Genomic DNA, 115343 nt, shown 5'->3' with positions numbered 1-115343 from the left:
ACGCGCACTTTGCAAGGCGCTAACTTCGCCCTGCTGCTCAGCTCGCGCAATCAACAACCAATTAGTCAGCTTAAATTGCCTTAATATTTCTTCTTGCAACTCAAGATCATTACTTTCTAACAGTTGTTTTTGCAATTGCTCTTGTAATTGTTTAAGTGAGGATGGCTGCCACTTTTGTGCTTGGTCTAATAAAATTTCTAACAAAAATGGATGATTTACCAGTAAGGATGTAATAAAAGCACTATTATTAAACCAGATAAATAACTCTCTTAAAGCTTGTGGATTTTCAGTAAATAAAGTTATATAAGCACTGCGAGTTACTATATTTTCTAGTAAATGAATCACGTTAAGCAATACTTCTTCAGTATTTGCTACATTAGCAAGCTCCCTTAAAAGTAGGGTCATAAAACGGTCAAGCCTTAACCGGGCTGCTTGATTAAGTCGGCGACAACGAGGACTGTGCCTAAAATTAGATAATAATTGATAACAACGCTCTGCATCTTGGTAGCCTAAACTAGCTAGAAGATTAATAGCCATTGTACTTTCAGCATGACCTTGCCAAACATTGTTTAACTGAGAATCCAATAGCTTGTTACTGTCATCGTAATCAATTGCTTGCCTTAACATAGAAAGAAATAGATGACGAATAATCTTTCTAAAGCGCTGCACTACTTTTAATAAAGAATCCCAGCTTACAAAACCCATAGCTAACGCTATTTTCGCTTGCTTAATAGGCTCTGTAGGTAGTACATGTATTTGCTGATCATTTTCACTTTGCAAGCAATTTTCTAACTTTCTTAAAAAAAGATAAGCTTGCTTTAAAACATCTGCTCTCGAGAAAAGTCTCTCTTCTTTTAATACCAAAAGTGCTTTTACAAGGTTAGTTCGTTGTAATCTGGGTAAACGCCCGCCCCGAATCAATTGAATACTCTGGACAATAAATTCAACTTCTCGAATGCCACCAAAACCCCTTTTTATATCATCTAAATTGGGATTTAACTGCACTTCACGTTCGATCATGGCTTTCATACTTCGTAGTGATTCTATAATACTAAAATCGATATAACGCCTGTAGACGAAAGGGATAATTAATCTTTGAAACCATTGGGCGCGTAAAGCTGGGGAGCCACTTATTAAGCGTGCTTTTACCATAGCATAACGCTCCCAGTCCCGGCCCTGCTCTTGATAATAAGTCTCCATAGCGGCTAAAGAGGAGACTAACGCACCGCTCTCACCATTAGGTCTTAGCCTTAAATCCACCCGAAAAACAAAGCCATCTTCAGTTACATTCTGCATTAATTGGATAAATAACTGGACTACTTTAGTAAAAAAATACTGATTATCAACTTGATACTCTCCCATGGTATAACCAGATGCGGAAAAGGCTATGATGAGATCTATATCAGATGAATAATTTAATTCCTGACCACCTAGTTTACCCATTGCTAAAACATAAAGTTCAACTGGGTTTCCTACCTCGTCTTCTGGATAACCATAACGAAGAATCATTTCTTGCTTACAATAATTTAAGGTAAAAATGATTAAAGCATCAGCACAGTCTGACCAAGATGCCATTGTTTCTTCAGTACTTGCTAAACCACCTAGCTCGCGTAATAGATGTCTTAGAAAATGATAATGTCTAAAATTACGAATAAATTTACTAATTTGCTGGCTTGTTTTAGTATGTATTTGCTGCAAAGAATTTGTATAATCATAGAAATTAAGCTGTTTTTGCCAATCGTCTTCTGTAAGTAAATGCTGTAAAGTTTCAATTTGCTTACAGGCATAGTTACTCACTGATAACAGGATTTTTACAGTTTCACGCAACGGATGTTCTAAATTAGAAAAATATTTATCAAATAATACGTGATTAGATTGTAAAATTTTAGGAATAGTTAACACACTTAACTCTTAAATTTTTAATAGTTAATTCTAACTAATCATAGTCAAGCTTGCAGCAGAAATTAAAGTGAATCTTGAAATTTTTGGTAAACTGTCAGTACTTACAAAAAAACCAAGGTCGAGGTAAAAAATGTTTTTAATGAGGAAGTTTAGATAACGTAGGACCGAATTAAAAACATTTTTTAACAAAGAGATTGGCTTTTTTCGTAAATACTGATCTAAATTTTTAGTGCCAATAGCTGATTAAAGCTATACTGTTAAAAATTAACAAAGGTAATTATTATGAAAAGGATTTTACTTTTTACACTACTATTATGTGTTAATTTTTTTACTTTTGCGCAAGAAACTACACCTATACGGGTAGGCGTTGATAATTTTTATCCTCCGTATGTCATGCGAGCTGGCAATAATCAAGTTTTTGGTTTTGATATATCAGTTATGGATAATGTTTGTCAGTTAATCAATAGAAAGTGCATCTATTATCCAATGCCTTTTACAAACTTATTAAGCAAAGTTGGAAATGGTGAATTAGATGCTGCAATTGGCGCGATTACGATAACGCCCGAACGAGCAGCACATGTATCTTTTTCTAAGCCTTATTTAACAAGCCAAGCTCGCTTTTTGAGCAATAAGAATATTAAGCCCGCTTCGTTTAACCTGGCTACCTTAAAAAGATACAATATTGGTGTTGTTAGAGGAACAGTATTTCCTCAATTACTCAATTCACTAGGTGTCGCCAATTCCCAAATCACCTTATATGATAGATTCGATTTTATGATTGATTCCTTAGGCGATGAGGAGATAGATATAGCTGTTATGGATAATGCGAGCGCACTCCACTGGCAACAACAGTCATCAGGAGTCTTAATAGCCCTAGGTGAGCCTTTTAAGTATGGTTATGGTATAGCAATTGCTATTAATCGCAATAAGACAGATTTACTTGGCGAAATTAATAGTGCATTAGAAAAATACTTAAAAGGATCAAATTATAAGAAAAATTATGATAAGTATTTACACCATTTTTGAAGAATTATAAATAACTTTTTAGTGCTGAAATCATAATTAACTTCCCTGTTAAGGGATTTACAGCACTAAACAGCTATTTCTCAAAACATAAAAGTAAAATGACATTAATTCATATTTTTAATGTAGAGTTTGTCCATTTACTAAACAACGAGTAATAACCTTTCTAGTTACAAAATCACCTTGTACTTCACCATACACTGTTTTAAAGTGCTCAGCTAACATAATTACCCAATTAGACAGCCTAAAATTCATTCGTTTTTCTTCAGGGTTAACAAACAGCTCAAATAAACCTAATGATTCACTATTATTTTGGCTGGCGTATTCTTCCATAATTTGCTCTGCTACATAAATGTCTTTTTCTTTGGTTGGCCAATTTTTATTCATAACCCCCCCTTCTCTCTTCTGTAGGCCATTTTATTCTAAACGTTATTTAAATTGGGGCAAATAGCTAAATTACAAGTAGGAAAGAAGCTATTGGCAAATTTTCGTTAAAAATAACGATATATTTTCTTACCTAACTCTAGCTCAACGTAAAAAGGTTTATTTCGTTATAAAAATATAAACTTTAAGTTAATTAGATATTCTGATCAAGATATCCCAATTTATGCATTATAAGCATTATACCTCTGATACAAAAACTGATTATAGAAAGCCTGCTTTCTTGATTTTAAACTGTGGCACATTATTATCTAAATAAATTTAATCAGTAGCCAGCCAAGTTCAATTGCTTATATTGAGCTGATATTATACTAACGTTCATTAAATGAACAAATTTAAACTATACTACCTTTATTAGCATTAGCATTGGTAGAGGATGGCTTTATGAAAGGCAGGAATGAGAATCAAAGTAAAAAAAATGATAGTGATGATGAAGATAAGTTTATAGAGATGAAAGAATTTTCGTCTAAACAATCTAAAAATAAGCAATTCGATGAAGATTCTGAGCAATCTGAAAGTAAGAAGACTGATGAACATCCTGACCAAGCAGGAAATTACTTTAAGCACTTACCTAATGAAGTTCTTCTCCATATTCTAAGTTTTATAAGATCAGAAAACCGTAAGGAAACTCTAAGAGATTTAAAAGCAGTCAGTGAGACAGATAAGCAGTTTCATCAAGTTAGTCAGGAACTTCTAGAAAAAGAAGCAGAAGTTTACTTACCTAATCCAGTTTATAACGAAGAAGGATTAGCTCCTAACTTCACTGATAAACAATCTTTATTAGATTCTATTGCAGCATTTAAAGTAAATGAGAACCGTTATTACGATAAAAAGTATCATTTAAAATTTTATAAAAGTCCTGAAGAAGCTAGAAACGCGCCAGATATGCATAAACGGAAAACGCCTAAAGAAATTCTTATTTTTTATAAAGGCGAACTTATTGGTTTTTTTGATTCAGAAGGCAAGAGAAAAACCTTCTTAACGCCTTTAGAAGAAGCAAAAGAGTGTTTAATTCAGATAGGAAAATTCAGTATGGATGAGTTACGAAACAATGGCTATCCTGTCCCTATTAACCCGACTAATAAGCCTGCGGAACTTGATAAATTACGAAAAGAGGCTGCGGCACAATTTGTTGAATATCGACTCTCAAAAATACTCACTTCTGTCGATCAAATTAGGCAACTTAAACAGATGCTAAGCGAAGATGCAAAAAACGAGTTTAAGTATATTAAAAAGAATACGGGTCTTTCCTTACCGTTTATTAGTGATGGATATAATGATAATAAATTCTGGAATAGGATTATGGTTAAGTTGGATGAGCTTGTTAAAAGCCTACCTGAGCAAGTAAATGATTCTGAAAAAGCAACATCGGCACCACCGCCACACTTTCCTTAACCCTTATGATACTAAGTATGAATAATGCTTATATTGAATATAAATTGTTTTAAATTAATGTAAGTTCAGCATAAAAGATTTAATAAATCTCTTATATCCAGCTCATGTTAATTTACTGCTCTAACGATCGTTTTACCCTTAATTCATATTTAGGTTTACTAAGCGTAGGCTCCTGCCAAAGTGTAACTAATAAAACCATTATAATTGGGCCTAAAAATAGGCCTAATAACCCAAGGGTCTCTACACCACCTAAAATGCCAAATAATACCGCTAAAAATGGAAGTTTAATGGCACCGCCAATTAAAACAGGCTTTATAAAATGATCTGCTACAAACATCACTATTGTACCCCAAACCACAACGACGATAGCGGCAATTAAACCACCGGAGGATAATAAAACCAACGCAACAATAATAAATACAATAGGAACTACAAAAGGTATCATGGCAGCAAAGGCGGTAATAAAGCCGATTAAAGTTGGTGCAGGTAAACCAACAAGCATATAGCAAAATCCCATTAATACACCAACACCTAAACCGACAACAACTGTACCGTTAACAACTGAGCGTAAAGCAGAAGGAAGGCGATCAGCGTAACGATACCAGCGATTACCTAGACAAAATTTTCCTACTTCATTAATTTGGGCATGTAACTTCTCACCATCTCGATAAAAGAAAAATAAGGTAAGCATGGTAAAACCAACTTGAAAACTACGGTGAGCTAAATTTATGCCAATTTGTTTTATATAATAACTAGCGGGTGTCAATGACAAATGCATATTAGATAACAGACTCCGTACGTTGCCTGGCTGGCCTACATTATTATTCCAATAATTAACTAATTCATTGCTTATAACAGGAAATTGTCTAAGAAAATTAGGGGCTTCACCGCCATCGCGATTAATAACTTGTAAATAATTAATAAAAAGCTGTAATTCCTTTACAAGCAGTCCAATTAACCAACTTAAAGGTAATAAAAATAATAAGCTTAATATTGTTGTAAATAATAAGGCAGATAAATTATCATGATTGCCGAAAAAGGTACGCCAACGTTGATATAAGGGATATGTGGCTATCACAATGATACCAGCCCAAATGATTGAAGGTATAAAACGATGAATGATAAATAGACTTAACGCAATAATACCTAAAGTTAAGCCAATATTAATAAGTTCTCTATGATTTTCGTTCATAGGCCAAAAATCCAAACTAAACTTCTTAAAGTAAGCCATGCCAGAACTGCAGCTAATATGTCATCAAGCATTACACCTAACCCACCTTGTACTTGTTTGTCAATTAATAAAATAGGAAACGGCTTCCATATATCAAATAGACGAAACAGAATAAAACCTGATAGCATCCAAAAAAAGCCTATGGGTGCACCAGCCATGGTTAAAAGATAACCTACAACTTCATCCCATACAATACCGCTATAATCGTGCACTCCTAAATCGTTAGCAACTTTACCACTGACATAAATCCCAAGAATAAAAAATAAAAATGTAATAAATAAATAAATAGGAAGCGAATAAGTATTAATTAAGAGATACACTGGTATAGCAGCAAGCGTTCCCCAAGTGCCAGGGGCAATGGGTAACAATCCACTCCCAAACCCAAAGGCAACAAAATAAACTGGATCCTGCCATACTCGTAACGAAAGCCTGTTTACGCTCATATTTTCTTCCTAAAAGTGACTATAACCGCGAGAACTTATTGTTTTTGTTTGTCCGTTATAAACGCCTCGCAGCCCTTTTTCATTTTCTATCATACCAATTTGATGACAATTTAATTTATATTTTTTTAAAGCTTGCAGAAAATCATGATGTCGAGTAGCTGGTATGGTAAAACATAATTCATAATCATCCCCACCTTGCAAGGCAATATCAATTGCTTTTTGTCCTTGATATTTCTTTACTAACGGATGAATAGGAATAGAGGGTAAATCTAAGTACGCACCGACATTACTTTCTTCACAAATATGAAAAAGATCACCACTTAAGCCATCCGAAATATCAATCGCTGATGTGGCAAAAGCTCGTAGTAAAGGAAGTAAATCCACCCTAGGAGTAGGATATTGTAATTTCTTTAATAATTGGGCGAAATCTTCAGAATCTATCTGATCAGATTGAGTTAAAAATTTAACAGCTTGCGCTGCCGCACCTAATTCACCTGATACCCAAATTTCATCACCTGGCTTTGCACCTGAACGTCTAACCGCTTTGCCAATAGGCGCTAAGCCATGTATTGTTAATGTCATGCTTAATGGGCCTCGGGTCATATCACCTCCGATTAAAGCAATATTATATCCCTTTAAAGCAGCATGTAATCCTTCAGCAAAACGTTCTATCCATTTTAAATCTAAAGTAGGTAATGTTAATGCAAGCGACATCCAACATGGCTCTGCAGCCATAGCAGCTATATCACTGATATTGACCATCACGGCTTTCCAAGCAATGGCATAAGGATCCCAGCTACTTAAAAAATGAACTTCAGCAACTAAGGTATCAGTGCTGACTAACAAGTGATGGCCTACCGGCATTTTTAAGCACGCAGCATCATCACCAATTCCAAAGACAACATCTTGGCGAGTGAATGCTGGTTTTTTAAAAAATGAATTAATTAATTCAAACTCATTCATGATTTCAAATTAATTTCAGCACTACGTACTTGCTTAGCTAATTTATTAAGCACCCCATTTACAAATCGATGGCCATCTTGAGCCCCATACTCTTTAGCTAACGAAACTGCCTCATCAAGAACAACACGATAAGGGATTTCTGGACAAAACATTAACTCATAAGCGCTTAATCGTAAAATAGTCAATTCTATGGGATTTAAATGACTAATCGGAATATCCAAGAATGGCGAAAAGCTTTCTTCAATCACTTGTAAGGATTTAGGAATACTATATAAAAGACGACAAAAATAGTCAGAATCAACTTTATCCATGTTGTTTGTAATACGAAATTGCGCTTCAATTTCTGAAAGCTCATGCCCTGACATCAACCATTGATATAAAGCTTGCAATACAAGTCTTCGTGCACGACGTTTACCACGGATAGCGTGTTTCTCCACCATTACCTCTTAATCATCTTTCATTTCATCAATTGCTTGTCTAAAGTCACTTATGTCTTTAAATCGTTTATAAACAGATGCAAAACGTACGTAAGCAACATGATCAAGATTATATAACTGTTTCATGACCAGCTCTCCGACTAAACTAGCCTCTATTTCACGTTCACCTCGACTTCGAATATCTTGCAGGATATTAGCAATAGCAGCTTCTATTGAGTCAACACTGACTGGCCTTTTCTCAAGCGCTCTTTGCATACCAGAACGCAAATTATCTATATTGAAAGGTTCTCTGCGCCCATCGCGCTTAATAATCACCGGCATAATTAACTCAACTGTCTCAAACGTTGTAAAACGTTCATGACATAACAAACATTGCCTTCGGCGCCGCACCTGCGCGCCTTCTGCAACTAAGCGAGAATCAATAACCTTAGTTTCCTGTGCATGGCAAAAGGGACAATACATAATAATCAATTAGCTGGATAAACAGGGAAGTCATGACATAATTGTAAAACTTGATGCTTAACTTGTTGAAGAACCTCTTCATTGTTAGGATCATCAAGAATATCACAAATCCAATGACTAATCATTCTTATTTCTTTTTCTTTAAAACCTCTTGTAGTTACAGCTGGCGTGCCTAAACGCAAGCCACTTGTTACAAAAGGAGAGCGTGGGTCATTAGGTACAGAATTTTTATTTACTGTAATATTTGCTTTGCTCAACGCTGCATCTGCCTCTTTACCTGTCAGATTTTTTTCAATCAAATTCACTAACAATAAATGATTTTGTGTTCCGCCAGAAACAATTGAATAGCCTCTTTTGAGTAAAACGTTTGCCATTTCTTTCGCATTAGCTAACACTTGCTGTTGATAAACTCTAAACTCAGGTTCAAGAGCCTCAGCAAAAGCAACGGCTTTAGCTGCAATAACATGCATTAATGGTCCGCCTTGCATACCTGGAAAAACGGATGAATTTAATTTTTTCTCAATTTCTTCATTAGAATGGGCTAAAATCAAACCACCGCGAGGACCACGCAATGTCTTATGTGTCGTTGTTGTAACAACATCGGCATAAGGAAGTGGCGAAGGATACAACTCTGCTGCTACTAAGCCTGCTACATGAGCTATATCTGCTAAAAGATAAGCACCAACTGAATCAGCAATAGAACGAAATCTTGCCCAGTCTAAATATTGGGAGTACGCGGAAAACCCAGCTATAATCAGCTTGGGTTTATGCGCTTTTGCTGATTGCTCTAGTGCATCATAATCAATTAAACCTGTTTTAACATCAAGACCGTACTCTATTGCTTGATAAAGCTTACCTGAGAAATTAACTTTTGAGCCATGGGTTAAGTGACCACCATGAGGCAGAGCCATTCCCATAACTAAATCACCTGGCTTTAAAAGAGCCATCATAACCGCTGCGTTTGCTTGCGAGCCTGAATGTGGCTGTACATTAGCATAATCAGCTTTAAACAATTTTTTAGCTCGCTCAATAGCTAAAGACTCAGCAATATCAACATATTCACAACCACCGTAATAGCGCTTGCTAGGATAACCTTCAGCGTATTTATTAGTTAAAACAGAACCTTGCGCTTCCATAACACGAGGACTTGCATAATTTTCTGAGGCGATAAGCTCAATATGTTCTTCTTGTCGTTTTTTTTCAGCTTGTATTGCCAGCCAAAGTTGATCATCAAAGTTGGCAATTGTGCAGTTTTTATCAAACATTCGTAGTCCTCTTTATCAGTAAGAAATGAAGTAATTATAGATTTTTTTCTAGCTCGATTGTAGACACGATAGATAAGCTTATGTACTTAACTTAAAAGCTTACTTAAATTTCTATATAAAAAGCAAACCGCACTACTCACTTAAAGGATATTTAGCCTGCTAATTCATTTTGCCTGTAAAATAAACTAATCTATTTAGTTTAGTTATTTTCCAGGCAAATTTAAAAATTTCTTATTTTACATCTGTAAGAAATACTTATCGATGTCCATGCAGGTGACCATTATAAATATAATTATCAACTCGCTCTTGATAATGGTCATGAGAGCGCCCGCGATATAAATAACGAGGATAACTACGATGTCGATGATAATAGCGATAATAAGAAGGCGCAGGCACATTATAGGTTCGATAAGGTCTTTCAATAATTACAGCGGTATCATTATGCCCATGCATATTAGCTGCATGTACAAAGTTGCGCTCCAAAGGAGCATAATAGTGTACAGTTGAACAAAATCCTAACGATGGCAACAGCAGTAAAATTAGAAAGAAACGTTTCATAATACCTCCAGGCCATTAAAAGGACACAACGTAAGTTACATTGTGTCCTTTTAATCAAGTTAATTATTTAGCCCGAACTTCAGCTTTTACTTGATTTTTAAGATAAGGAACTATTCTTACGGTTGTATCAGCACGTGTGTAGCCAGAATAGATATGGTAGCCACTAAATGTAACAATGTCTAAGTACATATCACGATGGCAATAACCATAGTAGTATAAATCAATGTAATGTGGCGCTTCAAAGCTATAAACATTAAAAGGCACTAGAGAGCTACCATCGTCGAAACGACCATACACTGTAACATTATCATAGCTGTTATTAATAATCTCAATTTCGCAAAAGCCAGGCGCCATTGCCTTTTTAGCAGCAGCTACAGCTTCTGTTTTAAGCGCTTCAGCTTTTGGATGCACATGGCGATTCTCTGCATAAGCAGTTGATAATAGACCTAAACAACAGGCAAGCAATAAAGATTTTACTTTCATAATTACCCCTTTTGTGTTAAAAACAAAGGGCATGGTAACAAAGGATACCATTTAGTCAATAGGTTTTTTTTCCAATCATCTTTAATTTCTTCCTACTTCAACTCTTAACGAATTGTGATATATTAGTGCATTCGTAGGTCTAAGTATTCAAATCAGCTTTATTTTATTCCATTAAAGTACAGTGTCACACTTTAAGTGCTAGATAGACGCAAAGGATTGAGGCAGCAGATGTATATATAGCCTCGCCCACTAAGCTTTAGACAAGGCGTAAGTGATTGAGGCGAAGGAGTGTATATAGAATACATGACTGAAGCCGAATGAACTTGCAACGCTGTATAAAGCTTAGTGGGCGAGGCTATAATAGTAATTAGCTTTAAGCGAAATTACCCTATGATGCACAGTATAAAGCTTAACAGGTAGCGCTCGAAAACTAAATTTACACCTCCTGGCTACACGCTTACAAAACTGGAAGGAATAATAATGAAAAAGCGCATGACTATTATGATAATAGCATTGCTAGTTGTTTTTAGCGGTATCATTGCATTTAATATGATTAAAGGAGTAATGATTAAGCGTTTTGTTCGCCAATTCCAAAGTGTTCCAGTTACTGTTTCCTCTGTTAAAGTCATGCAAAAAAACTGGCAACCAAGTATTTCTGCCGTAGGGAATTTTGTTGCTGTCAATGGTGTAGAAGTTAATTCAGAGGAATCAGGTCAAGTTGTTGCCATACATTTTGAGTCAGGCCAATATATTGAAAAAGGAAAGCCCTTAGTTGATTTAGATGATAGTGTTTTGCAAGCGCAATTAAAATTTGAGCGAGCTAATAGAGAATTAAGAGAGGTTAATTATAAGCGACAAGTTGCTCTATCTAGGCGCGGAGCTACACCTACTGCCAGTGTAGATGAAGCCAAAGCTAATTTAGATCAAGCACAAGCTAATGTTGAAAGAATTGAAGCTCAAATTAGAAACAAGCATATTAGCGCTCCCTTTTCGGGCAAACTCGGTATTCGCCTAATTAATTTAGGTCAATATATCACACCTGGCCAAACTTCAATTGTGGCTCTTCAATCACTTGATCCGCTTTACCTTCAATTTAATTTACCAGAACAATTTATTAGAAAGTTATATATAAAACAAAAAATCCAATTTAGCCTTGAAGAGTTCCCAAACTTACTTTTTCAAGGCGAAATTTCTGCTATTAATTCTAGGGTTGATCCCAGCACTCATAATATTTTAGTTCAAGCTACTGTTCCTAATTGTCCAACTCAAGGTTTACAAAAACTTACTCAAACAAAACTCTTGACCGTAAAAAGTGATGAAAATGGCAATAGAAAGATTGTAAAATGTAACACCGCTTTAAATACGAAGAATCGTATTAATGAGTTTGCTTTTATTCCAGGCATGTTTGCTGCAATTTCTGTTGAGCAACCTCCTATTCCTAATGTAACAGTTCTACCTTCAACAGCAATTTCCTATAGTTTGTATGGAAATTCTGTCTTTCTTATTGAAAAGACTGGCAAAAAAGATAGAACCGGAAACGATATTTTAGAAGCAAGGCGTGTCTTTGTACAAACAGGTGAACAAGAGGGTAACTATACCATAATTAAAAAGGGTCTAAAGCCAGGCCAACTGGTTGTAGGCTCAGGCGAACTTAAATTACAAAACAATGCACGAATTATAATCAATAACGATGTTAAACTAAACACCCATGTTGATCCTGATTCTTTAGGTCAGTAGAAGTTAAATCATTATGATTTCTAAAATCATCATTGATATCTTGGTATGTTAGGTATCTAGTGTAATGCAATTTAGTATGACAGCTAGTTAAGAATTTTTTAGGGAAACGGATGAATTTTACCGATATTTTTATTAAACGCCCTGTTTTAGCGACAGTGGTTAGTTTGCTCATTTTTTTATTCGGGTTAAATTCATTATTTACTATGCAAATCCGCCAGTATCCTCGTATGGATAATACTGTTATTACTGTTACCACAAGTTATCCAGGCGCTGATGCTAATCTAATTGCTGGCTTTATTACCACGCCTTTAGAGGCTGCTGTTGCAAGTGCTGAAGGGATTGATTATATGACTTCCTCCAGTGTGCAAGGCTTAAGTACCATTACCCTAACAATTAAATTAAATTTTAATCCACAAGTTGCATTTACAGATGTAATGAGTAAAGTTCAGCAGACCTTAAATCAATTACCACCTCAGGCACAGCAACCTATTATTATTAAAAGCTCTGATACTTCAACACCCTTAATGTATATTAGTTTAGATAGTAGTCAGATGACACCTCAGCAAATTACTGACTACGCTGTACGTGTAGTGCAACCACAGTTACAGACAGTTGATGGCGTTGCCCAGGCTCAGCTTCTAGGAGGAGCAACTTATTCTATGCGGATCTTTCTTGATCCAATCAAAATGGCTGCATTAAATATTACACCTGCCGATGTGACAAATGTACTTGCTCGTAATAATTTTTTAACTGCAGCAGGAAATACTAAAGGAGAATACGTTGCTATCAATATTAATGCTAAAACCGATTTAAACAATACAGAAGAATTTAGTAAATTAATTGTTAGACAGGATAAATCAGCTCTTATTCGTTTACGCGATATTGCTAAAGTAGAATTAGGATCCCAAGATTATAATACCATCGTTTCTTTTAACGGTAAGCAAGCTGTCTTTATTGCAATTACCCCTACGCCAACAGCCAATCCACTGACAGTAATAAGTCAAGTTAGAAAAAATTTCCCATCTATTACTCAAAATTTTCCTCCGTCGCTAACAGGCACTATTGTTTATGATGCTACCGATTTTATTCGAGCTTCTATTAAAGAAGTGGTCATAACCATTATAGAAGCAGCACTCATCGTTATTGTGGTTATTTTCCTTTTCTTAGGTTCAATTCGTTCAGTTATTATTCCAGTTGTAACTATTCCGTTATCGTTAATCGGGGTATGCACGCTTATGCTTTTTCTCGGCTACTCGATTAATTTACTCACCTTACTTGCCTTTGTTTTAGCCATTGGCTTAGTTGTAGATGACGCAATTGTAGTCGTTGAAAATGTTCATCGGCACTTAGAAGAAGGTAAAACACCTTTTCAGGCAGCAATAATTGGCGCACGTGAAATTGCAATACCTGTCATTGCCATGACGATTACTTTAGCTGCTGTCTATGCCCCTATTGGTTTTATGGGGGGCATAACAGGCGCGCTTTTTAAAGAATTTGCATTTACTTTAGCAAGCGCTGTCATTATTTCAGGTATTATTGCGCTTACCTTAACACCAATGATGTGCTCTAAACTATTTTCTAGCGAAGTTAATTCAGGTCGTTTTGTCCACTTCCTTGATAGAAAATTTAGTTCTGCTAAAAATTATTATCAACGAAAGTTACATAGCCTCCTAGATACCCGAGCAATTATATTAGTTCTTGCTGTGGCCATTTTATTAATGTTGCCTTATTTGTATTCTACCACGCCTAAACAGATGGCGCCTGAAGAAGATCAAGGATTCTTTTTTGTTGTCGCTACAGCACCACAGTACGCTACAGTTAACTATGTAGCTGCTTTCACTCAACTGTTTGATAAAATTTATAAGAGTTTTCCAGAAACTGCATATTATTTTAATATTAATTCAGGTAATCCTGTTTCCGGGATGGTTTTAAAACCCTGGGATCAGCGAGAACGCACTCAATTTGCTTTAAAGAAACCTCTGCAAGATAAATTAGATCAAGTCACAGGCCTAAAAGCCTTTGCCATTATTCCTCCACCTCTACCAGGCGGTGGAGGCGGAACGCCTATTCAATTCGTCATTAAAACAACTAATGATTTTCAGACGTTATTTGAAATTTCTAATCAATTAATGGCTAGAGCTCAAAAAAGTGGTTATTTTATTTTTCTTAATAATAGTCTTAAATTTAACCGACCTGAAATTGTATTACAAATTAATCGCGCAAAAGCAGCTGACTTAGGTTTAGATATGCAAGATATTGGTAGTAGCCTAATAAGTGCTTTATCTGGAAATTATGTTAATTACTTCAATTTACAAGGTAGAAGCTACCAAGTTATTCCTCAATTAGATAGACGATTTAGGCTTACACCTCAACAATTAGAAGAAATCTATGTACGCTCTAGAAATGGAACAATGGTCCCTTTATCGACTGTAGTCACACCTATAGAAAAAACGCAACCCAATGCAGTCACTCATTTTCAACAACTAAATTCAGCGACTATTCAAGGAGTCACCGTGCCGGGTATTACTTTAGGTCAGGCATTAGAATTTTTGCAAAATGAAGCGAAGACTGTTTTACCGCCAGGTTATACTTATGACTTTGGCGGCCAATCAAGACAATATATCCAAGAAGGAACAGCTTTAATTCTTGCTTTTTTCTTTTCTATTATAATTATCTTTTTAGTCTTAGCAGCGCAGTATGAAAGCTTTCGGGATCCTTTAATTATTTTAATTAGTGTACCAATGTCCATTTGTGGCGCATTAATTCCTCTTAATCTAGGCGCTGCTTCTATTAATATTTATACGCAAGTTGGTCTAATTACACTCATTGGCTTAATTAGCAAGCATGGCATTTTAATTGTCGATTTTGCCAATCAGTTGCAGCGACAAAAAAAGTTAGATAAACGCGCTGCAGTGGAAGAAGCAGCAGCTATTCGTTTGCGGCCGATTTTAATGACAACAGCAGCCATGGTTTTTGGTGTTTTTCCTTTATTAATTGCTAAGGGCGCAGGTGCTGTCAGCCGATTTGATATAGGACTTGTTATTTCTTCAGGTTTATTAATTGGAACATTGTTTACCTTATTCGTTGTGCCAACTATGTATACTTATCTTGCAGCTGACCATAGACATGAAAATGCGAAAAAAGTAAAACCCGATGAAAAGCTTGCTGATTTCTTGAATACTTAATTTAACGTAAATTTAGCGACCTAAAAGAACCTTCGTCTCTTTTATATTAAATTATCATCAATGGTAATTAATAATTCCTCCTTGTAATCAATTGAAAAGGATTAAAACTCCTGTCGTCAATAACAATCAATACGTGTTAAAATCACCTGCTTTATGTATTGTTAATGATTACAGGCTATACCATGGATAAGACTTATTCTCCTCAAGCAATAGAGAAATTTCGTTACCAAGAATGGGAAAATCGGCATTTTTTCCAGCCGCAAGGTGACGGTCCAGCTTACTGTATTATGTTGCCGCCACCTAACGTGACAGGCAGTCTACATATGGGCCATGGTTTTCAACATACCTTAATGGATATTTTAATTCGCTATCACCGGATGCAGGGTGATAAAACATTATGGCAACCTGGTACAGACCATGCTGGTATTTCTACTCAACTTGTGGTTGAACGTCAATTAGAAAACCAAGGCTTATCCCGTAAGGAAATGACAAGAGAGCAATTCCTTGAGTATGTTTGGCGCTGGAAAGAAGAGTCAGGCCACCAAATTACTTCACAAATGCGACGAATCGGTTCCTCAGTTGATTGGCAGCGTGAACGCTTTACTATGGATGAAGGTCTTTCAGCCGCCGTCCAAAAAGTGTTTGTTCAACTGTATGATGAGGGTTTAATTTATCGTGGGACACGTTTAGTTAATTGGGATCCTAAGCTAGGTACTGCTGTTTCAGATTTGGAAGTTATCTCTCAAGAAGAAGATGGTTTTTTATGGCATATTCGTTATCCAATCGTTAATTCGGATGATTATTTGATCGTCGCCACCACCCGGCCTGAGACAATGCTAGGGGATGTAGCGATTGCTGTACATCCAGAAGATGAGCGTTATCAACATTTAATTGGCAAGCATGTTAATCTTCCTCTTTGCAATCGGCAAATACCTATTATAGCTGATACTTATGTTGATAAAGAATTTGGAACGGGCTGCGTTAAAATTACACCTGCTCATGATTTTAATGATCATGAAATTGGTAAACGCCACAATCTTCCTGCTATTAATATTCTTACTAAAAAAGGGGCTATTAGTAAAAATGCGCCTATTAAATATCAGGGGATGGATAGGTTTATTGCGCGAGAGCAAATCATTAAAGATTTAACAGACCTTAAGTTACTTGTTAAAACTGAACCACATAAATTGAAAGTCCCGCGTGGGGAAAAATCAAATGTTATTATCGAGCCACTACTAACGGACCAATGGTATGTAAAAACAAAGCCCTTAGCTGAACCTGCTATTGAAGTAGTTAGAAAAGGGGAAATTCGCTTTATTCCAGAAAATTGGACTAAAACTTATTTTCAATGGATGGAAAACATCGAAGATTGGTGTATTAGTCGTCAACTTTGGTGGGGACATCGGATTCCAGCTTGGTATGATAACCATGGGCATATTTATGTCGGTTATAGTGAAAAAGATGTTCGTTTTAAATATTCACTTGATGATTCTCTGCCCTTAAAACAAGATGAAGATGTTTTAGACACCTGGTTTTCCTCAGCACTGTGGCCTTTTTCAACGTTAGGTTGGCCGGCACGCACACCTGAGCTTGAGCAATTTTATCCTACATCAGTTTTGGTAACCGGATTTGATATTATTTTTTTCTGGGTAGCTCGTATGATTATGATGGGTTTAAAATTTACGGGCAAAATTCCTTTTAAAGAAGTATTAATTACGGGCTTAATTCGCGATAGTGAAGGGCATAAAATGTCTAAATCAAAAGGAAATGTATTAGATCCTCTAGACATTGTTGATGGTATTGATATTGATAGTTTAGTCGCTAAACGTACTTCTAATATGATGCTACCTTCTTTAAAGGAGAAGATTGTTAAAGCTACCCGAAAGGAATTTCCAGAAGGAATTCCTGCTTTTGGTACCGATGCATTACGCTTTACTTTCTGTTCCCTTGCCTCGTTTGGCCGTAATGTACGCTTTGATTTAAATCGTGTTGAAGGCTACCGTAATTTTTGTAACAAATTATGGAATGCCGCTCGTTATGTTTTACTTCAAACCGAAGAACAAATCGATTTAGAAGATGGCGCCTTTCAGTATAGTCTTGCGGATCAATGGATTTTATCTTCTTTACAACATACTATAGCAAGTTGCCGCCACTATCTTGCCACTTATCGTTTTGATTTATTAGCACATACCCTCTATGAGTTTGTTTGGCATGAATACTGTGATTGGTATTTAGAATTGTCTAAGCCTATTCTTTATGATGCACAAGCTCTAGGACCGATGAAACGTGGTACGCGTAGAACGTTAATTCATGTGTTAGATCAACTATTAAAATTATTACACCCTATTATGCCTTTTATCACAGAAGAAATATGGCAGCGTACAAGTAAGCTTACCAGTCAAAATGGTGAAAGTATTATGCTTAGTCCTTATCCCCAGGTTAATGAACAGCTCATTAATAAGAATTTAGAAAGTGAAATGGCCTGGATTAAGGATATTATTCAATCTGTGCGTACTATCCGCAGCGAAATGAGCATTTCCCCAGCTAAGTTAATTATGCTGCAAGTTAAAAATGCATCCTCTCTAGAAAAAGAGCGTTTTAAGAATTATCAGATCATCCTTATGGCATTAGGTAAACTAGCCAACATTCACTTTTTAGAGGACGATGAAGAAGCTCCTGTTTCAGCTTCAGCTGTAGTAGGAGAACTTGAATTATTAATTCCTATGGCAGGGCTTATCAATAAAGATGCAGAATTGAATCGCTTAAATAAAGAGCTCGCCAAACTTGATAAAGATATCACTTTAGCACAAGGCAAGCTTAATAATTCTAAATTCACAGATAAAGCTCCTACGGAAATCATTACTAAGGAAAAAGAAAAATTGGCGCAAGCAGAACTTGCTAAAGAAAAACTATTAAAGCACAAAATTACAATTGAGAAACTTTAACCAAATTTGGTAAATAGTATTTGATTCTACTAAGGATATTCTCTTATAAATATTGCTTTTATATGTCATCTAATGGGCAGATAAGACAATTTTAGTGCTGCACACGCCCTGCAAAGGGCATATCTATTTATAAACTTACCTCTTAAAATTTAAGTAGGCTAATTTTATCTATTAAGAACCTCCTTTTTGAATAGACTTTACTAAATTATCAAATAAATGTTTTCGCTCGATCGCCTTTTTACAAAGCGCCTATCGATTCAAAATGCTATTAATACTTTCTTAATCTTTAAGGTGTAAAATAATTATACTTTTAGTAAATTTATTGAATATTATGAGAGCTAAAGACCAATTATTTTTCCCAAAGGTAGAAATTACTTCACTTGAAGAACAAAAGCTAGCTGATTTAGAAGAAATCAGAAAGATTTGTGATGCTCAGCTTCAATATAACAAAAATTTATTTCTTTATCTTATTCAAAGCGAAAATAATGAAGAAGTATTTGAAGTCATTGTTTCCATGTACTTGAGTTTATCCACTTTACCTCAAGCGCAAAGTCTCCCCAAACCGGAACATTTCAAACCTTTAAAAACCAGTGCTATCCAGGGATTAAAGACAGATATACAAGATTATAATCAGTTTGCAGAGCACTTATCCAAGGGTCAAATTGATGAGCTTTATTTATGTATGTATTACAAAGCTCAGGGTATGCATGCGGACATTTTCACATCGAATCCTAGAGGCATTGAATTAATGCTCAGCCACTTCTATAAGGAAAAAGACTTAGCTAAACAACTTAGAAAAAAGCTTTATGCTAAACAATCACCTGCCATAGATGAATATCATGTGCTCAAAAAAATGATCGAGTTGTTGGAACCTTACGTTAGTCCTGCCTGTCTTAAGTATAAAGACGAGATCAAATATACCTCTTTTGCAGGCACACAAGACCTCGGGCGACTTGACTCTAAGCCAATAAATTTAGAAGGTACTACTTATCGAAGAGCAATGCAATTCTTAAACGAAAATCCTAATAGTTCTATTAATTCTGAACTTAAACTATTACTACAAGAATATGAAGAAGCTTACCGTGAATTTCTAGAGTTTAACCAAAATCAGGTGAGTACAAACCTGCTAAATACTTATTTAGCTACGTTTAAATATTTGAAACCGAAATATGAAGCAGAGGCTAAAATAAATAAACTGTTAAAATCAGCAAATGATCAGATGAAAACCTTAGAAATTACATCGTTTGCAGAAGAAAAGACTCAACCAGAACTTCCACCAGAGGTTGAACCTCATTTATCAGTGAATCCAGCTAAACCAGAATCAAGTCGAGCATCTGCTGTTATCAGTGAAGCTATAGAAGAAGAAGCTATAGAAGAAAAAGTGCAAGAAGAAGATAACACACTTAAAAATAATATTGCTATACCCATGGATGATAATGATGGCGCTGATAACAACGCAGAAAAAGACAAAGAAATTGTAGATAGAGAGAAAATTGATGTAAAAGCAGAAGAGGAAAGTTCAGAAGAAGTTGATTCAGCTTGTGAAAAAAAAGAAATTGAACAAGAAACAATTGACTATACAGATAAGATGTATACTCAATATTATAAGAAAAAAGATAAAGAGATTAATAAAAACAAACATGTTAAAGGTCCAGTTAAGGATCCAAGCCCTGTTGAAACTAAACATAATATACTAAAGCTTGATGAAGATGATCAGGCTACTCTCTTGAAAGTGTTTAGTGATAAGCCCGAAGATTCTAATTCAATTACTTTAAGAGAGCTTATGCATCTTACGATTAGTGGGTTTAAAGGTAAGTTTAAAAAACCGCAAGGTGGATCAAATACTTGTAAGCTGGAGATAAAAAATATTTATGCTCATTTACTCGTACCCAAAGAAGCAATTGATAAAACCTATGGATCAGCAAGTTTATCATGGCATGGTAAAGGACTAGGGAGAAACCGTAGTAACAAAAGTGCTAAAGGATTACCACCATATGTGATTCCGCAATTTCGAGAGGCTTGTAAGAATGCCGGTTATACGCCAGAAAATTTAGGCCTTGTTACAACCAATAACTCTACAAATTCTCAAGGTAAGGGCTGCATTGGATAACAGATAGATAAACTATTTCATTAAGTCTTATATGGAATTTATAAGAAAATTCGCCTAATAAATATAACTAGGTAGTGCATTAAATTTACGGCATTTCGCCAAGGAGAAATTCATATGAGCATTGAGCTGAATCACACCATTATTCAAGCGAAGAATGCCAGAATATCTGCTCAATTTTTAGCGGATATTTTAGGTCTTCCTGCCCCTACGACCTTTGATCCTTTTGTTGTTGTCAAAACAAATAACGAGGTAAGCTTAGACTTTAAAACAACAGCAGATAAAATTCATTCTCGCCATTTTGCATTTCTTGTCAGTGAGTCAGAATTTGATGAAATTTTTAATCGAATTACTCAATATCAACTAAATTATTGGGCGGATCCAGGGCGCACCAAACCACAGCAAATTAATTATAATGATGGTGGCCGCGGCTGCTATTTTTTAGATCCAGATGGACATTTACTCGAGATCATTACTCGCCCATATGGAAGTTCTAGATGATATAAACAACTATCTAATACTAGGAATTAAATCTTAAGTAACTTTCATGTTTGCAAGCTTAACTTATAAAAATGGCTACTTATTTATAGTAGACTTTAGATCTGGAAAATTGTTACAAGCAATGAGGTAACTATCTCATTGCTTGTTTATTTCATACATAAGTAGAAGTTTTTTGAGTTAAGCTAAACCGCTAAGGCATATCATCCGTATGATTCTTTTTCATATTAGGTTTATCTTCAAAAGATAAGTTCTCATTATGAATTTGTTTTTTAAGCTCTTCCATTCGACCCAGTTTAAAAAATATTTCAGCTGTTAAATATAAAGGTGCAATGAGCGCTTGCCAAAAATTATCAACCAAAGCTGGGCGCTTATCTTCCATAAAATGGCCAATCAGCTGTAAGACCCAACCTAAAATAAAGAAAATGATAAACATCCATAAAGCGCCGTTTGTAGGCCCAGCCCAACTTACTAAATCAGCAACCCAGACCATAAGAATAAAAATTGGTACTAATATAAGGCCCAAACGCCAATTTAAAATTATATAATAAATAAGAATAAGAACTGTAAGGATATCAGAAACTCTGATATCCATAACCCTAGGCACCACTATGTGAAAGAAACCAAAAAAGATCATTAATGAAAAAATGATAAGTGGTATACCTATAAGATGCGTATAAAAGGTAACCGGCTTTTGATGGTATTCAGAGTAAAATTGAGCTTGTTCAATAAATGACTTCATTTTTTTCATCCTGAAATTAAGAATCGTTGTCCGTCTTAAATTATAATATTTATAAAATATTATATTAAGCTAGTTGTCATTGATTAACTATAAGCAAGGAAACAGAATTTTTCTATACTGAATAGTTTAAAGAATTATTTTTAAGATTTCCTTAAGAATTCTATGTTAAAAAATTGGCAGGTTAAAATACTAAAGAAAGTAATGGAATTTTTAGATATTGCAGAAAAAATCATTCCTGGCTATTCTCTTTTATCCTCCAATGAACAACATACTTTCCAGGCTAGCCCTACTGGACAAGCTTTTGTTACCCTAATTGAGGAAATTAAGGAAGATATAACTCGTCTTCAGCATTCTGTAAACCTGTTTAGTTTGCTTTTTTCATCAGTAGAAATAGAAAGAGAACAATTATCTAATACAATTAAAGATCATATCACCACATTTAAAATAAGCACGCAAGAAGATGAAGCATATCAATTAATAAAGGATAAATGTGATTTTCTTTTGTTAGCAGAAGACTTTCCTAAATTAAACCTGGTGGAAGAAACAAAACGGCAACAGCTTACTAGTCAATTTTATTCGCAAGCCTATCTCCATCTTAAGATTCACTTAGAAAAATTACTTAACGAAGCTAGAGAAGAATTCAATAAAATCCCTAATTGGCAGAATCAAGCTAAAGTTAGAGAGCTAGAAAAGCAATATGCGGATGCTCAACAAACATGGCTTGCAAACTTTGATAATGATTTAGAATTAGCTGAGTTAAGAAATAATATAAATTTGGTAGAAATTAGGGAACATCTCATTCATCTAACGCAATACTTTCATTTATTGAATTATCGGCTTGACACAGCTAGCTTACAGACTGAATTGGATAAATTATTGGCTGCAATCAATTTATCCAATAAAACGCCAGAAGAAATAAATAAACTAGAAAAAAAGCAATTAAGTCATCTTATTTATTATTGCATGGAGCAAATAAGTCTACATGATTTGCAATTTATTAATCTTAAACAATTTAATCAAGAGCAAGCTAATTTAATGGCTGATGCTATTTTACACGCATTTAATAATCATTTAGAACTAACGATACATGAACCTTTACAACAATATCATCAAAGGCTAAAACAATATATTCAAGAACAATTACTATTAATTAATGGCCATCGGGAACAAGATAATTCTTCACCCATATCAGCCTTAAATTCTTTATCCTATTTACTTACTCATCCTATTGTTAATCAAGCCAATGAATTTTTACGTCGCCTTTCTGACGCCCATGCCTTTATTCAAGCAACAGGCTTTGCTACACAAAATGAAAGCTCATTTTTAGCTATTTTTGACTTCTACAATTACAATCGCGTTGCCGGACAAGTCGCCGAAGCGAAATCAATATTAACCAGCTTATTTAATCCTTTTTTACCCCTTTACACAGAGTACAAGGATATTGCCTTACATGAAAAAAGTATTTTCTGGAAGTTATATCGTACTATCATGCCAGTTATTATTGCAGTTAGTTTCATTGTCCTAGTAGCTACTTTATTATCACCCTTGGGATTACCTGAATTAGCCTTTGCTGCAGTTTTTATACCTGCTTTATTTATTGGCTTGGCAATAGCGACTAAGTATGTTCAAGTAAAAGATAAAGTCTATAATGGGCTGCGGGAATATTATTATGGTGGCTCTTATGAAATACCTGAATTCAAGATCAATGAGCGTATGTTAGCTTCATTTGGCGATCATGATAAAGCCAAAATAGTCAGGAACTACTATATAGAAGCAATTAAATCGTGTATTGAGTTAGATAAATTTTATCAATCTAATAAGGAAAAGGGAACTTTAACTACCCAAGAGTTAGAAGAACAAAAAGACAATGCTGCGAAATTAAATCTTTTATATCTAGAATGGTACGATATTCATAGTAATAATGAGCTAAGTTACACAGCCACGCCTAGTATCATCTTAAATCGATTAAAAAATGAAAGTAAGAAAGAATATCAAGCGTTAAAAGACACTTTTAATCAAGAACTGGATGAAATTAACGCTGCTGTTGATGAAACGGTAAATGATTTAGAGAAAACTTTAGATCCTAAAAAGCCAATAACTTCAGAAAAAGAAGCGCTTAATCAATCGCCGCCAACGCTGCAAATTCATTATACTCCTAGACTATTTAAACCGCGCTGCTTAGCATACAAGCTAAAAGCACAAGAATATGCAAGCCTTGCTGAATTAATTCAACCTAAAATAAACTAATCAATTTTAGTTACGATGATTTGCTTAATAGAATTAAATAACACTTTTAATAGTTTTATTCTAAAATCTACTTAGCAAATTTAGGAGCGAACGTGAAATATCTACATACCATGGTTAGAGTCACTGACTTAGAAGCCTCACTTGATTTTTATTGCCATAAACTTGGCCTAGTCGAGGTAAAACGAATAGAGAATCAACAAGGTCAATTTACTTTAGTGTTTTTAGCCGCCCCAGGCGATCTAAGCCAAGCTGAATTGTCACAAGGCCCTCTGCTTGAGTTAACTTACAATTGGGATAATCAAACTTACTCTGAAGGCCGTAACTTTGGGCATCTTGCTTATTGCGTAGATAATGTTTATGAAACCTGTCAGCGTTTACAGGAGGCAGGCGTGGTAATTAATAGACCACCTCGTGATGGTTATATGGCATTTATACGCTCTCCAGATAATATTTCTATTGAATTATTACAAAAAGGCAAACCACTACCACAACAAGAACCCTGGATATCTGCGCCTAATATTGGACACTGGTAATTTACAGAATTAAACGCTTATCAATGATATTGCTCAATATTAGAAATATACTGTTTTAGATTTTCAACTCCTGGTTGATAGAAATATTTGGATTCAACTATTTTTTCATTTAACTGGGTATCTGATAGATTTTCAATATGAATTTGACTAAGTGGGTGGTGAGCAAGGTATAAACAGGTTAATAGCGCCTTTTTTTTCTGGGTAGGAAATTGCCTAATTTCATTAAAAAATTTAATTTCTTCATGTGTAGGCTTTAAATCTTGCATGATAGCTGAGATGGATAGAAAACCTGCAGAAGGATCTTGATAACTTTTTTTCGGGGTTAGAGTTCTAAAAAGTTCACTACTTTCTCTACTTAACCGCTCTATTTCTCTAAGTTTTTTAAGGCCCCAAGGTGTAAAAAATTGCAGCTCGCATAATTTGAAATCTTCATGCTTTAGATAATCTAGCAACATATAAATAAGTTTTTTGATATCTTCATGCAACTTGAAAATCCTAATATTCTTTTGCTTTTGATAAAGAAGGTAATAATCTTTCGTGCTTGCATAATGATAACGGGTGCTTATTACGTCAACCGCATTACCTTTCAATGTTTGAATTACTTTAGTTATGAATTTTAAATCCAGGTTGCTATGCGGATGCTTTTCTTTATTGCTTAGAATATCTTTAAGATTTTTAAATAACTTTTTTAAATCATGACTATGATTTAGTAACTTTTCTAATTTATTAGATTTGGGACGCTCAAGATATTCACAGCCGTTACTGATATGATTGAGAAGATGTTTTATAGTCAGCTTTAATGAGAATTCAATCATACAAACATACATGTTAAGAAGAGGATAAACTAAATTGTCATATTCATGACCTACTTGTTTATCTAGTGTCATTTTTTGGATAATGATATCCGCTGCTATTTTAAATCCTTTTATTAAAGAATAATCTTGCGCTAAGGAATATTCTTCTACCTTGTCATAAGGATAGCTAACAATAGAGTTTTGTTCATTTAAATGCCCTTCATAAAAGTACTTAGACAAATTACTCTCTCTTATTTTCCTATGTCTTTAAGTAAATTATAGCCTTGGTTTATTAAGGAGCTCATGGAACTTCAGTAAATATTCTTAGTAGTTCTGACTGCCACTTACTTGTGTTTAATCCTTAGCAAACTGAGCGATTTTCCTCATATCCTCTTTATGTAAAAATAAATTATCTTGATTGTTTATATTTAAGTAGAGTGCAGTTTTTAATACTGAATTAAACGCGTTTCCCCAAATTAACCAAATTAGGCCAAGAACAGCAACTTCATAATATAAAATTCTCTTAAAGATCTCATCATAACTTTGTGGCATCACATAGGAAGCGAAATAAACAGGAAGAATCAAGGGCGCAAGATATAAACCTAATAGCATAAAAATTTTAGCGCGAAAAATGGCCGTTTTTGCAAATTGTTGGCTGGCTTTTGTGAACGCTTCGCTTGGTGTTAAGTTTTCAAGGATAATATAAGGCATCGTTAAAAAAACACAAATATCCCAGCTAGCTTTAGCGGTTGAGAAAATTAATTTACTACTCTTTCCTACCTGTAACAAGGATAAAATAAACCCTGCACAAGTAAAAAATATTCCCCAAGATAATAACGCTTTCCACTGGACCCAGCACTGATATAATGCTTTTCTAAATAAAACATCTTTTCCTAATAAATTAAAACTTGCCTTATAAACAAATAAGGCACTTGCAAGCGTGTTAACTACAATAATAAAGAGAATCAATATTAGAAACGTTGCTAATTGCAAATACCAATAATTTTGCGGGATATTAATATATTGTTGTTCTACCGAATTTATCCACTTAAGTTCATACTCTATTAATATTATTCCTAACAATGTCAAAAAGAACGACACTAAGGAAATTACAATAAATCCTTTATAATTAATAAAAAGGCTTAATACTTGTCTAAGCAAGCGGACTGTCACTGTTAACATCGTAAAATTATGGATTGGTCATGAGTATATTTGCTTATATTATAGCCATTAATTTAATTACTCTAAATTCTTAGACCAGACAAACTACCTCAAGAATTAGCTATTTTAGCGATATACTGTTCGTATCGGATATAAGTTTCTTGAAAAACCTGCGGCAAAATTACCTATTACGTACTTCTTCATTTCATCAACATCGCCACGGCCATTCCAATCCCAAGTTATTGAAAAATAGCCTTCCTATGTATAGCACCAACCTGCTGATTCTTGTTGGCAATCATTTTTCCATTGAATATCGCGTAATGATTTAAATGGTTCTAATGCTTTGCTCACATTCCAGGCATTATGTGAGATTGATTAATCATATGAATATAATTTGTTGCATAACGTTTCTTAAATTAAATATTTAAAATGTTATATTATCATGACATTAGCTTATGGATGTATACTAAAAGTATGCCAGAAAAAATCAGCTCTAGGTAATTCCAATTTATATGTGCTTTCTTATTTAAATTTTAATATTCGAATATTCTTGAAACAGATCAATTAATTGTTGTGCTGAAGGACCAATTTCTTGCGGATTATGATGAACTAAATATAAAGGGTAAGTTCTAATGTTATCCTGTTTTAAATAAAGCGGTTTAATAGGTAAATTTCTATTTTCTACTAGTTGTTTGGGTAACCATGAAAATCCAATACCATGCGCTACACACTGGATTTTCATTTCCATTGAACTTACTTTCCAATGAAATTCTGATCCTAGCCAACCTTCATTTCTTTGATTTTTTATACCAGAATCTTGAGCAATGATATAACGCTCATTATAGAGATCCTCTAACGTAAGTTCTTTTTGATGTAAGGGACTGTCAATATGGGCATAAGGAATAGATTCAATATCCATAAGCTTATCGCCTAGATACCCTTCTGGAATTTTTGAAATAATAGCTATTTCAGCTTCGCCATTCGTTAAAAGTTCACTTGGTCCTGATAAAAGGCCATGTTTTAAGATAATCCGGGTTTGGGTATTACTTAAGCCAAACTGGTGCAATATTTTCAATAATATTTTAGGTGGAAATATTTCATCAACAGCTAAACGCAAAATTTTTTCATAATTAGATTTAAAATTATGGGCTGTATTTTCAATATTTTTAGCTAAGCGTGTGAGTTGCTTAGACATATTTAAAATTTGTATACCTTGTTCAGTTAAAACTGCTTTGCGTCCTTGTAAGTCCATTACCTGTATGCCTAAGGACTCTTGTAATTTCATTAATGCATAGCTAATGCTAGATTGACTTTTATGTAGCTTCTGGGCTGCTTTAGCAAAACTTTTTTCTTCTACGATAGTTTGTAATACCCGCCATTGTTCTAGTGTTACTTTGGCCATCTATATCCCAGATATATCTAAAAAACTGATTAATTAAAGCTAAAATTTGCGCTTTTTTATTGATTTATACCACTTATAATCAGATTTGTTAATTAATAAGGAGATAAAATGAAAAAAGTAGCTGCTATTTTTTTATTGATAGTTTTCGCTATTCATGCCAAAGCAAACTTTGCAGGACTTAGTCCACAAGAAATAAATAAAGAGGTCGTGACCCAATTTTATCAAAAAGCACTTAATGAAAAAGATTTCCCTGCTGCTGAAGTCTATATGGGGCCATGGTATATACAACATAATCCTTTAGCCAAAGATGGCATAGAAGGCTTTAAACAATACATTGACTATCTAAAACAAACTTACCCTCAATCACACAGTGAAATTAAACGTATTCTGGCAGAAGGTGATTATGTCATTTTACATGTCCACTCCATTAAAGAGCCAGGCACAAAAGGACAAGCCATTGTTGATATTTTTCGTCTAGAAAACAATAAAATTGTTGAACATTGGGATGTAATCCAGACGATTCCTGAAGAATCAGCTAATAGTAACGGGATGTTTTAGCTAGACCTGATTTGACAGACCTCCTTCTTTAAAAAATGGGTACTGTCAGATCTTGTCACCTATGTCAGAGTTATATGAACATTGGGCCATAGAAGCATAGAATTTTTTAGAATTACAATCAGTCTTAACTTAAGTAAGCAAACTACTCAATACCAAATCGAGCAACAAGGTAAGTAAAAAAATTTATAATAAACTTATGTCATTGAATAAACTAGGCTTTTTTTATCCCACATACCCTTCTCTCAATCCATAGTGTTAACATAAGCGTAGATAAAATAGCTAGTAAAACGCCATACATATGCCAGTTTTGTCCTACTATTTTTAAAGCGTCGGGTGTATGGAAGATAGAAAAAGGAATTGCTAATAAAACATCAATAATGGCTGAACCTGCAACTAAGCCGCAAGCAATTAAAGTACCTTTCTGTCTACGTTCTGTCTTTTGCTCGCTAGTGAGTGATTTCTTTTTCTCAAGGCGCGCTCGCACATACATTGCTATCATACCACCTAAAAATAAAGGAAATGAGGAAGAAATTGGTAAATACATTCCAATTGCTACACCTAAAATAGATAACCTTATATAACGATTTAAGTTAAATAATTTAATACAGATTAATAACAACACAATGATAGCTGCGCCAAAAAACATCATAGTCCAGGGCAATGTATTACGGAAAACGGCTTCGGTAATAGCAGCCATTAAAGCTGCGGTTGGCGCTGGAAGAGTCTGGCTTATATCCATACCTTCATGTGGCATAACACCAGCAATACCATAGACATTAAAGAGTAATTGCATCACTGGCGGAATCACGAGTGATGAAACGACAACGCCGAGTAAAAGCATCACTTGCTGTCGCCAAGGGGTCGCACCAACTAACTGGCCTACTTTAAGATCTTGAGTGTTGTCATTAGCAATGGCTGCAATTCCCGTAACAACAGAGCCAATAATAATGGTAATTGCTTCAGCTGCTTTAACTTGATTATTCGTCAAAGGTAGTGGCAAAAATTTATTAATAATGGTTAATAACATCCAAGCTGCAAATAACATTCCGGCAATCACTACCGAACTACCTGGACTTGCCGTCACGCCTACCATACCCGATAAATAACCGGTTATTACTGAAAATAAAAATCCAATAACTAACACATAAATGACAGCAGTAAAAACTAAAGTGGGCGCAAAATCTCCATCAAGACCGGTCGCTTCAATGGGGAAAATATATTGGAAAAATAGAAATAATAAGGTTGCCATGAAGGCTATACCACTTAAAATAAAGGGTATTGGAATGTCTTTATCGGTGCGTGGTACTTGTGTTGCCCAGTTACGTTTAGAAGTAAAAGCGGTTAAAGATTGAGTAATACTCTTTGCCAATGGCCTAACAAGTAATAGAAATGTCCAAGTTCCAGCAAATAACATAGCGCCTATGCCTAAATAGCGCATTTCACTATCCCAAAGCAGTGTAGCCGCCTGATTTAGTTGATAATGGGATAAAAAATCTGGATAAAACTGACTTACAATAGGTAAAGCAATTAGCCAAGAGATAATAGCACCTAGAAAAATACTAATGGCCATATCATGGCCTATCAAATAACCTGCTCCTATCATTGTCGCTGAGAAGCCAGCACCAAATCCGAAAATAGAGCGCTTAATAACAAACCAAAAATTAAAACTACTGGCAATGACTTTAAATCCCATCTGCAAAAGCTCAATTAATCCGCCAACAGCACCACCTAAAAAAATTTCTTTAACTCCTACCCTCTCACTAGACGATTTTAAAACCTCAGCAATTGCTCTTCCTTCAGGAAAGCGCAGCGCTGGTTCATGAACTAAAATACGACGAAGTGGAATAGAAAATAAAACACCCAGAATGCCCCCACTTGCTGCAATAAAGAAATTGGTTAGATAGTCAAAACTTTGCCAATAATGAATAATGATTAGGGCAGGAATAGTATAGACTATTCCTCCTGCAACGGCCTCTCCTGCAGAGGCAGCTGTTTGCACAGCGTTATTTTCTAAGATAGTCGAATCTTTAAATAACCGTAAAATACCCATTGAAATAATAGCGGCAGGAATTGATGCAGAGGTCAAAATACCTAATTTTAAAGCAAGATAGGAGTTTGACATAGCAAGCAAAACGGTCAATATAACGGCCAATACAATACTACGTACAGTGAGTTCTGCTACCTTTTTTTCGTCACGGACCTCTGAAACAGAATTTATCATGCATTGCCCCAAATTAATTTTCTCATTTCAGGGCGCAGTGACGCTAATGAAGAGAGGGGAATAATGATTGTCTGTGGGCCATAAACATAAGCAGCAACTTGGTAAGTATCAAATACAATGGCTAAACCTTTCTCGCTAAAATTCCAATTTCTATAATTTTTATTTATCGCTTGCGTACCTTCAGTGATCCATTTCTCATCTAAGTCTTTGTTTTTAAGTAGCTGACTTCGGCAGTAATTCGCAATCTCTTCTAAGTATTTACTATTAGGTTTAAAAATATCCTGCAAGCTAATTTCTTTACCATCAATAAAATTAAACGTTTTTACACTATTATTTGGGTGAGCCGCGCCCCGAGAATAAGTTGAAATATTAAATAACAAACTGACAACACGTGGATTTTGGTACACTATCTTATAATCGATATACAAACTGTCTTTTCCAGGCAGATTAGTAGTAAAGGGGCTAGACCCGGACATATCCTGGGCGTTCTTAGTTTTTGTTATAAAGGTTTTTATAACTTGGTTTATTTGGCTTTCTTTAAATCCTTGGGGATATTTAAGATCTAAAATAAATGTTTTAGTTTCTTTTTTTACAGTGACTGTTTTAGGTTGTGCCCAAATACTATTAGTAAAAGCAACTATGAAACTTAAGATGACAATGCGCAATAGATACATACTTATTTCTCCTGTGTTTTACTAATAATTAATCCACTTTCCGGCAATCATGGTTTCATGAGGAAGTGAATAGCCAAAATGATAACATAACTCTGCTTGATCTTTGAGCGGCCAGCGTATGAGATCGGCAGCTAACCCTGGCTTAATAGCGCCTGTCTCTTGCGCAATACCCAGAGCTTTAGCAGCATTGATGGTTACTCCGGATAAGACCTCTTCTACTGTTAAGCCAAAAAATTGGCAAGCCATATTCATCATTAAAAGCAAAGATGTTGTGGGAGATGAGCCAGGATTACAATCTGTTGCAATGGCCATATCAATTTTCAACTGACGTAATAGAGCAATGGGAGGCAATTTTGTAGTGCGTAAAAAATAGAAAGCACCCGGAAGTAGTACAGCAACACTGCCCCTGTCTGACATCGCTCTAGCACCCGCTTCATCTAAATATTCTAAATGATCACAAGACAAAGCGCCCATAGAAGCAGCGAGTCTACTTGCACCAAGATTAGATAATTGTTCAGCATGACATTTAATAGGAAGCTTTAAGTCATTGGCTACTAAAAAGATTTGTTCTGTTTGTTTTAAAGAAAAAGCAATCGCCTCACAAAATACATCGACCGCATCAGCTAAACCTAGCTCAGCAATTGCAGGTAACATTTCTTGACAAAGGTGATCTACATAACTTTGAGTTTTATTTGAAAATTCAGGCGGTATGGCATGTGCACCTAGAAATGTCGTTTTCACGCGCATTCCGCTTGGCTTAGCAAGTTCGCGGGCAACTGTAAGCATTTTAATCTCATTGGCTAAATCTAGGCCATAACCTGATTTAATCTCAACTGTGGTGACTCCTTCTGCACGCAAAGCTAATAAGCGAGGCAGTGATTGCGCAATTAATTCATCCTTAGTTGCTGCTCGAACTTGCCTAACCGTAGATAAAATACCGCCACCTGCTTTCGCAATATCGCTATAAGTAGCACCTTCTAAACGCTGTTTAAATTCATGGGCTCGATTACCTGAATAAACTAAATGAGTATGACAGTCAATTAATCCTGGCGTAATGAGTTTACCCTGACAATTTTCTTTAATAGGTGCTGCAATAGGCGGTAAAATTTTTTCCTCACCACACCAAAAAATCTTATCGTTTTTAATTGCAATAGCTTGCTGCTTATTTAGCTGACCATTCGTGTTAAGTGTTGTTGCATTAAGGAGAAGTCTATCGCATGTGAGCATAAACTATTCCCAATTTGGCACAATATGCGGCTTTTTTAGCCAAAATTGATGGTGATGAGTAGTATAGATATCCCATTCTTCAGCTCCATAGTCACTTTGATTAACCTCCAATAATAGCCAACTTAAAAAGAGTGCAACCGTTTCTGGTGAAACTAAACGATTTTGCTCCTTAAGTGCCTTAAAAAACTCAAGCTCTTTGTTATCCATAGAATGACTCTGACGAATTAAAGCCTGCATATCTGTATCAATAATCCCAGGCTTAACACTTGCAAAAGATACCGTTTTGCATTCTAACTGCCAACAGTGAGTTAACATCGCTAAGGCTGCTTTTGAAACACAGTATGCTGTCCAACCTACAACTGGAAAATAAGCTGCCCCAGAACCGATAGTAAGAACTCGTCCACCGTTAAGTTTCTTGATTAATAATTGTGTAAGAAATAAAGGAGCATTCAGATTCGTTGCTAACGTTTGTTGCCAAGCTTGCTCTGTAATTTGGGTGATAGGCGCAATAGGCTCAATAATTCCCGCATTATGAACTAAGCCTCTAATCGTTGATTTACTATTTAGTGCAGTTAGAATAACTTGCTGCCCTTCAGAGGTTGATACATCGGTACAGCATATAGAAATTAAAGGAGAGTAAGAAGCTGCCTCTTTTAACACTGGCTCGCGACGACCCACAATAAGTACTTCCTGCCCTTGCTCTGCCAATAAGTGTGCTAATGCACGACCAATACCACTGCCGCCACCCGTGATAATAAACACCCTGCCTCCCTCATACGCCCTGGCTTTAACTAAAATGGCTCTATTTTACCGAAATCATTTAACAAAGCTACACGTTATCTCGTAAAATACCCAAGCCGCGTCTCTTAAGTTTTTTCAGAATCGAAAATGAGAGAAATTGAGACAAAATGATTGCTTGATCGAGGAGAATAGCTAGTCCTATTGACGAGAGAAAGCAGCCATTTTGGCTAATTTATCTTATTTGCAGCCTGAAAATAACTCAAAAGACGCTGCCTAAGCGCTTATCTAAGATTTAAATTCAAGATAGACGAGTTATCTGAAGCGATTTTAGCAATTTCTTAAAGGGAGAGTTGGATGTTACTGGAGATTAATCATTATGAACCCCCAATAGCAACAATTTGGCAAGGACGTAAAGATAGTTTGCCTCATGAGCGTTTTTTTCAAGCAATAAAACCTTTTGATATTCGAATTCATTCACTTGCTGATATCCGTAGCCAAATTGTTTTCTTAGGTTTTAGTAGTGACGAAGGAATAAAACGCAATGAGGGCCGTCCAGGTGCTAAGACCGGACCAAACGTTTTAAGAGAACAACTTGGAAAACTTCCTTGGCACGCTAAAAAGCCCCTTTATGATTTAGGTAATATTGTCTGCAACGATGGAAAATTAGAAGTAGCCCAAAATGAATTTGCAAAAATAATTAATCAATGTCATCAACATCAGTGCAAGACCGTTGCTTTTGGAGGTGGCCATGAAATTGCTTGGGGACACTTTTTAGGCTTAAGTGAAAGATATAATAAACTTGGCATTATTAATTTTGATGCCCACTTCGATCTACGCCCAGTTAATGCCCAAAATCAAAGTACTTCTGGCACCCCATTTTATCAAATTAGCCAACTTTGCCAATCTAAGAATTTACCTTTTAGCTATTGCTGTTTAGGTATTCAGCCTCATGCTAATACGGAGAGTTTATTTAAACTAGCCAGTGATTATCAAGTTTCGTTTTTAACTGCTGAGCAAATTTATGAGCAAACAATTAAACAGCAAATTAAATTTTTGAATCAATTTATTAGTAAGCAAGATTTTCTTTATCTAAGTATTTGCCTGGATGTTTTTGCTGAGGCTTATGCACCCGGTGTAAGTGCACCACAGGCATTAGGTTTACTACCTTGGCAAGCATTACCCCTGTTGAAATACATCATACAAACTGGCAAAGTAGTGAGTATGGATATTGCTGAGCTTGCACCCCAATTAGATCGGGGCCAGAAAACAGCGCATTTGGCAGCAATGCTAATAGCAGAATTATTAGAATCTTAATTGCTTTTTTAAGCCATTGATGGCCATTTAGAATAAACTCTAATAAATTAAGTAAGTGAGCAGGTGAATACTGAATCTTGGTGAACAGTTGGATTTGAGAGCAGGTTGCGAGAAAAACTAATAAAAAAAGCGCAGCATAGCTGACTATGTGAGCATTTTTTTGTTAGTTTTTCTCGCAAGATGCGCCAAATACGGCTGTTCGGCGAGTAGGGCTGAATGATTACTAAATTAAAACTATTTATTAAAAGTCTAATGAAGTTTATAGTAGTTCCAAAAATTCATGCAAGGAGCATCTCGAATGAAAAAATCTATGTTGTTTAGCGGGCTATTAACTGTCTTAAGTAGTTCCATTTATGCTGAAAAGTCAGATTCCTTAGCTAACGCCACCCTAGATAATTATGCAAAAGCAGCAGCTAGTTCTGTGTCCCAACAAATTCAGCTTGCTAAGGCTGATACCTTCAAAGTAATGGCTGCAGCGACTACAGCGCCTAGCTCAACAACCACAACAACTACCCAAGAAGTCGTTGTACCAACAACCACAACGACACAACCTGCAACCACGACGACAACACAGCCTGCAGCTGTGACAACACAACCTGCTACTGTGACTACACAACCTGCAACTGTAACAACACAACCTGCTACTGTGACTACACAACCTGCAACTGTAACAACACAACCTGCTACTGTGACTACACCTTCTACAACGACTGTTATTACCAACCCTCCGCCCGCTACAACTACCAACACGACGACAACCGTACCCGCATCATCAACTACAGCGACATCCATGGCTCAACCCATGAATTGTACTTATCGTATCCCTCCTGAAACAACTCATATTGAACATTCAATTATCATGGAATGGGCGAATAATGCTACAAGGCAATCTTTTGATTTTGATCACGTCAACATTGCACAACAGTTAGCAAATCTAAGACCTTGTTATACTGATCAAGGTTGGCAAAGCTTTAATGAAGCGCTTAACAAATCAGGTAATTTAAGCGCAATAAGAACCCAAAAACTTATGGTAGCAAGCACTGTTGATGGCAATATTACTGTAACTGACCTTAAAGAAAACCAATGGCGGGCCAGTGTACCCTTACAAGTTGTTTATCAAAATGAAAAACAAAAGTTGACCCAGTTGCTTACTGTAGATTTAATTATAGGCCGTAAAGTAACAGGCGATCTCGGTATTATGCAAATGATTGCCTCACCTAGGCAAGCTGTTACCACAACACCCGCAACGACTACAACGACAACGATTAAAAAACCAACCACGGTTATAATAAAACAACCTGCAAGTGGGAATCCCTAACTTAAACTCTATTCTATTAAGGATCTTACCATTTACCGCAGTAGAACCTGCGGTTATTTAATTTCAGGATGATTATGCGTTATTCGATTATATCTCTTTTATGTTTAACTAGTCTCAATGCCAGTGCTAACGTGTTGCAATATTTTACCGGACTTAACTACAGTAACCCTGCTGAGCTCTTTAAAGTTAAAAAAAATGACCTTATCATTGGCGGAACAGTTATGTATGCTGATATAACATTCAAAGGACGGCAATTAAATTTAAATACCTTTGAAGAAGATGTTGGTATGAGTGATAGCAAACAAACGAGCTTATTACCTTATGGCCGTATTGCTACAAGGATTAATGATAAACTTGTTTTTGGTGTTGATGTTACAGAGCCCTTCCACTCCAACCTAAAATGGGGCGCTAATGCTGTCACGCGTTACGCGTCCACTGAAACACTCATGACTGATGTGGATGTAAGTCCTCGTGCTTCATTTAGCCTAAGTAAAAACTTATATATTGGTGGCGGATTAAATTTTAATTTTTTAAAAAATAATGAAGCAAACTGGGCACTGCCATCGGGTCCAACAACCTATGATACATTAATTAATCGTACATCGAGTTTCGGTTTAGGCGCCAATATTGGACTGTATTATATGTTTAATCAAACTAATTTTTTTGGCGCCGCTTATTATTCATCCATTAAACAAAAATCCGAGGGCGAGAGCTTGTTTTTAAATTTTGTTAGTACCAATCATAAATTTTACTTCCGCATGCCTGCAACCACTATTTTGTCCTATACACATTTATTTTCCAAAGAGTGGTTAATTAATTTACAAGCTTATCGCAGCGAATGGAATGCCAATCAATATGCTCGTGTACGTAATACAGCAGCTCAGCCTCCGTCACCAAAGGACTTTACTTTTACTATGAAGTATGATGAATCCTGGGCTTTTGTAGGGTTCCTTCGCCACCAAATTAGTGAAAAAACAGGCTTCGGTGTTTTAGGCGTTTTTGATGATGGTCCAGAACAAGATCAATATCGACCCATAAATTTCCCATCGGATAAACAATATTTATTTGGTTTTGTAGTAGATTATAAGGCAACATCCACAACCACACTCCAGCTTTTATATGGCCATGTTATTTCTAATACCATTATTGCTAATAGAATAACCCATGAAGGAAGAAGCCTCCCCTTTACAACAGGCAGAGTTCAAATTAATGCTGACGTCGTGGATTTAAGACTATCGGTTCAAGTTTAAAGGATTCTACTCTCTGCTTAAATCTTTAATCTTAATCCCGTATAAATACTTTCGCATTTTACGGGAGAATGTAAATTAATAATAGAGCAGGGATATGTCAATATCTTGGTGAAAGGTTGGATTTTCGTGCAAGATGCGCCAAATGCAGCCGTTCAGTGGTAGGGGCTGATCACTTACGTAGATTACCTGCTCTCATCAGCATAAGGAAGGACAGTAACCTGAGTACCAAGTGTCATAAATTCCTCATTTAACCATTTTGCAGCGCTAGGTAGGACACGAACACATCCATGGCTCGAATTCGCATAGGGTACTTCGTAAGCTGCATGAATTGTATAACCTTGATGAAAATACATACAATATGGCATCTTAGCACCGCCTGTGGTTTCTACCGGATATTCCCCAGAGAGACAATCAGCACCTCGCTTATTGTAAACCCGGAAAGTACCGGTCACAGTGCGACAAGATTGTCCTACATCTTCACAAAAATCTTTTCCGCCAGAAGCACTGCCTGTCATTACGCGATGACCTTCAGCATCATAAGCTGCCCACGCATAGGCCTTAGGGTCAAAAATAAACCGTTTCCTTCCTGTAGCCGGTATTTGTAATGGAAAATGTTCCCGCCCTCGCTTATCACGTAAATAATGTGTTGTCCTATGTACATAACCATTATCATCCGTAACTAACGTTGATTCATCATAATACTCAACGCAACTTGAAAGTCCAGCACAGGCAGCTAAGCTCACCCAAAACAACTTATTCATGATAATCTCCGCTACAGGATAAATGATTAAGACACCTTAGTGTAGAAGACCAAACTTTGTCCTACAATGATTCCTATTTACGGCATTAAAGATTAAGCACTTAATCGACGATATTTAATTCTTGCCGGCCTATTAGCATCATCCCCTAATCGTCTTTTTCTATCTGCTTCATAATCACTGTAATTACCTTCAATAAAAGTTACTTGGGAGTCCCCTTCAAAAGCCATAAGATGAGTGCAAATTCTATCTAAGAACCACCTATCATGAGAAACAACAATAACACAGCCAGGGAAATTTAATATAGCTTCTTCAAGCGATCGCAAGGTTTCAACATCTAAATCATTACTTGGCTCATCCAGTAATATGACATTAGCACCGCGCCTTAACAATTTTGCTAAATGCACACGGTTACGCTCACCGCCTGATAACTGCGACATTTTCTTTTGTTGATCAGCTCCTTTAAAATTAAAACGACTCACATAGGCTCGAGACGGCATTTGAAATGAACCTACCTGAATAATATCTTGTCCATCTGATATTTCTTGCCAAACTGTTTTATTGTCATCCAAATGATCACGGGTTTGATTAACGTAAGCCAGATCAACAGTTTCACCAATACGAATCTCGCCACTATCAGGCTTTTCCTGGCCTGTTAACATTTTAAGAAAAGTTGATTTACCAGCGCCATTAGGACCAATAATTCCTAATATGCCACCTTTAGGAAATTGAAAACTTAAATCTTCGATAAGTAAACGATCACCGAATGCTTTACGAATATGATGAGCTTCTATAACCAAATCACCTAAGCGTTCGCCTGGTGGAATGTAAAGTTCATTAGTTTCATTTCTTTTTTGAAATTCTTTTGAATTCATTTCTTCAAATCGAGCAAGTCGCGCTTTGTTTTTAGCATGACGACCCTTAGGTGAGGTACGAACCCACTCTAACTCAGCTTTAATTGCACGTTGATGAGCAGCTTGTTGCTTTTCTTCCATAGCAAGCCGTGCCTCTTTTTGCTCAAGCCAAGCAGTATAATTACCCTTATAAGGAATACCTTCGCCCCTATCTAGTTCAAGAATCCATTGTGCAGCATTATCAAGAAAATAACGATCGTGCGTTACAGCAACAACTGTACCGGGAAATTCTTCCAGATAACGCTCAAGCCAAGCAACGCTTTCAGCATCAAGATGGTTCGTAGGTTCGTCAAGTAATAACATATCTGGATTAGATAAAAGTAATCGGCAAAGTGCTACTCGCCGCAATTCACCACCTGATAAATGGCTTATTTTTGCATCCCAATCGGGTAGGCGCAACGCATCGGCAGCGACATTAAGTCTGCGCTCTAAATCCCAACCACCACAGGCTTCAATATCAGTTTGTAACTGCCCTTGCTTTTCAAGTAATGTTGTCATTTCTTCATCACTCATAGGTTCAGCAAAGCGCATACTGATTTCGTCAAATTCTTTTAACTTATTCTTTATTTCAGCAACGCCTTCTTCAACAACTTCACGAACAGTTTTAGTTGCATCTAACTTAGGTTCCTGGGCTAAGTAACCTATCTTAATACCTGGCTGTGGTCTTGCCTCACCATTAAATTGCTGATCAACGCCTGCCATTATTTTTAATAGAGTCGATTTTCCAGCACCATTTAAACCTAAGACACCAATTTTTGCCCCTGGATAAAAACTTAAAGAAATATCTTTAAGAATTACTCGCTGATTATCTACTACCTTACTGACTCGATTCATTGTGTAAATATATTGCGACATGAATACTCCATTCTTTAAAGAAATTGGTGCAGAACATAAACTAAAGTATGTTGTTATACAAGGCCTCACACACCTCTCGATGGGTTATTTAGAACAAGCATAACTTTTTACATCTACTTAGAAAATACAAATGAGTAACTTTCAACCCCACTGCCTACTGCTCTTTTCAATAAATTTTCAAAAGCATGCTTGGACTAATGAAACTAAGACCAATCTAATATGACTTTACCAGATTGACCTGAAGCCATAATTTGGAAAGCATCTTGATAGTCATCAAGGTGAAAACGGTGGGTAATAACAGGCGATATGTCTAGGCCACTTTGCAACATAGCAATCATTTTATACCATGTCTCAAACATCTCTCGCCCATAAATACCTTTAACAGTTAATCCTTTAAAGATAACCTGATTCCAATCGATAGGTGTTTCTTGAGGCGGAATACCTAACATGGCAATGTGGCCACCATGATTCATTGCTTTAACCATATCGTTTAATGCCATAGGATTACCCGACATTTCAAGACCAACATCAAACCCCTCTAACATACCTAGTTCTTTTGCCACTTCAGCAATTGATTGATATTTTATATTGATAGTACGAGTAGCACCCATTTGACGAGCTAGCTCTAAGCGATGGTCATTGACATCCGTAATAACCACATGACGAGCACCAATATGTTTAACAATCGCAACAGCCATAATACCAATAGGACCGGCACCTGTAATTAAAACATCTTCACCCACCACATCAAACGCCAGTGCACAGTGCGTAGCATTACCAAAAGGATCAAGAATGGAGGCTTGTTCATCAGTGATATTATCAGGGAGCGCCAAAACATTAGTTGCAGGTAGTGCTAGGTATTCACCAAAACAACCTGGCCGGTTTACTCCAACACCTAGAGTATTACGACAAAGATGGCGCTTACCAGCACGACAATTCCTACATATACCGCAGGTAATGTGGCCTTCACCAGAAACGCGCTGTCCTATTTCTAGCCCTTTTACTTCACGGCCAAGCGCAACAATTTCACCATAGAATTCATGACCTACAGTCATGGGTACAGGAATAGTTGCTTGCGCCCAATCATCCCATGTGTAGATATGGATATCTGTACCACAAATGGCAGTTTTATGAATTTTAATTAAAACATCATTTACGCCATACTCAGGAACCGGCACATCCTGCATCCAAATTCCAGGTTCACGTTTAGCTTTTACTAATGATTTCATGAGCCTCCTAAGTATCGTTAAAACTTTTGGGAAAATTTATAAATCGCTTATTATTCGTACAGCAAACAAGCGCTTATACCCTTACTTAATCACATTGAGTAATTTTCCTACCTTGGAGAATGCTCCTAACGCTTGGTCTAAATGTTCTAATTCATGAGCTGCTGACATTTGAGTTCGAATCCGTGCTTTTCCTTTAGGGACAACTGGATAAGAAAATCCAACCACGTAGACGCCTTCTTGTAATAAAAGCTCAGCCATCTTCGCTGCCAGACTTGCATCACCAAGCATAACAGGAATAATTGGGTGTTCACCTGGAACTAAATTAAATCCAAGTTCAGTCATACCCTTACGGAAATAGTCACTATTACGCTTTAGTTTTAATAATAATTCGTTAGAATTTTCTAATAAATCAAGAACAGCAATGGATGTCTCTGCAATAACAGGCGCTAACGTATTAGAAAATAGATAGGGTCGAGAACGCTGACGTAACCAGTCAATAACAAGAGAATGACTTGCTGTATAACCACCTGAAGCCCCACCTAATGCTTTACCTAAAGTACCTGTAATAATATCGACTCTGTCTGAGACACCACAATATTCCGGCGTACCTCGACCTGTTTCGCCCATAAAGCCGACAGCGTGAGAATCATCAACCATAACCATTGCATCATATTTATCAGCTAATTCACAAATAGCGGGTAAGTTAGCAATGATACCGTCCATTGAAAAAACGCCATCAGTGGCAATTAAGCGAAAACGAGCATCTTTTGCAGCAATTAATTGTGCTTCCAGATCACGCATGTCATTGTTAGCATAACGAAAACGAGCTGCTTTACATAAACGAACGCCATCAATAATACTGGCATGATTTAAAGCATCGCTAATAATGGCATCTTCAGGACCTAATAATGTTTCAAATAAACCCGTATTGGCATCAAAACAAGAGGAGTAAAGAATGGCATCTTCTTTATTCAAAAAACGACTTATCTTATTTTCTAGCTCTTTATGAGGCGTTTGAGTTCCACAGATAAAGCGAACAGACGCCATGCCATAGCCATATTTTTGTAATGCCTCTTGCCCTTTATGAATTAAATTTAAATGATTGGCTAGTCCTAAGTAATTGTTAGCGCATAAATTAATCACTATTTCATCTTGAACTTGAACTTTTGCTTGTTGTTGGCTAGTAATGACTCGCTCATTCTTATATAAGCCTTCATTTTTAAGACTATTTAACTCACCTTGCAAGTGGTCCAGAAATCGCTCTTGCATCGCGCGCTCCTAATGAAATCAAAAATTGCCGTAATAATAACAAATTTTACACAGCTGCACTATTAAATGATAAATCGTTTACAAATCTTTTATGAATCAATCGCACCTTCAATCAATTCTTGCTAAAATGACCGCAACCTTTTAACCTATCTGACTCGTGTAATGGTATTTCACAAATGATTAGTCAAAATGCACGTATTAATATGATTAAGCAGCAGCTTAGAACAGGCGATGTTCTTGATGAGAATATCTTAGAACTGTATGATAAATTCCCCCGTGATGAATTTGTTCCAAGAGCAATGCAGCAATTTGCTTATTCTGATATGCAAATTCCTTTGGCCCATGAGCAACGGATGATGAGCCCTTTAGAAGAAGGAAGAATTTTACAGGCGCTGCAGCTTAAAAAAGATGAAACTGTTCTAGAAATTGGTACAGGAACAGGCTATTTTACAGCTTTATTAAGCAATTTATGTAAGAACGTAATCAGCGTTGATTACTTTCAAGATTTTATAGACATGGCTGCTGTTAATTTAAAACGCCATCAGTGTAATAATGTTGAATTAATTACAGGTGATGGTTATAACGGATGGCTTGATAAGGCACCTTATAATGTCATTGTTATGACTGGTGCAATTACCACTATGACTGATACGCTGCGTTTACAGGTATTACCTGGCGGTAGAATTTTTGCCATTATTGGTAAAGAGCCTGTAATGCAAGCGATGCTCTTTACTTTAGGATTAGATGGAGTATGGACCCAAGATTTACTTTTTGAAACTTGTATCCCACCTCTAATTAACAGATTAAAGCCTAAAGAATTTATTTTCTAGGACGCATTCGCATGAAAAAAATGCTGTTTCTGCTATTTACTATCTGCCTTGCTGGTCAATTGCACGCAACAGACTTAATGGATATTTATCAACAAGCTTTAGAAAATGATCCTACTTTTAAAGAAGCTTATAGTACTTATATGTCTACAAGTGAATCTATACCCATTGCACGTTCAGCACTTTATCCACAACTTAATGTGGGAGCTCAAGTTAGTAGAAATGTTATAGAAACAAAAACAGCCAATGCTAATTTTGAGCAAACTTTTAATAGTAACCAATGGCAGATTAATGCGTCACAGGCTGTATTTAATTTTCAAGCCTGGGCGCTTGTACAACAAGCAAAAGCAACAGTTAAGGCAGCTCAAGCAACCTTTAACAATGCTGCGCAAGATCTTATGTTACGTACTGCTAGAGCTTATTTTGATGTCTTACTAGCTAGAGATACTTTAACATTTGCAGAAGCAAAAAGACGAGCTAATAGACGCCAACTTGAACAGGCGGAAGAACGATTCCGGGTAGGTTTAGATGCTATTACTTCTGTTTATGAAGCTCGCTCAGCTTACGATCAATCAGTTGCTCAAGTTATTACGGCACGCAATAATTTAGAAAATCAAAGTGAAAATTTGCGTAAATTAACGAATCATGTCTATGCTTATCTTGTGCCATTAAGAGACAGCCGAATTCCGCTTATTCGGCCTGAGCCAAATGATATTAATGAATGGGTCGATGTCGGTCTTAAACAAAACTATAATTTATATGCAGCTAAATACAGCTTACAGGCTGCAAGAGAAAATATACGCGCTCAAGCTTCAGGCGGCTGGCCTACTTTAGCCATTCAAGCCAACAGTGTTCAAACCCATAACGATGTTAATGGTGGCGGTGGAAATGTTTTTGCTCCTTCAAAGACCACAAATTCTAATATTGCCCTGGCCTTAAATTTTCCAGTATTTCAGGGTGGTCTCGTTGTTGCTCAAACAAGGCAGGCCCAATTTGATTTTCAAGCAGCCAGTGAGCGCCTAGAAAGAATTTATCGTGATGTTGTTGTTAATAGTCGAATTGCTTTTAATACCATTATTGATGGAATTAGTAAGGTTCAAGCAGATAGACAAACCGTAATTTCTCAACGCAATACATTGCAAAGTACAGAAGCTCAATTTCAAGTTGGGACACGTACTATGGTTGATGTGGTTAATGCTCAGCAACGATTATTTGAGGCACAACGCCAATTGGCAGAAGATCAATATAATTTAATTATTGCGACCTTAAATCTTAAATACTTAGCAGGCACTTTAAATGTAAATGATTTAGAAGAAGTCAATTCATGGTTGGCCACTATGCGGATTAGTCGATTCCCTCCGCCACTACCTCGAAGAGGCAAACTAAAAAGTAAGCGCATCGTCAAAAAAATCATACATGTAAAGCTTAAAGGAGCAAAGAAACAGGGAACAAAAAAACAAGGAACAAAGAAACTTAAAAGCTACATATGTCCTATAAATGACCTTTTATCTAATAAGGTAAGTGCGCCATAAAGGATAGATTATCTCTTTGATATTGCACTCACCTTATTTAAAATCGGTAAGCTGATGCAATTTAAATCAAAACTCTTTATAATTACTCTTCTTTTTTACTTATCAAGAGAGCTTAAGACTGTTTTAGAAAAGCGCGCCTAGAGGCGGTAGCTTTTTATTATAATTATTCCTGTCTTTATAATATGCAGGCTTTTATTTATCTATTCTTGGCAATTTAGATGTTCTACATAAATAAAAAATCGAAGTAAAAATTTTTTAAAGCAGGACGAAATTTTAGTCTTTATCATTATATTAGGTTGTTAATATGGTATTTAATCCAACAGCTGTTGAAAAGAAATTATTGCACTACACGGGCAAAGCCATTGCTGATTTTAATATGATTCAACGAGACGACCGGGTCATGGTTTGCCTCTCAGGCGGTAAGGATTCATTTACTTTATTAACATTGCTGCATTTATTAAAGCAGCGCTCAAATCACAAATTTGAACTATTTTCTTTTACGCTTGATCAGGCGCAGCCAGGTTGGGATGATAGTAAAGTCCATGCCTGGCTTAAAGATAAGAAAATCCCTTATGAAATTCTAACCCGTGATACTTATAGCATTGTTAAAGAGAAAATTCCTGAAGGAAAAACCTATTGCTCCTTGTGCTCGCGGTTGCGACGAGGAATTATTTACCGTTATGCGGAGGAAAATGGGTTTAACAAAATTGCTCTAGGCCACCATCGAGATGATTTAATCCGTACTTTAATGATGTCTATTCTTTATAATGGTGATATTCGCTCTATGCCTCCTAAACTATTAAGTGATAACAAAAAACATATTGTTATTCGGCCTTTATGTTATGTACAAGAGCGCGATATCATCACTTATGCCAATGAACAAAATTATCCAATCATTCCCTGTACATTATGCGGTTCACAAGAAAATTTAGCACGCAAACGTATAGGTAAGTTAATTGATGAACTTGCAAAAGACAATCCTAAAATACCTAGTAACATTCTACATGCCTTACAGAGTGTTAAACCAAGTCAGTTAATGGATCAGACTTTATGGCAATTTAAAAACTTAGAAAGCCAATTGTTAAATAAAAAAGAGCTAGAAAATCCCGTTTTTCTTGAGGAAGAGCTTGAGACATTAGAAACAGAATAATTTTATAATAAGGGTTAAACAATATAATATTATCCATATAGATACTCTGTGACAATTATAGCTCTCTGTCATGCACACAAAATACCTATCATTCATGCTCTCGTAGCGGACAACTCCTTGCGATCAAATAGATAAAAAAGCATAAGTCATTGTAAAGCTAACTTTAAAGGGCTTGATAGTATCAGTTGGTTTATTTTGCAGGCGGCTATGCCAAAAGAACCCTGTCATACCTGCGCGGCATTGTCGCGTGGATAAATTTGAGAATTAATTATAACCAAAAATGATCCTATATCATCCCGAGAATTCTGTGTCATCCACAAATCCTATGTCATCCTCGCGCAGGCGGGGATCTATTCATCAATTAGCACGGATGTTAATTTTTAGATGGATTCCCGCCTGCGCGGGAAAGACATTCATTATCCACGCAACAATGCCTACTCGCGCAGGCGCGTATCTATCTTGCAAACAAATCAATAGATAAAATAAATTACCGAAAGCCGCCATTTAAAAACTACAATATTTTATTCAATGCTGCAGCCTTACATGGATGCCCGCCTACGCAAGCATGACAGAGGAAGTTGGGTAAGACAAAGAAATGTCGCAGACAGATATAATAACAGGCAGATATAATAGAAGTTTTCGCAGGTGTGACCAAAGTCTTAGCGCCTATACCAAAAAATCCTGTCATACCCGCGCAGGCGGGTATCCATCTTGCCAATAACACAATTGCTAAAATTAAAACACTGAAGATAACTGGTTAAAAATTACGGCGTTTTAATCACTGCCACAGTCCACATGGACGCCCGCCTACGCGGACATAACAGAGGAAGTTGGCAAGACAAAATTTATAAGAGTCGCTTGTTGACAAAAAATAGTTTCTTAAAAACTAAAAGTAAAGATTTTTGTAGCTCACATATTTAACTGATTGTTTTCCTTTAAACTGTCATTAATAAAACTTCCTTTTCTCTTTATCGATCAAGTTAAGAAATATTTCTCTCTTGTAAAGATTCACAAATTAATCAATTTGAGCTAGTATCCTCACAAGGTTAATTAATTAACAAAATAACTATGAACGATGCTGTAATGACAACTTATCGAAAAGCAAGAATTTATCAACAAAGGCATTTCAAGTTTGATTTTGTTGCTGCAATAGTAGTTTTCTTGGTGGCCGTTCCTCTTTGCTTAGGGATTGCTCTTGCTTCAGGCGCTCCTCTTTTCTCAGGTATTGTAAGTGGTATAGTTGGGGGCGTTGTCGTAGGTTTATTAAGTGGCTCGCAGGTAAGCGTAAGTGGGCCTGCAGCAGGAATGGCAGCAGTAGTTTTAACCGCAATCACGCAGCTAGGCGATTTTCAGACATTTCTTTTAGCGTTAACATTAGCAGGTCTTATCCAAGGCCTTATAGGTACATTTCGTGCAGGCTTTATCATTGAATACGTACCATCCAATGTGGTCCAGGGTCTTTTATGTGCTATTGGTATTTTGTTAATTATCAAACAAATTCCATTGGCCTTTACTCTATCAAAAGATCTTAAAGAGTTGCAGAGTCATTTATTAGAAACGACCGAAGGCTTTACTTTTAGCCCCCTCTACGAGTTTTCACAACATATTAATGAAGGGGCGGCGATTATTTCTTTGATTTCCTTTGCAATTTTAATTTATTTTGAAAAAACTAAATTGAAATTTTTGCGTGGTATTCCAGCTCCTATTATTGTAGTTATTGCTGGCATTTTAATTAATGAACTCTTTCTTATCAGTGGCTCAACACTAACTCAAAATAACCCTCATTTAGTAAATATACCTAAAAATGATGGATTTATTGACTTCTTCAGCCAATTGCAGTCCCCTAATTGGTCAGCTTGGAACAATCCGAAAGTCTATTTATATGCACTTGTTATTGCAATTGTTGCTTCCCTTGAAAGCTTACTTAATGTGAAAGCTTCAGAAAAATTAGATAAAAAAAGGCGAATAGCGGGTAAGGACCAAGAGTTAGTTGCCCAGGGAACTGGTAACTTTATTTCTGGCTTAATTGGCGGTCTACCTATTACATCTGTTATTGTGCGCACTTCTGTCAATATTCAAGCTGGCGCAAAAACAAAAATGGCGGCTGTTTTACACGGCTTTTTACTCTTTTTTGCGGTGCTATTAATCCCAGGTTGGCTCAATAAGATTCCTCTATCTACCCTTGCTGCGATTTTAATATTTACAGGCTATAAGCTAACTAAGCCTGCAATTTACAAGTCAATCTTCGCTCAAGGTTTAGATCGATTCATTCCATTTATAGCAACTGTAATCAGCATTGTTGTTTTTAATTTGCTTGCTGGTATTTTAATTGGCTTAGCTATTAGCTTATTTTTTATCCTAAAAACCAATAGCCAGGCCCGCTTAGATATCATTAAAGAAGTTTACCCAAATGGTATTACTAACAGACTTATCTTGCCTCAGCAGATAACTTTTTTAAATAAAGCCTCCTTAGTAGCTGAGCTTAACTCAATACCAGATAATTCTCAGCTTATTATCGATGCACGCTACGCTCATTATATTGATAAAGAAATTATTGAGCTTATTAAAGAGTTTCAACAAGAACAAGCTCCTCTTAGGAATATTTCTTTAAACTTAATTGGTTTTAAGAACCATTATGATATTCATAATTACATCGATTTTATTACCGTAACAACTTATGATGTACAAGCTACTTTAACACCTGTTGAAGTGTTAACTCTTTTAAAAGAAGGTAATCAGCGCTTTTTAAATGATACCCGTATTCATCGCATCTCCAAACTGGATATTAAATATACAGCGCAAACACAACATCCTATGGCTGTTGTTTTAGGGTGTATTGATTCACGTGTCCCGGTAGAAACTATTTTTGATATGAGTTTCGGCGATCTATTTTGTATACGTGTAGCTGGAAACGTCGTTAATGAAGATGTTTTAGCAAGTATTGAGTACGCCTGCCATGTTGTTGGAGCGAAGCTAATTGTCGTACTAGGGCATACTCGCTGTGGCGCTATTCAAGCTGCCTGCGATAATGTTGAGAAAGGTCATATTACGCAGCTTTTAGCGAAAATTAAACCGGCCATTAATGCTGAAGTAGAAACTAAAGAAGATAGAACAGGCCAAAATAAAAAATTTATTGCTAATGTTACTGCATTAAATATTGCTAACACGATGCATCAAATCTATCAAGACAGCGAAATTATTAAGTTATTAATCGAACAAGAAAAAATTGCTATCGTGGGTGCAATTTATGATGTTGAAAGTGGCCGGGTTAATTTTGATGATTACTCCAATTATATCACCCGCTTAGGAAAAACCAGTGACAAAATGTTAGTTCATAAAACACGTCCTATTATAGAACAAGCTAAAGAACTTAAAACTACAGTTTAAATATAATTAATATGCTAATAAATAGGGTAAATACCGTAGATAAACTACGGTATTTTAGAATTTAATAAACTGCTTAATTTCAAAGATTAGCTTAATACTACTTACCTAAACAATTTACAGACTCTGCTAGAAAGTAATATCTTTAATCATGGCTTCAACCCAAACTTTTACTTTTGGCTGCATAAAACGAGCTGGGTGATAAAAAATAAACACAGGTATTGTTGGCATTGGATAGCCCGTTAATACTTCTACTAATTCCTCTTTTTCCAGTGCTTCTTTGACTTGATAAGCATGTACGGCAATAATGCCTAATCCTTGACGCGCGCAATCAACCATGGCTGTTGCATCATTTAAAAATAAACTCGGTTTTAAGAAAATAGTCTCGCCATTAGCAAAGGTCCAAGAATCATTTGGGGCCCGCATACTATGTGTTATATAAGCATGATTTGTTAAATCAGCTGGTTTTTTAAGTACTCCAGATTGCTTAAGGTAACTTTTTGATGCACAAAAAACATAACGAGTGGTGCCGATTTTCTTTTGTATAGAATTAGAAGCAACTGTCATGGACATACCAAAAACAACATCTAAATCCTCAGCAGATAAATGAGGAACTTGCTCTGCAATTTGTAAATCCAGGGTAATTTTAGGATACTTTTTTTTAAAACTTACCATACGCGGTATTATTATTTGTTCGGCAAAAAAGCGAGCACTTTTAACCCGAATTAATCCAGAGGGCTCTGTTTTAGATTTAGCCACCATACTAGTTGCCCGCTCTAATGAAATTAATATGTTTTGTACCTCTTGATAATACATTTCACCTATTGCTGTTAAAGTTACTTTACGAGTAGTCCGTTCAAACAAAGCAGTGCCTAGTTCCTTTTCTAGCAGAGAAATTTGTTTACTTACCGCAGCAGCTGAAATATTTAATGCTTTAGCTGCTGTGGTAAAATTACAATGTTGTGCAACTTTACAGAATGTCTGGATTAAACTGAATGTATTCACTTTATCTTTAGTTAATAGGCTCACTTTTATTTTACCGCGTCCTTAAATAAGAATAAAAATGATAAATCGCAAATTAGAAATAATACATATATAATGAGCAATTTGATTGTAATTAGGAACTAATATGCGCACATCTCAATGGTTTTTAGCTACGCTGCGAGAAACGCCCAGTGACGCTGAAATTGTATCACATCAGCTTATGCTGCGAGCAGGAATGATTCGCAAGTTAGGATCAGGTTTATATACTTGGTTACCGCTTGGACTGCGAGTTCTACAAAAAGTTGAGCAAATTGTTAGAGAAGAAATGAACCGCGCTAACGCCATAGAAGTTTTAATGCCGGCAATACAGCCTGCTGAATTATGGCAAGAAACAGGTCGCTGGGACACCTTTGGCGGACAATTGCTAATCATGAAAGATAATAGTGGTAGAGACTACTGCTTTGGGCCTACTCATGAGGAAGTAATTACTGACTTAATGCGAAATGAGTTACGATCATATAAACAATTACCCATTAATCTTTATCAAATCCAAACAAAATTTCGTGATGAAATTCGTCCGCGTTTTGGTGTAATGCGTGCCAGAGAATTTATTATGAAAGATGCCTATTCTTTTCATTTAACTCAGGAATCGCTGCAAGAAACTTATGATGCAATGTATGCAACTTACTGCCGGATTTTTGATCGATTAGGTTTAAAATATCGGGCTGTAGAAGCAGATACCGGCGCTATTGGTGGCTCCGCATCGCATGAATTCCAAGTGTTAGCTGATTCAGGTGAAGATATTATTTTCTATAGTGATAAAAGTAATTATGCGGCCAATATAGAACAAGCAACAAGTTTAGCCCCACCTCCTGCTACAACGTCGCCAACTCAGGAAATGGAGCTCGTTGATACCACGGGTAAAAAGACGATTAAAGAAATCTCAGAGTATCTTAATGTTACACCTGAACAAACTGTCAAAACGTTGATTGTAGAAGGCACAACTCATCCTTTAGTTGCCTTAGTTTTACGTGGTGATGACGAACTAAATGAAGTCAAAGCCAGTAAACATCCAATTATTAAATCGCCTCTAAGGTTTGCAGACGACAAAATTATTGAATCTACCTTAGGCGCACCTGTTGGCTCCTTAGGCCCTGTTAATCTCTCAATTCCAGCTATTGTAGATTATAATGCACTAGCGCTTACATCGTTCGTGTGTGGTGCAAATCAAGCTAATAAACATTTCATTAATGCAGCTTGGAATCGAGATGCATCTTATCAAATTGCCTACGACTTAAGACAAGTTAAAGAAGGTGATCCTAGTCCAGATGGTCAAGGCAAGTTATATGCTTGCCGTGGTATCGAAGTAGGCCATGTTTTTCAATTAGGCGATAAATATGCCAAAGCGATGAATGCTGCAGTACTTAATGAAGCAGGTGAATTACAAACATTAACCATGGGTTGTTATGGGCTTGGTATTAGCCGAGTAGTGGCCGCAGCCATTGAACAACATCATGATGATCGTGGAATAATCTGGCCAGAACCCATTGCTCCTTTTCGAGTAGTACTTATTCCTATTAACGGCCATCGCTCACCTGCTGTAGCTGAAATGACTGAAAAACTCTATCAAGAGTTATTAAGCTTAAGTATTGAAACACTTTTAGATGATCGCAACGAGCGACCTGGCGTTTTATTTGCTGATTGTGATTTAATTGGGATACCGCATCGACTTGTTATTAGTGAGCGCCATTTACAACAACAGGCCGTTGAGTATAAAGCACGAAATAAAGAAGAAGTCGAAATGATAAATTTAGATAATTTATCTAGTTTCTTCAAGCAATTAATTAATAATTAAAGTAATAATAATGCTTATGCGTTTAATTAAAACTAAAATGACATAAGCATTATAGATCAATTTTATCTAGTAGTTAACGAATATTTACCTCAAAAAATCCCTAAAATTAACTAATTGAGTAAAGTTTTTAAAATTAGATTAATAATTATATTCTTAAGATTTTCTTAATGATTTTATTCTATCATTGCCTAGATCTGTAATAAGCTATGTAGAGATATTATGCCTACTAATGAACTTAAAACTAAATCTACCTTATCAGATGATATTTCTCAGGAAGAGAATTTATCTTATGTATCAAGATATTTTAAAAAAATTAAAAATTTCCTAAACCCAGTAACAGAAGAGAAACTTGATAACTCTGTAAAGAAAAATAGTGATCTTTTTGATAAGGATAACCTACCTAAAGCCACCACTCAAAGTAGTGCTCTTGAAGAAGAAGAGGATGAAGATGATGAAGAGTATTACATTGGTTGGCTACTAATGTTGGCTCTTATTATTATAATATGCTTGCCATTTGTTGGCCCAATTACTCTATTTGGTATAGCTGTTGGGGCTATCGCTCTTACGTTCTTGCCCGCCATGCTGGAAAAATTTATAGACCTTATACAAAACCTTATACAAAAGGGTGTACAGAAATACAAAGACTGGAAGAATAGCGATGCTGAGCAAAATATAGATGGTTTTAATTTAACTAATAATCTAGAAGTTGCTGACAATGACTTCGCTAGTTCACATCAGACAATGCATCAAAAGGGGCTTGTTCCTTTAGCTTCAGGGGAAGACGACGAAATTGAGTTATCATTATTAAATTTGACTTCGATTACCCCTTTAAGCTCTAATGTCTTACAAAGTGAAAGTGATGTACCACCACAAAAAACAAATAACTTTACAATAAAATAACCAAAAGCTAAAAATAATATTTAAGCTTAAAGTAGCAAAATTCATAACTACCTATACCTACCGTAGGCTTAAATATTAATAATAAATATAAAAAAGGAATACTGATTCTATCCTTATCTAAGTTCAGGGAGAAACCTTATTTATCTACTTTTATTGCATCGAAACAATTCCTAGACTATTTGATGATAACCAACACTAGCTTAGATAGTTATTCAGCACCTAAAATAATATTTTAATGCACTTCCAAAACGCTGTTTAACAACTGCCGAGTATAATCATGCTGTGGCTGAGCAAAAACTACTTCACACGGACCTTGTTCAACAATTCTTCCCGCCTTCATAACCATGACATCATCAGCAAAATAAGATACCACGCCCATATTGTGGGTAATAAATAAATAGGCTATTCCTAGTTCTGCTTGCAACCGTTTTAATAAATTTAATAATTGTGCTTGTACTGATACATCAAGAGCACTCGTTGGTTCATCACAAACTAGAATTTCAGGTTCAATAGCTAACGCACGTGCAATACAAATACGCTGACGTTGCCCGCCAGAGAATTGATGCGGATAACGCTCAAGACTATTTTGAGGTAAATTAACATAATCTAATAACTGTAATTGTCTACGTTTAATAGCTGCTTTTTTCAACCCTTGCACTACCATTCCTTCAGCTAAAATTTCATTTACTGTTAAACGTGGATTCATTGATGAGTAAGGATCTTGAAAAATGATTTGCACCCTTTTGCGATAACTCTTTAAAGCGCCTCTTCGCAAATATGGTACTGATTGGCCGCGGTAATTAATCTCCCCGCCGGTAATAGGTAATAAATGAAGTAATGCTCGACTAACGGTTGTTTTACCACAACCTGACTCGCCAACTAAGGCAAGCGTTTTACCTTTATACAACTTAAAAGATAAATCATCGACTGCTTTAATTACCTTATGTTTACGCTTCAAAAATCCCTTACCTAGATGGTAATAAACTTTAAGATTTTTTACTTCAAGTATTAATTCGTGATTATTTTTAGCTAGAAAACTTTCCTCACTGACCTGCGGTAAAGGAGGTAATTCTTGGGAATCTGGATAAAGGTGGCAACGCACAAGGTGATTATTGACATGCTGTAGTGTTGGCAGCTTATGAGTACAAGGTGAAAATGCATGAGCGCAACGTGGATGAAAACGGCATCCTGGCGGCAAATCTTCCATTGCTGGAACATTGCCTGCAATGCTTGATAAAAATTGATTTCGCTTTTGATAATGGGGTAAAGAAGCCAAAAGTTGTTGTGAATAAGGATGCTTTACTTGCTTAAAAAATTCAGCAACCGCTGCTTCCTCAACAATTTGTCCAGCATACATAACGCACACTCTATCTGCCATAGCCTTAACGACAGCCAAATCATGTGTAATGAGTAAAATACTCATATGATTGTCCTGCTGTAATTTTTTCAGTAAGGTTAAAATTTGAGTTTGTATAATAACGTCTAAGGCAGTAGTAGGTTCATCAGCAATGAGTATTTTTGGATTATTAGCTAAAGCCATAGCAATAACAACTCGTTGCTTTTGTCCACCGGAAAGTTGATGGGGATATTGTTGTAAACGTAGCTCTGGCTCAGATATTTCTACTTTATGCAACAAGTCAATCATTTGCTGGTTAAGTTCATCAATAGAAAGCGTTTGATGTTGTAGTAAAGCTTCTGCTAACTGCTCTTTAATAGGTAAGACGGGATTTAAAGCAGTCATGGGCTCTTGAAAAATGATAGCTATATCTTGCCCGCGCAAATGGCGCATCTGCTGCTCCGGAATCAAAAGTACATCTTGCTTAGCAATAGTAATCTTACTTTCCTCACTGTAAGCAGCATTATTAGGTAAAAGACGCATCATAGCTAATGCAGTTAATGATTTACCAGAGCCCGATTCACCTAAAAGAGCTAATGTTTCACCAGGCTTTAAAGCAAAATTAATATCATCAACCGTTATAATAATGCCTTGGTCTGTTTGGAAAGCAACTCTTAAGTGCGCAACATTAGCTAATTTGCTCATAATAATTTAATTTAACCTAAATTTATTTTCTATCTGCTCCAGATGACCCTTTGCTTTTTTTATTATTAACGCTGCTAACTTTTGTAAGCAAATAACTTTTATTGAAGTAGCACGCCAATATAAGGCGACAGTGCGTGCAGGTGCGGGCCTTACAAATGGAATAATGGCTAAAGAATGATTAGATGATGTTTGCGTTTGCGTTGCTAAAGCTGGAATTAAAGTAACACCTGCACCAGCCTGAACCATAAGGCGTAAAGTTTCTAAGCTTGTTGCTGTAAAATCAATTTTTGTTTCTACTTGGGCTGATTGACATAGAGCCATTGCCTGCTCCCTTAAACAATGACCTTCAGCTAATAAAAGAACAGGTTGGCCTTTTAACTCTTCTAATTGAATTGATGGATGTTGATATAAGGGTGATAAAGCTGAGCAGATAAAATAAAAAGGTTCATCAAACAAATTATGTTGCACTAAGTCACCTCTTACAGGAGTAGCCATTAATGCCGCATCTAATTGCCCCTGATTGAGCATTGTCGTTAATGTATCTGTTTTTTCTTCAATTAGCCAAATACGCAATTTAGGAAATTTTTTTTGAATGTCAGGCATCACTAAAGGCAGTAGGTAAGGCGCCAAGGTTGGTATTACGCCTAAGCGTATTTCACCAGAAAGAGGATCAGCGCTAGCTCGAGCCAATTCCTTCATTTCTGCAACTTGATTTAAAATTGCTTGAGCATGCTTAACCAAGATTTGCCCTTGTTCTGTTAGCATCACTTGTTTATTGTTACGTTCAAACAAAATTAAATCTAACTCTTCCTCTAATTTTTTAATCTGCATGCTAAGGGTTGGTTGACTGACATAACATAATTTAGCAGCCTCACCAAAATGTTTTACCCTCGCCAAGACTACAAAATAGTGTAGATCACGTAAGTTCATCCATTGCCTTTTTCTTTAGCACTAACTGCCTGCTCAATAATATGTTCATTAATATCATTATAATGAATAGCACAAAACCCTGGCATTGTCGTATCAGTCAGACCCATAACTAATTGCTGATTTTCATTAATTTTATCAAGCAAATTCTCAAACGTTAGTTTCACTTTAGGTGACGAAATTTGTATATGCCAGATATTTTCTTTATCTTGGGTTGTTATAAATTGAGATATTGTTACGGGTATACCTTGTTCATTACGCCAGCCAGAAATAGAGCCTTGCGTCGCATCCGATTCTTGCAGACTTACTGAATACAGTCCACTACCGTCGTTAAAGTCACATAAAATAGATTTTACTAAATGTCTAAGCGGTTGCGGTTTATTAACCCAAATTTGTTTAAACCAAGCCTTTTTAGCTGTGACAAATTGCTCTTTATTATCATTAGGTAAAATATGACCATTTAAACGGCCTGTTTGGTTAATAAGAAACTCTATACCTATTCTTAATTCTTGCTGTCTAGGAAGGGCTTGCGTTGAGCCCAACATATCAACCTTAAAATTAAACCCTTTTTTCTTTTTATTTTTTGCACCAAAAACCCAGCTATTATTAATTGGATTAAAGCGCAAAAAGAGATTCCCTACTTGCCAATGGGTAAGTTCAGGATTATCAATTAAGGTATTACTTTGTTCATAAACTAAAATTTGTTTTGATTGCGCATCAATAACAGTGGCCAAACCATGAAAATTATTATAGTTACGTTGTATTTCAAAAAAATAAATATATCGTTCACCACTTTCATTAGTGGCTATTCCTGAGAAAGTCCAATCTGCTTGAGGCACATGCAAAGATGAGATCTTTTGAATAATGGTAGGCTCGGCACTCTCTGCAGATTCTAGCACTTCAGCATGAGCGAAAGAGTAATTTAGTATTAATCCTAAAAAAAATAAGAGAGTATAAGTTTGCATTCGTTTCATGTTGGCAATAACCTTTTAATTTGGTCATGTGACCAGAAAGCATCCCAAAAAGTATCACTTAATTTAGCCTCTACTGGTAAAAAGTACCAATCATTGGTTGCAAACGATTGACACTTTACCGCATCTTTTTCTGTCATGATGACTTTACTCTCTAAAACATTTAATTCTTCTTTAGAAAATACATGATGATCTGGAAAAGAGTAGCTAGTAAACTTTATACCCATGTTGGTGAGAGTAGTATAGAATCGCTGCGGGTGACCAATTGCAGCTACTGCCGCAATTGAGCCGGTTAATTCTTCAATATCAATCATTTTATCTGTTACTAAATTAACTAATTGCCCTGGTTGCATAATCATTGGATAGGCATTAGGCCACTTGCCTTCATTCACAATTAAAAAATCAACCGTGTTTAAACGTTTAGGATGCTCACGTAAAGGACCGGCAGGTAAACATAAACCATTACCAAGGCCCCGAATCCCATCAATAACTACTATTTCAATATGGCGCGCCATCGCATAATGCTGTAATCCATCATCGCTAATAATAATTTGGCTTTGATGATGTGTAATTAAATAACGTACTGCTTCACTACGTTTAGGTGCTATCACCACCGGGCAGTCTGTCTTTCTAGCTAAAAGTAAAGGTTCATCACCGACTAAACTTGCCTGATCAGTAGGCTGTACTTTATAGGGAAATTTTTTTATTGTTGCACGGTAGCCACGACTGACAATGCCTACTTTTAAGCCCTTATTCTTTAAAGCTTTAGTTAAAGCGATGACTAAAGGCGTCTTACCAACTCCACCTACTGTTAGATTACCTACTACAATAATAGGTACTGAAAAATTTTGTTGTTTAAAAGATTGTAAATAGGCTCGGCGCCAGTCTGTGATTTTTTGATAACAGTAAGAAAAAGGCCAAAGCAACCAGCGTCCTGGATGCTGATTATACCATAAATTCTCTAAACTACGTTGCATCAACCACACTTTCCTTTTTAATCTCAGTTAATAAACTCTGGGTGCGATAAAGCTGAGCATAGTGGCCATTTTTCGCAATTAGCTGCTGGTGCGTACCCTGCTCAACAACCCTTCCCTGATGCATCACAACAATTCTATGTGCATTTTTTACTGTCGATAAGCGATGTGCAATGACAAGTGTCGTTCTATTTTGCATGATCTCTTGTAAAGCCGATTGAATGTAATGCTCCGATTCACTATCTAGAGCAGAAGTCGCCTCATCAAGTATTAGAATAGGTGCGTTTTTTAAAATAGCACGCGCAATAGCAAGTCGTTGTCTTTGACCCCCCGAAAGTAGAATACCATTTTCACCAATTTTGGTATCATAACCTTCTGGCAGACGCACAATAAATTCATCGGCATAAGCAAGTTTAGCAGCAGCTATAATCTCTGCTCGACTCACATCAAAACGCCCATAAGCAATATTATTAGCTAAAGTGTCATTAAATAAAGTAACTTGCTGACTAACTAAAGCGATTTGCTGTCTTAAGCTGGTTAATGAAATGTCTTTAATAGATATATTATCTAAGAGAATTTGACCTTTCTGTAATTCATAGAAGCGTGGAAGCAAACTTGCCAGCGTTGTTTTCCCACTGCCTGAGTGCCCTACTAAAGCCACTGTTTCACCAGGCTTTATAGAAAAACTAACATGGTGTAAGATAGGCAATCCCTCACGATAAGCATAAGTCACGTTATCAAATTCAATAGCGCCTTTTATACGCTTAGTGAGTTGTTTACCCTTATTCTCTTCAATAGGACTGTCAAGCAAAGTAAATACACTTTCTGCACCGGCCAGCCCCTTTTGAATGGTGGCATTTAATGTTGTAAGCGTTTTAATTGGTTTAATCAATTGTAACATAGCAGCAATAATAGCTAAAAAAGAGCCTGCTGTAATCGGCATAACAGTCGTAAGTTTAATTGCAGCAAAAATAATTAATGCAATACCTAGAGCAATAATAAATTGTACACCAGTCACGTTAATGGCCTTACTCATGGCAACTTTCATATCATTAACTCTTGATGTCTCCGTTGCTTGATTAAATTTTCGCATTTCATAATTTTCGCCACCAAAAATACGCACAACTCGGTAGCCTTCAATCGCCTCAGCAGCAATTTCAGTGACTTCACCCATCGTCTTTTGTACTTTATGACTAATACGTCTTACTCGCTTATTAGTGAAATTAACTAAAATACCAACAAAAGGGATGGTTAATAAAAACATTAAGGATAATTGCCAACTAATAACCATCATGACTATTAAGAGCCCAATTACCAAGCAAGCATTTTGTACAAAATCGGTTAATGCATCCGCGCTAACCTGCGCTACTTGCTCAACATCATAAAGAATTTTAGATAATAATTGACCTGAAGTTGCCTGGTCATAATAACTAGATGGTAACTTAATAATATGGGCAAAAACATGTTGTCTTAATACTTTAACAACAGAGCGAGCAACCCAAGTCATACAATAGCTACCTAGTGAGCTTACCAAGCCACGAAATGTGATTCCTATTAAAACAATGATAGGAATTTTTTTAACAAATTCTAAATCAATATTTATAAAACTTTTATCTAAAAAGGGCCGCATCATGTAGGTAAATGTAGCGTCAATCAAAGAATAGATAACATTGGCAAAAATCCCTAAAAGTAAAACTAACCAGAAAGGTTTAACATAACGAAGCAGCCGCCAATAAAGAAAACGTGTTTTACTCGAGAATGTTTGAGTCATTTAGAATTAAATATGCAAAAAAGTGAAATTGTAGCCGCAAACCTTTCTGAGTGCCAAGTTTATTGACTTTATTAACATAGATAATTAGCTAAGTTATAAAAGTTAAATTGATTTGAGTAGTTAATTATCCTGTAAAGACAATTTACACCTACTTGTCATGCCCAACTTTCTGTCATGCCCGCGCAGGCGGGCATCCATGGGGGTTATAGCACTGATTAAAATATCGTAGTTTTTAACCAGCAACTTTCAGTGTTTTAATTTTAGCAATTGGTTTGCTGGCAGGATGGATACCCGCCTACGCGGGTATGACAGAGTTTTTAGTTTATTTTACACAAATACGTATCATGCCCAACTTTCTGTCATGCCCGCGCAGGCGGGCATCCATGGGGGTTATAGCACTGATTAAAATATCGTAGTTTTTAACCAGCAACTTTCAGTGTTTTGATTTTAGCAATTGGTTTGTTTTGCAAGATGGATATCCATCTACGCGGGTATGACAGATTTTTTAGTCTATTCCCAAAACCTCACGATACCCGTCTATGCGTATATGACAGGAGGGCTAAGGAATGATTATTGAGTGGCCTTACTTAATTATTAAATTAGTTTGATTGATAGCTGCTTACCAAAGTAAACATAATTGCTTGTGATATGTACAAAAAGAAATTAGTAAAAATAGCGCAATCAATTACCATTCCGATTGCGCTATTGCTTAGCCTAGTTTAGGGATTTTGAATTTTATTTTTGATATAAACGCCTGCTGGCTTTAAGCGATCATCTGTCCAGATATTTCTAGAGCAAGTGCCTGTTGTCCAGATAGCACCTGAACGAAAATCATCCGAATGATTCCAATTTGTCCAGCCTATTTTTTTGCTTGCCATAAGTTGCATGTATCTATCAGACATAGCAAAATCATTTTCACCATCACCACTAAATGTTTGCGTACCAAATTCAGAGACAAAAATTGGTAGAACATTAGAAGCGCTATCTAATGCACTTAAATAATTATCTCTATGTGAGGCAGCGTAAAAATGGAACGTATACATAATATTTGGAAAGTTTACTGGATTATTAACAATTTCCTGATAGCTACTACCTTCAGAGACTCCTAAAGAACTCCAAGCTCTCGTACCTACTAAAATAGGTGCGTTAGAATCAATTGCTCTAATCACTGGAATAATTTGATCAGCATAATTCTTGATAGTCGCCCAACTAACACCATTAGGCTCATTGGCTATTTCATACAGAATATTGTTTTTATCCTTATGTACAGTAGCAATATCTGTAAAGAATTTCTTAGCCCTCTCTAAATTATAGTTAGGATCGCCAGGGTTTAAGATATGCCAATCAACAATAACATATACACCACGAGCAGTTATTTGATCAATTAAGCTACTCACTTGCTGTGTGAATTGCGCAGGATTAGTTTCATAACCACCTTCCTGAACATACAAAGCAATTCGAATGACGTTAGATTTAAAACCACTAACCAAGACATCTAATGCTGCAGGCGTCATACATTGACTAAACCACTGTAGCCCATGTGAACTCATGCCTTTTAACTGAATAGCTTCACCGTGCTCATTACATAGTTTAGTTCCACATACAGTCAATTGGCCATTTACTGCAACAGGTGTACCTGTACCTTGTTTAGTTAGAGCAATTGCGACACTCGCATTAGGAGTCGCTGTAAGTGGTTGTGGCGTAAACTTAACAGAATAACCACTAACAGGTTCTGCTGACAAAGTATATATCACACCATCAGTTAACATGACCGTTTTTGAACCATTACCATTAGACAAACTAACAGTAGTCGTTACTGGCGCGGTATTATTATTCGGTGTCAAAGTAACTCTTAATGAGGCTAAAGTAGTTGGTGCCCCCGTAACATTCAAGGTCACTGAATCTTGAGCTACCTGAACACACTTATAAGTCAAGTTAGTTGTAGGAGCGCTAGTACTTGCTGTTAAGCTTGCTGGATTAAAGCTTGGTGTACAAGTATAACAATTGTAGTTAATTGTATCTGTTGAAAACGTATACACACTACCTGCTTTCAATTGACTTACTGTTGTGGTTGTATTCCAAGCCACAGTCTGTGCTACTGAGCCACCTGATTGGTTTTCCCTAATTAACACAACTGGCTTACCTGTATAGCCTGTTAGCACGCTAGGCAAATCTTGCACATTAATTGCTATTCTGCCTGACTGTTGTGTTAAGCTATAAGTAATAGTAGAAGACGCTTGCTGGTTAGCATTAATAGTTATTGAACTTGGTACAGCACTACCTTGATAAGTACCACCAGCGCTATCAGTCACAGCTTGGGGAGATATGGTATAGGAACCTGGTGCTAAATTAGGCACTGTGACAGTTGTATTCCAAGGTAGCTGAACCTCACTAACTTTTTGGCCATTCATCGTTAGGTGAACTAATGCATAGTTCTGAGTCACAGTACTTGGCTTTGCAGTCGCGTTTCTTAATTGAAGACTACCTGTTTCAACAGGTGTTCCACCAACATAAACATTAACTGTACCATCTATATGAGTATCTGTCGCAACACCATATTTAATCTGGATTGATCTACCTACTGGTAAATTAGTGCTTGTACCAGGATAAGCGGTAAAGTGCATATTAAGAGTTGCTAAATACGTTCCGTCTGATTGAGGCTGTGAACTAATATTAAGAGGGCTATCAGGATAAGGTAGTGGTGAGAATTCACCCCAAAAAGAAGTATTTAGAGGCGCCCTATTTTTAAACGTGACTGTCGTATTTTCAAAATCAACTGCTGCAGCGCAATTGTTTGTTAATCGTAGTGTAACCGATTTCCAATACTGATCGCCCGTTACTATAAATTGTGAACTTATACACGTAGTCGGTTGAGCAGCAACAACTGGCGCTTCTATGGGTTGAGATGCTGAAGCAAGTATGCTTTGTGTTAACAAAATTAGCGAGCCTAAGCCGCGCAGACGATATCTCATAATCATTTTCCTTATGAATTGAGTTAAATAAAATACGCACTGATTTAGAAAAATATAAATTTATGAAAATTACTTTCTGATTATTCAAAATAGACTAAAAAGTAATTAAATCAAAGTATAATTTTCGTAATTGGTCATTTTAACTAATAGTAACATCCCATTGAAATGAAACTGATACATTCTTTCCCTAAATGTGATTTAATTTAAACCACATTTGAATAAAAGAAGAATTTCGTTTATAAAGAAAATTCTTTTTTTATATGGACTTAAGAATATGAAATATCTTAAACGACTATCCCTTACCTTTTTTACTTATCTATTTATATTACAGGTTTCATCCCAAGCCTTCGCCCATGGTGTTATTGAAAGCCCACCATCACGGATGCAATTTTGTGGGGTAGAGAGCAAACCTGATGAAATTTTTAAAGATAAAATGACTCATGAAAAATGCCGACCTATCATGACTAAGGAAGACGGCAGTATAGATAACAGTATTTATAATTTTATGGCTGTTTTAACGCATACTATCGGCCGTTCTACTAAACCTATTGAGCAATTACCTAAATATGTCTGCGGCTTTGCTTCTGAGATGTGGAGTGGTGGTAAAACACCTTGGGATAGAGCAAATGATTGGCCAACAACTCAAATTGCAGGTGGTCAGCAAAAATTTGTTTGGAACATTTCTTGGGGAAACCATTTCGGTGACACAGAAGAATTCGTTTATTGGATCACAAAACCTGATTTCCAATTTGACCCTACCAAAGAGCTAACTTGGAATGATTTTGAAACAACCCCTTTTTGTCATCTTAAATATAACGATCAATCACCCAATGCAAATCCAAATGTAGTTCCTGATAAAGCAACTAACCGATTTATCACAACTTGTAATGTACCTGCACGTGCTAATCGCGCAGTCATTTATGGTGAATGGGGACGAAATCATTATACTTATGAACGTTTTCACTCGTGTATTGACGTTGTATTTTCACCCGATGACACTAATCCTCCTGTAGTGAAAGCAGTTATTAGACCTCTACCTGCTAGTGTTACAGGCCCTACCGAGTTACAACTGGATGGTAGTCAATCTACTGGAACCAATTTAACTTATAGTTGGTCGATTGATGCGGAAAATCAAACACCTTATCAGCTACAAAACAGTCAAAGTGCAAGAGCACGTTTATTAATAGCTAATATTAATGCTCAACAAATCGTAAGAGTTAATTTAACCGTCCAGCAAGGCCAAACAACCAGTCGAGTTAGCACGCAATTTACTCACCTTCCTGCAGTGACTGCAACATGGAAAATGGTTGGTAGAGCAACACTGGATTCGACCTTACAGGCTGGTGATAAGATTCAGTTACGTCTTATCGATAATGCTGGAAAAGATTATCTCTTCCCTAGCACGCCACTACAATTAACTGCCGATACTGCTAGACCTGAAAATTGGGCCTACACACTCGCGCAAGCCGTTAACCCAGGCAATCAATTTTCAGCAAAGATTGGTGTGCTAAGTTCTGATAATAAAACCATTGAGCCTATTCGATCAGCTACAGATAACATGATTTATGTACCTGTTAGTAGCACGATTGCCAATGGCTACATTCAAGTCGAAAAGACAACTGATCCAACTGAGCCCTGTGTTTCGCAGCGCAAACAAGGATCAAACAGCTATTGGTTAGGTTACGATATTTATGCTGATACAACGCCTATTTTATTAAACTTTAGCGCTACAGGTATCGACTTAACTAAGATTATTGTCGATAAAGGTGTATTTACTGATGTAAGAATATTAGACAAAGATAAATTATACATTGGTGGCAAACCAAATTGGGTCACTAAAACTAACCCAGGTTACATGGCCTTCTTTGGTCCCAATTATGGTAGCTATGACCCCTTTAATTCAACTGTAAATGCTAATTGTCAAACAGGGGCGTTAATAAAGAAATAACAGCTTAAGATGTCAGGCTATAACTGACTATACAAAAATAATCATATCAAACTAAAGAAATGTAGGTTGGGCCTCGGCCCAACATAACAACTCAACAAAAACTTTAAATATTGGCTTTTTGCCACAAGATCGAAATGTCGGGCCCAGGCCCGACCTACGTTGACTATATTAAAAATGGAAGGTTTAAACAATTTAGTTAAATATAATCTCTTTTTTAGACTCAGAGTTGTCTCTTGTTAATTGACTACTTGAAGGACGAAAATTCACAGGCGGTGGTAAGTTATTTGTTTCCATAGAATCAGTTTGTTCTTCCTTAAAGTCAGGCCCTAACCCCTCAACAAGCATTCTTCCATGAGATGACTCATACTTTTGCTCTTTACCTTCCTCATTTGAAGAGACAATCTGGATTCTTTCATTATTGGCTCCTTTAGAATTTTTATACTTATTATGAAGCCATTTAACTCCATCTATAGCGAATTTTACAGTTATTGGAATAGCAGCTCCCAATAAAGCACCTGCAGCAGCACCAATAAGAGTACCGACTATTGGAATTGGAATAAATACGGTTCCTAAAAATGCACCGCCAATAGCACCACCGCTGGCAAAAGCTAAAGTGGTAAACCCTAAACCATTCTTAGGTTGGCCGGTGGCAAAATTAAATATTCCAGCGCCAGCAAAACCTAATGAGGCTGTACCACCACCGCCAATTAGACCACCTAAAATCATACCAGTTGCAGTACCAACACCTGGAATAGGAATAAGAATAGTACCTAAAAATCCACCTATACCTATACATGCAGCAAAAGCGATGCCTAAACCTATTTTTGCACCTAGTGCTTGGGTTTGAAGACCTCTGTTATCCTGCTTAAGCTTTTCATTTTCTTGCTTAAGTTTCTCATTTTCTGTATTGACTCTATAAGCATCTTCTTCATCGTCCGCACTAGTTAGAAGTAATAGGAATTTATTCCACTCAGTCTCTATTATAGGGCTTTCTAATCTATCTTCTTCTATCTGAAACAAAGGCTGCCCTTCTTCTCTAGAACTTAAAGGCCCCTTCTCTTTCTCTTCCTCTTTGGCGGGAAGTAAAAAGTTATAGAATGGCTTTAAAAGGTAAGTATCTATATACCCTGATGAAATAAATGCAGTTAGCATGGAATAAAACATAGCTAAATTTGCTGAGCCTACACTTCCTTGTGCTTGTACATTTGTTGTAACAGGCAACCATCCTTTTTTATAGCTCTCGAGTGATTTTTCTTGTTCTGCTTTATCTTTTATGGCTGTAATTATCGCCATATCTTTTTCAAATTTATTACCTAATTTCTGACCACATGCAGTAGCTAGATGAAAATGAATTATATCTAATAAAAATCGATCCCGATCACATAGTATACTATCTCTAGGATCCCTTGGTGCATTATTAGAAGAAAAGAAATATGTAAAACGATCGTAATCCAAGTTATGCCGATCATTCTCCGCACCAACATATTTCCCTCTCTCATCAAAGCTCTCGTGGCAAAATTTGATAACATCTATCTCTCTGTCTATCTCATCTTCTGTTGCCCCATACCGGATATATCGGCTTACAAAACACTGGTTTAATTTTGCCGGAGTTTTAAGGCAACTTAGAAATTCTTCTAAATACCATTTTTGGAACTCACGTTTCTCTTTCTTAGGCAAACCAATAAAATCGACCATATAATTAATTCTATTTAATTCAATTAGTATAATTATACAACATAAAGCTTAAGATATAATTAATAAGGATATTTATTAAAAAATTAATTTGATTTGTCGGGCTAGGCCGATCTACGAAGGAGAAATATAACTTGTTTTATCGCTGTCTAGAGAGGTATTGGAAGCTGTTTCTTTCCTGCTTTCTTGTTTTTTCGTTTCCAAGCCACTAGTTAAAGACGGTTCTGACCCTTCAACCCGGGTAACATCAAGGCCCCTAACCATAATACCTGCCGAATGGCGACCTACTGTTCCAAAATTATCCTTATCTTCTTCACTATTCCCCAATAACCAGGATCAGATTTAGAAGTCATAAGAGAAAATCCACACGGTTTACCAGTATCGTTAAAATATGCAAAAGATAAGGAAACTTGGTTATCTTCTCCTAAATGAGTAAAAAAATCTCCACTTTCTTTCAAGCTAGTGGGTACAATTTTGCCAGACATTACTCCAATTTTATACATCAACTCGCAGAAGACTGAACCAGTTATGCGCCCTTGAATATAATCTTCAGCAGCAACACCCTCCTTTTCCCACGCTTGTTCTAGATCCAGAAAAGTTCTTTTAGCCGAAAAATCTAAAAAGCCAGCGCGAGGAATATCGACTTTAATAACCTCTCTTCCTGCATTAGAATCTTGAGACGCAAACATTTCCACCGGAATCAGATTTGTACAGCCTCTACAACCCTTTTGTAATAACCTCCAAAAATTGTAATCATAGTTTTAACAAAAGAAATGAATTATAATCAACTTTATCAGAAAATTATTAACACAATATGATTAGATTATTGTCTTTTTGTCAAATTATAGATTTACTTGAAAGTAAAGTAGAGATAGATATATAAGTACAATTAAATTGTAAATTCAAGAAAAGGATTAAACTGACTTTAATTTAAATTGCTAAATTATCCCTTAATAAGATAAATTTTTGAGCAAATTTGGAATCAACTGAGGCCCCTGATAAATTAAGCCTGTATATACTTGCAGTAAATTAGCGCCTGCAGCCAATTTTTGCTGCGCTGATTGAGTATCAGAGATGCCACCAGCGCCAATTAAGGTTACCGCAGAGCCAACTACCTTTTTTAGTAACTTTAAACACGCTGTTGAACGATTTAATAAAGGATTGCCACTTAAACCGCCTTGTTCCTGGCCAAAAGGTGTATTTTCAATGCCTACTCGTGAACACGTTGTATTTGTAGCAATGATGCCATCTATGTTGTTTTCAATAACAGTATTAGCGATTTGTTTTAATGTTTCATCGTCCTCGTCAGGAGAGATTTTGATGACTAGTGGAACATAACGCTGGTAAGTATCTGCCAGTTCTTTTTGCTTGTCAGCCAATTGCTTTAGCAAGATGGATAGATATTCACTTTGCTGTAATTGCCGTAGATCAGGGGTATTAGGCGAGGAAATATTAATCGTTACATAAGAGGCATAACGATATACCTTTTGCAGGCAAATTAAATAGTCATCAGCAGCAGCATTTAAAGACGTATCTTTATTCTTCCCAATATTAATTCCTAATATGCCCCGATATTGGCTTTGTTGAATATTTTTTATTAAGGTATCTACGCCTTCATTATTAAAACCCATGCGATTAATAATAGCCTCATGAGTTGGCAATCTAAATAAGCGTGGTTTAGGATTACCTGCTTGTGGTCTAGGCGTTACCGTGCCTACTTCAATAAAGGAAAAACCTAATTTATTTAATGCATCTAGATGTGCCCCATTTTTATCTAAACCGGCAGCAAGTCCAATCGGGTGCTTGAAGGTTAGCCCCATCGCTACAAGGGGGCTGGTATTTGGTACTTGTTTAAATAGGCAAGCCGGCAGATAGTGAAGTGCCTTTAAAGTTACCCAGTGCGCTTTTTCAGCCTCGAGTTTAAAAAGAAATGGACGAATCAGCGAATACATAGAAAAGCTCGCTATTAAGGTTAGCCACAATTTAACTTAAATTATTAAAAAATCAATCTTAACTTAGCAGGTATAAGTGAAATCACACCTCTAGCCACCACTTGTCGTTCCCGCGCGGTATTGCTGCGTGAATAAGTTTGAGAGTTAATTATAACCAAAAATGATCCTATATCATCCCGAGAATTCTATGTCATCCTTGCAAATCCTACGTCATCCCCGTGCAGGCGGGGATCTATTCATCAATTAGCACTAAGGTTAATTTTTAGATGGATTCCCGCCTACGCGGGAATGACAGAAAAAGGAGCGGGAATGACAGAAAAAGGAGCGAGAATCACAGGAAAGAAGTGAGAATGATAGAGAAGGAGCGAAAATGTTAGGAAAGGAGAGGGAATGATAGAGAAGGATGGCATAGAAAAAAGGATTAATTACTAAGCTCATTTTAACCATGTTATCTTATAACAAGATTAAAGATGCGAATTTAATGAGCATTGCTGAGCCCATACGCGTAGCATTGCATTACCCTTTGGTTGTAGATTATAGCTAACACTGCGCACTTCAAGACCATAATTTTCTTGCTGTAACTGCAACATGACCGGCCCCAATAGAGGTGATGTTTGACTGAAGCGATTGATCAAAGGAAATATCCGCACCTCTTTGGCAACACGTGCAAGCTCTTTAATTGCATTAATATGGAAATCAACATCTTGATCTTCAATGTTAGCAAATAAATAATGTGAACTTAACGCTAAATCAAATGAAAAATCAGCAAAAGAAAGCCGAATATCCTTTAAAGGAAGATAACGCTTTTCTTTTTTACCCTGCAAATAATCATTAAAAAATGATTGCATTCCTAAACGCCTTTTTTGTACTAAGCCATCTAAATCACCATAAGCAATAAAATTAAATTTATCTTGGTCGCGGGTAAGCTGCTCAAGCATATCAGAAAAAACAAGCGTTGTTTTCGCTATCAGAGTTGATTTATCTAAAACAAATAGAGGATCACAGCTAATGCAGTATTTCTTATCTTGAGTCAATTCAGTATTGAAGGCACTAGGACCACTACCATATTCAAGTATTTTACCTGATAAATCCTTTTCTGATAAATCAAACATATCCTGATATTCATCAACATGATGGCCCCATAAAACTAAATTACTCATGTATTATTCTCCATCCTCTCTTACCTACCCAATTTTAAGTATTTATTGTGGCAACTTATATTAATTAAAGCATGTTTATTTAGATTTAATGTAAGTTTGTCTCTGTTATGTCAAACTCACGTTAATTACAGTAAACCAATTATCTTAAAAAGGTTTAAGCTTAAGGCTAGGCAACTTAAATCTAATTGAGTATAGTCTAGCCTTTATTTGCATAAATAGCGTGGGTTCGGTATACATAGTAAGAACGCTTGTTATTAAACATCCGCTATTTTATAAAGCACAACATGTAAACTAATTAGACTAAAATTTAGCAAGTTCGGTATAGAAATAATCCTACTTTCATACGAACTTTCATACTAAGTAACAGGAAGATACCATGCATATTGGTTTAAATTATCAGTTAGGTGAAACGCTTGATCTTTTAAGAGAAAGTGTTTATCAATTTGCCAACCAGGAAATTGCTCCATTAGCTGCCAAAATTGATGCTGATAATGCCTTTCCTAATCATTTATGGCGAAAACTTGGTGAGATGGGATTATTAGGCGTTACCGTGAGCGAAGAATATGGTGGCGCTAATATGGGTTATTTAGCACATGTTATTGCAATGGAAGAGATTTCGCGTGCCTCTGCTTCAGTTGGATTAAGTTATGGTGCACACTCTAATTTATGTGTTAATCAAATTTATCTTAACGGCAATAATGAGCAAAAACACCGATATTTGCCTAAACTTATCAGTGGAGAATATATAGGCGCTTTAGCCATGAGCGAATCAAACTCAGGCTCTGATGTTGTTAGTATGCAATTACATGCCCAAGCTGCAGATAATAAATTTATTCTCAATGGCACTAAGATGTGGATTACAAATGGCCCGGATGCTGATGTGTTAGTGGTCTATGCTAAAACAGATAAACAAGCAGCCAGTAAAGGGATCACGGCGTTTATTATTGAAAAAGGTTTTAAAGGATTTCGTACAGCTCAGAAGCTAGATAAATTAGGCATGCGCGGCTCAAATACTTGCGAGTTAGTTTTTGAGGATTGTGAAGTCTCTGCTGAGAATGTATTAGGCGAGATTAATCAAGGCGTACGAGTGTTAATGAGTGGACTAGATTATGAGCGAACTATCCTTGCTGCTGGGCCCATAGGTATAATGCAAGCTTGTTTAGATATTGTGCTTCCCTATGTTCATGAGCGAAAGCAATTTAATCAACCTATAGGTGAGTTTCAATTTATTCAGGGGAAACTTGCTGATATGTATACTGACTTAAATGCTTCACGGGCTTATTTGTATGCGGTAGCTCGTGCTTGTGATTCAGGAATAGTTAGTAGGAAGGATGCAGCAAGTGTCATTTTATATACAGCTGAAAAAGCAACGCAAATGGCACTGCAGGCTATTCAGATATTAGGCGGAAATGGCTATATTAATGAATATCCTACGGGACGTTTATTACGTGATGCTAAACTTTATGAAATTGGTGCAGGAACTTCAGAAATTAGGCGCATGTTGATTGGGCGTGAACTTTTTAAAGAAACAGTATAAGGAATACCATAATGGAACAGAACGATGTAGTTATTGTTGCAGCAAAACGAACCCCGATGGGTAATATGTTAGGCGCATTATCAAATTTATCGGCTCCTGACTTAGGTGCTGAATCTCATCGTGCTGCTATTGATTATGCACAACTTTTACCTAGCGACATTGATGAAGTGATTTCAGGTTGTGTGCTGCAAGCTGGTATTGGGCAAGCACCAGCTCGGCAGGCTGCAATTAAAGCAGGCGTACCTGAAGCCATTGGTGCAACTACCATTAATAAAATGTGCGGCTCTGGTATGAAAGCTGTCATGTTAGCGCATGATTTAATTAAATGCGGTTCCGCAAACACCATACTTGCAGGTGGTATGGAAAGCATGAGTAATGCGCCCTATTTATTAAGTAAAGCGCGAGCTGGCTATCGCTTAGGCCATGGCGAAATGAAAGATCATATGTTTCTTGATGGTTTAGAAGATGCTTATGATCGAGGTAAATTAATGGGCTATTTTGCTGAAGCCACAGCAACACATTATCAATTTAGCCGCAGTCAGCAAGATGAATTTGCTATTCGCTCGCTAGAACGTGCGATACAAGCTAACAACGATCGTAGCTTCGCTGAAGAAATTGTGCCAATTACGATTGCCAGCAAGAAAGGCGATGTAACGATTGAAAAAGATGAAAGCCCTGATCCAAATAAACTTGCAAAAATTGCGCAGTTAAAACCTGCTTTCCAAACCGATGGAACAGTTACTGCAGCTAATTCAAGCTCGATTTCTGATGGGGCAGCAAGCTTAATTATCATGTCTGCCGCCCAAGCAAACAAACTAGGTATAAAGCCATTAGCACGTATTGTCGCGCATGCAAGTCATGCTCAAGCGCCACAATGGTTTACAACTGCCCCTGTTGAAGCAATTCGTAAAGTTATGAACAGAGCGGGCTGGAAACAAAACGATGTTGATTTGTATGAAATCAATGAAGCCTTTGCTGTTGTTGCCATGGCAGCTATGCAAGAATTAGAACTTAGTGCTGATATGGTTAACATTCATGGCGGCGCTTGTGCATTAGGCCATCCTATTGGTGCTTCTGGCGCTCGTATACTAGTTACCTTAATCCATGCTCTAAAGCAAAAAACTAAAAAGCGTGGTGTGGCTGCTTTATGTATCGGTGGCGGTGAAGCAACTGCAATGGCAATAGAGCTAATTGATTAATTATTGGGTTCCGCTTACGCGGAATCTTAGATTATTACTCGTTCCTATTCATAAATTAAACAGGTGAGTATCTATAATATGTTTGATTAAATAGACGCTGCATTCTTTAGGGTCTGTTGATAATTGCTGTATAAGCCCTACGTGGCGCGGCTTGTCCGCGCCATGAAATCCTAGATTCCGCGGACAAGCCGGGGAAGATAGGCATTTTAGACATTTTTAAAATGAATTGCAGACCCTAATCTGTTGCAATTAAATAATAACTTGAGAATGTAATGCTTAAACAAAGTTTAATTTATTTAGTATTAAGTATCATCGGTGTCCTTTTTACTCGCTATATCCATACCTTTATTGTTTATACTGATATTTTCTACACCTATTTATATGGCAGATTATTTTTATTCTTTAAGCCGACTTCCTTAGATATTGTTGTTAGCAAAGTTATTTTTTTGGTTTTAATTCCTGTTGTTATTGTAGGCATACTTGCTTTGCTTTACCGATTAATAACAGTAAGAAAAATGCCTTATTTTATTGAGCTAACCTGGTTGCTTTGGTTAGTCCTTATGCTTAGTAATATTTTTATTCATTGAGAACTCTTATGCCCAAGCTTATCAGTCAAATTAATCCCACAAGCAATGAATTTAAACAAAATGCTGCTGTCATGAATGATTTAGTGGCAACACTGCAAACAATTATAAAAGACATTGCCCAAGGCGGTGATGAAAAAGCCAGACAACGACACTTAAAGCATGGAAAGCTACTGCCGCGAGAACGATTACAGCGTTTATTAGATCCCGGCAGTCCCTTTCTTGAACTATCACAATTAGCTGCTTATCAAGTTTATGAAGACAATATTCCAGCTGCCGGTTTAATTACAGGTATCGGTCAAGTTATGAACACAGAATGTATCATAGTCATTAATGATGCAACTGTTAAAGGGGGCACTTACTATCCTCTAACTGTAAAAAAACACCTACGTGCTCAAGAAATTGCAAAAGCCAACCACCTACCTTGTATTTACTTAGTTGATTCAGGTGGCGCTTATCTACCCATGCAAGATGAAGTTTTTCCAGATAAAGAGCATTTTGGTCGTATTTTTTTTAACCAAGCTAATTTATCTGCAAATAATATTCCGCAGATTGCAGTTGTTATGGGATCTTGTACTGCAGGTGGCGCTTATGTACCAGCTATGGCTGATGAATCGATTATGGTTCGTGAGCAAGCGACCATTTTCTTAGGAGGCCCACCGCTAGTGAAGGCGGCTACAGGCGAAGTGATTAGTGCAGAAGAGCTAGGTGGTGCTGACATTCACTGTCGTCAATCAGGGGTCGCCGATCATTATGCAGAAGATGAAGCCCACGCTTTGCATTTAGCACGCACTACGATTAAACATTTAAATCGTAAGAAGCCAGAGTGGTTAACCCGTATAGCAAGCCGAGAGCCTCTTTATGACCCTAAAGAATTAAATGGCATTATTCCCGCTGACCCGCGCAAACCTTTTGACGTGCGTGAGGTCATTGCTCGTCTTGTTGATGGTTCTGAATTTGATGAGTTTAAAGCCTTATTTGGTAGCACCTTAGTTTGTGGTTTCGCTCATTTATTTGGTTATCCGATTGGCATTATTGCTAATAATGGTATTCTTTTTGGAGAGAGCGCGTTAAAAGGAACTCACTTTATTGAGCTATGCGTACAGCGCCAAATTCCACTTCTTTTTCTCCAAAATATTACGGGATTTATGGTTGGCAGTAAATATGAGGCCTCAGGTATTGCTAAACATGGTGCTAAAATGGTAACTGCTGTTGCTAATGCTAATGTACCAAAATTTACCGTCATTTTAGGCGGAAGCTATGGTGCAGGAAATTATGCAATGTGCGGCCGTGCTTATGATCCGCGTTTCTTATGGTCTTGGCCTAATGCGCGCATTTCAGTTATGGGCGGCGAGCAAGCTGCTAATGTTTTAGCTCAAATTAGCCGAGATAAACATAAGAAAGCAGGCACACTCTGGTCTGAGGAGGAAGAAGAAGCTTTCAAAGAAAAATTACGTAATCAATATGAAAAGCAAGGGAACCCCTACCATGCTAGTGCAAGGTTGTGGGATGATGGAGTAATTGCACCAGAAGATACGCGTAGAATTTTAGGTTTAAGTTTATCAGCCGCTTTAAATGCACCGATTAAACCCACGCGCTTTGGTGTTTTTAGAATGTAAGGAACTAAATATGAGTGAATTACTAACGGAATTACAAGATAAGGTTTTTATCCTTACTTTAAATCGTATCAACAAGCATAATGCTTTTGACGATAAACTCTTAAGCCAATTTCAAGAAAAACTAAATGAAGCCATTGGCAATCCTCAAGTGAGAGTTATCCTTTTAAAAGCAAATGGTCCCCACTTCTCAGCCGGCGCTGATTTAAGCTGGATGCAACGCATGGCTCAATTTAATGAAGAGGAAAATTTAGTTGATGCTCTCATTTTAGCCCAAGTCATGAAAACACTTTATCAGTGTCCAAAACCAACTATTGCTGCCGTTCAAGGCGGTGCTTTTGGGGGAGGCGCAGGATTAGTGGCCGCCTGTGATATTGCCATTGCCTCCACAGAAGCTAAATTTTGTTTTCCAGAAGTTAAATTAGGTCTGATTCCAGCTGTTATAAGTCCTTATGTTGTCAAAGCGATTGGCGAGCGTGCTACAAAGTGGTTATTTATGAGCGCACAACCTTTTGATGCTGAGCAAGCAAAGCAACTTAACTTAATTCAATTTTGTGTTAAAAGTAGTGCACTTGCTAATTTTGCACTTACTTATGCAAGACAAATTGCTGAACTTGCTCCGCAAGCAGTAGCAGATTGTAAGACGCTAATTAACAACGTATGCAATAAACCTGTTACCGATGAGCTTGTGCATGAAACGGCTGTGTTAATTGCTAAAAAAAGAGTATCAACCGAAGGTCAGAAAGGCTTACAGGCTTTCCTTAAAAAAGAGCAGCCGCAATGGAGCTAATTAGCAATTAATATATAAAGGTCGTGGCAGAGAAATTTATTTAATTTAATTAAAATACTTAGGATTTTCATGTTTAAAAAAATTCTAATAGCAAATCGTGGTGAGATTGCTTGCCGCATTATTAAAACAGCCAAAAAGATGGGGATTATGACTGCTGCTGTTTATTCAGCTATTGACAGAAATAGCCCTCATGTCGCGCAAGCTGATGAAGCTTATTGTATTGGTGAGGCTATTGCTAAGAATAGTTATTTAAACATTGATGCCATCATTAAAGCTTGCGTTGCAAGTAAAGCAGAAGCAATTCACCCAGGCTATGGTTTTTTATCTGAAAATTCTTCGTTTGCGAAAGCCTGTGCAAACGCTAATATTGTGTTTATTGGGCCTTCCATTGAAGCGATTGACGCAATGGGTTCTAAACAACTAGCAAAACAATTACTTGAAAAAACAGATGTTCCTCTTACACCAGGTTATCATGGTCATGAGCAAAATGATGATGTTTTATTAAATGAGGCAAAAAAAATTGGTTTTCCTGTTTTACTTAAAGCGGCAAACGGTGGTGGTGGAAAAGGTATGCGTGCTGTTTATAAAGAAAATGAATTTGCACATGCCTTAGCAGGAGCAAGACGCGAATCACAAGCAAGCTTTGCCAATGATACGATTATTATTGAAAAATTAATTGTTAATCCTCGTCATATTGAAATCCAAATCATCGCTGACAATCACGGCCAAGTTATTCACCTCTTTGAAAGAGACTGCTCAATTCAACGCCGCCATCAAAAAATTATTGAAGAAGCACCTGCTTTAAACTTAAGTCAAGCGCTACGCCAGAAATTAGCTTCTGCGGCCTGTCAGGTTGCAAAGTCAATTCAATATCGTGGTGCGGGAACTGTTGAATTTCTCGTTGATAACAATGAACATTTCTATTTTATGGAAATGAATACGAGATTACAGGTTGAACACCCAGTTACAGAGATGATTACCGGTATCGATTTAGTTGCCTGGCAACTAAAAGTTGCTGCTAATGAACCCTTACCCTGTAAACAAGAAGATATCGTGGCCAAAGGCCATGCTATTGAATGCCGTATCTATGCAGAAGATCCTTATGAGAACTTTATTCCATCCATTGGACAACTGCATTTTTTAAAAGAGCCTGTTGGTGAAGGCATACGCATTGATAGCGGTGTTAATAACCAATCAACAATTAGTCAATTCTATGATCCTATGATTGCTAAATTAATTGTTTGGGGTGACGATCGCAACCAGGCACTATCACGTACTCAATACGCTTTAGACCATTTTGCAATTGGTGGTGTTAAGTCTAATATCCCTTTCTTGCAAGCTATTTGTAAACATCCTAAATTTATTGCTGGCGACATTAATACTAATTTTTTAACTGAAGAGACAGTTAAACTTAGCAAGCCAGATAATTACTTAGGAACATTAATGGCCGCCTGCTTTGATTATGCAATGCTAGTTAATCAGAAACAAGATGCCTTATGGCAGCAAAATTTTGCTTGGCAAATGCATTTAACCAGCTATTGGCGTTGGCATTATTTATTAGAAGGGCAGCAAATTGAAGCACTCATCAAACCAATTAACCAAGAATCATTTTTAATTGAGCTAAATAATGAAAGCCCCATTAGTCTTATTTTTAAATTAAGAGATAATCAACTCTTTATTGAATACAACGAAAAAAGACAGTGGGCTTGGGTTGAGAGCACTGATGCATATTTAATTATCTATTTAAAAGAAGGTCCTATTTATTTTGAACGCTTTAGTTGGGAACAAACAAGTAATCAAAGTCAGCAAACAAATCATTTAACGGCGCCGATGTCAGCAACAGTTGTTGCTATTTTAAAAAAACAGGGCGATATAATTAAGAAAGGCGAGCAATTAATAGTACTTGAAGCAATGAAAATGGAACATACCATCCAAGCACCCAAAGATGGTATTGTCTCTGAGTTATTTTATGAAGTAGGCTCACAAGTTAGTGAAGGAGCAGAATTACTGACTATTGCCGATAGTAATTAGGAAATAAACATGAGCTATCCTCAACAAGTCACAATCGTTGAAGTAGGTCCACGCGATGGATTACAAAATGAACTATCGTTTGTTACAACAGAAACTAAAATTGCTTTGATAAATCAATTAAGTCAAACTGGGTTGCAGTATATTGAAGCAACTAGTTTTGTCTCAGCAAAAGCTATTCCACAATTTGTTGATAGTGAAATTGTTTTTAACTCAATTAATAAACCTAATGGGGTTCATTTTTCTACGCTTGTTCCTAACGAACGTGGGATGCATAAAGCACTTAGTTTAGGCGTCAAAGAAGTAGCGGTTTTTACAGCTGCTAGTGAAACCTTCAACCTGCGTAATATTAATTGCACGCTCACTGAAAGTATTGATCGTTTTAAGCCGGTATTTGATCTTGCCAAAGCGAATAATATATTTGTTCGAGCCTATATTTCTTGTGCATTAGGCTGTCCTTATGAAGGAGAAATTAAACCTGCTCGAGTTGCTGAAGTAGCTTTGCAATTGCTTAAACTTGGAGCGCAGGAAATCTGTCTTGGTGATACAATTGGAGTCGGTACACCTAAACAGACCAAAGCAGTTATTAATACCTTACTTGATTTTTTACCTAACTCCCAATTAGCTATGCATTTTCATGATACTTACGGGCAAGCTATTGCTAATATTAATGCTTCTCTAGATTGTGGTATTCATCGCTTTGATAGTTCTGTAGCAGGCTTAGGGGGATGTCCTTATGCAAGAGGCGCCACAGGCAATGTGGCCACAGAGGATGTACTTTATTTAATGCATGGTCTAGGAATTGATACAGGTATAGATATTTTCAAAGTTGTTGCCGCTGGCGATATGATTTGTAAAGCACTCAATCGCAAAAATCAGTCTAAAGTAGCTAATGCACTTTTAGCAAATCAGCTCTAAAATGGCGAAGTTTAAAATAGACGATTTTTCTTCCACGTCTATGTTCCCAGTTTGTCTGCGAAATCCAGCGGAGTTAAAGAAATGGATTCCCGCCTACGCGGGAATGACAAAGACAGGGGGAAAATGACAGGAACTGAATGAAGGAAGGAGCGGCATGAAGAGAAGAAGCAGGAATGACATGAAAAATGTTTGTCGTTCCTGCGCAGGCGGGAACCTATTTTGCAAGATCCAATGAAGGGTTAAAAGGAAGATTAAGCTTTTGTATGGCATAAAAATGGATAATTTTCTAAAAACAATTTTTTGAATTAACTTACACGAGAAAATAAACATCTATGAGTAATAAATTAGTTATCGGTTTAGTCCAAGAGCGCTGGTATTCTAACCCACAAATCCATCAAGAGAAGTTAGCAGCAGGAATTATGGCTGCGGTAAAACAAGGTGCTCGAGTAGTTTGTCTGCAAGAATTAACGCTCTCACCTTATTTCTGTACTCAACCAAATATTAACTGTGGACCCTTTATGGAAGATGTTTATACAGGGCCAACAGCGCAGTTCGTTGGCAACATGGCAAAACTAGCCAATGTGGTAATTACCGCTTCTCTTTTTGAAAAAGGCGGATTCAACACGGCTGTCGCTTTTAATCAACAAGGACAAATTGCTGCAATTACGCGTAAGCAACATATTCCCTGTGGCGAAAAATATCATGAAGATCATTATTTTAAGCCAGGCGACTCCAATTATCCTATTCATAAGCTTGCCGGACACGCTTTTGGATTACCCACTTGTTATGATCAATGGTTTCCTGAGTTATCACGTATTTATGGTTTAAAAGGTGCAGAAATTTTAGTCTATCCTACAGCGATTGGTGCTGAACCCACAGCACCTGGATTCGATAGCCAACCTATGTGGCAAAAGGTTATAGTGGCACAAGGTATTATGGCAAATTGTTTTATGGTAGCCGTTAATCGTATAGGTGAGGAAGATGGACTAGAATTCTATGGCAGCAGCTTTATTAGTAATCCATTAGGTGAAATTTTAGTGCAAGCCCCACGTCATGAGCCAGCCGTATTAGTCACTGAATTAGATTTTAATGTACGAGCACTTTGGAGTAGGTTATTTCCTTTTGCGAGCCAGCGCCAACCTCACACTTACCAAGAATTACTAAAAATTTAGGCAGGGATACTTAATGACGACTTCAATTGAATCTAATGCTTATAACATTGCGCATTGGGGAGATGGTTATTTTTCTGTTAACCAACAAGGCAATATTGAGATTCATAAGAATCCTAATGTCCCTGGCATTGAATTGCAAACAATTGTTAAAGCAGCCAATTACGCTGGATTACAATTACCGCTGCTTATCCGTTTTACTGACATTCTTCATGACAGAGTTTTAAAAATCTATGAAGCTTTTAAACAAGTGATAACAGATAATAATTATCAAGGTAGTTATCAATTAGTTTATCCAATTAAGGTTAATCAAGAACAATGTGTTGTACGAGAATTATTAAAAGCGCCTGCTCATACCATTGGCCTTGAAGCCGGTAGCAAACCAGAGCTTATGGCAGTGATTGGTATGTTAGGCAAACAAACTTCAACAATTATTTGTAATGGGTATAAAGATAGTTCTTATGTACGCACGGCTTTAATTGCCCAACAAATGGGTCATCAGGTATTCATTGTTATTGAGAAGCGTTCAGAATTAGATATTATTCTTAAAGAATCTGCACGTTTAAATGTAAGACCTACCTTAGGTGTACGTATTCGTTTAGTAACCAAGAGTGCTGGGAAATGGGAAAACACTGGCGGGATCAAATCAAAATTTGGATTAAATGCAGAACAGATACTAGATTTAGTCTTAAGCCTTAAAGAAGGCAACGCCCTTGATTGTTTAAAATTAATGCACTGTCATTTAGGTTCGCAAGTTGCCAACATTCATGACATCCGTTTTTGTATGCAAGAAGTGGCTCGATATTATGTTGAGTTAAGACGTCTTCAGGCACCGATTCAAACAATCGATGTAGGCGGCGGGCTGGGAATTGATTATGAAGGGACGCGAACTAGTACTGATTGCTCAATGAACTACAGTTTAAATGAGTATGCGACAAATATTATTTTAGCAATTCGGCATGTTTGCGAGGAAGCAAGTATACCTGAGCCTAACTTAATTTCAGAGTCAGGTCGAGCCTTAACAGCGCATCATGCCGTCTTAGTCACCAACATTACGGATTCAGAAGTTATTAAAAAGACACATGAGCTTCCCGAAATTGGCCCAGATGAATCCCATGTTATTCGTGATATTTGGGATACTTATCAATCTATTTATGATCATGCACCACGAGAAATATATCATTATGCTCTTCACTCCTTAGAAGAGGCCCACTCTATGTTTAAGCATGGCGTAATTACTTTAGAAGAAAAAGCGAAAGTTGAGCAACTCTTTACGGCGATTTGTTGTGAAATACAACGTAGGCTTGATGAAAAAACACCTGGTGATTCTGAATTAATGGATGTTATTAATGAACGATTAGCGGCTAAAATTTTTTGCAATCTCTCCTTTTTTCAATCTTTACCGGATGCCTGGGCAATTGATCAAATTTTTCCAGTTACACCTATTTCTCAGTTAAACAACAAGGAAAAAATACCCAGTATTTTACAAGATCTAACCTGTGATTCTGATGGCACAATCAAGTATTATCCAGGTCAATCAAGAGTTGAGACAACCCTTATGCTCCCTCCCTTTAACCCTGATAAACCTTATGCAATTGCTTTCTTTCTTGTAGGCGCCTATCAAGAAATTCTTGGCAATTTACATAATCTATTTGGTGATACAAATTCTCTTGATGTTAATTTAAAAGATGATGGCCAGTTTGAAATTAATGATTTGGTAAGTGGTGATACCGTTACGAATGTTTTAAATTATGCTCATTATGATACAAAAAAATTATTGCTCTCTTATGAAAAACAACTTATTAATTCAGAATTATCGCAAGAAACTATGCAAGGGTATTTAGATGAACTACGAAGCATCTTTTCTCAATTTACTTACCTTAATGGTAATAAAATTCGGCGTCTAGATTAATTGGTAATGAATTCCTAAATTAAGTTATAAAGGATAAATATGCTTACTCCCAAACAATTAGGTTTCAAAATGCCACCTGAATGGCATCCGCATACGGCTTGCTGGATGGCTTGGCCCTGTCATCTAGAAACATGGGCTAACATTGGTCTTGATAAAGCAAGGCTTGCTTATAGTCGTATAGCAAAGGCCATTGCTGAGTTTGAACCTGTTATTATGTTAGTTGACCCTAATGATGAAACAAGTGCAAAAGAACTCTTAAGTGGCAATAATATTACAATTCATATACTTGCTTTAAACGACTCGTGGACACGTGATACAGGTGCTACTTTCCTCTTAAATAAAGAAGGCGAATTAGCCGGGGTTGATTGGATTCACAATGCCTGGGGTGGTAATTATGCTGATTATGCGTTAGACAATCAAATTGCTACTGCCATTATTGAAGCTACACATGCTAAATATTTTAAAGCCCCCATTGTTATGGAAGGTGGCTCATTTCATGTTGATGGTGAAGGCACTGTCCTTACCACAAGAGAGTGCCTACTAAATCCTAATCGAAATCCAACCCTATCACAAACAGAAATTGAAAATTATTTACATAACTACTTAGGTACTAATAAAGTTATCTGGCTAAATAAAGGGATTATTGGGGACGAGACAGATGGCCATATTGATGAGATTGCTTGTTTTACCGCTCCAGCTAAAGTGTTGTGTTTAATTACCTCTAATAAACAAGATGAAAATTACGAGCGTTTACAGGAAAATTATGAAATTTTAAAATCCACAACTGATGCAGCAGGACGCCCCTTAGAAATTATCACGATTGAGCAGCCACCCGCTACTTATCTAGCGGGTGAGCGCTTAACCCTATCTTACATTAACTTCTACTTAGCTAATCAAGGTATTGTAATGCCTGCCTTTGGTTACAAAAAATATGATCAAGCTGCCTATGATATTATCCAAGGCTGTTTTTCTAATTACCGAATTAGGCAAATTGAAGCTTTAGATATATTTGCTGGTGGCGGAGGAATTCATTGCATCACGCAGCAACAACCCTTAAGTAAAAAAATAACTTAGACGATTAATGTAATATCCTCACTGATAAATGACAGAATAAATATAGAAAAGATACAAGTAACTCTTTTAAGTATCGGCCATGTGTGTAAACTTCATTATAAATGTTGTAGTCGTCGCCCACTAAATTTTAGACAAGGCGCAAGTGGCCAAGCTTGCAACGAAGTATAAAGCTTAGCGGGTGGCGCTATAGTTTAAATTTTAATAAAGCAGGGATTAACTATGAGCATAGTTTGGCGGCCTAAACATCCTGAAAAATCACAAATGTGGCAATTTATGCAATTTGTTGCCCAAAAGGAACATACTTCCTTTACCGATTATCAAGCGCTCCATCAATGGTCTATTGATAATAGTGCTCGTTTTTGGGAGCTCTTATGTGGTTTTTTTGCAATTGATTTTAAAACCGAACCACACAGTATATTAAATTATCAAGGGCATATGCTTGATGCCACTTGGTTTAATGGTGCAACGTTTAATTTTGCTGAAAAATTACTAAAAAGACGTGATGCTCATCCGGCTATTATCAGTATTAAAGAAAATGGTAAACGCCATGTATTAACTTATGTTGAGCTTTATCAGCAAGTTGCTATGTGTGCAGAAGGTTTAAGACAAGCAGGCATTAAAGAAGGCGATCGTGTTGCAGCCATGATGCCGAATATTGCTGAAACAATCATTGCTATGCTAGCAACAACTTCGCTTGGCGCTATTTGGTCTTCGTGTTCACCTGATTTCGGTGCTCAAGCAGCCATTGACCGCTTTAGTCAGATTGAACCTAAATTATTCTTTACTTGTAATGGCCATCAATATTCAGGTAAAGAGCATCTTGATTTTGATAAAATTAAAGAAATAGGCGCAGCAATCCCTTCTATACAAATAATCGTCATTTGTTCAAATTTAAATTTAAATAATGAGCCAACTATTCCCAAAGCCTGTTTGTGGAAAAAATTTATTAAACCAGCAAAGGATTGTGACTTTCACTATTTACCCTTCGCCCACCCTCTTTATATTTTATTTTCCTCAGGAACAACTGGAAAACCTAAATGTATTGTTCATGGCGCCGGCGGAACCTTATTGCAGCATATTAAAGAATTAGGCTTACATACAGATATTACCGCAAACGATAATTTATTTTTTTATACCACCTGTGGTTGGATGATGTGGAACTGGATGGTCTCTGTTTTAGCGCTGGGCGCGACTTTAACGCTTTATGACGGCTCACCTACTTATCCCGACGCTTATCGGCTTTTTCAATTAATTGAAGAAGAAAAAATTACCGTTTTTGGTACTAGTGCAAAGTTTATTTTAGCTGTCGATAAAGCCTTGGCAAAACCTAATAGTCGTTATAAATTAGAATCCCTACGTGCTATTCTTTCAACAGGCTCGCCTTTATTACCTAAAAATTACGATTTTGTTTATCAGGATGTAAAACCTGATGTGCAACTTAGCTCCATCTCAGGCGGAACAGATATTGTCTCCTGCTTTGCACTTGGAAATCCAATTCTTCCTATTTATAAAGGCGAATTACAATGCTTTGGTTTAGGCATGGCGGTTAATGTTTTTGATGAACAAGGAAATCCTGTTCGAGAAAAGCAAGGTGAACTAGTCTGTACTCGGCCTTTCCCATCCATGCCAATTTATTTCTGGAACGATAGCGATAAGAAAGCTTATCGTCATGCTTATTTTGAACGTTATGATAATGTTTGGGCGCACGGCGACTTTGCAGAGATTACCAAACACAATGGCTTAATTATCTATGGTCGCTCTGATGCTATCTTAAATCCGGGCGGTGTCAGAATAGGCACAGCAGAAATCTACCGCCAAGTTGAGAAAATTCCGCAAGTCGTTGATAGTGTCGTTATTGGTCAAAATTGGCAAGATGATATCCGGATTATTCTTTTTGTTAAGCTAAGAGAAGGTTTACAGTTAGATAAAGCATTAGAGGATTTAATTAAACTTACAATAAGAAAAAATGCATCTCCTCGCCACGTACCTGCTAAAATCTTACAAGTTCCAGATATTCCTCGTACAATGAGCGGAAAAATCGTTGAAGTTGCTGTACGGCAAGTCGTTCATGGCCAAGAGATTAATAATGTTCAATCCTTAGCAAATCCAGAGGCGCTTAATTATTTTAAAAATAGGCCTGAATTAGAAGAATGATTCTTTAAAAGATATTTGCAACTGACTAAGATCACTGAATGCCGCGAACAAGTCGCGGCACGTAGGTATAGGAGCCGTACTTAGGCACTAGGATTATTATCAAATACTGTTAAGCCTTGGCCTAGTTCACATTGCAGACTATATTCTTGGATACGGCTATAGTCTGTCGCTTTCATAAGCGTTATTTTAATATTAGCTTTACCATCAGCAGTGATATCGTATTTAGCGTTAGTAAAAATTGGCAAGCCTACAGCGCCAGGTTGATTTAAAGTAAAATGCTGATAGGCAGCCGTCACTCGCTGATTACTAATAACCATAAAAGCGCTTGGTTTAACAGAAGTAACAATATCTTGAACCGGCAAATTAGATTGGCACTCGTTAAGATTTAGTACATAAGTTAACTGCTTACCTCCACTTACAGCCTTACTTATTTGATCAAATTTTTCTAGTTCAGCAGCATGAACAACCGATAAGGCTAAACCTATCGTAGTAGCAAGTACTAATTTTTTCATTTCCACATCTCCTTACAAAAAAAGCTAGCCTGCCAAAATAAACTAATCTTGTCAATGAGATTTAAATTATTTTTACGATTTATCAAGAACTTATAAATTAACTGGGCGTTATTATTTAAAAAAGCAGTCTTAAAATAAAAGGAATAAGAGATAATTTCTACAAGCATAAAGATTAAGAAATCTTACTCTTGTTGGTTTTTTTTAATGCATATTTATTGTATGATATGGAATGCGCTGATTTGAATACTTAGCTTGCGGGCGCTCAAGATTAATTTTCTTGTAAATTCGGCTAAAGCAGGTTTTTCCTTCCTTAGCTTCCGCGCTATTATTCACCATTAATTAGTAAAACCAACTACCTGTTAGGTAATTAAGATGATTGAATTAACTGGTTTAAATAAATCGTTTGCCCATGTTAGTGCCTTAAAGGATATTAATCTATTTATTCAAGAGGGCGAGATATTTGGTATTATTGGCAAAAGTGGTGCTGGAAAATCCACCCTTTTACGCACGATTAATTTGTTAGAAAGACCTGATTCAGGTGAGGTGACTGTCAATAATCAAGTCATTTCTAATTTAAATCAAAAAGAATTGCGCCTTGCTCGCCATAAAATGGCAATGATTTTTCAACAATTTAATTTATTAAACTCGAAAACTGTTTATGAAAATATTGCGCTACCCATGCGTATTCAAGGTTATGATGAAAATACAATTAGAGAAAAGATAGAAGAGCTCTTACCTTTAGTTGAACTTCATGAAAAAAGAGATGCTTATCCTGCCGAGCTTAGTGGTGGTCAAAAGCAACGGGTAGCAATAGCACGAGCACTGAGCTCCTCGCCCGCTATTTTGTTATGTGATGAAGCAACCTCAGCACTTGATCCCAAAACAACTGAATCAATATTGCAATTATTAAAAAAAATTAATCAAGTATATGGCATTACTATTGTCCTAATTACTCATGAAATGGAGGTGGTAAAACAAATTTGTCATCGTTTAGCTGTTATGGAGAATGGTCAAATTATTGAAGTGGTTGCATTAAGTAATATTTTTAACGAAACTAACAGCCAAGCACGTAATATGCTTTATGCACAATTAAGCCCAGAATTACCTCCATCACTTGTAAGCCATTTACTAACGGAGCCAACTGATAAACCAGTGTTACGTTTATTTTTTCAAGGTGAGGCAGCAACAGTACCCTTTATTAGCCAAACAAGCCGAGAGCTTAATATCGATATTAATATCTTGCTTGCTAATATTGACCGTATTGATACCATCACCTGTGGCGTTTTAATTGTAGAGTTATACGCAGATAGGTCTTTATTAAATAATTTTATTGCACGCTGTAAGCAGGCGAATTTAACTGTGGAGATTTTAGGGTATGTCGCTGACGTTATTTTATGATTTAATACTTGCTAGCGGGCAAACACTTTATATGGTCTTTTTAAGTACCCTGTTTGCCATCATTTTAGGACTACCGCTTGGCACTTTACTTTTTAGTAGTACTAGAATAAAGCCTCATCCTATGCTAAATCGCTTTATTTCAGGGTTAATTAATTTTAGCCGTTCTATTCCCTTTATTATCCTATTAGTTGCCTTAATTCCTGTTACACGTTTTTTAGTAGGCACGTCTATTGGCATTAATGCAGCTATTGTTCCATTAACACTAGGCGCAACACCTTTTTTCGCACGTTTAGTTGATAATGTTTATCATAATCTACCTGCCGGTTTAATTGAGACAGGTTTTTCCATGGGAGCGACTACTTGGCAGATGATTCGACTTATTCTGTTACCAGAGGCCTTACCAGCTCTTATTCAATCAGTCACAGTCACGGCTATTACTTTAGTTAACTACTCTGCTATGGCAGGAACAGTCGGGGGCGGCGGTTTAGGTGATTTAGCGATTCGCTACGGTTATCAGCGATTTAATGTATTCATCATGGTTGCTACTGTGCTCATATTAGTACTTATTGTGCAATTAATTCAAGTCGGCGGTGATCGCCTCGCAAGACGATATTTACATACATAGTTTATCTAAACGTTTCATTAAGAGGAGAATTTCGTGCGTATTGTTGCTTTATTATTGCTTATATTGAGTCTTGTGGCTTGTAACAAGCCATCTCCTAATACCTTGGTTATTGGCACCATTGCAGGCCCTGAAACTGATTTAGTGGAAGTCGCTCGTGATGTCGCCTTAAAAAATTATGGCTTAACCATTAAAATAGTTGAGTTTAATGATTACAATTTGCCTAATGAAGCCTTACAAGATGGTAGCTTAGACGCTAATGTTTATCAACACCTGCCTTATCTACAAGCAGCAATGCAGGCGCATGGTTATAAATTTGAAGTGATTGGTAAAACTTTTATTTATCCAACGGGTATTTATTCTAAAAAATACAAATCACTTAGTGACTTGCCAAATAAAGCTACTATCGCTATTCCTAATGATCCTAGCAATGAAGCACGCGCGCTTTTATTATTACAAAATGCAAAATTAATTACTTTAAAGAAAACAACAACAGCTTCTTTAGATGATGTGGCAACAAATCCTAAACAGTTACAAATTAAAGAGTTAGATGCAGCTCAGCTTCCTCGGGTGCTATCAGATGTAGACGCTGCTGTAATTAATACAACTTTTGCAATTCCTGCTGGTCTAAGTCCTTCGCGTGATGCTTTATTTATCGAAAATAAAGATTCACCTTATGCTAATTTAATTGTTATTCGTAGCGACAGTAAGAAAAAGGCGCAGTTAGAGCAATTTGTAAAAGCACTTAATTCAAATGAAGTCAAAGAAAAAGCAAAAACACTATTCGGTGATGCGGCTATTCCAGCCTGGTAAGTTAAGCTTAATAGAGAGCTGAACGCCTAATGAGATTATTATGACTTCTGTCATTCTTGCGCCATTCTGATCATTCTCGGCTTATCTCGATTTCATCCTTGTCATTCCCGCGCAGGCGGGAATCCATTTCTGAACCACGTTTGTTACTTCTTGCAGGATGGGTTCCCGCCTGCGCGGGAACGACAAAGGATAGGATAGTACAACAAGATAGAAATTTTTATACAGACTTATTTTCTCTTATTTTATAAAACAAAGCCCTGCTGTAAAAAGAATTCTAATTTTGCATTATAAACATCGTATGCTTTACTTTGACTGCACTCAAATTAAAGCATATCAAATTCACTTAGCTCTTCTCTTAATCGCTTTTCTTCAAATAAGTCTTCAATACGACGTCGACGCTCTAATTTTTTACTTAAATTAACTTCCGTGTTCTCTTGAACTTCAATGAGTTCATCAACCCCTGTCTCAAAATCATTAAAACGCCGATTATTCATCGCACCTCTCCTTTGCTGGGTTAGTTGATTCCATGCTTGAGTTGGGCCCAATACCCAAAAATAACAGAATTTTAAAGCAAATCACAGCTTTATTTCTTAGGCGTAATAAGTTTAAACTGACTTCAAACTAAGATAATTGTATTACCCACTAATTATTAATATTTGAAAGAGTCATTAAACTTAATAACCCATAATCTAAGGGGTTAGTAAAGATATACTAGGAAAAGCTCAAATAAATATGATATTATGGAAGCGCTGACTGATGCGCTGGCTGTGTTAGCTGATTATCTGCTGACGTATTACTAGTATTTTTAGTTTCCTGCAGGGCATCTTTTAAGTCTCTTTGCGCTTGAACTGGATTTTTGATAAGAGACTCCTGCTCTTTTTTCAGGTTAGAGGCTTTCCGTTCCATTAATTCTCTTCTTGCCGGGTATTTCTCAAAAAGCTCCTCTACCTTAACTAGCTTATTGTTTACCATAATAGCAATATTTTTTTCCTTTTCCGTATTTGGATCAAAGCCTGCTAACAAAGCAGCTTCATAGGCTTTACGCCCTAACTCCATAGCATAATCATTATTATTCTCATAATTAACGCTTAAAGTAATCTTATCCGCCCCGGATGCCCTCACCATTTGAGCGATACTGGTTAAATCATACAGAACATAGTCATGACCAGAATGATAATAAGCAAAGCCTATTCTAGGAAATTGGATAGAAAATCCTCCTTTTTCATCATGCGTTACATCTCGGCCTGCAACTGTTTGAAGGTGCTCGATATCCTTAAAGTTTATCCCCTTAAACGTAGTTAAACCGGAAACGCCATAAGATATGGTAGCTCCTTGATCTTCTTTATAATTTTTTTCATATAATTTATCAATGTCAGCTCGCATTTTCTTAGCATGAGGACTATTGTAAAAAGAAGCTAAAGTGGAAATACGTCTCTGTTCAAAATCTGCTGCGTCATGCAATTTTTTAACCTGGTCTTTTAGAGCATCCTCAATTTTCTTCAACTCCTTTTCTTGAGAATCTTTAAGAGCAGTTTGCATGTCACTTTTAAGCTTTTCAACCTGGCCGCCTGAAGCACCCATTTTATTTGCTAAACTATTCACAAACGTGGTGTCAGCTAGTAAATCATTAAGTTTATTTTTTTCTTCCTCATGCTGGTTTTTAATCTCTTGTACTAGTTGGCTACGAAATTTTTGTATTTCACTAGCCACTTCAGCTGGGTTATGTGACACTTTGTTAAACTCAGCGACTGTTTTTTTAAATTTTTCTAGTGCTGTATTTGTAGCCTCTGTTAACTCTAATTCATGTTCTAATCGTTGAAGAATGGGGTCAGAAGAGGCTAACTTTTCACTCATTGGTTTGCCATCTGGGCCTTTAACTTCTTTTAAGTCTTTTAATCGCTCTTTTTTATAGTTTTGTATTAAATCTGTAACTTTTAGAGTGCCATCTATTTCATTATAGCTTCCACTATATTCGCGTAGTGATTTAGCTTTTTGTTCAGGACTAAAGACGTCTAAGTACCTTGTAGTGTGCCTAATTCGGGGCGTTGCACCATACACTGCTTTCACACCTTTTATCACACCTCTTCCAGCTGTTTTCACACCTCTTTTAATTTTCTGTCCCACTTTAGGCATAATCCACCTACTACACTAAACCTATTAATAAGATTAAGTATAACATCTTATCATTAATTTATAATTAAGAATTAAGCAATTTGATTATTTTTTTTCGATAATTTATCGATTTGATTAGCCATTGCACGGATACGCTGACATAGCGCATCAATTATACTTATTGTTAAATTTATATCCATATACTCAAATAAGTGATACCGCTTCAGCTTTAATAATAGACAGTTTTCCGCTGCTATTACTGATTCAGTACGTGGTTCAGGTGATAACACGGCTAGCTCACCAAAAATTTCCTTATCGCCTAGGGTGGCCAGCACTCTATTTTCATTTTGGACATTTACTTTACCCGAAACAATAATGTAAAGCCCATCTCCTAACTCGCCCTTCTTAATAATGGATGTACCTGCTTTTGCATATTCTTCTGTCACTCGGCCAGCAAGTTCAATCAATAACTCATCGTTTACATTTCTAAAAATATCTACTTTACGAAGTAGAGTCATTTTTTCTAATAAAATCATAATTTATGTTCTCCCACCCTACTAAAGAAAAATAATTTTCTTCCATTTTGAGAAAAACAATAAACAATCTGCTTTTAAAAAAACAATAATAATTAATTGTAGATTATTTTAAGTATGACGACTTACGGAGCTAATTTCTTCTTAATTTACCAAATTTTTCAACTTTTTACTATTGAAGGAAGGTAAATGTCAAAGCGAACCGTTTTTTCATGAATACTTGCTGAAGGCTCTAATAAAGGCAATACTCGTTTAGGCCACTTGACAACTACTTTTTGCAAGCATCGCTCTTTAGCTATTTGTAATAAGTCTAAGGCATCAATATCAGGTTTAATTAATTGCTGTAATACTTGTAATTCTTTTTTAACTAAAGCAGCCTTCTGACGTGATGGATGCATTGGATCAATATAAATTAAATCTGGATAATGTGGACTCTCTAAATTCGTTAAGTAATTGATTGCATCTTGCTCAATTAAATGGAGTTTAAGAGGGCTTGACTCCTCTTTTTGGCGGCTTAAGGCGTCGCTAAGTAAAGCGCCCATAATGGGATTTCGCTCTAACATTAATACCTCCGAACCAAAACTTGCTAAAATGGCAGCATCTTTTCCCCATCCTGCAGTTGTATCAATAATACGCATACCTTGCTTAGGTTTACACGCCCGAATTAATCCTTGATTTTTACCCTCTTGATACCTTTTTTGCCAAAAATGACGTGCAAAGGTACAATACAAAGGCAAAAATGGCTCAATATGGAGCACTAATTTCTCAGACGTTAATATTAGTTTTTTATGAGCTTTATTATTGAGTGGCAGATTTAACTTGTTAGCTAATAAAGTAGCTTCTTTTTTTTGTTCCTTGCCTTCATAACCTATAGCTAATTCACTACACATGCTTTAGCCATTAAGGAATCTACCCATTCAGCAAGCGAATTAAAAATGGGAACATCAAGGTAATTTAATAAGGCTATTCTATCAGTCATAGAAGATAAAATCATAATAGGTTGCGCACCAACAGCTTGGGCTGCTTGAATATCCGATACTCTATCACCTACAAAGGGAATATTTTTTAAATCCAAACAACCTAGTTTCCTTGCTAGTGCATACAGCATACCTGGCATAGGTTTACGACACTTGCAACCTGCTTCAGGTAAATGTGGGCAATATTCAACTGCATCAATTCTTCCACCCACCCTTTCAATAGTATTAAGCATTTTGGTATGAATTTTAACTAAATCATTTTCAGTATAAAGCCCACGAGCAATACCAGATTGATTGGTTGCTATACCAATTCGATAACCGGCAGCAGTCAAACGAGCAACTGCTGCGATATTTTCTGTTATAGGAATAAACTCATCAGGTGATTTAATATAGTGTAATGAATCATAGTTGATGATGCCATCGCGATCTAATAACACAATTTTATTGCTTACTGACATCTTGACCTTCTTTCTAAGGATCCCTAGATAAATTGTAACTGCGATATATCAGCAACTCCTTGTAACATAGCTTGTAAATTCGATAATAAAATTAAACGATTTTTTCTCGTACTCATATTATCGATCATAACCATCACATTTTCAAAAAATGCATCAACAACAGGCCGTAGCGAAGCTAATAGAGTAAGGATAGCCACATAGTCTCGTTTTTTGTATAAGAAATCAATCTCTTGTTTTATATCCTTAAGTTTTAAGAAAAGCGCTTTCTCTGCTTCTTCTTGTAATAGGTTCTCATCAACTAAGCAAAGCTGATAGTTCACTGTCTCTTCTTGCTGTAGTAAATTATTAACACGTTTACAGGCCGCTGATAAGCTAGAAGCTTCTGGTAGGCGTGCAAAAAATGCAAGTGCTTTAATTCGCTTATCAAAATCGTCTAAATGATCATCTTGCCTAGCTCGAACAGCTTGTACAAAATCGCTAGCGATGCCTTGTCCTAGATAATAAGATTGCTGACGTTCAAGGATAAAGGGTTTTAATTCAGCAAAAAAAGCTTGGGCTTTATCAAATTGCTTACCATAAGCGGCAATTGCGTTACTAATTAGCGCCGATAAGCTTAATGAGTAAGGACTTGCAATTAATAATCTCACTACTGCTAGTGCATGACGACGTAGCTTGAAAGGATCTTTGACACCCGTTGGACGCTGACCAATGGCAAAGATACCGACTAATGTATCTAGACGATCCGCAAGCGATAAACTAAGCCCCAGAACAGATTCAGGTAGGATATCATTGGCAAAGCGTGGTAGATATTGCTCATATATCGCTAAAGCAACTTCTTTATCTTCACCATCATTTAAAGCATAATAATAACCCATTAAACCTTGTAATTCAGGAAACTCGCCGACCATTCCCGTCATCAGATCACATTTACTTAGCTCAGCTGCACGTAGAGCATTTTGCTTATTTAAATGTAGCTTTTCAACTAAGTCAGCCATGATGACTTGAATACGAGTTGCTTTATCTAGTAGGGTTCCTAGTTTTGCTTGAAATATAACTTTAGCGGTTGCCGCAATGTGATGACTTAACGGTTGCTTTTTATCTTGTGCAAAAAAGAATGCTGCGTCACTGAGCCGCGCCCGCATTACTTTTTCATTACCAGCAATGACTTGAGCAGGACACGTACTCCGAATGTTCGCTACTGTTAAAAAGCGAGCTTGCAACTGGCCTTTCTTATCCTTAAGCGCAAAACATTTTTGATGTGTTTGCATAGCAGCAATTAAAGTTTCGGCAGGGACAGATAAGAATTCTTTATCAAAATGGGCAACTAAAACCTCTGGCCATTCAACAATGGATGTGACTTCATAAATTAAATCCTCCGTGACTACTGCTTCTGCATTACACTCTTTAGCTTTTTCCTCAATTTGCTTAAGAATACTTTCTCGTCGTTTAGTAAAATCAGCAATGACATAGGCATCTTGGAGAAGTGCCTCATAATGACGAGGATTATCAATAGGAATTGCTTGGGGCGCATGGAAACGATGACCATAAGTATGGCGTCCAGTTTGCACGCCTAAAATTTGACAAGGTAAGATATCTTTACCTAATAGCATAACAGCCCAATGTATAGGACGGGCAAACTCATCATCACCATGACCCCAGCGCATAGGTTTTACAATAGGAAGATTGGTTAATGCTTCTTTAATAAGGGGGGGCAATAATGTACTTGTTTTAGCGCCTGTTACTTCAGATTCATAAATAACCCACTCCCCTTTATCCGTCTTACTTATGCTTAATGCTGCAATATTAACGCCACAAGACTTTGCAAACCCTAGAAGCGCAGGCGTCGGCTCATTTTGAGCATTATACGCTGCAGCTTTAGCTGGCCCTCTTTTTATGACTCGTTGTGTTGGCTGTTCATTGATTAAGTCTGTAATTAAGATTGCTAAACGACGCGGCGCTGCGAAGGCCGTGATTGTATTAAAATCAAGCTGAAGTTTGTTTAAAGCTGCTGTTATATTGTTAATTAAAGCTTCGCTAAGCGATGAAACAGCACCTGAAGGAAGCTCTTCACAACCTAATTCAAATAGAAAATCATTGACCATCATTCACCTTTAACATAGGAAAATTTAACGCTTCACGCGCATTATAATAAATTTGGGCAACCGCCCTTGAGAGCTGTCTTACTCTTAAGATGTAGCGTTGTCTTTCTGTTACTGAAATAGCACGCCTTGCGTCTAGAAGGTTAAACGCATGCGAGGCTTTAATTACCATTTCATACGCTGGTAGAGGCAATTTAAGATCAATTAATTTTTCCGCTTCTTTTTCATAGGCATCGAAGTGCTGAAAGAGAATATCAATATTTGCATGTTCAAAATTATAGGCTGACATTTCAACTTCATTCTGATGAAAAACGTCCCCATAAGTAATGATACCTTGTTCCGTAATACTCCAAGGTAATTCAAACAAATTATCAACGCCTAAGATAAACATGGCTAAGCGCTCTAAGCCATACGTTAATTCACCTGTTATTGGCTTACATGACAAGCCACCTATCTGCTGAAAGTAGGTAAACTGCGATACCTCCATACCATTTTGCCACACTTCCCAACCAAGCCCCCATGCGCCTAGGGTAGGTGACTCCCAATTATCTTCTACAAAGCGGATATCATCAACTAGTGGGTCAACACCAAGAGCCTGTAACGAATCTAAATACTTTTCTTGAATATCTAATGGTGAAGGCTTCAAAATAACTTGAAATTGATAATAATGCTGAACCCGATTAGGATTTTCACCATAACGACCATCTGTTGGCCTACGTGATGGTTGAACGTAAGCCGCAGCCCAAGGTTCAGGCCCAATGGCACGTAAAAAAGTCGCTGGGTGAAAAGTACCGGCGCCTACTTCCATGTCTAGTGGTTGTAAAATAACACAACCTTGTTTAGCCCAATAATTTTGTAAGGTCAAAATAATATCTTGAAAAGTCTTAATTTGCGTCATTTAATCTTAATACCTCGCCAAGAAGAGGATGGCTCAATTTTGCCATGTTTTTTAAAAAATACGAGCAATAGATTCAATAAACTTTATTGCTAAATTAAAAGAAATATTTCTAAACGGCCAGAAACAAAGCAATGTAAGTCAGTATTGAAAAAATCAGAGTGTACACGAATTATGTAAGTATTTTAACTAGGCTTCACGCTTAGAATTTAAATTACAAATAATTTACAGGCTCCAGCTTAAAAATTCACTGTAGCCTGTGAGAGAAAATAACGTTAGTTAATTAAATAACCTACTAACTTTATTGCTGAGTACCATTGTTATTAGAAGTACTGTTACCAGAGGCGGCTTTGCTAATTAAGTCTTGTAATGTTTCAGGACTAGCTGCACCAGGAATAAATGTTGGCTGTGTACCTTGCTTAAATTGCCCTCCAGGTGTTGAAGCAACCACAAAGGCAGGCGTGCCCATTAAACGTAATTTCTCAGCGAGTTGACGATTAGCATCAAGTGCATCAGTCACTGTTTTGCTATTCATATCAGTTTTAAATTTATTCATATCTAAGCCAATTGACTTAGCGGCATTTTCAATTATCTGATCATTTAGACGCTGATCTTGTTTAAATAGCGCCTCATGCATTTGTAGGTATTTACCTTGCATAGCAGCAGCTAATGCAGCACGAGAGGCATTATCTGAGCTTTTACCAAATATGGGAAATTCTTTATAAATAACGCGCAGATTAGGATTCTTTTTAATTAAATCAGCGATAACAGGCGACATTTTTTTACAATGGATACATTGATAGTCAAAAAACTCAACTAACGTTACATTCCCTTTAGGATTACCTACAACCGTTAATGGATCATTAAATAACTGCTGAGTGTTTTCTGAAATCGCTTGCTGAGCTTCTTGCTGCATCGATTGTTGCTGCTTTTGCTGTAGAGCCTGCGAAGCTTCAATAAGTACTTCTGGATTACTAACGAGATAATCATGTACAACTTTTTGAATATCTTTCTTTTGCGCGTCCGTGAAGCTACTGGTTGTAGTCGATGTAGTATTGCTACTATCAGCAGCCATCAATGTTGGTGAAACAATTGTTGCCATCAGCGCACTTGCTGTTACTAATGTTTTTAATTTCACAACTTTCCCCTTTTTTATTTTGCAATGCGAAAAGTAGCATCGGCTTCATTTAAATTCAAGCTAAGTTTAACTGAAAGGACTGTTGAGGCAAATCCTTTTGTTTTAAAAGATTACAATGTATAGATAAAATTTATTTTCTAACAAGCGTAGCAACTGTCTTGAATTAAAATTCAAGACAGTTGCTACGTTTGCTTTTTTGCCATTCTTCAAACTACAGTAGAGTTTATTATAGATAAATGAATATCTATCTACTCCATATTAAGAGCAACCCTCTAAAAAAGTTAAATTAGCATAAGCTAGAACTAGCCATTTTACGCCATGAACTCTAAATCTAACCTGCACGCGAGTATGAGCACCACTACCTTCAACTGATAAAATTTTACCTTGGCCGAATTTGGCATGAGATACATTCTGCCCCATTTTTACGCCTGCTTCCTTAGCAGTCATTAAATTAGACCTTTGATCAGGCGCTTTAATAACAGGAGTCTGAAAGCGAGCTCCAACGCGTATTTCTTCTAATAACTCTATTGGTATTTCTCTTAAAAAGCGAGAGGGCTTATGATACTCTTCACGGCCATATTGTCTGCGAATCTCTGCGTAAGTTATGATAAGCTTCTTCATTGCACGCGTCATGCCGACATAACATAAACGCCGCTCTTCTTCTAAACGGCCAGGCTCTTCAATAGATTGTTTGCTCGGAAATAATCCTTCTTCTAAGCCTACTAAAAATACAAGTGGGAACTCTAAACCTTTTGCAGCATGCAAAGTCATTAAATGCACATATTGTTCATGGACAGCCGCTTGCATCTCACCTGCTTCTAAAGAAGCATGCGATAAAAATGCAGTCAATAATGACATAGGCTCATTGGTATCCTGTTCATAGCGAAATTGCTTAGCCGCATTAATTAATTCTTGTAAGTTATCTAAGCGAGATTCTGCCTTATCATTTTTCACTTTAGCAAAATGATCATATAAGCCACTTTCTTTAATAACAGTGCCAATTTGCTCATCTAATTCTTGCGTTTTCGTTTTTTCACGTAAATTGACCATCAAAGTAATAAATTTCATTAGGGCGAGTGCTGCGCGCGAAGGCAACATTTTTTCCTGTAACATCTTATTTGTTGCTTGCCATAATGATAACTGTTGTGATTTTGCTAATTCACGTATTTCATCAAGTGTCTTTTCACCAATGCCGCGGGCTGGAAAATTAACTACCCGTTCAAAAGCGGCATCATCATGAGCATTAACAAGTAATCTTAAATAAGCGAGCGTATCTTTTATTTCTGCACGTTCGAAAAAACGTACACCACCATGAATCCGATAAGCGATTCCTGCTCGCAGTAACGCCTCTTCTATTACCCGTGACTGGGCATTAGAACGATATAATACAGCGATCTCATTAGGACTTACGCCATTTTGAATAGCCATATTAATACGCTCACTGACAAAGCGTGCTTCATCTAATTCGTTAAAAGCACTATAAACGACAATTTTTTCGCCAGCTATGCCTTGCGTCCATAATTCCTTACCCATACGTGCGTTATTATTTTCAATGAGTGCATTAGCGGCATTAAGAATAGTAGAAGTTGAACGATAATTTTGTTCTAAGCGAATGACTTGGGTTTGTTTAAAATCTTCTGAAAATTGCTGAATATTTTCAACTTTAGCGCCACGCCAGCTATAGATAGACTGATCATCATCCCCTACCGCCATAACTGATGCATGCTCTCCAGCAAGAAGACGAATCCAAGCATATTGAATAGCATTCGTATCTTGAAATTCATCCACCAAAATTGCTTGAAAGCGGTGTTGGTAATGAGACAAAATGTCTGGATGATTACGCAATAGTTCATGCGTTCGTAATAGTAATTCTGCAAAATCAATGACGCCTGCCTGTACACAAGCTTCTTCATAGTGTTTATAAATTTGAATCAGTGTACGTGTTGGGCCATAAGATAAGGGCTGGATATGATGTGGACGTAAGCCTTCATCCTTCTTACTATTAATAAAGGCTTGGGCTTGCTTAAATGACCACTGATCAGGATCGAGTCTTAAAGCAGCAATAACGCGTTTAATTATTCTTACTTGATCGTCACTGTCTAATATATGGAAATGCTCAGGTAGATTAGCGGCTTGATAATGACGGCGTAATAGGCGATGACAAAGACTATGAAATGTTCCTACCCATAAGCCCATTAAGGGAACATTTAATAAGTGATTAAGACGGGCTTTCATTTCACCTGCCGCTTTATTGGTAAAAGTTACAGCTAAAATAGCATGTGGAGACATCAAATGATGTTCTATTAGCCAAGCAATACGACTGATTAAAACGCGTGTTTTACCACTGCCTGCACCAGCTAAAACCAAAATATTGCCTAAAGGTGCAGTTACTGCCTGACGTTGTTGTTGATTTAATCCATCAAGGAAAGCTGCCATGGGTTGACTCATTATTGATACTAAATGCGCATTATCTTTAATTTACATGATAAAAACAAAGCTTTAGGCCAATTATTTTAAAAATTGTCATTAAGCACTATTAGTTAGATAGCCTTAAATTAATCTAATATTAATTTATGTGTATATTTATTAAACATAGACTATGAATATGAAAGAAACTTAAGAATTTAAATTAAAATTTCTTTCAGTACAGGACAAAAGATGCAGTTAGATTTTAGATTTCGCGAATAAGTCGCGAAATGTTGGGAGATTAAATAGTTTTTTAATTTTTTGTCCAATACAAAGAAAGTTCTATTTTTATTTAAAATTAAGAGAATATTATGCAAAATCTTTATCCTGCTATTAAACCTTATGCTTACTATGAATTACCCGTAAGCGCACTGCATATACTCTATGTTGAGGAAGTAGGTAATCCTGATGGAATTCCTATAATAGTCTTGCATCCTGGCCCTGGCGCTGGCGGTGATTCTACCCTACGCCGCTTTTTTGACCCTGAACTTTATCGAATTATAATTTTTGATCAACGAGGCTGTGGCCGGTCAGTACCCCATGCTACTATTGAAAATAATACTACTGAGCAGTTAATTACAGATATTGAAACGATACGCAAATTTCTGCGTTTAGAACATATCATACTATTTGGTATCGGCTGGGGCAGCTTGCTGGCACTTTTATATACTCAAAAGTATTCCTCGCAAGTGAGTCGTTTATTATTGCAATGTGTTTTTCTAGGGAGGCAACAGGAAATCAACTGGCTCTATAGCACGGGGGCTAATAATATTTATCCAGATTACTGGAAAGACTTTACTGAATTGGTCATGTCAAATGAGCACGAAAAGATTATTCAATATTATACCCGTTGCTTACAAGGAGATAATGAAGTAGCACGAATGGCTGCAGCTAAGAATTGGGCTCTCTGGCAGGCTCGCTGTAGTTGTTTACATGTTCACACCAGTATCATTGAAGGCTATACAGAACCTCATTTTGCTCTTGCATTGGCAACGCTACAAACCTATTACTTAAAGAATCGTTATTTTATTGAAGAAAATCAAATCTTAAAACACATTGATAAAATAAAGCATATTCCTACTTACCTTATTCATGGACGTTATGATATGGTATGCCCTTTAGTTAATGCTTGCGTATTACGTCAAGTCATGCCCTTATCGGAATTAATTATTGTTAGGGAAGCAGGCCACTCTTATTATGAGCCTGGAATCATTGATGCTGTAATTACGGCTGCCAAGCATATTGCTTATAAGAATAATGACGTATGTTAATTGTTATACAACGTGTCAAACACGCCCAAGTTGATGTCAATCAAACAACCATCGCTAAAATAGACCATGGCTTATTAATTTTGTGTGGTTTTGCTCCTTCTGACTCAACAGAAACGCTTCATGCTATGTTAACTAAATGTTTAAAGTACCGTATATTTGATGATGCCGAGGGTAAAATGAATTTAAATATTTCACAAGTACAAGGCGGTTTATTATTGGTACCACAATTTACTTTACTAGCAGAAACTAATTCAGGTCTGCGTCCAAGTTTCTCTAAGGCTGCCTCACCATCCCAGGGTAAGGAATTATTTAAACAATTAACTACATTAGCAACAGAGATGTATAACCCAGTCGCTTTTGGTGAATTTGGTGCCAATATGCAAGTTCATTTATGTAATGATGGCCCTGTTACTTTCATCATGGAATTCTGATATAGCCTTGTTTAAAGCTTAGTGGGCAAGGCTATACCTACTTCAGTTTAGCAGATTAATTCTTACAGTTTGCAAGTCTATCAAAGTGGTGTAACATCAAAATTAATTCTTAAAAAAGAAAAATTATCATGCGCTTAAATGTAAAGCTAACAGCTGTACTAAGCTCTTTAATTTTGTGTGGTTGTATTCATACAGGGACTAATCCAGATGATCCTTATGAATCATTGAATCGGAAAGTTCATCATTTTAATATGGCTTTTGATGCAACAATAGTAAAACCACCTGCTAAATTTTACAAAGCTGTTGTCCCTGGACCAGTTCGAGCAAGCGTTAATAATTTTTACAGTAATGTTAATATGATACCTACTGTTGCCAATGATCTCTTACAAGCTGATTTCAGCTATGCACTTAAAGATACATGGCGCTTTTTTATTAACTCCACTTTAGGTATTGGCGGCTTATTTGATGTTGCTAACAATTTCGGTCTCCCTCCTCATAGCAATGATTTAGGTCTTACACTGGCTAAATGGGGTCATAAAAAATCAGCTTATTTAGTGATTCCATTTTTAGGCCCAAGTACTATTCGTGATGGTGCAGGCATGCTAGGAGACTATTTTTTAACGCCTTATCCTTATATAACCTTTGATAACCATATCATCCTTTATAGTTTATTAGGTTTACGCTATATCGATTTACGTGCACAGTATTTAGATAATGAACGCGTACTTGAAGAAGCGCTTGATCAATACACCTTCTTAAGAGACGCTTACCTGCAAAATCGTAATTACCGCATTACAGGTGAGCTCGCCACTAATGATTCTGATACCGATGAGTTATATGTTGATGGTGATGATGAGGAGGCTGAAGAGGCAGGCGCTGATTATGTTGACGAAGAAGATCAAGAAGCAGGGGCTGATTATGTCGATGACGAAGGCTCAGAGACAGTCATCGTCAAAGATAAAAAAATTGATGAAGTATCTAGCGATTTAGCTAACCGAGCAGCAGCTAAATCAGCTAGAAATACCATTGACATTCCTGCTCATCAATCAATTGAGCAAGCAACTAATTTCAGTGATAAAGCAAACACACTTAAAGAATCATCAAGCTAATAAATTTTTAGCTGAGATTTAAAAAATTTAATAATGAAATAAGTTATATGAAGGATGTTGGCCCTATTCTTTTTTAGTCAGCTTACGTTAAAATAAATCATTTAAAACTGCTATGTTTTGCTAATATATTTTAAATTTAAGAAGTAATTTAATGCTACATATTGCTCTATATCAACCCGAGATTCCGCCTAATACTGGTAATATTATTCGTCTATGTGCCAATAGTGGCGCTAAGCTTCATTTAATTCATCCGTTAGGTTTTGCGCTTGATGATAAACGTATGCGACGTGCTGGTCTTGATTATCATGAGTGGGCCAATATCATTCATTATGCCAGTGAAGAGATTTTCATAGAGCAAAATAAGCAGCGACGAATTTTTGCTTGCTCTACAAAAGGCAGTCAAAATTATCATACGATAACTTACCAGGATGATGATCTTTTATTATTTGGGCCAGAAACACGAGGCTTACCTAATACAATGCTTAAACGCTACTTAGCAATTCGTATTCCTATGCGGGAAAATAGCCGCAGCTTAAATCTATCTAATGCAGTCGCCATTATTTTGTTTGAAGCATGGCGGCAACTAGGCTTTACTTAAGACGAGTGTTGCTAAACATTTTAAAAAATCACCTGTAATATCTATACCCGTTTCAGCCATTATTTCTTTAGCGCAAGTAGGACTGGTAACGTTAATTTCTGTCAGATAATCACCAATAACATCAATACCAACAAAATAAAGCCCCATTCTTTGTAACGCTGGGGCAAGTTGTTGACATATAAAACGATCACGCTCAGTAAGGGGAACAACTTTTCCCTGTCCACCAGCAGCCAAATTGCCACGCAACTCACCTTTGCTTGGTATCCGTGCCAAAGCATAGGAAACTGGCTCACCATTGATAATAATAATTCTTTTATCGCCTGATGTTTTTATCTCAGGGATATACTGCTGAGCCATAATACTTAGCGTTTGCTGACGAGTTAATACTTCCAAAATAACTGATAAGTTGTCACCTTTCTCATCAACATGAAAAATAGCTTGCCCGCCCATTCCTTCAAGTGGTTTATAAATAACATTCTGATGCTTTTGCCAAAATTCACGTAAATTTTGTATGTTTTTAGATACTAATGTGGGTGAGCAGCAGAGAGGAAAATTGAGCGTAAAAAATTTTTCATTAGCATCACGCAAACTTTGAGGTTTATTAGCAACTAAAACACCTGCATGCTCAGCCAATTCTAATGCATAAGTACTATAAATATATTCTAAATCAAATGGGGGGTCTTTACGCATTAGAATAATATCAAAATCACTTAAAGGACGCTCTCCTAAGGCTGTTGTCGCAGCCCAATGCTTTTTACTCTCATCTATAATAGATATACTGTTTACCTGCGCATAGGCCTGCCCTTCACGACAGTTAATATCTATAGGAGTAAAATAAGCGCAAGTCCAACCTAACTGCTCTGCGCTCTTTAGCATAGCTATAGTTGTATCCTTATAAGGCTTTATTAAATGCAGTGGATCCATTAACACTGCTAATTTCATCACTCACCTCCAATAGCAGCAATTTCTCGTGCAGCAGCAAGCGCCGCTAATCGAGCAATGACACCATACGCATAAAAACGATTAGGACAATCAACAGGCGCACGATCATAGCGAGGCATATTACAGGGTTGTTTAAATGCTAAAGGTTCAAAATGCATGCCTGGCGCATTTAAATTTTCATCTGTTCCTCGACCCTGATGCACCCGATAAAATCCCCCAACAACAAATTGGCCAATCATATAGACAACAGGTTCAGCGACAGAGCCATTTGGCATAGTCTCAAAGGAATAAATTCCTTCTTGAATAATCACTCTACGGACTTTCTGACTTCCCTTACTTGCTGCCATACGCGTCCGCTGTTTACGGTTTAATTGACGTAATTCTTCAGCATTATGAATCATCATAACACTCATACCATAAGTACCATTATCCGCTTTAATTGCTAAGAAAGGTTGCTCTTTAATGCCATAAAATTCATATTTCTTTTTAACTAACGAGAATAATTTATCCGCTTCATTAGCTAATTCATTGAGTCCTTCCTGCGCCATAAAATCAATATTATCAACTGCTTTAAAGTAAGGATTAATTAACCACTGATCTAGATGTACTAATTCTGCAAACTCGTTAGCAACCTGATCAAAAAAACAAAAATGAGTAGACTTTAAGCGACTAAACCATCCTAGCTGAGCTGTTGGTCGAATTCGTTGTTGTATATCTTTTAAGATAAGCGGTATTCCAGTTGATAAATCATTATTAAGTACAATAATACACGGATCAAAATCCTCCAATTTTATCTTATTACCATCACGAATTAATGGCTCAATTAATAAAAACTCTCCGTTCTCTGTAGCCATTTTTTGTGGTGTTATTATTTCCGGATTAAGACTACCAATACGAACAATAAAACCTGCTTTAACTAAAATATCTCTTAATACATTTAAACTTTGTAAGTAAAATTGATTACGAGTGTGGCTTTCAGGCAATAAAAGAATCCGCTTACAGTTAGGCAAATAATCAAATAAAACAGACTGCATAGCTTGCACACAAAGTGGCAAAAAATCTGGGTTAAGGTTATTAAAACCCGCTGGAAATAAGTTAGTATCTACTGGTGCTAATTTAAAACCAGCATGTCGCAAATCAACTGAGGATGTGAGAGGCGGCGGTGTTTCTTGCCATTTTTGTCTAAACCAGGACTCTATTGTTGCTACATGATTTAAAATAACTTCCTCTATGTGATAAAGAGGACCAAAATTTACTGTCGTTAAATGTGGTACTGGAATAGTATCAGAAAGCATGATTCTCTCACTTGTCATTGAGATAGAACAATTGGTTAACAAGAGCTCGTGTTATTAAAAGGCTATAGGATAACGATGAAAAGTATATTAGAAAAGAGTAAGGAGATTAAATCATTATTAATAAACGATTTTCTATCATCATCTATTTGCCTTTATAAATTAAGCGCAATCCGAAATTTATATTTATATAATAAATAATTTACCTTATTGGGCAAATATAGTAAAATCTGAATTAGTTTAAAGCGCTTTAGATCTTTAAACCAAATTGGTCAGATTAGTAGTGCTTAATGCACATATATCTGAGTTTTTACCTCACCGAGGTGTTACTATGGTCAATTTTAATACATTATATACTCCAGGAAGCACAGAGTTAAATTTATCTGAAAAGGGAGTAATTGCCGATGATATACCAGACCTGATTACCTTTCTTAAAAACCACCCTCATATTAGTAGTTTAAATTTAAGCCGTAACAATTTAGGTCCTTTGGGCGCAAAGAGCCTAACCAGAGCGTTAAGAGACGAGGGAATTAAAGTTACTACTTTAAATTTAAGTCATAATAATCTGGGTGAAGCAGGAATCGAAGCCTTTGCTATACAAAATTATACAATCACTGATGTTGATTTAAGCTATAATCAGGGCAGCCCGAAATCTTTAAAACTTTTTGCTAAATATGATAATACAGCAATCACCCTTAATTTTAGTTTTAATAATGTTAGTGACGCGGGCTTGATTGCATTTAGTGAACTTAACAATAAGGTACGGTATTTAACTGTAAACTACAACAATATTAGTACTGCTGGTGTAATAGAATTTTGTAAACACAACAAGACAGTAATTGAAATCACGCTACAGGGTAATACTATTGATGATAATGGCGCTAAAGCCCTTGCTGCTAACAGCACTATTAAATTTGCTAACTTAAATAGTAACCGCAATATAACTCAACTTGGTAAACGAGCATTGCATGAAACTAATTTAGAAAAAAAAGCAAATTTTGGTAAAGAGCTAGGTATAGTGGAAAAGCAAGCCAAGACTAGTTCTCTACTTAAGTTATCTGCTAATAGTGTAGATAAGTTTTTTAGAAGAAACAGCCAAGATCCTAATGCATTAATAGAGGATTATGATTTGCCAGATGAGATTAGTAATGAGTTTAAAGTTTAAAGCTAAAGTACTTACTTGTTGGTTTAATTTAAATTAAAAAGTAGTACGCAATTTTTAAGCTCTACAAATTTAAGTCGGAGCTTTGCTTCTTTTACTACAACTACTTATACTCCAAGTTTATTATTTATTTATTTATTTATTAAAGGTTAAATGAGTAATCAACTAAATGCGCTACAGATAGGCAAAGCGCTATCACTGTTAATTCTTTTAGGTTTTATTTGGGGTTCAGGTTACAGCTTAGCGCGATATGCCATGTTAAATCAGGTTTCGCCTCTTGGTTATGCATTTTGGCAATCTGCAGGGCCTGCCTTTTTGCTGACTTTACTGTGCCTTTTTAAGAAAAGAAAAGCGCTTTTTCAATTTGCTTATTGGCCTTATTATTATGCGTGTGGCTTATTAGGTATTGCTATTCCTAATACTAATATATATTTTATCGCTCCTCATATTCAGGCAGGTTTATTAGCAGTATTAGTTAATATTGTGCCTCTACTTGTCTATCCCTTAGCTTTAATTTTTAGACAAGAACAATTTGATCTAGGGCGCATTACTGCTGTTCTTCTGGGCGTATTTGGCATTTTACTTATCCTATCACCGACAAACGCAGGACTTACAACACATTGGGTAGGCATTGCCTTAATAAGCCCCTTAGCCTTTGCCATATGTTCGATTTTTATAAGTATTTACCAGCCAAAATCTGTTGATGCACTTTCTGCGGCCTGTGGTATGTTACTTACGGCATCTTTCATGCTTATACCGATAATCTGTAAACAACATGTCTTTTATTCCCTGATGCCCCCACTAACGTTGCCTAAACAAGCTGTTTTACTGGAGATCATATTATCAACGTTAGGCTATATTCTTTTCTTTAAGCTAATAAATCTTGCCGGCCCTGTATTTTATAGTTTAACCGGCTGCGCTGTTGCTTTAACTGGTCTATTTTGGGGATTTATTATTTTTCATGAGGTTCCTAATCAATCTCAAACGATAGCGATTGGCTGCATAATTATTGCTATTATCTTATTATCATGGCGTCAATCACGACAAGCAAACTACTTAGGCAAGGAACCTTGTTACTCTTAATAAATTTAAATTGGATGAAGAAAATGTTAAATGAATTAGCACAGCAATTTAGTAATCAAATTACAAATTTTAATTATCTTTTATTACTTATTAATGCTCTATTACATGTCCTATTTGCTGGTGCAGTAGCCCGAGATGCGGGTAGCTTAAATAAAACAGGGCAAAAGCTAGCTTTAGTTTCAGCTCCAAGTTGGGCTTTTGCTACTTTAATTGGCGGTGTAGTTACTGCTGCTATTTACTGGTTTATTCATCACTCAACGCTGACTCGGCCTTCATTAAGAGAGTTTTTATGACCAATCAACCTATACAAACTATTGATGTTCATGAATTGAAACGTCTACTTGATCATGACGCAAATCTATGCCTTATTGATGTTAGAACACCTGAGGAATGGCAAGAGATGCATATTCCTCATGCCATTCATTTGCCTAAAGATGAGCTTATTAATAGTATTGCAACGAGAGTACCTGATCTAGATCAACCTATTTATCTACACTGCAAAGCGGGCGTACGTTCTTTATATGCTGCTCAAAAATTGCAAGAGATGGGCTATAAGCACGTTTATTCGGTCAATGGCGGTATTATCGAATGGATGCAATACAATTATCCCATTATTCGATAGATAGGTTAATAAATACATACTAAACACTACCCAAGGGTAGTGTTTACCAATTAATTTATATTTTTGCAGTTACATTAGACTCATTATGTTGCTCATTTTTTTTCTGTGGCAAGCTAGTAGTAGGCGGATTTTCTGGTACTACTGTTGTACTAAACATTCTACCAAAATAGCCCTTTGAATGTTGCTCTACTTTAGCCTTTTCTTTAGCTTGTTGAGCTTTCTGATCAATTCTAGCTTCAGTATTTTTCTGCGCATTTGCATGGGCTTCTAGCGAAGTTCCATAATTAAGAGCAAGGACTGTGTTAAACAGTTCATGTAAATCAAAGTCTTTAATGCTTGAGAATGGTGTTACTTCACGACCAAGATTTAGAGAAGCATCCTCATAAATATAGGGCATTAGAAGCTTATGCGCATAACCAACCATTGATAGCTTACTCGCGTCATCTAATACATTCACTTCAGTATCTTTTTCATTTTCAGGCATAAGACCAACTACACGTCGCAACCCATTATATAAGTTACTAGCACTTGGATCACGCAAAGTATATGTTTTAGAAATTTGATCTAAGATAGCAAACGCTATACCAGTGAAGCATTTTGCTCTTTTATTATCATCTAATCTTTCTTTAGAGAATCCTAAAGTTTGCAAATCAGCAAGTTCATCAAGTAATTTCCATAAAAACTCAACTTGCGTATTACGAGGCTTATCTAACTTTTTTATCGCTTTAAATAAGTCTGCGTCTGGCTTTTCTAATTTTTGATTATAGTCCTGGTCAATAAGTTTATGATATTTTAATAAATGGATAGTTTCATCAAACAATATCCTTTTTATCTCTGATAGAGGCTTTACATGGAAACTCATTTCCTTTTCTCCTTAAACTCCATAAAAAGATCACGTGAGCTATCTCACCCAACCAGTGTAAACTAATTAAAAGATTTCGTCATGCATTTTGTTTATACTATCTTATCAAATTGTAACCTAATGATTTTATGGTAAATATTTTTTCTAGATGGCTAATTTTGATATTTAATTAAACAAATTGGTTATTAAATTAATTTAATTATGCATTAACTATTTACCTTAGAGATAATCTCCCTTAGCATGTTCATGAATAACTTAATTTTGGATAAAATAGCATTGTTTAAATCAAAATAATCATAGATTGAACAAAACCTAACTATAGGAACTATTCATTAGGCAAGAGTCTATTTCCTAATTATAAAATTTGAGGTAATAATGAAGAGACTGTTTTTTTTCTTTTTAACTGTCTGCTTTAATACAGTTTTTGCACAAACGCCTCCTCCAAAACTTATTGTTCAAATTGTAATTGATCAATTACGAGGTGATTTACTTCATCAGTATCATACTGAATTTGGATCGCAAGGTTTTAATTATCTTTTAGAAAATAGCATTGACTTTAGTAACGCCCATCATCCGCACGCCAATACCATTACCTGCGTCGGACATGCCACTATTGCAACAGGCAGCTATCCTTCATTGCATGGCATTATTGCTAATGATTGGTTTGATCGACAAACAAGAAATGACATGTACTGCGTGCAGGATTTAACTACTTTTATTCTCCCCACGGCTAGAACAAGAGTAATACTAGCTGGGCGATCGCCACGTAATTTGCAAATGTCTACTATCAGCGATGAAATTGTCCTTGCGCAAAGAGGACGGGCTTTTGCTGTGTCCTTAAAAGATAGAGCAGCAATTACTCTTGCAGGACATATAGGTAAAGCATTTTGGTTTGATAAAGAAAACGGTGGTTTCGTTACAAGTAGCTATTATTATGCTGATTATCCCAATTGGGTAGAAGATTGGAATCGCAATTATAGAACGACTTACAAAGCTTGGGATTTAAGTAAAAAACGCAATTATTATCGCTTTGCAAATGCACCCCTTTTTAAAAATCGTTTTGCAGGTTTTGGACAAACTTTCCCCCATCACTTAGGCTCTGCCAATGATAGGCTGTACTATAAGTATTTATCAATGACACCTTATGCGGATGAATTAACTGCTGATTTCACTATAAAGCTTATTCAACGTGAAAAATTAGGACAAGCAGTTAATCAGACCGATTACATTGGTATTAGCTTTTCGGCCGCTGACGCCATTGGTCATCAGTTTGGCCCAAACAGCTTAGAATCAGAAGATAACATACTCCGTCTTGATCTTACTTTAGCTAAACTTTTAAAAGCAATTGATGAGCAAGTTGGTTTACGTAATACGCTCATTGTTCTTACAGCTGATCATGGCGTTACTGATTCTCCGGCCTATCTTGCATCTCATCATTTTGATCAAGTCTTACCCTTAAATAAAAATAATATACGCAATGTTATTCAAACCGTCTTAAAAGAGCGATTTAATTTACCAGCAGCAACCTTACAAGCCCTTGAGCCACCCTACTTATATTTAGATCATCAGATAATTAATAAACATCAGTTATCTATACACCAAATAAGTGTGACTCTTGCGGAGATCTTAAGACAACAACCTGGTATTTTTCAAGCTTATCCTCTACCCATAACGGGTATTGAAAAAAATTGGTTAAGTAAAAAAGTTGATAAAATGGCATCTCCAAATCGCGCTGGTGATGTTTATATTGTACCTCCTCCTTATCAATCTTTAGCAAATCATGCTGTACGTGTTAATCATGGAACTCCATGGCAATATGATACCTATGTACCTTTGTTATTTGCTAATCCATTTCTTAAAAAGCAACAAGTATCAAGGCCGGTTTTTACAACAGATATTGCACCCACATTGGCAGCTATTTTAAAAATAAAATTTCCATCAGGAACCGTAGGTAAGCCTTTACCAGAAATTACTCATACCTATGAAAATTAACCTTGAAATTTTAAGAAAAGCCTATACTTAATTATCAAACTAACAACTGATATACAATCATGAACAATGTTAGAACGTTTATCTTATTAGCAAGCTTAACGGCACTATTGCTAGTTATAGGTAATTTATTAGGTGGCAAAACTGGTCTTATAATTGCACTTATCTTTGCTTTTATTATGAATTTTGGCGCCTATTGGTATTCGGATCAAATTGTCCTTCGCATGTTTAATGCTCAACCCTTAGATGAGAGTCACCCAGTCTATAGAATCGTTGCAGCTCTGGCTCAAAAAGCAAATACGCCTATGCCTAAAGTCTATTATATTGATAATCCAACACCAAATGCCTTTGCAACAGGACGAAATCCTGAGCATGCAAGCATCGCTGTTACCTCTGGGCTATTAAGTAGGATGACGCATGAAGAAATAACCGGTGTTTTAGCACATGAAATGTCACACGTACTTAATCGTGATACGCTTATTAATGTAATCTCTGCCACCTTAGCAGGTGCTATCAGCAGTATTGCTAATATATTTATGTGGACTTCGATGTTTAGTCATGGGAATGAGGAGCGCCCTAATCCTATCGCAGCACTTGCTATGATGATACTCGCGCCAATTGCAGCAGGTTTAATTCAAATGGCTGTCTCTCGCTCACGGGAGTATGAAGCAGACGCCGCTGGAGCAAAACTCTGTGGCCAGCCACTTTGGTTAGCCAGCGCATTAGCAAAGTTAGAAATTTCTAACCAACAAGGCCAATTTATTGAAGCTGAACAGCATCCTAATGCTGCTCATATGTTTATTGTTAATCCTCTAAGTGGTCAGCGGATTGCTGAGTTATTTTCAACACATCCGGTGACTACTGAACGTATACGACGTCTACAGGAAATGGCACGCAGTGGTGTTTATAATTTTAATTAATTGGCAAGTTAATAATTTTTTAAACCATGAAAATAAGCACCTTCAATATTTTAATTAGATGAAGAATTAGGCACTTTTTAGTAAGCTACTGAGCTAGCTTTATAAACTTTAAATATAATCGATTACATTTGAAGCTTGCGTTGCAGTACTATTCTTAGCATAATCTGCGACTATCTTTATTGTATTGAGTTGAATATGGCACAGTTAGGTCATTTTATTATTAACCACTGGTTATTGTGGGCCCTTCTATTAGTAGTCCTTATTGCTATTTTTATTAATGAGCTAGCAGAACGAAAAAAGCAAGGACAAGAAGTCAGCCCACAAGCGGCGGTTAAACTTATCAATGAAAATGATGCTGTAGTCATTGACTTACGGGATGAAGAAAATTACCGTAAAGGCCATATTATTAATGCTGTTCGTGCAACACCTGAAAGTTTCAATGGCAAGCAAATGTCTAAATATAAAACAAAACCAATTATTTTAGTTTGTGCCCAAGGCTTAGAGTCGAAAACTCTAGCTGCTCAATTACGCCAGCAAGGTTTTACTCAACCTATGGTACTTTCTGGTGGCATTAACGCCTGGCAAAATGCAGATTTACCGCTAGTAAAAGGAAAATAAAATGGCAAATGTAGTCATGTATAGCACTTCATACTGTCCTTACTGTATGCGTGCTAAGCAACTTCTTGATAGTAAGGGGGTTTCTTATCAAGAAATTCGTGTTGATGAAGAGCCTGAAAAAAGAGAAGAAATGATGGCTAAGAGTGGAAGGCGAACTGTTCCCCAAATTTTCATTAACAATCAATCCATAGGTGGCTGTGATGATTTATATGCTCTTGAGAGCCAAGGCCGATTAGATCAACTTTTAAAAGATTAGGAAATATTATGAATGACCAAGTAAGATCACCTGAACAAAATGCTGAAGCGCAATTTATGATCCAGCGAGTTTATATTAAAGATTCATCCTTTGAGGCACCAGGCACACCTGGCGTGTTTCAACAAAAATGGGAGCCAGAGCTCACACTTGATATAAACACTGCACATAACAAATTAGAGAAAGATGTCTATGAAGTAGTATTAACTTTAACAGCTACTGTTAAAAACCAAAATGCTACTGCTTTTTTAGCAGAGGTTAAACAAGCGGGCATCTTTACTATTCAAGGCGCGGTTGGCCCTCAATTGGACCATCTACTTGGAAGCTTCTGTCCTAATATTCTTTTTCCATATGCACGTGAAGCCATTACTTCTGAAGTCATTCGGGGTAGCTTCCCGCAGTTAGTCTTAGCACCGATTAACTTTGATGCTCTTTATGCGCAACAATTAGAACAGAAGCGCAGCCAAGAAACAACATCGGCTCACTAAGCCTTCATTTAAAAATGAAGAAAAGTACGATTGCCATTTTGGGAGCAGGCTCCTGGGGAACTGCAGTAGCAATTCACTTAGCTCATTATGGCAATCCAGTCATGTTATGGGGGCATACTCCAGAGCATGTAGAAGAAATGCAACAATTAAGGCAGAATAAACGTTATCTGCCTAGTATTTCTTTTCCTGATTTAATTTCACCTACAGCCAGTTTAACCACCTGTTTAAAAGAAGCATCGTTTGTTATTGCCGCTGTCCCTTCTCATGCTTTTTCTGAGCTTTTAAGTCGGCTAGATAAGCCTGTTAATGGTTTTGCCTGGTTAACTAAAGGCTTAGATCCCACTACTAATTATTTACTTAGTGATTTAGTGGCTAAGCGATGGGGCAAATCGTATCCTATTGGCGTTATTTCAGGTCCTTCTTTTGCAAAAGAAGTTGCTCATTTCCTTCCTACAGCAGTTACCTTAGCAGGTAATAATCTAGATTTTCAAAAGAAATTACTAAATTTACTCCACCAACAAAATTTACGAGTTTATCTTAGTACAGATGTAATTGGTGTAGAGCTTTGCGGCGCTGTTAAAAATGTTTTAGCTATCGCCTGTGGCATTAGTGATGGCTTAGGATTTGGTGCGAATGCAAAAGCAGCACTCATTACGCGTGGCCTTGCTGAAATGGGCCGGTTAGGGAAGCGTTTAGGAGCTCGTGAAGAAACATTTCTTGGTTTAGCAGGCGTGGGCGACTTAGTTTTAACCTGCACTGATAACCAATCACGCAATCGCCGTTTTGGTCTACAGCTTGGCCAGAATGTAAGTGTAGAAGAAGCCGAGAAAGCAATAGGCCAAGTTGTTGAAGGAAAGTATAACGCTACCCAAGTATGTACGCTTGCGCGACAGTTACAAGTTGAAATGCCAATTTGCATTCAAGTTGAATCTTTACTTAAAAATGAAGTAACGCCCTTACAAGCCGTAAATAATTTGATGAATCGCTCTGCACGCAGTGAGTAATGCTCTTATAGCTACAAAAGGACAGTAAAAATTCCTCTTAACTTCAATTGGCTACTTTCCTTTCCCTGTAGGCTCAATTTCTCATTGGTTATATATGACAACAAGAGCAGGTAAATTAGTCTTTATATAGAGCTACTTCCCGCCCCTCCTTGCTCTGCAAGTCGATAACCATTATTTTCCTTATATATTGCAGATTTATCTCTAAAGTTATCCAGCCAAGGTGAATCTTCAATTTGTAGTAATTCATCTAAGAGAAGAGTCGCTAAGCTATCTGGACCAAATTTTGTATCTGGGTCGTTTAGAAACTCATTAATTATAACTTGCGGATCAAGTATAGAATCTAAACTTTTATCTAAATACGATTCTAGTAACTTTGCTCTTTCGACTTTTGAGTTAACTTGAAATAAAGTCCAAATTTTACTTTCCCGCTCTCTTTGTTTTTCATAAAAATTGTGAATACCATTTTTAGCAGCTGCAACAATAATCTTCTTTTGCTCACTACTCGTTGGCTCTTTAGGTAATAACGTTTCTAAGGTATTCTGTGCAGCTACAGAATCTGCGAGCTCTAAGCGCTTATTCTTACTAAAATAGACTATGACACTTAACAGCATAATTAATTCTCTACGTGAGCCTACCTTAAGTAGATTATTATACCTTAGATCAATACAGTGGACATTTTTTGGTATAGTTTCAAGAATTCCTACTAATTTTTTAGGTTGTGAGCCAAGCAGTTTTCTTAAGTGATTGTAACTTAAATCTATCGAAGTTACATGAGGAGGAATGTTGCCCAGTATTCTAGTAATCTGACGTACGCTAAAATCATATCTAAAAAATAGATGACTTAAGTCTAATGAAGTCACATGAGCAGGAATACTTTTAAATAATTTGATAACTTGATCTTCAGTAAGCCCCCTGTATTTAGACTCAGCAAGAAGATGGCCTAAATCTAAAGAACTCTTATCACTTGGCATGCTTCTAATAAGCTGCTCTATTTTCTTAAACTTATTGTCATCTCTGTAGCTAGCCATCTTATCGTTCCTCTTTAGGGAAATTACTACATAGCACTTATCAATCAAGCTACCCTAATAGTACTTCATAAAATTCCGTAAGTCCTTTATTTTAAGATTAGGCTTTAACTTAACAAAAAGTAATTAAAAAGTTAAAAATTCTTGCAATTTTTATTAAAATGTAATTATTTTTTGAAATATTTGTCAAGAAAGCTAAAGTAACCTGCATTTCTTAGCTAATAAGACTAATTGACCTTTCTACAAAAGATCCACCTCAATCAAGTTTACCAATCCTATTCCTTATTTTGTTAATTACAGAGGGGGCGTAAGATAATAATACTATTTTATTTAAGCTAAACACCCCCACAAATTTACTAAGTTTAAGGCATGCTCATATTTTCTGAACTTGATTCTTCTTCTGAAAATGCTTTTTGTAGTGAAGCCAAATGTTCCTTAGGCCAATTTAATACTCCAATATCTAAAAATTCTTTATCAGTAAGTACCGCTTTCACTTGATTAGAATCATCAGTTTTTACGGATGTTTGCTCCAAATCTAGGTTATAATCACTATCCATATTGCTATTTTCTGCTGTTGATGATTGGTTACTAGAAGCCCATATCGAAAAAGGATTTGATGACACTGGAACAATCTCTCTAGGGACATCCACTTGCCCCCTATTTTCTGTACTTGAACTATTTTGATGGGATGGCATTGCGACCGTTAACACATTTTCCAGGCAGCGTTGACTCACAATATAATCAACTACCTTATTCTGAGTTAACAAACCTTTTAAAACAATTAAACGAGGAATATCTAATTTGTCATTTAATACAAATCTAACGACAGTCTCTGATGCTCTTGGGTAGTTTATAAGTAATCTTTGGACTGAGGGATTCGTAACTAAATCTACAAACGTCTGTAAGTAAGCTAGACCTTTTCTACTTGCTATAGCGATTATACTCTGACCACTAATCTTTACAGCTTTTAGATATTGCATATTAGCTTCTGACTGGTTAGATTTGTCCGTAGGAACTGATGATAAAAGTTTAAGGATTGCCATTGCCTCGGGCACATCAAAATCAACAATGATTTTCGTAATCTCTTCTTGAAGTAAGCCAATAAACGTTAAAAAACCCATGCTTTTCATAAGGTTATGAGGAGGAAAAAAAGAGGTTTTTAATCCTCGACTATTCAGTTCGGTCCCTTGTAGCAAAGTAACATACAATTGACGTTTTTGTGGATTATGAAGTAAAGGTTGTAGTTCGCTCAAATCTTTCATAAATAGTAGCCTATACTAATTAACAAAACTTTATTGTACAATTTTTGATCTTTAAAGTCAATATATATACTTAATGGGCGTTTTTT

96 protein-coding genes and 1 pseudogene (1 of these 97 running past the window's edge) are annotated in these 115343 nt (G+C 36.5%); 48 read left to right on the top strand and 49 right to left on the bottom strand.

Annotated features, from left to right (window positions below; genetic code table 11):
- On the bottom strand, positions 1 to 1902 hold the 5' portion of the coding sequence (gene glnE, locus ACQUW5_RS07410; protein ID WP_444990593.1) for a bifunctional [glutamate--ammonia ligase]-adenylyl-L-tyrosine phosphorylase/[glutamate--ammonia-ligase] adenylyltransferase. Its footprint begins 825 nt before the window's first position; only the first 1902 of its 2727 coding nucleotides appear in the window; the start codon lies at positions 1900 to 1902; its stop codon lies beyond the left edge, outside the window.
- Between the two features lie 282 nt (positions 1903 to 2184).
- Here glnE and ACQUW5_RS07405 point away from each other — a divergent pair, with 282 nt between their 5' ends.
- Positions 2185 to 2928, top strand: a complete 744-nt coding sequence (locus ACQUW5_RS07405) for a transporter substrate-binding domain-containing protein (protein ID WP_444990592.1) — start codon at positions 2185 to 2187, stop codon at positions 2926 to 2928.
- Between the two features lie 117 nt (positions 2929 to 3045).
- Here the strand turns inward: ACQUW5_RS07405 and ACQUW5_RS07400 are convergent, their stop codons facing one another.
- On the bottom strand, positions 3046 to 3312 hold the full coding sequence (locus ACQUW5_RS07400) for a hypothetical protein (protein WP_444990591.1): 267 nt from the start codon (positions 3310 to 3312) through the stop codon (positions 3046 to 3048).
- A gap of 438 nt (positions 3313 to 3750) precedes the next feature.
- Between ACQUW5_RS07400 and ACQUW5_RS07395 the strand changes: the two genes are divergently transcribed.
- Positions 3751 to 4761, top strand: coding sequence for an F-box protein (locus tag ACQUW5_RS07395; protein ID WP_444990590.1), 1011 nt, complete (start codon positions 3751 to 3753; stop codon positions 4759 to 4761).
- A 112-nt stretch (positions 4762 to 4873) separates the two neighbouring features.
- On the opposite strand, the gene ACQUW5_RS07390 is transcribed toward ACQUW5_RS07395, so the two are convergent.
- From ACQUW5_RS07390 to ACQUW5_RS07355, 8 genes are all read right to left on the bottom strand, one after another.
- Positions 4874 to 5953 (bottom strand): AI-2E family transporter, encoded by a 1080-nt coding sequence (locus ACQUW5_RS07390; RefSeq protein WP_444990589.1) that lies wholly within the window; start codon positions 5951 to 5953, stop codon positions 4874 to 4876.
- On the bottom strand, positions 5950 to 6435 hold the full coding sequence (locus ACQUW5_RS07385) for a phosphatidylglycerophosphatase A family protein (protein WP_444990588.1): 486 nt from the start codon (positions 6433 to 6435) through the stop codon (positions 5950 to 5952). The genes ACQUW5_RS07390 and ACQUW5_RS07385 overlap by 4 nt, the downstream gene beginning before the upstream one ends.
- 9 nt (positions 6436 to 6444) lie before the next feature.
- Positions 6445 to 7398, bottom strand: coding sequence for a thiamine-phosphate kinase (gene thiL, locus ACQUW5_RS07380; protein WP_444990587.1), 954 nt, complete (start codon positions 7396 to 7398; stop codon positions 6445 to 6447).
- On the bottom strand, positions 7395 to 7835 hold the full coding sequence (nusB, locus tag ACQUW5_RS07375) for a transcription antitermination factor NusB (RefSeq protein ID WP_444990669.1): 441 nt from the start codon (positions 7833 to 7835) through the stop codon (positions 7395 to 7397). Before nusB ends, thiL begins: the two co-directional genes overlap by 4 nt.
- A gap of 9 nt (positions 7836 to 7844) precedes the next feature.
- Positions 7845 to 8297, bottom strand: a complete 453-nt coding sequence (gene nrdR / locus ACQUW5_RS07370) for a transcriptional regulator NrdR (RefSeq protein ID WP_444990586.1) — start codon at positions 8295 to 8297, stop codon at positions 7845 to 7847.
- Between the two features lie 5 nt (positions 8298 to 8302).
- Entirely contained in the window at positions 8303 to 9562 is a 1260-nt protein-coding gene (gene glyA / locus ACQUW5_RS07365; RefSeq protein ID WP_444990585.1) for a serine hydroxymethyltransferase, read from the bottom strand.
- A 255-nt stretch (positions 9563 to 9817) separates the two neighbouring features.
- Entirely contained in the window at positions 9818 to 10120 is a 303-nt protein-coding gene (locus tag ACQUW5_RS07360) for a hypothetical protein (protein ID WP_444990584.1), read from the bottom strand.
- Between the two features lie 63 nt (positions 10121 to 10183).
- Positions 10184 to 10603: a hypothetical protein gene (locus tag ACQUW5_RS07355; RefSeq protein ID WP_444990583.1), complete on the bottom strand. Its 420-nt coding sequence runs from the start codon at positions 10601 to 10603 to the stop codon at positions 10184 to 10186.
- 480 nt (positions 10604 to 11083) lie between these two features.
- Between ACQUW5_RS07355 and ACQUW5_RS07350 the strand changes: the two genes are divergently transcribed.
- From ACQUW5_RS07350 to ACQUW5_RS07330, 5 genes are all read left to right on the top strand, one after another.
- Positions 11084 to 12340: an efflux RND transporter periplasmic adaptor subunit gene (locus ACQUW5_RS07350; RefSeq protein ID WP_444990582.1), complete on the top strand. Its 1257-nt coding sequence runs from the start codon at positions 11084 to 11086 to the stop codon at positions 12338 to 12340.
- A gap of 110 nt (positions 12341 to 12450) precedes the next feature.
- Positions 12451 to 15525: an efflux RND transporter permease subunit gene (locus tag ACQUW5_RS07345; RefSeq protein ID WP_444990581.1), complete on the top strand. Its 3075-nt coding sequence runs from the start codon at positions 12451 to 12453 to the stop codon at positions 15523 to 15525.
- A 182-nt stretch (positions 15526 to 15707) separates the two neighbouring features.
- Complete coding sequence (locus tag ACQUW5_RS07340) at positions 15708 to 18470, top strand: valine--tRNA ligase (RefSeq protein WP_444990580.1); 2763 nt, start codon at positions 15708 to 15710, stop codon at positions 18468 to 18470.
- Between the two features lie 331 nt (positions 18471 to 18801).
- Entirely contained in the window at positions 18802 to 20580 is a 1779-nt protein-coding gene (locus ACQUW5_RS07335) for a hypothetical protein (RefSeq protein ID WP_444990579.1), read from the top strand.
- A gap of 114 nt (positions 20581 to 20694) precedes the next feature.
- On the top strand, positions 20695 to 21078 hold the full coding sequence (locus ACQUW5_RS07330) for a VOC family protein (protein WP_444990578.1): 384 nt from the start codon (positions 20695 to 20697) through the stop codon (positions 21076 to 21078).
- Between the two features lie 190 nt (positions 21079 to 21268).
- Here the strand turns inward: ACQUW5_RS07330 and ACQUW5_RS07325 are convergent, their stop codons facing one another.
- Positions 21269 to 21817: an Mpo1 family 2-hydroxy fatty acid dioxygenase gene (locus ACQUW5_RS07325; RefSeq protein WP_444990577.1), complete on the bottom strand. Its 549-nt coding sequence runs from the start codon at positions 21815 to 21817 to the stop codon at positions 21269 to 21271.
- A gap of 162 nt (positions 21818 to 21979) precedes the next feature.
- Here ACQUW5_RS07325 and ACQUW5_RS07320 point away from each other — a divergent pair, with 162 nt between their 5' ends.
- Positions 21980 to 24064: a hypothetical protein gene (locus tag ACQUW5_RS07320; protein WP_444990575.1), complete on the top strand. Its 2085-nt coding sequence runs from the start codon at positions 21980 to 21982 to the stop codon at positions 24062 to 24064.
- Positions 24065 to 24156: 92 nt separating this feature from the next.
- Positions 24157 to 24597 carry a VOC family protein gene (locus ACQUW5_RS07315; protein ID WP_444990574.1) on the top strand — a complete coding sequence of 147 codons (441 nt, stop codon included), beginning with the start codon at positions 24157 to 24159 and terminating at the stop codon, positions 24595 to 24597.
- 20 nt (positions 24598 to 24617) lie between these two features.
- Here ACQUW5_RS07315 and ACQUW5_RS07310 read toward each other — a convergent pair whose 3' ends face one another.
- From ACQUW5_RS07310 to ACQUW5_RS07300, 3 genes are all read right to left on the bottom strand, one after another.
- Entirely contained in the window at positions 24618 to 25631 is a 1014-nt protein-coding gene (locus ACQUW5_RS07310; RefSeq protein WP_444990573.1) for a hypothetical protein, read from the bottom strand.
- Positions 25632 to 25745: 114 nt separating this feature from the next.
- Complete coding sequence (locus tag ACQUW5_RS07305) at positions 25746 to 26480, bottom strand: hypothetical protein (RefSeq protein ID WP_444990572.1); 735 nt, start codon at positions 26478 to 26480, stop codon at positions 25746 to 25748.
- A 598-nt stretch (positions 26481 to 27078) separates the two neighbouring features.
- Entirely contained in the window at positions 27079 to 27954 is an 876-nt protein-coding gene (locus ACQUW5_RS07300; protein WP_444990571.1) for a LysR family transcriptional regulator, read from the bottom strand.
- Positions 27955 to 28062: 108 nt separating this feature from the next.
- Between ACQUW5_RS07300 and ACQUW5_RS07295 the strand changes: the two genes are divergently transcribed.
- The gene (locus ACQUW5_RS07295; RefSeq protein ID WP_444990570.1) at positions 28063 to 28512 is read left to right on the top strand and encodes a nuclear transport factor 2 family protein; all 450 of its coding nucleotides are present in this window, start codon (positions 28063 to 28065) and stop codon (positions 28510 to 28512) included.
- Positions 28513 to 28723: 211 nt separating this feature from the next.
- Here ACQUW5_RS07295 and ACQUW5_RS07290 read toward each other — a convergent pair whose 3' ends face one another.
- Genes ACQUW5_RS07290 through ACQUW5_RS07275 form a run of 4 tightly spaced genes read right to left on the bottom strand, consistent with a single transcriptional unit; the run spans position 28724 to position 33396 of the window.
- On the bottom strand, positions 28724 to 30733 hold the full coding sequence (locus tag ACQUW5_RS07290; RefSeq protein WP_444990569.1) for an OPT family oligopeptide transporter: 2010 nt from the start codon (positions 30731 to 30733) through the stop codon (positions 28724 to 28726).
- Positions 30730 to 31407: a DUF3298 and DUF4163 domain-containing protein gene (locus ACQUW5_RS07285; RefSeq protein WP_444990568.1), complete on the bottom strand. Its 678-nt coding sequence runs from the start codon at positions 31405 to 31407 to the stop codon at positions 30730 to 30732. The genes ACQUW5_RS07290 and ACQUW5_RS07285 overlap by 4 nt, the downstream gene beginning before the upstream one ends.
- 21 nt (positions 31408 to 31428) lie before the next feature.
- Positions 31429 to 32634, bottom strand: a complete 1206-nt coding sequence (gene hutI, locus ACQUW5_RS07280; protein ID WP_444990567.1) for an imidazolonepropionase — start codon at positions 32632 to 32634, stop codon at positions 31429 to 31431.
- A gap of 3 nt (positions 32635 to 32637) precedes the next feature.
- Complete coding sequence (locus ACQUW5_RS07275) at positions 32638 to 33396, bottom strand: SDR family NAD(P)-dependent oxidoreductase (RefSeq protein ID WP_444990566.1); 759 nt, start codon at positions 33394 to 33396, stop codon at positions 32638 to 32640.
- 333 nt (positions 33397 to 33729) lie between these two features.
- Between ACQUW5_RS07275 and hutG the strand changes: the two genes are divergently transcribed.
- From hutG to ACQUW5_RS07260, 3 genes are all read left to right on the top strand, one after another.
- A complete protein-coding gene (hutG, locus tag ACQUW5_RS07270) occupies positions 33730 to 34689 on the top strand; it encodes a formimidoylglutamase (RefSeq protein WP_444990565.1) in 960 nt (319 codons plus the stop codon).
- Between the two features lie 298 nt (positions 34690 to 34987).
- Positions 34988 to 36007 (top strand): DotI/IcmL family type IV secretion protein, encoded by a 1020-nt coding sequence (locus tag ACQUW5_RS07265; protein WP_444990564.1) that lies wholly within the window; start codon positions 34988 to 34990, stop codon positions 36005 to 36007.
- Positions 36008 to 36081: 74 nt separating this feature from the next.
- Positions 36082 to 37257, top strand: a complete 1176-nt coding sequence (locus ACQUW5_RS07260) for an OmpP1/FadL family transporter (protein WP_444990563.1) — start codon at positions 36082 to 36084, stop codon at positions 37255 to 37257.
- A 182-nt stretch (positions 37258 to 37439) separates the two neighbouring features.
- On the opposite strand, the gene ACQUW5_RS07255 is transcribed toward ACQUW5_RS07260, so the two are convergent.
- The 4 genes from ACQUW5_RS07255 to ACQUW5_RS07240 form a co-directional block, all read right to left on the bottom strand.
- Positions 37440 to 38018, bottom strand: coding sequence for a L,D-transpeptidase (locus ACQUW5_RS07255; protein WP_444990562.1), 579 nt, complete (start codon positions 38016 to 38018; stop codon positions 37440 to 37442).
- Between the two features lie 92 nt (positions 38019 to 38110).
- Positions 38111 to 39784, bottom strand: a complete 1674-nt coding sequence (gene ettA / locus ACQUW5_RS07250) for an energy-dependent translational throttle protein EttA (RefSeq protein WP_444990561.1) — start codon at positions 39782 to 39784, stop codon at positions 38111 to 38113.
- 203 nt (positions 39785 to 39987) lie between these two features.
- Positions 39988 to 41013, bottom strand: a complete 1026-nt coding sequence (tdh, locus tag ACQUW5_RS07245; protein WP_444990560.1) for an L-threonine 3-dehydrogenase — start codon at positions 41011 to 41013, stop codon at positions 39988 to 39990.
- A gap of 81 nt (positions 41014 to 41094) precedes the next feature.
- The gene (locus ACQUW5_RS07240; protein ID WP_444990559.1) at positions 41095 to 42282 is read right to left on the bottom strand and encodes a glycine C-acetyltransferase; all 1188 of its coding nucleotides are present in this window, start codon (positions 42280 to 42282) and stop codon (positions 41095 to 41097) included.
- A gap of 176 nt (positions 42283 to 42458) precedes the next feature.
- On the opposite strand from ACQUW5_RS07240, the gene ACQUW5_RS07235 reads away from it, so the two are divergent.
- From ACQUW5_RS07235 to ACQUW5_RS07220, 4 genes are all read left to right on the top strand, one after another.
- Positions 42459 to 43112, top strand: a complete 654-nt coding sequence (locus tag ACQUW5_RS07235) for a protein-L-isoaspartate O-methyltransferase family protein (RefSeq protein ID WP_444990558.1) — start codon at positions 42459 to 42461, stop codon at positions 43110 to 43112.
- A gap of 11 nt (positions 43113 to 43123) precedes the next feature.
- Positions 43124 to 44641, top strand: coding sequence for a TolC family outer membrane protein (locus ACQUW5_RS07230; protein ID WP_444990557.1), 1518 nt, complete (start codon positions 43124 to 43126; stop codon positions 44639 to 44641).
- 304 nt (positions 44642 to 44945) lie between these two features.
- Positions 44946 to 45791, top strand: coding sequence for a tRNA 2-thiocytidine(32) synthetase TtcA (ttcA, locus tag ACQUW5_RS07225; RefSeq protein ID WP_444990556.1), 846 nt, complete (start codon positions 44946 to 44948; stop codon positions 45789 to 45791).
- Between the two features lie 1083 nt (positions 45792 to 46874).
- A complete protein-coding gene (locus tag ACQUW5_RS07220; protein WP_444990555.1) occupies positions 46875 to 49178 on the top strand; it encodes a bifunctional SulP family inorganic anion transporter/carbonic anhydrase in 2304 nt (767 codons plus the stop codon).
- Between the two features lie 126 nt (positions 49179 to 49304).
- Here the strand turns inward: ACQUW5_RS07220 and ACQUW5_RS07215 are convergent, their stop codons facing one another.
- Entirely contained in the window at positions 49305 to 50180 is an 876-nt protein-coding gene (locus ACQUW5_RS07215; RefSeq protein ID WP_444990554.1) for a LysR family transcriptional regulator, read from the bottom strand.
- 124 nt (positions 50181 to 50304) lie between these two features.
- Here ACQUW5_RS07215 and ACQUW5_RS07210 point away from each other — a divergent pair, with 124 nt between their 5' ends.
- Both ACQUW5_RS07210 and ACQUW5_RS07205 read left to right on the top strand, forming a co-directional pair.
- On the top strand, positions 50305 to 52014 hold the full coding sequence (locus ACQUW5_RS07210; RefSeq protein ID WP_444990553.1) for a proline--tRNA ligase: 1710 nt from the start codon (positions 50305 to 50307) through the stop codon (positions 52012 to 52014).
- A gap of 219 nt (positions 52015 to 52233) precedes the next feature.
- Positions 52234 to 52914, top strand: a complete 681-nt coding sequence (locus tag ACQUW5_RS07205) for a hypothetical protein (RefSeq protein WP_444990552.1) — start codon at positions 52234 to 52236, stop codon at positions 52912 to 52914.
- Between the two features lie 232 nt (positions 52915 to 53146).
- Here ACQUW5_RS07205 and ACQUW5_RS07200 read toward each other — a convergent pair whose 3' ends face one another.
- The 6 genes from ACQUW5_RS07200 to ACQUW5_RS07175 all read right to left on the bottom strand — a co-directional run bounded on the left by ACQUW5_RS07200 (position 53147) and on the right by ACQUW5_RS07175 (position 62570).
- Positions 53147 to 54955 (bottom strand): ABC transporter ATP-binding protein, encoded by a 1809-nt coding sequence (locus ACQUW5_RS07200; protein WP_444990551.1) that lies wholly within the window; start codon positions 54953 to 54955, stop codon positions 53147 to 53149.
- A 6-nt stretch (positions 54956 to 54961) separates the two neighbouring features.
- Positions 54962 to 55885: a LysR substrate-binding domain-containing protein gene (locus ACQUW5_RS07195; protein ID WP_444990550.1), complete on the bottom strand. Its 924-nt coding sequence runs from the start codon at positions 55883 to 55885 to the stop codon at positions 54962 to 54964.
- Complete coding sequence (locus tag ACQUW5_RS07190) at positions 55882 to 56856, bottom strand: hypothetical protein (protein ID WP_444990549.1); 975 nt, start codon at positions 56854 to 56856, stop codon at positions 55882 to 55884. The genes ACQUW5_RS07195 and ACQUW5_RS07190 overlap by 4 nt, the downstream gene beginning before the upstream one ends.
- Complete coding sequence (gene lpxK, locus ACQUW5_RS07185) at positions 56853 to 57830, bottom strand: tetraacyldisaccharide 4'-kinase (RefSeq protein WP_444990548.1); 978 nt, start codon at positions 57828 to 57830, stop codon at positions 56853 to 56855. Before lpxK ends, ACQUW5_RS07190 begins: the two co-directional genes overlap by 4 nt.
- Complete coding sequence (gene msbA / locus ACQUW5_RS07180; RefSeq protein WP_444990547.1) at positions 57820 to 59598, bottom strand: lipid A export permease/ATP-binding protein MsbA; 1779 nt, start codon at positions 59596 to 59598, stop codon at positions 57820 to 57822. Before msbA ends, lpxK begins: the two co-directional genes overlap by 11 nt.
- 719 nt (positions 59599 to 60317) lie before the next feature.
- Positions 60318 to 62570: a cellulase family glycosylhydrolase gene (locus tag ACQUW5_RS07175; protein WP_444990546.1), complete on the bottom strand. Its 2253-nt coding sequence runs from the start codon at positions 62568 to 62570 to the stop codon at positions 60318 to 60320.
- A gap of 274 nt (positions 62571 to 62844) precedes the next feature.
- Between ACQUW5_RS07175 and ACQUW5_RS07170 the strand changes: the two genes are divergently transcribed.
- Positions 62845 to 64518: a lytic polysaccharide monooxygenase gene (locus ACQUW5_RS07170; RefSeq protein WP_444990545.1), complete on the top strand. Its 1674-nt coding sequence runs from the start codon at positions 62845 to 62847 to the stop codon at positions 64516 to 64518.
- 192 nt (positions 64519 to 64710) lie between these two features.
- On the opposite strand, the gene ACQUW5_RS07165 is transcribed toward ACQUW5_RS07170, so the two are convergent.
- The 5 genes from ACQUW5_RS07165 to ACQUW5_RS07145 form a co-directional block, all read right to left on the bottom strand.
- On the bottom strand, positions 64711 to 66213 hold the full coding sequence (locus ACQUW5_RS07165) for a hypothetical protein (protein ID WP_444990544.1): 1503 nt from the start codon (positions 66211 to 66213) through the stop codon (positions 64711 to 64713).
- A gap of 111 nt (positions 66214 to 66324) precedes the next feature.
- Positions 66325 to 66474, bottom strand: a complete 150-nt coding sequence (locus ACQUW5_RS07160) for a hypothetical protein (protein WP_444990543.1) — start codon at positions 66472 to 66474, stop codon at positions 66325 to 66327.
- 20 nt (positions 66475 to 66494) lie between these two features.
- On the bottom strand, positions 66495 to 66899 hold the full coding sequence (locus ACQUW5_RS07155; protein ID WP_444990542.1) for a hypothetical protein: 405 nt from the start codon (positions 66897 to 66899) through the stop codon (positions 66495 to 66497).
- A 261-nt stretch (positions 66900 to 67160) separates the two neighbouring features.
- Complete coding sequence (locus ACQUW5_RS07150) at positions 67161 to 68162, bottom strand: quinone-dependent dihydroorotate dehydrogenase (RefSeq protein ID WP_444990541.1); 1002 nt, start codon at positions 68160 to 68162, stop codon at positions 67161 to 67163.
- Positions 68163 to 68626: 464 nt separating this feature from the next.
- A complete protein-coding gene (locus tag ACQUW5_RS07145) occupies positions 68627 to 69322 on the bottom strand; it encodes a hypothetical protein (RefSeq protein WP_444990540.1) in 696 nt (231 codons plus the stop codon).
- A gap of 376 nt (positions 69323 to 69698) precedes the next feature.
- Between ACQUW5_RS07145 and ACQUW5_RS07140 the strand changes: the two genes are divergently transcribed.
- The 11 genes from ACQUW5_RS07140 (at position 69699) to ACQUW5_RS07090 (ending at position 84303) form a co-directional block, all read left to right on the top strand.
- Positions 69699 to 70859, top strand: a complete 1161-nt coding sequence (locus ACQUW5_RS07140; RefSeq protein WP_444990539.1) for an isovaleryl-CoA dehydrogenase — start codon at positions 69699 to 69701, stop codon at positions 70857 to 70859.
- Positions 70860 to 70870: 11 nt separating this feature from the next.
- The gene (locus ACQUW5_RS07135) at positions 70871 to 72058 is read left to right on the top strand and encodes an acetyl-CoA C-acyltransferase (protein WP_444990538.1); all 1188 of its coding nucleotides are present in this window, start codon (positions 70871 to 70873) and stop codon (positions 72056 to 72058) included.
- Positions 72059 to 72330: 272 nt separating this feature from the next.
- The gene (locus ACQUW5_RS07130; RefSeq protein ID WP_444990537.1) at positions 72331 to 72645 is read left to right on the top strand and encodes a hypothetical protein; all 315 of its coding nucleotides are present in this window, start codon (positions 72331 to 72333) and stop codon (positions 72643 to 72645) included.
- 8 nt (positions 72646 to 72653) lie between these two features.
- A complete protein-coding gene (locus tag ACQUW5_RS07125; RefSeq protein ID WP_444990536.1) occupies positions 72654 to 74261 on the top strand; it encodes a carboxyl transferase domain-containing protein in 1608 nt (535 codons plus the stop codon).
- A 10-nt stretch (positions 74262 to 74271) separates the two neighbouring features.
- On the top strand, positions 74272 to 75048 hold the full coding sequence (locus tag ACQUW5_RS07120) for an enoyl-CoA hydratase-related protein (RefSeq protein ID WP_444990535.1): 777 nt from the start codon (positions 74272 to 74274) through the stop codon (positions 75046 to 75048).
- A 69-nt stretch (positions 75049 to 75117) separates the two neighbouring features.
- A complete protein-coding gene (locus tag ACQUW5_RS07115; RefSeq protein ID WP_444990534.1) occupies positions 75118 to 77079 on the top strand; it encodes an acetyl/propionyl/methylcrotonyl-CoA carboxylase subunit alpha in 1962 nt (653 codons plus the stop codon).
- A 9-nt stretch (positions 77080 to 77088) separates the two neighbouring features.
- Entirely contained in the window at positions 77089 to 77994 is a 906-nt protein-coding gene (locus tag ACQUW5_RS07110; protein WP_444990533.1) for a hydroxymethylglutaryl-CoA lyase, read from the top strand.
- Positions 77995 to 78326: 332 nt separating this feature from the next.
- Entirely contained in the window at positions 78327 to 79166 is an 840-nt protein-coding gene (locus ACQUW5_RS07105) for a nitrilase-related carbon-nitrogen hydrolase (RefSeq protein WP_444990532.1), read from the top strand.
- Positions 79167 to 79179: 13 nt separating this feature from the next.
- The gene (gene speA, locus ACQUW5_RS07100) at positions 79180 to 81075 is read left to right on the top strand and encodes a biosynthetic arginine decarboxylase (protein WP_444990531.1); all 1896 of its coding nucleotides are present in this window, start codon (positions 79180 to 79182) and stop codon (positions 81073 to 81075) included.
- 33 nt (positions 81076 to 81108) lie between these two features.
- Entirely contained in the window at positions 81109 to 82149 is a 1041-nt protein-coding gene (locus tag ACQUW5_RS07095; protein WP_444990668.1) for an agmatine deiminase family protein, read from the top strand.
- 219 nt (positions 82150 to 82368) lie between these two features.
- Positions 82369 to 84303 (top strand): acetoacetate--CoA ligase, encoded by a 1935-nt coding sequence (locus tag ACQUW5_RS07090; protein ID WP_444990530.1) that lies wholly within the window; start codon positions 82369 to 82371, stop codon positions 84301 to 84303.
- A gap of 80 nt (positions 84304 to 84383) precedes the next feature.
- Here ACQUW5_RS07090 and ACQUW5_RS07085 read toward each other — a convergent pair whose 3' ends face one another.
- Positions 84384 to 84815: a VirK family protein gene (locus ACQUW5_RS07085; protein WP_444990529.1), complete on the bottom strand. Its 432-nt coding sequence runs from the start codon at positions 84813 to 84815 to the stop codon at positions 84384 to 84386.
- A gap of 372 nt (positions 84816 to 85187) precedes the next feature.
- On the opposite strand from ACQUW5_RS07085, the gene ACQUW5_RS07080 reads away from it, so the two are divergent.
- The 3 genes from ACQUW5_RS07080 to ACQUW5_RS07070 are packed head-to-tail and all read left to right on the top strand — an operon-like array spanning position 85188 to position 87648.
- The gene (locus ACQUW5_RS07080) at positions 85188 to 86213 is read left to right on the top strand and encodes a methionine ABC transporter ATP-binding protein (protein ID WP_444990528.1); all 1026 of its coding nucleotides are present in this window, start codon (positions 85188 to 85190) and stop codon (positions 86211 to 86213) included.
- Positions 86191 to 86838, top strand: a complete 648-nt coding sequence (locus tag ACQUW5_RS07075) for a methionine ABC transporter permease (protein WP_444990527.1) — start codon at positions 86191 to 86193, stop codon at positions 86836 to 86838. The genes ACQUW5_RS07080 and ACQUW5_RS07075 overlap by 23 nt, the downstream gene beginning before the upstream one ends.
- Positions 86839 to 86871: 33 nt before the next feature.
- Positions 86872 to 87648, top strand: a complete 777-nt coding sequence (locus ACQUW5_RS07070; protein WP_444990526.1) for a MetQ/NlpA family ABC transporter substrate-binding protein — start codon at positions 86872 to 86874, stop codon at positions 87646 to 87648.
- Positions 87649 to 87971: 323 nt separating this feature from the next.
- Here the strand turns inward: ACQUW5_RS07070 and ACQUW5_RS07065 are convergent, their stop codons facing one another.
- The 9 genes from ACQUW5_RS07065 to uvrD all read right to left on the bottom strand — a co-directional run bounded on the left by ACQUW5_RS07065 (position 87972) and on the right by uvrD (position 98308).
- Positions 87972 to 88142 (bottom strand): PA3496 family putative envelope integrity protein, encoded by a 171-nt coding sequence (locus ACQUW5_RS07065; RefSeq protein ID WP_444990525.1) that lies wholly within the window; start codon positions 88140 to 88142, stop codon positions 87972 to 87974.
- 244 nt (positions 88143 to 88386) lie between these two features.
- Positions 88387 to 89781, bottom strand: a complete 1395-nt coding sequence (locus ACQUW5_RS07060) for a hypothetical protein (RefSeq protein ID WP_444990524.1) — start codon at positions 89779 to 89781, stop codon at positions 88387 to 88389.
- Positions 89782 to 89852: 71 nt separating this feature from the next.
- Positions 89853 to 90296 carry a cyclic nucleotide-binding domain-containing protein gene (locus ACQUW5_RS07055; protein ID WP_444990523.1) on the bottom strand — a complete coding sequence of 148 codons (444 nt, stop codon included), beginning with the start codon at positions 90294 to 90296 and terminating at the stop codon, positions 89853 to 89855.
- 158 nt (positions 90297 to 90454) lie between these two features.
- Positions 90455 to 91183: a class I SAM-dependent methyltransferase gene (locus ACQUW5_RS07050; protein ID WP_444990522.1), complete on the bottom strand. Its 729-nt coding sequence runs from the start codon at positions 91181 to 91183 to the stop codon at positions 90455 to 90457.
- On the bottom strand, positions 91168 to 91728 hold the full coding sequence (gene gmhB, locus ACQUW5_RS07045; protein ID WP_444990521.1) for a D-glycero-beta-D-manno-heptose 1,7-bisphosphate 7-phosphatase: 561 nt from the start codon (positions 91726 to 91728) through the stop codon (positions 91168 to 91170). Before gmhB ends, ACQUW5_RS07050 begins: the two co-directional genes overlap by 16 nt.
- A gap of 23 nt (positions 91729 to 91751) precedes the next feature.
- On the bottom strand, positions 91752 to 93830 hold the full coding sequence (glyS, locus tag ACQUW5_RS07040; RefSeq protein ID WP_444990667.1) for a glycine--tRNA ligase subunit beta: 2079 nt from the start codon (positions 93828 to 93830) through the stop codon (positions 91752 to 91754).
- Positions 93820 to 94725: a glycine--tRNA ligase subunit alpha gene (glyQ, locus tag ACQUW5_RS07035; RefSeq protein ID WP_444990520.1), complete on the bottom strand. Its 906-nt coding sequence runs from the start codon at positions 94723 to 94725 to the stop codon at positions 93820 to 93822. Before glyQ ends, glyS begins: the two co-directional genes overlap by 11 nt.
- A 298-nt stretch (positions 94726 to 95023) precedes the next feature.
- On the bottom strand, positions 95024 to 95860 hold the full coding sequence (locus tag ACQUW5_RS07030) for a DsbA family protein (RefSeq protein WP_444990519.1): 837 nt from the start codon (positions 95858 to 95860) through the stop codon (positions 95024 to 95026).
- A 258-nt stretch (positions 95861 to 96118) separates the two neighbouring features.
- Positions 96119 to 98308: a DNA helicase II gene (gene uvrD, locus ACQUW5_RS07025; protein WP_444990518.1), complete on the bottom strand. Its 2190-nt coding sequence runs from the start codon at positions 98306 to 98308 to the stop codon at positions 96119 to 96121.
- Positions 98309 to 98637: 329 nt separating this feature from the next.
- Here uvrD and pip point away from each other — a divergent pair, with 329 nt between their 5' ends.
- The 4 genes and pseudogenes from pip (at position 98638) to trmL (ending at position 101735) form a co-directional block, all read left to right on the top strand.
- On the top strand, positions 98638 to 99597 hold the full coding sequence (pip, locus tag ACQUW5_RS07020; RefSeq protein WP_444990517.1) for a prolyl aminopeptidase: 960 nt from the start codon (positions 98638 to 98640) through the stop codon (positions 99595 to 99597).
- Positions 99591 to 100028 (top strand): D-aminoacyl-tRNA deacylase, encoded by a 438-nt coding sequence (dtd, locus tag ACQUW5_RS07015; RefSeq protein ID WP_444990516.1) that lies wholly within the window; start codon positions 99591 to 99593, stop codon positions 100026 to 100028. The genes pip and dtd overlap by 7 nt, the downstream gene beginning before the upstream one ends.
- A 128-nt stretch (positions 100029 to 100156) precedes the next feature.
- Positions 100157 to 100927 (top strand): annotated as a pseudogene (locus tag ACQUW5_RS07010) (MlaA family lipoprotein); the annotation flags it as partial.
- A gap of 361 nt (positions 100928 to 101288) precedes the next feature.
- The gene (trmL, locus tag ACQUW5_RS07005) at positions 101289 to 101735 is read left to right on the top strand and encodes a tRNA (uridine(34)/cytosine(34)/5-carboxymethylaminomethyluridine(34)-2'-O)-methyltransferase TrmL (RefSeq protein WP_444990515.1); all 447 of its coding nucleotides are present in this window, start codon (positions 101289 to 101291) and stop codon (positions 101733 to 101735) included.
- On the opposite strand, the gene gshB is transcribed toward trmL, so the two are convergent.
- Both gshB and gshA read right to left on the bottom strand, forming a co-directional pair.
- Positions 101721 to 102677, bottom strand: coding sequence for a glutathione synthase (gene gshB / locus ACQUW5_RS07000; protein WP_444990514.1), 957 nt, complete (start codon positions 102675 to 102677; stop codon positions 101721 to 101723). The genes trmL and gshB overlap by 15 nt on opposite strands.
- Positions 102677 to 103972: a glutamate--cysteine ligase gene (gshA, locus tag ACQUW5_RS06995; protein WP_444990513.1), complete on the bottom strand. Its 1296-nt coding sequence runs from the start codon at positions 103970 to 103972 to the stop codon at positions 102677 to 102679. The genes gshB and gshA overlap by 1 nt, the downstream gene beginning before the upstream one ends.
- 328 nt (positions 103973 to 104300) lie before the next feature.
- Here gshA and ACQUW5_RS06990 point away from each other — a divergent pair, with 328 nt between their 5' ends.
- The 4 genes from ACQUW5_RS06990 to ACQUW5_RS06975 all read left to right on the top strand — a co-directional run bounded on the left by ACQUW5_RS06990 (position 104301) and on the right by ACQUW5_RS06975 (position 106836).
- Positions 104301 to 105134 carry a leucine-rich repeat domain-containing protein gene (locus ACQUW5_RS06990; RefSeq protein ID WP_444990512.1) on the top strand — a complete coding sequence of 278 codons (834 nt, stop codon included), beginning with the start codon at positions 104301 to 104303 and terminating at the stop codon, positions 105132 to 105134.
- Between the two features lie 150 nt (positions 105135 to 105284).
- Complete coding sequence (locus tag ACQUW5_RS06985; RefSeq protein WP_444990511.1) at positions 105285 to 106214, top strand: DMT family transporter; 930 nt, start codon at positions 105285 to 105287, stop codon at positions 106212 to 106214.
- Between the two features lie 23 nt (positions 106215 to 106237).
- Complete coding sequence (locus ACQUW5_RS06980) at positions 106238 to 106507, top strand: hypothetical protein (RefSeq protein WP_444990510.1); 270 nt, start codon at positions 106238 to 106240, stop codon at positions 106505 to 106507.
- Complete coding sequence (locus tag ACQUW5_RS06975) at positions 106504 to 106836, top strand: rhodanese-like domain-containing protein (RefSeq protein WP_444990509.1); 333 nt, start codon at positions 106504 to 106506, stop codon at positions 106834 to 106836. Before ACQUW5_RS06980 ends, ACQUW5_RS06975 begins: the two co-directional genes overlap by 4 nt.
- A gap of 55 nt (positions 106837 to 106891) precedes the next feature.
- Here the strand turns inward: ACQUW5_RS06975 and ACQUW5_RS06970 are convergent, their stop codons facing one another.
- Positions 106892 to 107698 carry a hypothetical protein gene (locus tag ACQUW5_RS06970; protein ID WP_444990508.1) on the bottom strand — a complete coding sequence of 269 codons (807 nt, stop codon included), beginning with the start codon at positions 107696 to 107698 and terminating at the stop codon, positions 106892 to 106894.
- A gap of 375 nt (positions 107699 to 108073) precedes the next feature.
- Between ACQUW5_RS06970 and ACQUW5_RS06965 the strand changes: the two genes are divergently transcribed.
- The 6 genes from ACQUW5_RS06965 (at position 108074) to ACQUW5_RS06940 (ending at position 112970) form a co-directional block, all read left to right on the top strand.
- Positions 108074 to 109690 (top strand): alkaline phosphatase family protein, encoded by a 1617-nt coding sequence (locus ACQUW5_RS06965; RefSeq protein WP_444990507.1) that lies wholly within the window; start codon positions 108074 to 108076, stop codon positions 109688 to 109690.
- A 56-nt stretch (positions 109691 to 109746) separates the two neighbouring features.
- Entirely contained in the window at positions 109747 to 110607 is an 861-nt protein-coding gene (htpX, locus tag ACQUW5_RS06960; RefSeq protein WP_444990666.1) for a zinc metalloprotease HtpX, read from the top strand.
- 195 nt (positions 110608 to 110802) lie between these two features.
- Positions 110803 to 111225: a rhodanese-like domain-containing protein gene (locus ACQUW5_RS06955; protein WP_444990506.1), complete on the top strand. Its 423-nt coding sequence runs from the start codon at positions 110803 to 110805 to the stop codon at positions 111223 to 111225.
- A 1-nt stretch (position 111226) separates the two neighbouring features.
- Entirely contained in the window at positions 111227 to 111481 is a 255-nt protein-coding gene (gene grxC / locus ACQUW5_RS06950; protein ID WP_444990505.1) for a glutaredoxin 3, read from the top strand.
- An 8-nt stretch (positions 111482 to 111489) separates the two neighbouring features.
- Positions 111490 to 111966, top strand: coding sequence for a protein-export chaperone SecB (gene secB, locus ACQUW5_RS06945; protein WP_444990504.1), 477 nt, complete (start codon positions 111490 to 111492; stop codon positions 111964 to 111966).
- A gap of 14 nt (positions 111967 to 111980) precedes the next feature.
- Positions 111981 to 112970 (top strand): NAD(P)H-dependent glycerol-3-phosphate dehydrogenase, encoded by a 990-nt coding sequence (locus ACQUW5_RS06940; RefSeq protein WP_444990503.1) that lies wholly within the window; start codon positions 111981 to 111983, stop codon positions 112968 to 112970.
- A 122-nt stretch (positions 112971 to 113092) separates the two neighbouring features.
- Here ACQUW5_RS06940 and ACQUW5_RS06935 read toward each other — a convergent pair whose 3' ends face one another.
- Both ACQUW5_RS06935 and ACQUW5_RS06930 read right to left on the bottom strand, forming a co-directional pair.
- Entirely contained in the window at positions 113093 to 113998 is a 906-nt protein-coding gene (locus tag ACQUW5_RS06935) for a hypothetical protein (RefSeq protein ID WP_444990502.1), read from the bottom strand.
- 359 nt (positions 113999 to 114357) lie between these two features.
- Complete coding sequence (locus ACQUW5_RS06930; protein WP_444990501.1) at positions 114358 to 115257, bottom strand: hypothetical protein; 900 nt, start codon at positions 115255 to 115257, stop codon at positions 114358 to 114360.
- Between the last annotated feature and the right edge of the window lie 86 nt (positions 115258 to 115343).

The sequence above is a fragment of the Legionella pelazae genome (genome assembly GCF_052527395.1).
The sequence above is the reverse complement of the archived record's forward strand: the minus strand, read 5'-3'. Positions and strand labels throughout refer to the sequence as shown.

Coding starts and splice junctions, on each gene's coding strand:
- ACQUW5_RS07405 (WP_444990592.1), top strand. CDS start 2,185: ATGAAAAGGATTTTACTTTTTACACTACTATTATGTGTTAATTTTTTT.
- ACQUW5_RS07400 (WP_444990591.1), bottom strand. CDS start 3,312: ATGAATAAAAATTGGCCAACCAAAGAAAAAGACATTTATGTAGCAGAG.
- ACQUW5_RS07395 (WP_444990590.1), top strand. CDS start 3,751: ATGAAAGGCAGGAATGAGAATCAAAGTAAAAAAAATGATAGTGATGAT.
- ACQUW5_RS07390 (WP_444990589.1), bottom strand. CDS start 5,953: ATGAACGAAAATCATAGAGAACTTATTAATATTGGCTTAACTTTAGGT.
- ACQUW5_RS07385 (WP_444990588.1), bottom strand. CDS start 6,435: ATGAGCGTAAACAGGCTTTCGTTACGAGTATGGCAGGATCCAGTTTAT.
- thiL (WP_444990587.1), bottom strand. CDS start 7,398: ATGAATGAGTTTGAATTAATTAATTCATTTTTTAAAAAACCAGCATTC.
- nrdR (WP_444990586.1), bottom strand. CDS start 8,297: ATGTATTGTCCCTTTTGCCATGCACAGGAAACTAAGGTTATTGATTCT.
- glyA (WP_444990585.1), bottom strand. CDS start 9,562: ATGTTTGATAAAAACTGCACAATTGCCAACTTTGATGATCAACTTTGG.
- ACQUW5_RS07360 (WP_444990584.1), bottom strand. CDS start 10,120: ATGAAACGTTTCTTTCTAATTTTACTGCTGTTGCCATCGTTAGGATTT.
- ACQUW5_RS07355 (WP_444990583.1), bottom strand. CDS start 10,603: ATGAAAGTAAAATCTTTATTGCTTGCCTGTTGTTTAGGTCTATTATCA.
- ACQUW5_RS07350 (WP_444990582.1), top strand. CDS start 11,084: ATGAAAAAGCGCATGACTATTATGATAATAGCATTGCTAGTTGTTTTT.
- ACQUW5_RS07345 (WP_444990581.1), top strand. CDS start 12,451: ATGAATTTTACCGATATTTTTATTAAACGCCCTGTTTTAGCGACAGTG.
- ACQUW5_RS07340 (WP_444990580.1), top strand. CDS start 15,708: ATGGATAAGACTTATTCTCCTCAAGCAATAGAGAAATTTCGTTACCAA.
- ACQUW5_RS07335 (WP_444990579.1), top strand. CDS start 18,802: ATGAGAGCTAAAGACCAATTATTTTTCCCAAAGGTAGAAATTACTTCA.
- ACQUW5_RS07330 (WP_444990578.1), top strand. CDS start 20,695: ATGAGCATTGAGCTGAATCACACCATTATTCAAGCGAAGAATGCCAGA.
- ACQUW5_RS07325 (WP_444990577.1), bottom strand. CDS start 21,817: ATGAAGTCATTTATTGAACAAGCTCAATTTTACTCTGAATACCATCAA.
- ACQUW5_RS07320 (WP_444990575.1), top strand. CDS start 21,980: ATGTTAAAAAATTGGCAGGTTAAAATACTAAAGAAAGTAATGGAATTT.
- ACQUW5_RS07300 (WP_444990571.1), bottom strand. CDS start 27,954: ATGGCCAAAGTAACACTAGAACAATGGCGGGTATTACAAACTATCGTA.
- ACQUW5_RS07295 (WP_444990570.1), top strand. CDS start 28,063: ATGAAAAAAGTAGCTGCTATTTTTTTATTGATAGTTTTCGCTATTCAT.
- ACQUW5_RS07290 (WP_444990569.1), bottom strand. CDS start 30,733: ATGATAAATTCTGTTTCAGAGGTCCGTGACGAAAAAAAGGTAGCAGAA.
- ACQUW5_RS07285 (WP_444990568.1), bottom strand. CDS start 31,407: ATGTATCTATTGCGCATTGTCATCTTAAGTTTCATAGTTGCTTTTACT.
- hutI (WP_444990567.1), bottom strand. CDS start 32,634: ATGCTCACATGCGATAGACTTCTCCTTAATGCAACAACACTTAACACG.
- hutG (WP_444990565.1), top strand. CDS start 33,730: ATGTTACTGGAGATTAATCATTATGAACCCCCAATAGCAACAATTTGG.
- ACQUW5_RS07265 (WP_444990564.1), top strand. CDS start 34,988: ATGAAAAAATCTATGTTGTTTAGCGGGCTATTAACTGTCTTAAGTAGT.
- ACQUW5_RS07260 (WP_444990563.1), top strand. CDS start 36,082: ATGCGTTATTCGATTATATCTCTTTTATGTTTAACTAGTCTCAATGCC.
- ACQUW5_RS07255 (WP_444990562.1), bottom strand. CDS start 38,018: ATGAATAAGTTGTTTTGGGTGAGCTTAGCTGCCTGTGCTGGACTTTCA.
- ettA (WP_444990561.1), bottom strand. CDS start 39,784: ATGTCGCAATATATTTACACAATGAATCGAGTCAGTAAGGTAGTAGAT.
- tdh (WP_444990560.1), bottom strand. CDS start 41,013: ATGAAATCATTAGTAAAAGCTAAACGTGAACCTGGAATTTGGATGCAG.
- ACQUW5_RS07240 (WP_444990559.1), bottom strand. CDS start 42,282: ATGCAAGAGCGATTTCTGGACCACTTGCAAGGTGAGTTAAATAGTCTT.
- ACQUW5_RS07235 (WP_444990558.1), top strand. CDS start 42,459: ATGATTAGTCAAAATGCACGTATTAATATGATTAAGCAGCAGCTTAGA.
- ACQUW5_RS07230 (WP_444990557.1), top strand. CDS start 43,124: ATGAAAAAAATGCTGTTTCTGCTATTTACTATCTGCCTTGCTGGTCAA.
- ttcA (WP_444990556.1), top strand. CDS start 44,946: ATGGTATTTAATCCAACAGCTGTTGAAAAGAAATTATTGCACTACACG.
- ACQUW5_RS07220 (WP_444990555.1), top strand. CDS start 46,875: ATGACAACTTATCGAAAAGCAAGAATTTATCAACAAAGGCATTTCAAG.
- ACQUW5_RS07210 (WP_444990553.1), top strand. CDS start 50,305: ATGCGCACATCTCAATGGTTTTTAGCTACGCTGCGAGAAACGCCCAGT.
- ACQUW5_RS07205 (WP_444990552.1), top strand. CDS start 52,234: ATGCCTACTAATGAACTTAAAACTAAATCTACCTTATCAGATGATATT.
- ACQUW5_RS07200 (WP_444990551.1), bottom strand. CDS start 54,955: ATGAGCAAATTAGCTAATGTTGCGCACTTAAGAGTTGCTTTCCAAACA.
- ACQUW5_RS07195 (WP_444990550.1), bottom strand. CDS start 55,885: ATGAACTTACGTGATCTACACTATTTTGTAGTCTTGGCGAGGGTAAAA.
- ACQUW5_RS07190 (WP_444990549.1), bottom strand. CDS start 56,856: ATGAAACGAATGCAAACTTATACTCTCTTATTTTTTTTAGGATTAATA.
- lpxK (WP_444990548.1), bottom strand. CDS start 57,830: ATGCAACGTAGTTTAGAGAATTTATGGTATAATCAGCATCCAGGACGC.
- msbA (WP_444990547.1), bottom strand. CDS start 59,598: ATGACTCAAACATTCTCGAGTAAAACACGTTTTCTTTATTGGCGGCTG.
- ACQUW5_RS07175 (WP_444990546.1), bottom strand. CDS start 62,570: ATGAGATATCGTCTGCGCGGCTTAGGCTCGCTAATTTTGTTAACACAA.
- ACQUW5_RS07170 (WP_444990545.1), top strand. CDS start 62,845: ATGAAATATCTTAAACGACTATCCCTTACCTTTTTTACTTATCTATTT.
- ACQUW5_RS07165 (WP_444990544.1), bottom strand. CDS start 66,213: ATGGTCGATTTTATTGGTTTGCCTAAGAAAGAGAAACGTGAGTTCCAA.
- ACQUW5_RS07160 (WP_444990543.1), bottom strand. CDS start 66,474: ATGGTTAGGGGCCTTGATGTTACCCGGGTTGAAGGGTCAGAACCGTCT.
- ACQUW5_RS07155 (WP_444990542.1), bottom strand. CDS start 66,899: ATGTTTGCGTCTCAAGATTCTAATGCAGGAAGAGAGGTTATTAAAGTC.
- ACQUW5_RS07150 (WP_444990541.1), bottom strand. CDS start 68,162: ATGTATTCGCTGATTCGTCCATTTCTTTTTAAACTCGAGGCTGAAAAA.
- ACQUW5_RS07145 (WP_444990540.1), bottom strand. CDS start 69,322: ATGAGTAATTTAGTTTTATGGGGCCATCATGTTGATGAATATCAGGAT.
- ACQUW5_RS07140 (WP_444990539.1), top strand. CDS start 69,699: ATGCATATTGGTTTAAATTATCAGTTAGGTGAAACGCTTGATCTTTTA.
- ACQUW5_RS07135 (WP_444990538.1), top strand. CDS start 70,871: ATGGAACAGAACGATGTAGTTATTGTTGCAGCAAAACGAACCCCGATG.
- ACQUW5_RS07130 (WP_444990537.1), top strand. CDS start 72,331: ATGCTTAAACAAAGTTTAATTTATTTAGTATTAAGTATCATCGGTGTC.
- ACQUW5_RS07125 (WP_444990536.1), top strand. CDS start 72,654: ATGCCCAAGCTTATCAGTCAAATTAATCCCACAAGCAATGAATTTAAA.
- ACQUW5_RS07120 (WP_444990535.1), top strand. CDS start 74,272: ATGAGTGAATTACTAACGGAATTACAAGATAAGGTTTTTATCCTTACT.
- ACQUW5_RS07115 (WP_444990534.1), top strand. CDS start 75,118: ATGTTTAAAAAAATTCTAATAGCAAATCGTGGTGAGATTGCTTGCCGC.
- ACQUW5_RS07110 (WP_444990533.1), top strand. CDS start 77,089: ATGAGCTATCCTCAACAAGTCACAATCGTTGAAGTAGGTCCACGCGAT.
- ACQUW5_RS07105 (WP_444990532.1), top strand. CDS start 78,327: ATGAGTAATAAATTAGTTATCGGTTTAGTCCAAGAGCGCTGGTATTCT.
- speA (WP_444990531.1), top strand. CDS start 79,180: ATGACGACTTCAATTGAATCTAATGCTTATAACATTGCGCATTGGGGA.
- ACQUW5_RS07090 (WP_444990530.1), top strand. CDS start 82,369: ATGAGCATAGTTTGGCGGCCTAAACATCCTGAAAAATCACAAATGTGG.
- ACQUW5_RS07085 (WP_444990529.1), bottom strand. CDS start 84,815: ATGAAAAAATTAGTACTTGCTACTACGATAGGTTTAGCCTTATCGGTT.
- ACQUW5_RS07080 (WP_444990528.1), top strand. CDS start 85,188: ATGATTGAATTAACTGGTTTAAATAAATCGTTTGCCCATGTTAGTGCC.
- ACQUW5_RS07075 (WP_444990527.1), top strand. CDS start 86,191: ATGTCGCTGACGTTATTTTATGATTTAATACTTGCTAGCGGGCAAACA.
- ACQUW5_RS07065 (WP_444990525.1), bottom strand. CDS start 88,142: ATGAATAATCGGCGTTTTAATGATTTTGAGACAGGGGTTGATGAACTC.
- ACQUW5_RS07060 (WP_444990524.1), bottom strand. CDS start 89,781: ATGCCTAAAGTGGGACAGAAAATTAAAAGAGGTGTGAAAACAGCTGGA.
- ACQUW5_RS07055 (WP_444990523.1), bottom strand. CDS start 90,296: ATGATTTTATTAGAAAAAATGACTCTACTTCGTAAAGTAGATATTTTT.
- ACQUW5_RS07050 (WP_444990522.1), bottom strand. CDS start 91,183: ATGTGTAGTGAATTAGCTATAGGTTATGAAGGCAAGGAACAAAAAAAA.
- gmhB (WP_444990521.1), bottom strand. CDS start 91,728: ATGTCAGTAAGCAATAAAATTGTGTTATTAGATCGCGATGGCATCATC.
- glyS (WP_444990667.1), bottom strand. CDS start 93,830: ATGGTCAATGATTTTCTATTTGAATTAGGTTGTGAAGAGCTTCCTTCA.
- glyQ (WP_444990520.1), bottom strand. CDS start 94,725: ATGACGCAAATTAAGACTTTTCAAGATATTATTTTGACCTTACAAAAT.
- uvrD (WP_444990518.1), bottom strand. CDS start 98,308: ATGAGTCAACCCATGGCAGCTTTCCTTGATGGATTAAATCAACAACAA.
- pip (WP_444990517.1), top strand. CDS start 98,638: ATGCAAAATCTTTATCCTGCTATTAAACCTTATGCTTACTATGAATTA.
- dtd (WP_444990516.1), top strand. CDS start 99,591: ATGTTAATTGTTATACAACGTGTCAAACACGCCCAAGTTGATGTCAAT.
- trmL (WP_444990515.1), top strand. CDS start 101,289: ATGCTACATATTGCTCTATATCAACCCGAGATTCCGCCTAATACTGGT.
- gshB (WP_444990514.1), bottom strand. CDS start 102,677: ATGAAATTAGCAGTGTTAATGGATCCACTGCATTTAATAAAGCCTTAT.
- gshA (WP_444990513.1), bottom strand. CDS start 103,972: ATGCTTTCTGATACTATTCCAGTACCACATTTAACGACAGTAAATTTT.
- ACQUW5_RS06990 (WP_444990512.1), top strand. CDS start 104,301: ATGGTCAATTTTAATACATTATATACTCCAGGAAGCACAGAGTTAAAT.
- ACQUW5_RS06985 (WP_444990511.1), top strand. CDS start 105,285: ATGAGTAATCAACTAAATGCGCTACAGATAGGCAAAGCGCTATCACTG.
- ACQUW5_RS06980 (WP_444990510.1), top strand. CDS start 106,238: ATGTTAAATGAATTAGCACAGCAATTTAGTAATCAAATTACAAATTTT.
- ACQUW5_RS06975 (WP_444990509.1), top strand. CDS start 106,504: ATGACCAATCAACCTATACAAACTATTGATGTTCATGAATTGAAACGT.
- ACQUW5_RS06970 (WP_444990508.1), bottom strand. CDS start 107,698: ATGAGTTTCCATGTAAAGCCTCTATCAGAGATAAAAAGGATATTGTTT.
- ACQUW5_RS06965 (WP_444990507.1), top strand. CDS start 108,074: ATGAAGAGACTGTTTTTTTTCTTTTTAACTGTCTGCTTTAATACAGTT.
- ACQUW5_RS06955 (WP_444990506.1), top strand. CDS start 110,803: ATGGCACAGTTAGGTCATTTTATTATTAACCACTGGTTATTGTGGGCC.
- grxC (WP_444990505.1), top strand. CDS start 111,227: ATGGCAAATGTAGTCATGTATAGCACTTCATACTGTCCTTACTGTATG.
- secB (WP_444990504.1), top strand. CDS start 111,490: ATGAATGACCAAGTAAGATCACCTGAACAAAATGCTGAAGCGCAATTT.
- ACQUW5_RS06940 (WP_444990503.1), top strand. CDS start 111,981: ATGAAGAAAAGTACGATTGCCATTTTGGGAGCAGGCTCCTGGGGAACT.
- ACQUW5_RS06935 (WP_444990502.1), bottom strand. CDS start 113,998: ATGGCTAGCTACAGAGATGACAATAAGTTTAAGAAAATAGAGCAGCTT.
- ACQUW5_RS06930 (WP_444990501.1), bottom strand. CDS start 115,257: ATGAAAGATTTGAGCGAACTACAACCTTTACTTCATAATCCACAAAAA.